At 32.4% G+C, this 115,343-nt stretch carries 109 protein-coding genes, 5 tRNA genes and 1 rRNA gene (1 of these 115 running past the window's edge); 57 read left to right on the top strand and 58 right to left on the bottom strand.

Annotated features, from left to right (window positions below; all coding sequences use genetic code 11):
• The 18 genes from tssH to GKC53_01635 all read left to right on the top strand — a co-directional run.
• A protein-coding gene (gene tssH, locus GKC53_01720; protein ID QRN40876.1) for a type VI secretion system ATPase TssH crosses the window boundary here: on the top strand, window positions 1–437 show its final stretch. Its footprint begins 2,149 nt before the window's first position; 437 of the gene's 2,586 nt are visible here — the last part of the coding sequence; its start codon lies beyond the left edge, outside the window; it ends in the stop codon at window positions 435–437.
• A gap of 24 nt (window positions 438–461) precedes the next feature.
• Window positions 462–2,729, top strand: coding sequence for a type VI secretion system tip protein VgrG (gene vgrG / locus GKC53_01715; GenBank protein QRN40875.1), 2,268 nt, complete (start codon window positions 462–464; stop codon window positions 2,727–2,729).
• A 21-nt stretch (window positions 2,730–2,750) separates the two neighbouring features.
• Complete coding sequence (locus GKC53_01710; GenBank protein QRN40874.1) at window positions 2,751–4,940, top strand: DUF2169 domain-containing protein; 2,190 nt, start codon at window positions 2,751–2,753, stop codon at window positions 4,938–4,940.
• Window positions 4,941–4,973: 33 nt separating this feature from the next.
• Entirely contained in the window at window positions 4,974–6,062 is a 1,089-nt protein-coding gene (locus GKC53_01705) for a hypothetical protein (protein ID QRN40873.1), read from the top strand.
• Entirely contained in the window at window positions 5,992–6,648 is a 657-nt protein-coding gene (locus tag GKC53_01700; GenBank protein QRN40872.1) for a DUF3540 domain-containing protein, read from the top strand. Before GKC53_01705 ends, GKC53_01700 begins: the two co-directional genes overlap by 71 nt.
• A 5-nt stretch (window positions 6,649–6,653) precedes the next feature.
• The gene (locus GKC53_01695) at window positions 6,654–7,019 is read left to right on the top strand and encodes a DUF4150 domain-containing protein (GenBank protein QRN40871.1); all 366 of its coding nucleotides are present in this window, start codon (window positions 6,654–6,656) and stop codon (window positions 7,017–7,019) included.
• A 25-nt stretch (window positions 7,020–7,044) separates the two neighbouring features.
• Window positions 7,045–7,605 carry a hypothetical protein gene (locus tag GKC53_01690; protein ID QRN40870.1) on the top strand — a complete coding sequence of 187 codons (561 nt, stop codon included), beginning with the start codon at window positions 7,045–7,047 and terminating at the stop codon, window positions 7,603–7,605.
• A 51-nt stretch (window positions 7,606–7,656) separates the two neighbouring features.
• A complete protein-coding gene (locus GKC53_01685; GenBank protein QRN40869.1) occupies window positions 7,657–7,875 on the top strand; it encodes a hypothetical protein in 219 nt (72 codons plus the stop codon).
• A 25-nt stretch (window positions 7,876–7,900) separates the two neighbouring features.
• Window positions 7,901–8,092, top strand: coding sequence for a hypothetical protein (locus GKC53_01680; GenBank protein ID QRN40868.1), 192 nt, complete (start codon window positions 7,901–7,903; stop codon window positions 8,090–8,092).
• Between the two features lie 56 nt (window positions 8,093–8,148).
• Entirely contained in the window at window positions 8,149–9,510 is a 1,362-nt protein-coding gene (gene tssK / locus GKC53_01675) for a type VI secretion system baseplate subunit TssK (protein ID QRN40867.1), read from the top strand.
• Window positions 9,507–11,066 (top strand): OmpA family protein, encoded by a 1,560-nt coding sequence (locus GKC53_01670; GenBank protein ID QRN40866.1) that lies wholly within the window; start codon window positions 9,507–9,509, stop codon window positions 11,064–11,066. The genes tssK and GKC53_01670 overlap by 4 nt, the downstream gene beginning before the upstream one ends.
• Before the next feature lie 27 nt (window positions 11,067–11,093).
• The gene (tssM, locus tag GKC53_01665) at window positions 11,094–14,585 is read left to right on the top strand and encodes a type VI secretion system membrane subunit TssM (GenBank protein QRN40865.1); all 3,492 of its coding nucleotides are present in this window, start codon (window positions 11,094–11,096) and stop codon (window positions 14,583–14,585) included.
• Between the two features lie 41 nt (window positions 14,586–14,626).
• Window positions 14,627–14,836 (top strand): hypothetical protein, encoded by a 210-nt coding sequence (locus tag GKC53_01660; GenBank protein ID QRN40864.1) that lies wholly within the window; start codon window positions 14,627–14,629, stop codon window positions 14,834–14,836.
• Window positions 14,837–14,876: 40 nt separating this feature from the next.
• Complete coding sequence (locus tag GKC53_01655) at window positions 14,877–15,257, top strand: hypothetical protein (protein QRN40863.1); 381 nt, start codon at window positions 14,877–14,879, stop codon at window positions 15,255–15,257.
• A gap of 29 nt (window positions 15,258–15,286) precedes the next feature.
• The gene (locus tag GKC53_01650; GenBank protein ID QRN40862.1) at window positions 15,287–15,589 is read left to right on the top strand and encodes a hypothetical protein; all 303 of its coding nucleotides are present in this window, start codon (window positions 15,287–15,289) and stop codon (window positions 15,587–15,589) included.
• 299 nt (window positions 15,590–15,888) lie between these two features.
• Window positions 15,889–16,740, top strand: coding sequence for a hypothetical protein (locus GKC53_01645; protein QRN40861.1), 852 nt, complete (start codon window positions 15,889–15,891; stop codon window positions 16,738–16,740).
• 275 nt (window positions 16,741–17,015) lie between these two features.
• Window positions 17,016–18,692 (top strand): glutamine--tRNA ligase/YqeY domain fusion protein, encoded by a 1,677-nt coding sequence (locus GKC53_01640; protein QRN40860.1) that lies wholly within the window; start codon window positions 17,016–17,018, stop codon window positions 18,690–18,692.
• Between the two features lie 72 nt (window positions 18,693–18,764).
• Window positions 18,765–19,088, top strand: a complete 324-nt coding sequence (locus GKC53_01635; GenBank protein ID QRN40859.1) for a divalent cation tolerance protein CutA — start codon at window positions 18,765–18,767, stop codon at window positions 19,086–19,088.
• 17 nt (window positions 19,089–19,105) lie between these two features.
• Here GKC53_01635 and purM read toward each other — a convergent pair whose 3' ends face one another.
• The 3 genes from purM to rplU form a co-directional block, all read right to left on the bottom strand.
• Window positions 19,106–20,140 (bottom strand): phosphoribosylformylglycinamidine cyclo-ligase, encoded by a 1,035-nt coding sequence (purM, locus tag GKC53_01630; protein ID QRN40858.1) that lies wholly within the window; start codon window positions 20,138–20,140, stop codon window positions 19,106–19,108.
• Window positions 20,141–20,277: 137 nt separating this feature from the next.
• Window positions 20,278–20,544: a 50S ribosomal protein L27 gene (rpmA, locus tag GKC53_01625; protein QRN40857.1), complete on the bottom strand. Its 267-nt coding sequence runs from the start codon at window positions 20,542–20,544 to the stop codon at window positions 20,278–20,280.
• A gap of 10 nt (window positions 20,545–20,554) precedes the next feature.
• Window positions 20,555–20,866 (bottom strand): 50S ribosomal protein L21, encoded by a 312-nt coding sequence (gene rplU / locus GKC53_01620; GenBank protein ID QRN40856.1) that lies wholly within the window; start codon window positions 20,864–20,866, stop codon window positions 20,555–20,557.
• 694 nt (window positions 20,867–21,560) lie between these two features.
• Between rplU and gatC the strand changes: the two genes are divergently transcribed.
• Genes gatC through holA form a run of 5 tightly spaced genes read left to right on the top strand, consistent with a single transcriptional unit; the run spans window position 21,561 to window position 26,312 of the window.
• On the top strand, window positions 21,561–21,857 hold the full coding sequence (gene gatC, locus GKC53_01615) for an Asp-tRNA(Asn)/Glu-tRNA(Gln) amidotransferase subunit GatC (GenBank protein ID QRN40855.1): 297 nt from the start codon (window positions 21,561–21,563) through the stop codon (window positions 21,855–21,857).
• A gap of 26 nt (window positions 21,858–21,883) precedes the next feature.
• On the top strand, window positions 21,884–23,332 hold the full coding sequence (gene gatA, locus GKC53_01610; GenBank protein ID QRN40854.1) for an Asp-tRNA(Asn)/Glu-tRNA(Gln) amidotransferase subunit GatA: 1,449 nt from the start codon (window positions 21,884–21,886) through the stop codon (window positions 23,330–23,332).
• Window positions 23,333–23,375: 43 nt separating this feature from the next.
• Window positions 23,376–24,806 carry an Asp-tRNA(Asn)/Glu-tRNA(Gln) amidotransferase subunit GatB gene (gene gatB / locus GKC53_01605; protein ID QRN40853.1) on the top strand — a complete coding sequence of 477 codons (1,431 nt, stop codon included), beginning with the start codon at window positions 23,376–23,378 and terminating at the stop codon, window positions 24,804–24,806.
• A gap of 10 nt (window positions 24,807–24,816) precedes the next feature.
• On the top strand, window positions 24,817–25,302 hold the full coding sequence (locus tag GKC53_01600) for a hypothetical protein (protein ID QRN40852.1): 486 nt from the start codon (window positions 24,817–24,819) through the stop codon (window positions 25,300–25,302).
• Window positions 25,303–25,346: 44 nt separating this feature from the next.
• Entirely contained in the window at window positions 25,347–26,312 is a 966-nt protein-coding gene (gene holA / locus GKC53_01595) for a DNA polymerase III subunit delta (GenBank protein ID QRN40851.1), read from the top strand.
• Window positions 26,313–26,318: 6 nt separating this feature from the next.
• Here the strand turns inward: holA and GKC53_01590 are convergent, their stop codons facing one another.
• Window positions 26,319–27,206, bottom strand: a complete 888-nt coding sequence (locus tag GKC53_01590) for a GTPase Era (GenBank protein ID QRN40850.1) — start codon at window positions 27,204–27,206, stop codon at window positions 26,319–26,321.
• A gap of 2 nt (window positions 27,207–27,208) precedes the next feature.
• Window positions 27,209–27,904, bottom strand: a complete 696-nt coding sequence (locus GKC53_01585) for a ribonuclease III (protein ID QRN40849.1) — start codon at window positions 27,902–27,904, stop codon at window positions 27,209–27,211.
• 204 nt (window positions 27,905–28,108) lie between these two features.
• Between GKC53_01585 and GKC53_01580 the strand changes: the two genes are divergently transcribed.
• A tRNA-Arg gene (locus GKC53_01580) sits at window positions 28,109–28,185 on the top strand.
• 29 nt (window positions 28,186–28,214) lie between these two features.
• Window positions 28,215–28,289, top strand: a tRNA-Glu gene (locus GKC53_01575).
• A 248-nt stretch (window positions 28,290–28,537) separates the two neighbouring features.
• Here the strand turns inward: GKC53_01575 and recG are convergent.
• From recG to leuB, 6 genes are all read right to left on the bottom strand, one after another.
• Complete coding sequence (gene recG / locus GKC53_01570) at window positions 28,538–30,583, bottom strand: ATP-dependent DNA helicase RecG (GenBank protein QRN40848.1); 2,046 nt, start codon at window positions 30,581–30,583, stop codon at window positions 28,538–28,540.
• 21 nt (window positions 30,584–30,604) lie between these two features.
• Complete coding sequence (locus GKC53_01565; GenBank protein QRN40847.1) at window positions 30,605–30,997, bottom strand: hypothetical protein; 393 nt, start codon at window positions 30,995–30,997, stop codon at window positions 30,605–30,607.
• A gap of 155 nt (window positions 30,998–31,152) precedes the next feature.
• Window positions 31,153–32,040: a family 16 glycosylhydrolase gene (locus GKC53_01560; GenBank protein QRN40846.1), complete on the bottom strand. Its 888-nt coding sequence runs from the start codon at window positions 32,038–32,040 to the stop codon at window positions 31,153–31,155.
• 238 nt (window positions 32,041–32,278) lie between these two features.
• A tRNA-Arg gene (locus GKC53_01555) sits at window positions 32,279–32,353 on the bottom strand.
• Between the two features lie 8 nt (window positions 32,354–32,361).
• Window positions 32,362–33,336 (bottom strand): octaprenyl diphosphate synthase, encoded by a 975-nt coding sequence (locus GKC53_01550; GenBank protein QRN40845.1) that lies wholly within the window; start codon window positions 33,334–33,336, stop codon window positions 32,362–32,364.
• An 81-nt stretch (window positions 33,337–33,417) separates the two neighbouring features.
• Window positions 33,418–34,497 (bottom strand): 3-isopropylmalate dehydrogenase, encoded by a 1,080-nt coding sequence (gene leuB / locus GKC53_01545; GenBank protein ID QRN40844.1) that lies wholly within the window; start codon window positions 34,495–34,497, stop codon window positions 33,418–33,420.
• A 552-nt stretch (window positions 34,498–35,049) separates the two neighbouring features.
• Between leuB and GKC53_01540 the strand changes: the two genes are divergently transcribed.
• Window positions 35,050–35,877 carry a M48 family metalloprotease gene (locus tag GKC53_01540; GenBank protein QRN40843.1) on the top strand — a complete coding sequence of 276 codons (828 nt, stop codon included), beginning with the start codon at window positions 35,050–35,052 and terminating at the stop codon, window positions 35,875–35,877.
• 33 nt (window positions 35,878–35,910) lie between these two features.
• Here GKC53_01540 and GKC53_01535 read toward each other — a convergent pair whose 3' ends face one another.
• From GKC53_01535 to GKC53_01460, 16 genes are all read right to left on the bottom strand, one after another.
• On the bottom strand, window positions 35,911–36,753 hold the full coding sequence (locus GKC53_01535; protein ID QRN40842.1) for a class II glutamine amidotransferase: 843 nt from the start codon (window positions 36,751–36,753) through the stop codon (window positions 35,911–35,913).
• A gap of 780 nt (window positions 36,754–37,533) precedes the next feature.
• Window positions 37,534–38,724, bottom strand: coding sequence for a hypothetical protein (locus tag GKC53_01530; protein QRN40841.1), 1,191 nt, complete (start codon window positions 38,722–38,724; stop codon window positions 37,534–37,536).
• 455 nt (window positions 38,725–39,179) lie between these two features.
• Window positions 39,180–41,327: a polyribonucleotide nucleotidyltransferase gene (gene pnp / locus GKC53_01525; GenBank protein ID QRN40840.1), complete on the bottom strand. Its 2,148-nt coding sequence runs from the start codon at window positions 41,325–41,327 to the stop codon at window positions 39,180–39,182.
• Between the two features lie 151 nt (window positions 41,328–41,478).
• A complete protein-coding gene (gene rpsO / locus GKC53_01520; GenBank protein ID QRN40839.1) occupies window positions 41,479–41,748 on the bottom strand; it encodes a 30S ribosomal protein S15 in 270 nt (89 codons plus the stop codon).
• A 74-nt stretch (window positions 41,749–41,822) separates the two neighbouring features.
• Entirely contained in the window at window positions 41,823–42,719 is an 897-nt protein-coding gene (gene truB / locus GKC53_01515; protein ID QRN40838.1) for a tRNA pseudouridine(55) synthase TruB, read from the bottom strand.
• Between the two features lie 502 nt (window positions 42,720–43,221).
• Complete coding sequence (locus GKC53_01510) at window positions 43,222–43,767, bottom strand: hypothetical protein (protein ID QRN40837.1); 546 nt, start codon at window positions 43,765–43,767, stop codon at window positions 43,222–43,224.
• Between the two features lie 88 nt (window positions 43,768–43,855).
• Window positions 43,856–44,935, bottom strand: a complete 1,080-nt coding sequence (gene pheA / locus GKC53_01505) for a prephenate dehydratase (protein QRN40836.1) — start codon at window positions 44,933–44,935, stop codon at window positions 43,856–43,858.
• Window positions 44,936–44,978: 43 nt separating this feature from the next.
• On the bottom strand, window positions 44,979–45,908 hold the full coding sequence (gene miaA / locus GKC53_01500; protein QRN40835.1) for a tRNA (adenosine(37)-N6)-dimethylallyltransferase MiaA: 930 nt from the start codon (window positions 45,906–45,908) through the stop codon (window positions 44,979–44,981).
• A gap of 5 nt (window positions 45,909–45,913) precedes the next feature.
• Window positions 45,914–47,767: a DNA mismatch repair endonuclease MutL gene (gene mutL / locus GKC53_01495; GenBank protein QRN40834.1), complete on the bottom strand. Its 1,854-nt coding sequence runs from the start codon at window positions 47,765–47,767 to the stop codon at window positions 45,914–45,916.
• Complete coding sequence (locus GKC53_01490) at window positions 47,760–48,407, bottom strand: DedA family protein (protein ID QRN40833.1); 648 nt, start codon at window positions 48,405–48,407, stop codon at window positions 47,760–47,762. The genes mutL and GKC53_01490 overlap by 8 nt, the downstream gene beginning before the upstream one ends.
• Before the next feature lie 27 nt (window positions 48,408–48,434).
• Window positions 48,435–49,370, bottom strand: a complete 936-nt coding sequence (secF, locus tag GKC53_01485) for a protein translocase subunit SecF (GenBank protein QRN40832.1) — start codon at window positions 49,368–49,370, stop codon at window positions 48,435–48,437.
• A gap of 10 nt (window positions 49,371–49,380) precedes the next feature.
• The gene (gene secD / locus GKC53_01480) at window positions 49,381–51,240 is read right to left on the bottom strand and encodes a protein translocase subunit SecD (protein ID QRN40831.1); all 1,860 of its coding nucleotides are present in this window, start codon (window positions 51,238–51,240) and stop codon (window positions 49,381–49,383) included.
• 35 nt (window positions 51,241–51,275) lie between these two features.
• Window positions 51,276–51,602, bottom strand: a complete 327-nt coding sequence (gene yajC, locus GKC53_01475) for a preprotein translocase subunit YajC (GenBank protein QRN40830.1) — start codon at window positions 51,600–51,602, stop codon at window positions 51,276–51,278.
• A gap of 798 nt (window positions 51,603–52,400) precedes the next feature.
• Complete coding sequence (locus tag GKC53_01470) at window positions 52,401–52,565, bottom strand: hypothetical protein (GenBank protein ID QRN41812.1); 165 nt, start codon at window positions 52,563–52,565, stop codon at window positions 52,401–52,403.
• A 1,824-nt stretch (window positions 52,566–54,389) separates the two neighbouring features.
• Entirely contained in the window at window positions 54,390–54,839 is a 450-nt protein-coding gene (ruvX, locus tag GKC53_01465; GenBank protein ID QRN40829.1) for a Holliday junction resolvase RuvX, read from the bottom strand.
• Window positions 54,832–55,401 carry a YqgE/AlgH family protein gene (locus GKC53_01460; protein QRN40828.1) on the bottom strand — a complete coding sequence of 190 codons (570 nt, stop codon included), beginning with the start codon at window positions 55,399–55,401 and terminating at the stop codon, window positions 54,832–54,834. Before GKC53_01460 ends, ruvX begins: the two co-directional genes overlap by 8 nt.
• A gap of 120 nt (window positions 55,402–55,521) precedes the next feature.
• Between GKC53_01460 and GKC53_01455 the strand changes: the two genes are divergently transcribed.
• From GKC53_01455 to ruvB, 5 genes are read left to right on the top strand one after another with little or no spacing between them, the layout of a single operon-like run.
• On the top strand, window positions 55,522–57,060 hold the full coding sequence (locus GKC53_01455) for a 2,3-bisphosphoglycerate-independent phosphoglycerate mutase (GenBank protein QRN41811.1): 1,539 nt from the start codon (window positions 55,522–55,524) through the stop codon (window positions 57,058–57,060).
• A gap of 12 nt (window positions 57,061–57,072) precedes the next feature.
• Complete coding sequence (locus GKC53_01450) at window positions 57,073–58,338, top strand: peptidoglycan DD-metalloendopeptidase family protein (protein ID QRN40827.1); 1,266 nt, start codon at window positions 57,073–57,075, stop codon at window positions 58,336–58,338.
• Between the two features lie 29 nt (window positions 58,339–58,367).
• Complete coding sequence (locus GKC53_01445) at window positions 58,368–59,849, top strand: PDZ domain-containing protein (protein QRN40826.1); 1,482 nt, start codon at window positions 58,368–58,370, stop codon at window positions 59,847–59,849.
• Window positions 59,850–59,894: 45 nt separating this feature from the next.
• Window positions 59,895–60,665 carry a cytidine deaminase gene (locus tag GKC53_01440; GenBank protein ID QRN40825.1) on the top strand — a complete coding sequence of 257 codons (771 nt, stop codon included), beginning with the start codon at window positions 59,895–59,897 and terminating at the stop codon, window positions 60,663–60,665.
• Window positions 60,666–60,689: 24 nt separating this feature from the next.
• Window positions 60,690–61,727 carry a Holliday junction branch migration DNA helicase RuvB gene (ruvB, locus tag GKC53_01435; GenBank protein ID QRN40824.1) on the top strand — a complete coding sequence of 346 codons (1,038 nt, stop codon included), beginning with the start codon at window positions 60,690–60,692 and terminating at the stop codon, window positions 61,725–61,727.
• Window positions 61,728–61,954: 227 nt separating this feature from the next.
• Here ruvB and GKC53_01430 read toward each other — a convergent pair whose 3' ends face one another.
• A complete protein-coding gene (locus GKC53_01430) occupies window positions 61,955–62,137 on the bottom strand; it encodes a hypothetical protein (protein ID QRN40823.1) in 183 nt (60 codons plus the stop codon).
• Window positions 62,138–62,556: 419 nt separating this feature from the next.
• Entirely contained in the window at window positions 62,557–63,801 is a 1,245-nt protein-coding gene (locus tag GKC53_01425) for an MFS transporter (protein QRN40822.1), read from the bottom strand.
• Between the two features lie 284 nt (window positions 63,802–64,085).
• Here GKC53_01425 and GKC53_01420 point away from each other — a divergent pair, with 284 nt between their 5' ends.
• The 5 genes from GKC53_01420 to ubiB all read left to right on the top strand — a co-directional run bounded on the left by GKC53_01420 (window position 64,086) and on the right by ubiB (window position 69,321).
• A complete protein-coding gene (locus GKC53_01420; GenBank protein QRN40821.1) occupies window positions 64,086–65,045 on the top strand; it encodes a hypothetical protein in 960 nt (319 codons plus the stop codon).
• A gap of 615 nt (window positions 65,046–65,660) precedes the next feature.
• Window positions 65,661–67,207: ribosomal RNA gene (locus GKC53_01415) — 16S ribosomal RNA — on the top strand.
• Window positions 67,208–67,269: 62 nt separating this feature from the next.
• A tRNA-Ile gene (locus tag GKC53_01410) sits at window positions 67,270–67,346 on the top strand.
• A gap of 26 nt (window positions 67,347–67,372) precedes the next feature.
• Window positions 67,373–67,448 (top strand) — tRNA-Ala (locus tag GKC53_01405).
• Between the two features lie 343 nt (window positions 67,449–67,791).
• Window positions 67,792–69,321 (top strand): ubiquinone biosynthesis regulatory protein kinase UbiB, encoded by a 1,530-nt coding sequence (gene ubiB, locus GKC53_01400; protein ID QRN40820.1) that lies wholly within the window; start codon window positions 67,792–67,794, stop codon window positions 69,319–69,321.
• Window positions 69,322–69,328: 7 nt separating this feature from the next.
• On the opposite strand, the gene GKC53_01395 is transcribed toward ubiB, so the two are convergent.
• Entirely contained in the window at window positions 69,329–69,808 is a 480-nt protein-coding gene (locus tag GKC53_01395; GenBank protein ID QRN40819.1) for a hypothetical protein, read from the bottom strand.
• Between the two features lie 230 nt (window positions 69,809–70,038).
• Here GKC53_01395 and GKC53_01390 point away from each other — a divergent pair, with 230 nt between their 5' ends.
• Genes GKC53_01390 through GKC53_01360 form a run of 7 tightly spaced genes read left to right on the top strand, consistent with a single transcriptional unit; the run spans window position 70,039 to window position 75,376 of the window.
• A complete protein-coding gene (locus GKC53_01390) occupies window positions 70,039–70,716 on the top strand; it encodes an ATP-binding cassette domain-containing protein (protein QRN40818.1) in 678 nt (225 codons plus the stop codon).
• A gap of 5 nt (window positions 70,717–70,721) precedes the next feature.
• Window positions 70,722–71,576 (top strand): metal ABC transporter permease, encoded by an 855-nt coding sequence (locus GKC53_01385; GenBank protein ID QRN40817.1) that lies wholly within the window; start codon window positions 70,722–70,724, stop codon window positions 71,574–71,576.
• Window positions 71,577–71,586: 10 nt separating this feature from the next.
• Complete coding sequence (locus tag GKC53_01380; GenBank protein QRN40816.1) at window positions 71,587–72,516, top strand: hypothetical protein; 930 nt, start codon at window positions 71,587–71,589, stop codon at window positions 72,514–72,516.
• A gap of 9 nt (window positions 72,517–72,525) precedes the next feature.
• Window positions 72,526–73,443: a recombination-associated protein RdgC gene (rdgC, locus tag GKC53_01375; GenBank protein ID QRN40815.1), complete on the top strand. Its 918-nt coding sequence runs from the start codon at window positions 72,526–72,528 to the stop codon at window positions 73,441–73,443.
• Window positions 73,444–73,446: 3 nt separating this feature from the next.
• A complete protein-coding gene (locus GKC53_01370) occupies window positions 73,447–74,013 on the top strand; it encodes a dCTP deaminase (protein QRN40814.1) in 567 nt (188 codons plus the stop codon).
• A gap of 8 nt (window positions 74,014–74,021) precedes the next feature.
• Window positions 74,022–74,816 carry an RNA methyltransferase gene (locus GKC53_01365; GenBank protein ID QRN40813.1) on the top strand — a complete coding sequence of 265 codons (795 nt, stop codon included), beginning with the start codon at window positions 74,022–74,024 and terminating at the stop codon, window positions 74,814–74,816.
• 2 nt (window positions 74,817–74,818) lie between these two features.
• Window positions 74,819–75,376: a DUF2062 domain-containing protein gene (locus GKC53_01360; GenBank protein ID QRN41810.1), complete on the top strand. Its 558-nt coding sequence runs from the start codon at window positions 74,819–74,821 to the stop codon at window positions 75,374–75,376.
• A gap of 49 nt (window positions 75,377–75,425) precedes the next feature.
• On the opposite strand, the gene GKC53_01355 is transcribed toward GKC53_01360, so the two are convergent.
• Window positions 75,426–77,027 (bottom strand): peptide chain release factor 3, encoded by a 1,602-nt coding sequence (locus tag GKC53_01355; GenBank protein ID QRN40812.1) that lies wholly within the window; start codon window positions 77,025–77,027, stop codon window positions 75,426–75,428.
• A 153-nt stretch (window positions 77,028–77,180) separates the two neighbouring features.
• Here GKC53_01355 and thiL point away from each other — a divergent pair, with 153 nt between their 5' ends.
• The 5 genes from thiL to queC are packed head-to-tail and all read left to right on the top strand — an operon-like array spanning window position 77,181 to window position 81,271.
• Complete coding sequence (gene thiL, locus GKC53_01350; GenBank protein ID QRN40811.1) at window positions 77,181–78,134, top strand: thiamine-phosphate kinase; 954 nt, start codon at window positions 77,181–77,183, stop codon at window positions 78,132–78,134.
• Window positions 78,079–78,630: a phosphatidylglycerophosphatase A gene (locus GKC53_01345; protein QRN40810.1), complete on the top strand. Its 552-nt coding sequence runs from the start codon at window positions 78,079–78,081 to the stop codon at window positions 78,628–78,630. The genes thiL and GKC53_01345 overlap by 56 nt, the downstream gene beginning before the upstream one ends.
• Window positions 78,631–78,653: 23 nt before the next feature.
• Window positions 78,654–79,355: a response regulator gene (locus GKC53_01340; GenBank protein ID QRN40809.1), complete on the top strand. Its 702-nt coding sequence runs from the start codon at window positions 78,654–78,656 to the stop codon at window positions 79,353–79,355.
• 20 nt (window positions 79,356–79,375) lie between these two features.
• Window positions 79,376–80,596: a hypothetical protein gene (locus GKC53_01335; protein QRN40808.1), complete on the top strand. Its 1,221-nt coding sequence runs from the start codon at window positions 79,376–79,378 to the stop codon at window positions 80,594–80,596.
• Window positions 80,597–81,271 (top strand): 7-cyano-7-deazaguanine synthase QueC, encoded by a 675-nt coding sequence (queC, locus tag GKC53_01330; GenBank protein ID QRN40807.1) that lies wholly within the window; start codon window positions 80,597–80,599, stop codon window positions 81,269–81,271.
• A 21-nt stretch (window positions 81,272–81,292) separates the two neighbouring features.
• Here the strand turns inward: queC and GKC53_01325 are convergent, their stop codons facing one another.
• The 4 genes from GKC53_01325 to GKC53_01310 all read right to left on the bottom strand — a co-directional run bounded on the left by GKC53_01325 (window position 81,293) and on the right by GKC53_01310 (window position 85,819).
• A complete protein-coding gene (locus tag GKC53_01325) occupies window positions 81,293–81,844 on the bottom strand; it encodes a hypothetical protein (GenBank protein QRN40806.1) in 552 nt (183 codons plus the stop codon).
• A gap of 1,054 nt (window positions 81,845–82,898) precedes the next feature.
• The gene (locus GKC53_01320; protein ID QRN40805.1) at window positions 82,899–83,534 is read right to left on the bottom strand and encodes a hypothetical protein; all 636 of its coding nucleotides are present in this window, start codon (window positions 83,532–83,534) and stop codon (window positions 82,899–82,901) included.
• Between the two features lie 3 nt (window positions 83,535–83,537).
• The gene (locus GKC53_01315; GenBank protein ID QRN40804.1) at window positions 83,538–84,668 is read right to left on the bottom strand and encodes an aminotransferase class V-fold PLP-dependent enzyme; all 1,131 of its coding nucleotides are present in this window, start codon (window positions 84,666–84,668) and stop codon (window positions 83,538–83,540) included.
• 131 nt (window positions 84,669–84,799) lie between these two features.
• The gene (locus tag GKC53_01310) at window positions 84,800–85,819 is read right to left on the bottom strand and encodes a sensor histidine kinase (protein QRN40803.1); all 1,020 of its coding nucleotides are present in this window, start codon (window positions 85,817–85,819) and stop codon (window positions 84,800–84,802) included.
• A 54-nt stretch (window positions 85,820–85,873) separates the two neighbouring features.
• Between GKC53_01310 and argH the strand changes: the two genes are divergently transcribed.
• The 3 genes from argH to GKC53_01295 all read left to right on the top strand — a co-directional run bounded on the left by argH (window position 85,874) and on the right by GKC53_01295 (window position 91,247).
• Window positions 85,874–87,256 (top strand): argininosuccinate lyase, encoded by a 1,383-nt coding sequence (gene argH, locus GKC53_01305; GenBank protein QRN40802.1) that lies wholly within the window; start codon window positions 85,874–85,876, stop codon window positions 87,254–87,256.
• A 104-nt stretch (window positions 87,257–87,360) separates the two neighbouring features.
• Window positions 87,361–89,946, top strand: a complete 2,586-nt coding sequence (gene acnB / locus GKC53_01300; protein ID QRN40801.1) for a bifunctional aconitate hydratase 2/2-methylisocitrate dehydratase — start codon at window positions 87,361–87,363, stop codon at window positions 89,944–89,946.
• A gap of 110 nt (window positions 89,947–90,056) precedes the next feature.
• A complete protein-coding gene (locus GKC53_01295; protein ID QRN40800.1) occupies window positions 90,057–91,247 on the top strand; it encodes an MFS transporter in 1,191 nt (396 codons plus the stop codon).
• Window positions 91,248–91,382: 135 nt separating this feature from the next.
• Here the strand turns inward: GKC53_01295 and GKC53_01290 are convergent, their stop codons facing one another.
• The 5 genes from GKC53_01290 to glmM form a co-directional block, all read right to left on the bottom strand.
• Window positions 91,383–91,631 carry an EexN family lipoprotein gene (locus GKC53_01290; protein QRN40799.1) on the bottom strand — a complete coding sequence of 83 codons (249 nt, stop codon included), beginning with the start codon at window positions 91,629–91,631 and terminating at the stop codon, window positions 91,383–91,385.
• A gap of 231 nt (window positions 91,632–91,862) precedes the next feature.
• Window positions 91,863–92,795 (bottom strand): hypothetical protein, encoded by a 933-nt coding sequence (locus tag GKC53_01285; protein QRN40798.1) that lies wholly within the window; start codon window positions 92,793–92,795, stop codon window positions 91,863–91,865.
• Between the two features lie 5 nt (window positions 92,796–92,800).
• The gene (locus GKC53_01280; GenBank protein ID QRN40797.1) at window positions 92,801–93,202 is read right to left on the bottom strand and encodes an HIT domain-containing protein; all 402 of its coding nucleotides are present in this window, start codon (window positions 93,200–93,202) and stop codon (window positions 92,801–92,803) included.
• Between the two features lie 67 nt (window positions 93,203–93,269).
• Window positions 93,270–93,896, bottom strand: a complete 627-nt coding sequence (locus GKC53_01275) for a DedA family protein (protein QRN40796.1) — start codon at window positions 93,894–93,896, stop codon at window positions 93,270–93,272.
• 13 nt (window positions 93,897–93,909) lie between these two features.
• A complete protein-coding gene (glmM, locus tag GKC53_01270) occupies window positions 93,910–95,244 on the bottom strand; it encodes a phosphoglucosamine mutase (GenBank protein QRN40795.1) in 1,335 nt (444 codons plus the stop codon).
• Between the two features lie 160 nt (window positions 95,245–95,404).
• On the opposite strand from glmM, the gene GKC53_01265 reads away from it, so the two are divergent.
• Together GKC53_01265 and ppk1 are read left to right on the top strand one after the other, a co-directional pair.
• Entirely contained in the window at window positions 95,405–95,659 is a 255-nt protein-coding gene (locus GKC53_01265; protein QRN40794.1) for an oxidative damage protection protein, read from the top strand.
• Between the two features lie 44 nt (window positions 95,660–95,703).
• A complete protein-coding gene (gene ppk1, locus GKC53_01260; protein QRN40793.1) occupies window positions 95,704–97,767 on the top strand; it encodes a polyphosphate kinase 1 in 2,064 nt (687 codons plus the stop codon).
• Window positions 97,768–97,804: 37 nt separating this feature from the next.
• On the opposite strand, the gene GKC53_01255 is transcribed toward ppk1, so the two are convergent.
• Complete coding sequence (locus GKC53_01255; GenBank protein ID QRN40792.1) at window positions 97,805–98,410, bottom strand: UbiX family flavin prenyltransferase; 606 nt, start codon at window positions 98,408–98,410, stop codon at window positions 97,805–97,807.
• A 104-nt stretch (window positions 98,411–98,514) separates the two neighbouring features.
• Between GKC53_01255 and GKC53_01250 the strand changes: the two genes are divergently transcribed.
• Genes GKC53_01250 through GKC53_01235 form a run of 4 tightly spaced genes read left to right on the top strand, consistent with a single transcriptional unit; the run spans window position 98,515 to window position 100,565 of the window.
• Complete coding sequence (locus tag GKC53_01250) at window positions 98,515–98,943, top strand: hypothetical protein (GenBank protein QRN40791.1); 429 nt, start codon at window positions 98,515–98,517, stop codon at window positions 98,941–98,943.
• 24 nt (window positions 98,944–98,967) lie between these two features.
• Window positions 98,968–99,369, top strand: coding sequence for an osmoprotectant transport activator ProQ (locus GKC53_01245; protein ID QRN40790.1), 402 nt, complete (start codon window positions 98,968–98,970; stop codon window positions 99,367–99,369).
• 36 nt (window positions 99,370–99,405) lie between these two features.
• A complete protein-coding gene (locus GKC53_01240) occupies window positions 99,406–100,044 on the top strand; it encodes a nicotinamide riboside transporter PnuC (protein QRN40789.1) in 639 nt (212 codons plus the stop codon).
• A complete protein-coding gene (locus GKC53_01235) occupies window positions 100,017–100,565 on the top strand; it encodes an AAA family ATPase (protein ID QRN40788.1) in 549 nt (182 codons plus the stop codon). The genes GKC53_01240 and GKC53_01235 overlap by 28 nt, the downstream gene beginning before the upstream one ends.
• Window positions 100,566–100,573: 8 nt before the next feature.
• Here GKC53_01235 and GKC53_01230 read toward each other — a convergent pair whose 3' ends face one another.
• From GKC53_01230 to rapZ, 17 genes are all read right to left on the bottom strand, one after another.
• Window positions 100,574–101,752: a VWA domain-containing protein gene (locus GKC53_01230; protein ID QRN40787.1), complete on the bottom strand. Its 1,179-nt coding sequence runs from the start codon at window positions 101,750–101,752 to the stop codon at window positions 100,574–100,576.
• Window positions 101,753–101,869: 117 nt separating this feature from the next.
• Window positions 101,870–102,262, bottom strand: coding sequence for a hypothetical protein (locus GKC53_01225; GenBank protein ID QRN40786.1), 393 nt, complete (start codon window positions 102,260–102,262; stop codon window positions 101,870–101,872).
• Window positions 102,263–102,636: 374 nt separating this feature from the next.
• Window positions 102,637–103,383, bottom strand: a complete 747-nt coding sequence (locus GKC53_01220) for a TonB family protein (protein ID QRN40785.1) — start codon at window positions 103,381–103,383, stop codon at window positions 102,637–102,639.
• A 184-nt stretch (window positions 103,384–103,567) separates the two neighbouring features.
• Window positions 103,568–104,248: a glutaredoxin 2 gene (gene grxB / locus GKC53_01215; protein QRN40784.1), complete on the bottom strand. Its 681-nt coding sequence runs from the start codon at window positions 104,246–104,248 to the stop codon at window positions 103,568–103,570.
• Window positions 104,229–104,816 (bottom strand): recombination protein RecR, encoded by a 588-nt coding sequence (gene recR / locus GKC53_01210; GenBank protein QRN40783.1) that lies wholly within the window; start codon window positions 104,814–104,816, stop codon window positions 104,229–104,231. Before recR ends, grxB begins: the two co-directional genes overlap by 20 nt.
• Window positions 104,817–104,898: 82 nt before the next feature.
• A complete protein-coding gene (locus GKC53_01205) occupies window positions 104,899–105,231 on the bottom strand; it encodes a YbaB/EbfC family nucleoid-associated protein (protein QRN40782.1) in 333 nt (110 codons plus the stop codon).
• A gap of 14 nt (window positions 105,232–105,245) precedes the next feature.
• Entirely contained in the window at window positions 105,246–106,910 is a 1,665-nt protein-coding gene (dnaX, locus tag GKC53_01200) for a DNA polymerase III subunit gamma/tau (GenBank protein ID QRN40781.1), read from the bottom strand.
• The gene (gene mltB, locus GKC53_01195) at window positions 106,910–107,938 is read right to left on the bottom strand and encodes a lytic murein transglycosylase B (GenBank protein ID QRN40780.1); all 1,029 of its coding nucleotides are present in this window, start codon (window positions 107,936–107,938) and stop codon (window positions 106,910–106,912) included. Before mltB ends, dnaX begins: the two co-directional genes overlap by 1 nt.
• Before the next feature lie 96 nt (window positions 107,939–108,034).
• Window positions 108,035–108,487, bottom strand: coding sequence for a 50S ribosomal protein L9 (gene rplI, locus GKC53_01190; protein ID QRN40779.1), 453 nt, complete (start codon window positions 108,485–108,487; stop codon window positions 108,035–108,037).
• A 13-nt stretch (window positions 108,488–108,500) separates the two neighbouring features.
• Complete coding sequence (gene rpsR / locus GKC53_01185) at window positions 108,501–108,734, bottom strand: 30S ribosomal protein S18 (protein ID QRN40778.1); 234 nt, start codon at window positions 108,732–108,734, stop codon at window positions 108,501–108,503.
• Entirely contained in the window at window positions 108,721–109,050 is a 330-nt protein-coding gene (locus GKC53_01180; protein ID QRN40777.1) for a hypothetical protein, read from the bottom strand. Before GKC53_01180 ends, rpsR begins: the two co-directional genes overlap by 14 nt.
• Before the next feature lie 14 nt (window positions 109,051–109,064).
• Window positions 109,065–109,412 (bottom strand): 30S ribosomal protein S6, encoded by a 348-nt coding sequence (gene rpsF / locus GKC53_01175; GenBank protein ID QRN40776.1) that lies wholly within the window; start codon window positions 109,410–109,412, stop codon window positions 109,065–109,067.
• Between the two features lie 134 nt (window positions 109,413–109,546).
• Window positions 109,547–111,526, bottom strand: a complete 1,980-nt coding sequence (locus GKC53_01170; protein ID QRN40775.1) for an oligopeptide transporter, OPT family — start codon at window positions 111,524–111,526, stop codon at window positions 109,547–109,549.
• Window positions 111,520–112,059, bottom strand: coding sequence for an SMC-Scp complex subunit ScpB (gene scpB / locus GKC53_01165; protein ID QRN40774.1), 540 nt, complete (start codon window positions 112,057–112,059; stop codon window positions 111,520–111,522). The genes GKC53_01170 and scpB overlap by 7 nt, the downstream gene beginning before the upstream one ends.
• A 151-nt stretch (window positions 112,060–112,210) precedes the next feature.
• Window positions 112,211–112,915 (bottom strand): transposase, encoded by a 705-nt coding sequence (locus GKC53_01160; GenBank protein QRN41809.1) that lies wholly within the window; start codon window positions 112,913–112,915, stop codon window positions 112,211–112,213.
• A gap of 282 nt (window positions 112,916–113,197) precedes the next feature.
• Window positions 113,198–114,106: a ribosome biogenesis GTPase YlqF gene (ylqF, locus tag GKC53_01155; protein ID QRN40773.1), complete on the bottom strand. Its 909-nt coding sequence runs from the start codon at window positions 114,104–114,106 to the stop codon at window positions 113,198–113,200.
• A 2-nt stretch (window positions 114,107–114,108) separates the two neighbouring features.
• Complete coding sequence (gene rapZ / locus GKC53_01150; GenBank protein ID QRN40772.1) at window positions 114,109–114,954, bottom strand: RNase adapter RapZ; 846 nt, start codon at window positions 114,952–114,954, stop codon at window positions 114,109–114,111.
• Window positions 114,955–115,343 lie beyond the last annotated feature (389 nt).

Below are 115,343 nucleotides of genomic sequence, written 5' to 3'. Positions count from 1 at the left end.
TTGGGAGTGAAGAGATAGAGGAGGTTGTAACTGAAGAGTCAGATATTACGATAAATAAACTTAAAGTATTAATACATGACAAGTTAGTTAGTAAATTATCTTTGGCTCTTTTGGCAAGAATGGATGTCATTCCATATAGACCATTAAATGAGGAATCTTTATTAGCAATCGCAAATGTAAATTTGATGAGATTAAAAAACCATTTCGAGCAAGAATTAAAAATTGAATTTAAGTTTGATAAAAGTGTTGGTAGTTGGATCGTAGAAAAAGTTATTAATCATCCTAATAGTGGGCGGGCAATTAGGTCTTTATTAGAGAAAACAATTCTCCCACCAATTAGTGATAGGTTGCTTTTATCTAAGAAGAGTAGTGAAAAAATAAAGAAAATTGTATTAGGTTTGGATCATCAGGCAAAAATGGTAATTGATTTTGAATAAAACTTAAAGTTAGGGGTTATTGCTATGTTAATAAATATTAAAAACAGTGAATTAGAGGCTTATGAGGCCTATCCTCTAAGCTTTGAAACTCATGAGGGCTTATCTATCTGTTCTAATTATCGTCTCTCATTTCAGAGTCCTAATCCTAGTATTGATATAGAAAAGCTATTGGGTAAATTGGTTGAAGTCAGTATAGAAAAACCAGATAAGAGTGGATATAGGTATTTCTATGCCTATATTGTAGGAGGTATAGATACTGGTCAGTTAGGTCGGTGTTATACCTATGATTTAGAGTTAAGCCCTTGGTTATGGTTCTTAACTCAAAATAGAAATAGTAAAATTTATCAAAATGTTGATGTTATCGAGATTATAAAAGATGTATTTTCGAGATATAGCTCATCTGATTATAAAATTAATGTTCAGTCTCAGTATCCTAAACTTAATTATTGTGTTCAGTTTAACGAAAGTGATTTTAACTTTATTACTCGATTATTAGAATTTGAGGGGATATGGTACTATTTTGAGCATAAGAACGGCAAGAATACATTAGTGATTACCGATAAACAAGAGTTTCCAGTGCTAGAAGATGGTTACTCAAAGATAGATTTTGTACCAGATGGCGAAGAGCATAGAGGTATTAGAGAAGCTATTCAAAAAATTAATAGGGTTAATAAACTTAGACCGAATCAGATTGTTTTAAGAGATTTTGACTATTTAGAACCCAAAAAGGATTTACAAATTAATGTTAAGAATCAAAAAAACCTACCAATACAGGGAACACCTTTAGAGTGGTACAACTATTCTCAAAATTATTTAAGTCAGGATAGGGGTAGCTCGCTAGCTAAGATCAGATTAGAGGAAATGACAGCTCATACCAATATGCTTAGTGGAGAAAGTAGTGCACTTGGTATGGTGTCTGGACACTCTTTTACTCTGAAACAGCACCCAGATACTAAGAGAAATACGAAATATAAGGTAATTAAGGCTAATTATGTCTTCTTGCAAGATGGCCCTGATAGTACTAATAGTAAGGGACAAAATATTCGTTGTAATTTTGAGGTGTTGGAAGAAAATATATCTTATAGACCGATACAAGGATCTAGTAAGCCAGAAGTAGCAGGTATTCAAAGTGCAACAGTAGTCGGCCCCGTTAAATCGGAAATTCACACAGATAAATATGGCAGAATACGTGTTCATTTCCACTGGGATAGATATAAGAAAGCAGAAGAGGATAGCTCATGCTGGATCAGAGTGCTACAAGCTTGGGGAGGTAAAGGCTGGGGTGTTGTAGCAATGCCAAGGGTAGGACAAGAGGTTTTAGTATCTTACATAGATGGTGATATTGACAGACCATTAGTGATAGGGGTTGTTTATAATGGAGATAATCCTCCTCCTTATGAGTTACCTAAACATATCAATTATAGTGGTATGGTTTCTCGCTCTCTTAAATTTGGTGTTCCATCTCATGCCAATTTATTTACGTTGGATGATAAACGTGGTAACGAACGAATTATGAGTCATGCAGAGAGAGATTTCCAAGGTATAACTGAAAGAAATGATGCTCGGTTTGTAGGGCAGGATCTTTATGAAGTAGTTAAAAGAGTGACTACAAAAGTTTTAACATCACATTTTAATTTTACTGATTATGCCTTTTCAGCAACTGGTGTTTCTAATAGCTTCACTGGAATTAGTACCGGTAGCACTGGATTAAGTATTTCATCTGTTGGAAAAAGTGTGTCTTTTGCTGGTGATTCAACATCGTTGACTGGTAATTCAACATCATTTACCGGTAATTCAACATCATTTACCGGTAATTCAACATCATTTACCGGTAATTCAACATCATTCACTGGTAAAAGCACTAGTATAACTGGGAAAAGTGATTCATTTGTTGGTGATTCTTCTAGTGTTGTGGGCGCAAGTCAAAGTTTTACCGGAAGTGCACAAAGTACAACTGGATGTTCTGTTAGTGTTATAGGATCATCTACCAGTACCGTAGATAGTTCAATGAGTACAGTAGGGTGTTCTGTCAGTGTGACAAAAAGTTCGGTCAGTAAAGTAGGATGTTCTTTTAGTGTTACGGGAAGTTCTGTTAGTACTACAGGAAGTTCTGTTAGCACCACAGGAAGTTCTGTTAGCACCACAGGAAGTTCTGTTAGTAAAGTAGGAAGTTCGGTTAGTGTTACAGGAAGTTCTATTAGTAAGACATGTATGTCAAAGAGCAAAGTGGGAGTTAGTATTAGTTTTGTAGGAGTATCGATACATAAGACTGGCGTTGATATTAAGTTATAATTTATTCGTATCGAGAAATGTATGAAAATAGTAAAGCCACAACAATTAGTTTTTCTTAAGAATGCATACCAATTAGAGAAAAACTGTTATTTAGGTATTAGTGCTATTGCTGGTTGCTATCTTGATAAAACGAACCATTTTATCACAGAGCCTGAGGTGTGGGATGTTTGGGATAAATCGCCTAAGTCTGTCCCATTTTTAGACGTACCCGTTGTTAAGCAGTTTGCTGAATATGTATTAGTTGGACATGCTTCTATAGGGAAAGAGGTTTCGTTTTTTGATGCGGAAGTGAATGTTGGTAAACTAAAAAAGCAGTGGAGAATTTTTGGCGAAGGATCCTATATTCGGAGAAAGAAATTTTATGGGATGTCGATGGATCATGTCAATGTCTGGGGTGGTGTTGATAATCAATATAATCCGTTGGGAAAAGGAAATACCATCATTGATAATGCCCCTAATGTTGTTTTGAGAAAAGAAGACAGGTTGTTTGAAAGAGAAAGTCTTGCCTCTCCTTCGCCGATTCCATTTAATTTCAATCAAAGGAAAAAATATATTGATAAAATTGCTCCAACTATGGCATCTTCAGAATATTTGGATAAAGTTTATCCTGGCTATCCCAAAGGATTTGATCTACGTTATTTTCAAATCGCCTCTCCAGATCAGTGGTTAGATAGTGTGGCATGGCCAAGTGGATCTAGTTTTTTATTGAGGGGGTTTGCGCAAACTGAAGATACAATTAAAGGTAACTTCCCGAAAGTATCGGCAAGAGCTTTTGGTTCGAACGATAACAAGATAGTTGATGAAATTCCATTGTTATTACAAACAATATGGTTAGTGCCTAATTTTAATGTGGCTTTGCTTGTTTTTACAGGAGAGATTCAAATTGGAGAATTAACTGAAGAGCCTTACGATGTCTTGCTTTTAGCCTTAGATAATGATGGTAATCCTAGAGATAGAGCATATTATTTTAAAGTTCTGAAAAAGAGATTGAGTAAAGAATCAAAGTTAGATTCATTACTAGATTTAGATTTAATGCCTGAAGATCACAAAATTAATGTTATTCATTCTATGGAAAATCATCCTAGTTCTATTAGGTACACGCCTGGCCCCATGAATGACAAGGAAGTGGATCAATATTTTGAAGAGATAGAGAAAGCTATTAAGTTTTCAAAAATGTCCGAATCGAATCAAGATATAAAAAATCTTGGTAAAGCACAGAAAAATGAAATAAATTTTAATGATGTATTTTCATTATCTAATGAATATAAATTTCAAGATAAAGATTATGGGAAATTTTATTCTTATAGTACAACTATTGTTAAAAAAGAGTTTAGTAATTGTCAATTTAAGGATATAGATTTTTCAAGGTATGAATTTATAAATTGTGTATTTCAAAGATGTAATTTTTACGATTGTATATTTGATGGAAATATTTTTAATAAGTCTAATTTAGAGGATTCTAAATTTGTTGATTGTACTATGAAAAATTTGAAAATTTCAGATACACAACTTACCTCTTTGCAATTCTCTGCTACTGAATTTGAGAAGGTTGTGTGTAACAATTGTCAACTTTCAGAATCTAAGATAGAAAATTGTTATTTGTATGATGTAAGGTTTTTGTTTGTCCAGATCAATGGGGTTAGCTGGATAAAAAGTAAAATAGATTGTTTAATATTTAGTGATAGTTTGATAATTGCATGTACTTTTAAAAATACCCATTTAATTTCAGTTGATGTTAACAAATCAAGGATGGAGAAAAACTCAATTGTTTATTCTTCATTGAAGAGTTGCTCCTTTGATAAAAGCGGTATTTTTAGTTTTGTAGTGGGACTTGAAAGTGGATTAGAAAATTGCACTTTTAGAGATTGTTGGCTAGAGAAAATAGGTATGGGTAATACTATTGTAAAAGGTAGCTTTTTTGAATACTGTAATATTAAAGAAATAAATGGGAGTTATTCTGATTTTAGCAGTACCAAGTTTACCAATTGTGATGTTATGACTGCAATTTTCAAAGATGCTACTCTGGTTAAGACTGAGTGGAAGGAATGTGGTTTGCAACAAAGTATATTTTACAATTCAAACTTGGTGGGAGCAGTTTTTCTTGAATGTAATTTAATAGGCTCTAATTTAGCATTGATTGATCAGAACGAAAACACAACTTTTAAAGGGTGTCTCTTGGATAAAGTGTTATGGATTCCTAAGAGAAATTAATATTGGATACACTTTTGGTGGAACTTTACGTATATGAATGATCTTGTAATTCCTAAAATTAAAAAAAATAGAGTATTGTCTAATTTATCTAGGGGCAATTTTTATTTGAGTAATACACATTTCTCTAATTATAGATTTAAGAATATAAAAATATACAATTCATTATGTGAGTGCATTAAGTTTGAAAAATGTACTTTTGAAAATGTGGAGTTTGTAGATTGTGAGTTAAATGAAGTTAGTTTTATTGACTGTACTTTTGATCATATCAATTTTCTAAATTTAGTAGTTATGGAGATTGATTTTAATGAATCTAGGATCAATAATGTTTTTGGAAAAAGGGGTTTCTTTGAGGAATCTCAATTAAATAAAGTTGAACTTAATAATTTAAACATTGAGGAATCTAGTTTATTTAATACCTCTCTTGTTAATAGTTTATTACAAAAAAGTAATTTTTTTCAAAATGATATTAAACATTCCAGTATAGTGGAATCTAAATTATTGAGGCTCAGGTATGAAAATAATTCTTTTAAGACTAGAATTGTCGCCAATTCTGAATGCAACCAGAATAGTTTCTCTTCAGGAGAAGCTGAAGACTTTGTATCTTTTGATTGTAAATTAAACGAGTTTATTTTAGAAGGATTAAATATTAATCGTATTAGTTTTCATCGGTCAGATATTAACAATTTACGATTGTATAAACTGAACTTAAATTGTGCCAATTTTGTTGAAGCAAAAATAGATAATAGTAAGCATGAATATGTTGTTTTGAATAATTCTCAATTAACAGATGCCCAGATATATCATTCTACTTATTACCATTGTGTTTTCAATATTGCCTCTTTCAATCGAGCTGTGGTGAAAAATACTGATTTTTCTAAGAGTGAATTTTATCAAACAGATTATAGAGGAGCATCTTTGACTTCTAGTAGTCTTGCTAAGACGAAACAGAGCAATATAAAGACTCATGGTACAAAACTTGATTTTACTGATCGTACTCTTGCTTCAAATGACCCATTATTAGGTACTATAGAGAAATGGTATTACAAACATAATGTGGGGCCGAGAGATAAAAATTTGGAGTTTCCTGTCTTTCCTTCAGGAGTTAGTCGTTATGGAATATAAATCTAAAGTGATAAATGAGCCTGTTCATAAGTCAGTACATTATGAATCTGAAGTGATGGCAGTGGGTCAAACTGTTATTAGTTATGTTGACCTTGATGTAGAGAATAAGTTTTTTCTGAATGATTATCCCGAGTATCCTGTTGAAATTGCGACTAGTTGCTTAGTTTCTCCTAGTAAAGGAGATAAAGTTAGTGCTATCTTTGATGGTCAGGTCATGTTTATAGTTTTTATTTTAGAGAGGTCAGAAGGAGATAAAGTAGTTACACTTGATTTTAAGAAATATGACTTGAAACTTACAGCATCTAATGTCGAAATGTTAGTGGATAACAGAGTTATTTTTGATACACATGAGTACATTATGAGAGCGGAAAAAACAGAATTTTATTCCAGTTTATCAAAATATGTATATAATGAAATGTATACAGTAGCTTATAATTCTTATAAGGAAGTTAAGAATTCTGAGGAAATAAAGTCTAAAAACTTCTTCATAAAAGTTTCTCAGACTTATACATTGAGGAATAAGGTGGGGTTTATCCAATCAGACGCGCTTCTTAAAATAGATGGCGGTCAAGTTCATATGGGGTAATGATTATGACAGCAGCTAATAATAATGGTGGTGGAGTAGCATTCGTTGGAGTTGAGCCTATGGCTCCTGGCCCAGGTTCAAATGAATCACTTAATGTTTCGGGTGTTCCTAATGTTGCTAATTATTTTTTAATGGGAGCAAACCAGCAAAATATGGCAACTATCAGAACCAATACAGTTTCTAATGGCAGTGTTATTGGTGTGGTATCAGGAACCAATTCAGCTCAACAGCAACCAGTTAATGGTTCTGGTGTGTATATCTTACAAGGTATGCCAAAAACAAGATTAGGGGATATGGGCACCCATAATAATAATAATTCAATGGGTAATCAGATGGTTCCCAGTCAAACAAAGTATTACATAATGTCCTAAAAAAAAATTAAGGGGGTTAGTGTATATGGTTGGAAGATATTGGCAAGTATTATTGGTTGTATTATTGTTGTCTTCTTGCACGCAATTATCTGATATGACGAGTAAATTTTTTTCTAATGAAAAAAATATTAAGATTAATGTTTCTTTAGAATCTGATGGTACGATCAACCCTGGATATAATAATCAAAGTGCACAGCCAGTTAAAGTCTGTTTTTTTATTGTGAAATCTAAGTATTGGTCTCCGGATGGTGTGTATGATGGTATTCCTTGTACGGATAGGGCAGAGGGGAATGAGGTAATTGATTCTAGGGAATTGATGGTTTCGCCTAATCAAAGTTATCAGCTAGATTTTGATATTGTCTATAATCGAAGAGATGATGCTCCTTTGTGGTTAGTCGCTGGGGCAAATTTTCAGCAAGTTAATGATTTTAAGCCAATTGATAGGCTTAAGATAGTTAAAAAGCTTAAGAAGGTAGCAGTTCCAGTAAAAATTACTAGAAATGAAATATTAGTTGGTAAATTAGAAAGGGATAACAGAAGTAGAAATAAAGACAAAAAAGAAAAAAATAATGTTGTTGTATTCTAGTTATTTTTAGAAAGTATATCTATAACCTATTAATTAAAAAAGGATTTTTCTATGAAAAGGATTGCTGTATCATTATTTTTATGTGTTTTGGTGTTTAGTGCGTCATTCAGTGTGGCAGAAAACTCTTACGTATTTAATTATAATGGCCCAACCGGAAATCCTGTCATTGACACTCCTTATAATTTCATAAAGGATGTTGCATGGACTGTTCTGAAGTTTGCTTTTTTGCCTGTTGAAATAGCTACTCAATTTATGGTTAATTCGATATAAAGCAACTTTGATGGAGCATGCAATTATGAAGAAATTTGTTAGTTTATCAATATTTTTATTTTTTTTCTTGAATCCATATTGTTCTCAGGCAGCTGCTGGGATAAATACAGAAAATTTGGCAAATGGATCTACTAATTTAACTGTTGATATTATGAATACTATATTTGAAATGCTATTTTATCCATTTCAAGCAGTTATAAATGTGATTATTGGATGATTTATTTACTTATTTTTTAGTAATTATTGATCTGTAAAAAAAGGGGGGAAGGGTAAGTGCTTCCAAAGCAAAAAGTATTGTGGGTTGAAGGTATGATGATGGAGCCCCAACATTTTCAGGAACAAGATCGCTATTTTGAGAATTTGATTAATAAAAAGGATAGTATTTTTGCTCCTTATCCGTGGGGGTTTTTACAGTTAGAGATTGATCGCGCCCTGTTGGAACAGAATAAATTAGCAATTCAAAAAGCTAAAGGGGTATTTCCTGATGGGACTCCATTTGATATGCCTGGTCATGATCCGTTGCCCTGTCCGATTGATTTGAAAAAAGAGCACCAGGGTGAGGTTGTTTGTTTGGTTTTGTCTCTTGATATTCTGGGCAATTCTTATATTGATATGGATACTGAGCAAAATGGTAACTCTAGGTATGTTGTTATAGAAAATGAGGTAGTAGACAGAAACCATGGGATGGCTCAAGATGGAACTCCTCAAAGTACACACATACAGATGGCGACTTTAAATGCTAGACTGATGCTGCAAAAAATGATCACAGGATCTGAGACAGTATTACCCATATGTAGAGTTAGAGAATTTTCACAAGATGGGCATAGCATATTTTTGGATGAGAACTTTTTACCACCCTTGCTTGATTTTAGAGCTATAGGCTGGTTGAGGAGCTCAATTGAGGAAATTATTGGTATTATATCCTCTAGACTTTCTTATATAGGAGAGGATTATTTTGATCAATCCATAGGAAACTTGTCTGAGTTATTAGAGTTATTGTTGTTACAGATTTTTAATGAATACAAGTTAAAGTTAAATCATTTAATTTCCCTCCCTCTGGTTCATCCAGAAAGAATATTCTTTATATTATTGGAAATGCTAGGAAAAATTTCTTTTGTGCCGGGTGCTGAAAAGTTTCGTGGCATAGGGGATATTGTGTATGAGCATGAATCTTTGCATGTTTCATTTTTTAATTTATTTAGATCTTTACGTGGTGCTTTATCCTTAATAATAGAGTCTCCTTCTGTTGGTTTACAATTTGTGGATACTGGTGATGGAATCTATATTCATCAGAACGATCCTCAATTGAGAGTGGAGAAAATTATTTTTGCTGTTAGTGCGAATATGCCATCAGATAAATTGAAGTTAATTTTCCCAGCTCAAACAAAGATAGGACCAGCGGATTTAATTTCTAATCTTATTGAATTACAGTTACCTGGAATTCGTATGATTCCTTTAGTTACACCACCTCGTTATGTGCCATATTATCCCAGTAGTGTGTATTTTGAATTGGATAATCAGGATGATTTGTATCGGAAGACTTTATCTTCTGTATCTATCGCAGTGAGTATCGTGGGTGATTTTCCTTCTTTAAGGTTTGATGTTTGGGGAATAAGAGAAAGAAGAGTTAAATGAAATTTATAGAAAATCAAATAAGTTCAGCTATATCTGATATACGTTCGAGAGTCCGGGGAAAAGTTTCCCCTGAAAGAGCGGCATTAGATGCAATGAGTAAAATTGATGCCACTCATAGTAAAAAGATTCAGGCGTCTAAAGATATGGATAATAATTCGGGTGATGAGATTGATACATCAAGTAGTGATTCTCGTCAACTAGCTGGGTCAAATGAGTATGATATCGATCCTTCTCTTTCGGTTCAATATAAAGGATCTCATATGACACGTGATTCAGGCAGCCATAGTCATGATGAATCAATACATAATGATAGATATCAAACAGGTGCAGGACACGGGGTGATAAAAAGGGTTATTACAAAATCAGCATGGGATAATGATCTTATTAAAGCAGCAGTTCCATCCTTATTAACAATACTTCCAATTATTTCTAATAAGGTAGATATTGATGATGGAGACATAATGTCTTTAAATCTACAACTTACTAAGCACATAGAAGATTTTAGAACTACCCTGTTATCTTCCCAATATTTATCTGAGGATGTTGATAATATGGGTGCTATGCTTTGTACTTTCTTGGACGAAAAATTGGCAGAACATGGAATTGTGTTTGATAAAAGTTTATTAGTTCATTTTTATAAGGATGCATGGGGTGGAGAGAAGTGTTTTGAACATCTTGATAATTATCTAGAAAAACCGAATAAGAATAAAAAAATACTAGAATTTTATGACTTATTTCTGTCGCTAGGTTTTTTAGGTAAATACGGAATTATAGATCAGGGTCCAATCATTTTAAATAATTTGAAAAGTGAAATAAAGGGACTTTTATTTACAAAACCAACAATAGATTTAACTCACTTATTAGATTATGAAATTTTAAAAAGAAGAAATTCTTTAATTACTCCTTTAAAACTATTGATTGGAACCATATTAACCTTTGTTATGTTATATCTTTTGATTTCTTTTTATCTACATAGTCTATCTAGAGATTTACGTAACGAAATTAATGCGTGGGAACCGCCAGTTTTGGCAACTATAAGAACAACACCACCTCCTGAGTTAGCTTCAATTCTTAAAGAAGGATGGCTTCAGATTAGAGAACATCCTTTGGGTTGGTTATTGATTTTTACCTCAGATGGAGCTTTTAATGTAGGTTCTGCTGAATTAACAGAAGAATTTAAAGAGAAAAAGAATTTAGAAAGGTTAGGTAATGCCTTAGCCAACTATCCTGGAGATTTAGTTGTTATTGGTCATACTGATAATACTCGGTATAAGAAGGGTACAGGCTCTAATTTGCAACTTTCTATAGACAGAGCCAGAACTGTCGAAAGAGAACTCAGAAATGGTACAAGCATAAATAATTATAATCAAAGAAAAATTTCTTCAGAAGGGAAGGGTGATTCTGAACCTATATTTAATAATGATACTAAAGAGGGTAGAGCAAAAAATAGAAGAGTTGATATTTTGTGGAAAATTGGAAGAAAAGAAAAGGATGAGTTTTTGGAGATTCTGGATAACGGTGATAAAGATATCATTAAGGATCAAGTCGGTTACTAATTTTTAACTATTTGCTAAGGAAAATCAGTGGTCTTATTTCGTCGAACAATAATTATCATATTTGCGTTTATTTTGTGTGCTGTTATATGGTACATAGGTCCCATAGTAGCTGTGGGTAAGTATCATCCATTTGCAGCTGTTTGGATTAGAGTTTTTCTTATAGCTGTTATATTATTTACGGTATTTTGGCCAATAACGGTGATGATAATATCTTTTTTACTCAGGTATTTTCTCAAGCCTTTTAAGCAAAAGCCTAAACAAAAAAAGGAATTAGATATTGTCACATCTCGATTCCAAGATACTATACTCACGTTAAAAGTTTCTTCCTTAACTGATAAAAAAAGTAAACTTCAGACAATAGCTGATTTTATTACTAAACCATATCTTGAAGATCGACCTTGGTTTTTGATGATTGGAGCACCTTCGGTCGGTAAAACTTCTTCATTGAGTAACAGTGGTGAAAACTTTTTACATTCTGAACATTATGGACTTGAACCTACATCTAATATTGGCCCTACAGATGTTTATAATTCTTGGATATCAGATAGAGCGGTATACTTTGATACAAATCCGGAGTGGATTAAATTAGATGGCCAGAGAGAGGAGAGTGTGAATCATATTAAAACTTTCTTCAAACTTGTTAAGAAATATCGTGATTCGGGTCTGGATGGTATTTTATTGGTAATTGATTCTGAATGGTTGAGAAAAGTATCTGTGAATGAATTAAAATCATATGCTGATACTTTGCGAGCTAGGTTGTTAGAAATTACTAAAATACTTGCTCAAGATTTACCAGTATCTCTTTTGATTACCAAGATTGACTTACTTCCTGGTGCGAAAGAGTTCATGTATATGTTTAATGATGAGATCATAGACAATGGATTTGGGTTAAGTGCACCACCGATAAGGATTGATGGTAGAGATACAGACTATTTTGATATTTTTTCTACTAGATATGATGAATGGATTGTTAAACTAACTGACTATTTGTTAGAAGTACTACATGAGTCTCTTGATAATCAAACAAGAAGTCAATTATTTGATTTTGTTGAATCAATATCATCATTGAAAAAAACTATTTTGAGTTTAGTGGAACAGATTTTCCCTAGTCATCCAACTGGTTATTCGGGTTATTTGCATGATATTTGGTTTGGTTCTGCTATTTCACTTCAAATAGGTAATGATGAGTATGATACTAAATATCTTGGTAAACTTTATTATCCGGCTCTAACTAGGCAAGTTGAATCCCGTGGTATTTTAGATAACCTCACAGCGACAAAGAAAGTTAAGTTTAATAGAAGGAAAGCTTTTAAATATGCTGGTATTGGTTTATTGGCGATCGTGGGGATGTTTATTTTGGTAATGAAGTATTCAAAAGAAGTTGATTATATTTCTTATGTTGCAGCTAAATTTAAGCATACAAAAAATATCATCAAAGAGGTTCCTCTCAGTAGTAAAGCTGGTGATGAGCTTGTGTATGCTTATGAACAACTAGGTTATATTAATTCTCAATTGAATGGTAGCCAGGAAGGTCATTTTAATTTTCAAGATGATAAAATTAATCCTTATATAGAACATACTTTTATTAATGAAACACTTGAGCGAGCTTATCATAACCATTTGTTAAAGTTTTTCTGGCCAGCAGTTACAAACTATATTACTGATCAGTTAGCAAAAAATATTAAAACTAACTCTCAAGAGGTATATGATACCCTTAGGATGTATCAAATGCTTGTTAAGCCTGAGCGTAGAAATTCAGAAGATTTAATTAATTGGTTTATGTCTCAATGGGATAGTTTTGCACCAAGTGGTTATACTGGGAAGGATAAAAAGATATTTTCTTTCCATTTGAAGAGTTTATTTGATGATAAATTCCCGGATGATTCTCCAGTATTTAACCCTAATAATTCTTTAGTCAATATTGCAATGCAAAAGGCTAGGAATACACCAACAACTTTAAGAGTGATTAAAAAATTGAAGGACATGTCTTTACCTCCAAATATTAGGGATATCAGTTTATCCATAGCTGCTGGTAATAATGCTTCCTTAATGTTGCAACATAAGGATGGTAGATCTGTCGTTGATATGAGTATTCCAGCTTTTTATACGCGGGGAGCTTATCATGATTTATTTTTAGAGAATATAGATAAAACGATACAATCTGTTATTGAAGAATTATCTTGGGTTTTAAATGATGATTTAGCCAGAACATCACCTAAATTGAGTACCATTGGCTACAAACAAAAATTGAAAGAAGATGTTATTCAATATTATTTGATTGAATTTACTGATCAGTGGAATAAATTTATTAATAATATCACAGTAAGACCAGTTAAGAATTTAGAAGATGCTGCCTTTTTGTCAAAACAGTTGGCTGATCCTAGTTCTCCCATAGTGAATTTCATTAGATTTGTAAGTAGAGAATTAAATCTAACTGGAACAGAGGATGGTTATGCTGGTGATTGGTTTAAGAGGACAGTTTCTGGATTGCAACAAAATAGAAAAAAAATTATAGGGGAGATTTCTGGTGAACGAACACAGTATAGGTTATCCCCAGAGAAATTAGTCGAAGATCAGTTTAGATCATTACTAGATATAGGAAATAAAATAGTCAGAGTAGATGATCTTAATGGAAATCCTGTGAGTAAACTATTTGAAGATGTTTACAATTTAATTTACCCACTTTCATTAGTTGTTAAAAATGATCCGACAGCACCACATCAGGAAGAATCAGTATTTGGACAAATCAAAGGGCGAGCTTTAACTTTGCCGGATCCTTTGAAGTCTATTCTACTGGATTTAGTAGATGGCTCTCAAAGTCATGCAATTCAAGAAATTAAGACAACGATTAATAATAAGGTGACGGGTGTTTTCTCTGAAATATGTCATGGCACTATTATGTCAAAGTATCCTTTTAATAAAAACTCTCAAAATGATATATCTGTTTCTGATTTTAATAGGATATTTGCACCATCAGGCGAACTGGAACATTTTTTTAAAGAGAATAATATTGAGGAGTTAATTCAACAACAGACCTATGGAAATAGCCAGACAAATTATATAGATCCTAAAATAGCAAGAGCTTATAATAATTTTTTGAAGATCAAGAATTCATTTTTTATAGGTGGGAATGAGCTTAAAATGACATTTGATGTTAAACCAGTGGCACTGTCATCAAATGTATTTCAAGCTGATTTAGACATTGATGGTCAGAAAATAAGATACAGCCATGGTTATCCTACTACAACTAGAGTTGTTTGGCCTGGGCCTAATAATGGAAACTTGATTAAATTGACATTACAAACTAATGATGGTGCCATAAAGATTGTGAATTTTTCTGGTCCTTGGGCTTTATTTAGGTTTTATGATAAATCTAAAGTTATTAAGTCAGGTGTTGGCTACAGAGTGATATCGTATGTTTTAGATGGGAAATATTCTATTAATTTAGAAATTAGATCAGATATGTCAAATTTTCCAATTTGGGATAATGCGATCCAGCGTTTTTCTTGTCCTCATTAGAGGTTGTATGCTATGTTGATAATTTTTAGGAGTGTTTAATTATGTTTAATCCTCAAGATCTACTTAAATCTGTTAATTCATCGAATAAAGAAGCATATGCTTCTCATAGTAAGGTTAGTTCAAATTATGTTTCTAGTTTATCATCAATTAATTTTAAAAGTGATTCAATTCAAAATAGTACTGCAGACTATTTTAGAAAGGCTCATTCTAAAATGTTTATTGATAATTTAGCTATTTTTTCAAAGAAATAGGGTTTTTTTCTGTGATTCTAGATAATGAAAGGAGCGAGTTATGACTGATGTAAGTAATATTGATTATAAGAAAATTACTAGTTTGATAGGCGAAGTTGACAAATTAACAAAAGAATCTCATAAAGGGCTATCAAAATCTTTGATTGATTCTATACCTGAAATGGTTTTATCGTCAGATGACGTTACTTCACTTATTGGTGAGCAAATAACATCTGTACAAAAAGCTGCTTTAAATTCTATTAATGCGATATTTGAAAATGTACTTGAGCATAAAAATGCAGTTCAAAAAATGCAAGCTAATGAAAAACCTAGTGATTTTGTTTCTGATCCTGTCCCTGATTTGAGAGAGAAAATATCAACAGGCTTCCCTAAAGAAGACGTTGCTTTTTTCAAAGAAGTTATCCCGACAGTCAAATTTTAGTACAGAAAATAAGATATAAGGAGGTAATTATGGAAGATATTAATCAGTTAGATCAAAAAATTAATCAAAATATAAACCAAAATGAAGAAGAGCACAGGAAGAATGCAGAAAAGTTTACTTCAGATGTCAATAAACAGGTCAATGAAGACTTAGAAAATCAGATGAAAAACTTATATGATCATTTACCAAAGGATTATTTGAAAAAGGTTAAGGTTCAGGAGGACATTATAAAGAAAAAAGGAGAGGATATTAAGCAAATGGGAGAGGCGCAAATGAATAGAATAAAATCCAATGTTGAGAAAATAATAGATAATTCTTCTCAAAATAAATAACAGCTAATTTGGTTAGTTATGAAAATGTGGCTATATCTGGTGGGTTAAAACTAGATCTGGTTAGTTGGGTGGGTTTTCTTTGAGAATTCTTACAGTTTAGGAAAGGTATGAATATGAAAAAAATAGTCTTATACATTTTATTGATGGTATTCATGTGTTCATGTGCTTCATCGTCACCAGTAGTTTCTAGATCTCCATGTGCTTGTGACTTTGAATATATTAATCAGTATGATCTAAGTATGGTTTTTTGATACGCTCGATAGTCAAATTTTATAAATATGGATTGATAGGAAAGAAAAATGTACAAAAAGATGTATAAATTTTGGATAAGTACTGTGTTGCTATTGGTTTTTCAGTCTTTTGCACATTCTGATGATAGGATAGTGACAGTTGACTATTACCCTAATCAAATAGTTGAGGTCTATACAAGTGCAGGTTATGCTACAACTATAGAATTTGGGGCTGAAAATATTAATGCCGTAGCAGTAGGAGACACCTCTAATTGGCAAGCTAGCCCATTTAAAAATAAACTGTTTATAAAACCAACAGAAAATAATATATCCAAAGAACTTAAATCAACGAATATGACTGTTGTAACAGACAAAAGGGATTACTATTTTCAAGTTTATCTCAATAGTAAAAAGAAGCCGACTTTTATTCTAAAGTTTAATTATCCACCAAGAAACAAAAATACTTCAGAATCTAATAAAAAAAATATGAGTATCAGTAGTAAACCACCGGTGGTTGTTACTAAATTAGGAACTGAAAGTAATAAGTCATTTGTACGTGATAGAAAACCAACTGTACAGACGAGAAATACTCCTAGCTATTTGATGTTGAAAGCAGAAAAAAAAGTTAGCTCTAATTCTTCTTATAAGATGAGTGTTAATTCTCAAATATTAATTGATGCTGTTTATGATAATGGAGCTGACACATTTTTTGTTTTTGGGAAGGATCAAGTTGTACCTGATATTTATTATGTGAATGAAAGAGGAGAAGAAACTTTATTGATCTCTAGAAGCTTAAGTACAAAAAATCACATAATTTCTGTTAATAAGGTTGCTCAGAGATTTACTCTTAGAGAGGGGGAAAAGGTAACGTGTATTTTAAATGATAAGCTCCTTCATCCTGAGTTATACCTAAAAAAATAGAAGTTTATTCTTAAAAATAAGTAAAATAATAGCTTATTAAATATATTTAATTTTCTCACTGAGATAATTTAGTGAATATTCCCCACAAGTTCTAGTTTTTCACTTTACTTAATTACTTTGGTTTAAATTATTACTAATAAAATTTTCAATTTTAATCAAAGTTTCAATTTTAGTTTTTAGGATGTATGATGAACCTACACTTATAGGTAACTGTGTTACTAATTATGGTACAATTTGGTTAATTAGTATTTATTCTAAAAATAATAGGTAAATTTATGCACAAAGAAAGTTTTGCGGATAACCATTTTATTAGAACAATTATTGAAGAAGATTTGGTAAGCAATAAACATCAAAAAATTATCACACGTTTTCCACCTGAGCCTAATGGTTATTTGCATATAGGGCATGCTAAGAGTCTTTGTTTAAACTTTGGTATGGCTTTTATATATGAGGGGATATGCCATTTACGCTTTGATGATACAAATCCAGAAAAAGAATCTGAGGTATATGTATATTCGATCCAGGAAGATATCTGTTGGTTAGGTTTCCATTGGGATGGAGAACCAAGATATGCTTCTAATTATTTTGAGAAGTTGTATGAATATGCAGAAATTTTAATTCAAAAGGGGTTAGCCTACGTGGACGATTTGTCTATAGAGGAGATACGAGATTATCGGGGGACGCTAAAGGAATCTGGAAGAGAAAGTCCTTATAGATCTAGAGACTTAAAAGAGAATCTTGATCTGTTTAGACGCATGCGTCAGGGTGAGTTCGAGGATGGTACGCGAACCCTTCGTTTAAAGATAGATATGTCTTCTAGTAATATTAATATGCGTGATCCAATTATTTATCGTATTAGAAGGGCAAGACATCATCGCACCGGAGATAAATGGTGTATTTATCCAATGTATGATTATACTCATTGCCTTTCTGATGCACTAGAAGAAATCACTCATTCATTGTGTACTTTGGAATTTGAAGATCATAGGCCTTTGTATGATTGGATTTTAGAAAAATTAGATATTGAGCCAAAACCCCGTCAATATGAATTTTCTCGTTTGGAATTATTATATACTGTTACGTCTAAGCGCAAATTAAATCGTTTAGTAATTGAGAATTATGTATCAGATTGGGATGATCCAAGAATGCCAACGATTGCCGGTATGAGAAGACGTGGTTATACGCCTGAAGGTATTCAGTTATTTTGTAAAAGAATTGGAATTTCCAAAAGCGAAAATATGGTAGATTTGAGTATTTTAGAGGGAGCGATACGAGATGATTTAGAAAAAACTGCACCTCGTATGATGGCAGTACTGAATCCCATTAAAATTGATTTGATTAATTATGATGAATTTCTGACACAATCCAGAGACGTACCTTACCACCCTCAGATGCCTGAAATGGGTCAAAGAGAGGTAAAAATCAGTAGAATCATTTATATAGAACGAGATGATTTTACTTTAGAACCACCTCCTAAATGGCAGCGTCTAACGTTGGGCGGAGAGGTTAGATTGCGTTATAGTTATGTGATTAAATGTGAAGAGGTGATTCAGGATGATATGGGTCATGTAGTGGAATTAAGATGTCGTGTTGACTACAATACTTTGGGAAAAAAACCAGAGGGTAGGAAAGTAAAAGGAGTTATTCACTGGATATCAGAAGATTTGTCTAGTCCAATAGAAGTTCGGTTGTATGACCGATTATTTACTGTAGCACGTCCTGATATGGTTAAAGATGAAAATGGAAATGAAATTGATTTTTGTGAATTTATTAATCCAGATTCAGTCAGGACTATTCAGGCAAGAGCAGAAAAAATAGTCAATGAATTACCTAAAGAGTCAAGATGGCAGTTTGAAAGACTTGGATATTTTGTCACTGATCGTTACGATCATACAGAAGAGAAACCTGTGTTTAATCGTACGGTGACATTAAAGGATACTTGGTCAAAATAATAACCAATAAGACAAAACAAACAAGATAAGCATTGTAAACCCAAAATACTAAAACATAGATGAAGACTAATTATGGAATTATTAATTGTTATGACCAGCATTGATAATGAAAAAAAAGCCAATAAATTAGCGAAAAGAATGGTTAGGGATAAATTAGCATGTTGTGTAAGTATATCCTCTCCTGTGTGTTCACATTATGTATGGCAAGATAAGATGGAGCAGCAATGTGAATATTTAATGCTTATTAAAACTATTCCTGATAATTTAGATATCCTAAAAGCTTTTTTACAAGATAATCACCCTTATAAAATACCAGAGATTATTAGTTTTAGAGCAGAAGACTGTAATCGTGCATACTTAGATTGGGCGATGAAACAAATAAGCGTTGTTTCTTAAAAGTCCATTGAATGGTATTAAACAATCAAGGTTTGTTGTTCATTATTGTTTCGAAGTTGAACTTCGCCTAGAGTGAAGACCGTTTCACCTGAATTTTTCAATGTCTTTACAGCTTCTTTTTCGTCTTCTTTGTTGACTATAACGATCATACCGATACCACAATTGAAAGTACGATACAACTCCTGTGTTCGAATATTGCCTGCATCTTGTAGCCAAGTAAATAATTTTGGCATTTGCCAAGTATCTCGATGTAATACTACTTTGGTGTGTTTGGGTAGAATTCTAGGAATATTTTCCAATAAGCCGCCACCAGTAATATGGGCTATTCCTTTAATGGGAACTTGTTTCATAGTATTCAAAATAGAGTCAACATAGATTTTGGTGGGCTCTAATATAACTTCCTTTAAAGATTTTCCATTATCAAAAGAAGTATTTATATTTGGATCCTCTTGTTCAAGAATTTTACGTATTAGAGAATAACCATTGGAATGAGCACCACTGGATGCTAAACCTAAAACCAGATCAGATTCTTCAATATTGTGACCATTAATGATAAGATCTTTCTCTACGATTCCAACAGAGAAGCCTGCCAGATCGTATTCTCCCCCAGCATACATACCAGGCATTTCTGCGGTTTCCCCTCCGATTAAAGCACAATTAGAAATTTCGCATCCTTTAGCGATGCCTTTGATAACCTTAGTAGCTTGATCTACATTAAGTTGTCCACATGCAAAATAGTCTAAAAAAAATAGAGGTTCTGCACCTTGTACCAGAATATCGTTAACACTCATTGCAACTAAATCTATACCGATGGACTCATGACTATTCCATTGAAAAGCCAGTTTTAGTTTTGTTCCTACACCATCAGTTCCTGAAACTAAAACTGGATTTTTATAGTTTTGGCCAATTTCAAAAAGTGCGCCAAAACCACCTAATCCAGTTAGCACTTCTGGGCGCATTGTTTTTTTTGCAAAAGGTTTAATATTTTCGATTAAGCGATTGCCTGCTTCTATATCAACACCTGCACTTTTATAATCTAGTGGTTTATTCATGGATTAGGTTCTTTCATTGATTCAAGGTTAAGAAATTAGCTTCAATTATACTGAAAATTTAGTATAAATAAAGTGATTTGTCCAAATAAGAAGAGCCTGATAAATATCACCAGGCTCTTTTTACTTTAAATAATGATTTATTTTTTTTCGACAGGCTTGACGCTAACAGTTTTGCGATTAAGAGTACCTTTAACGGTAAATTCTACCTGACCATTAACTTTTGCAAATAGAGTATGGTCTTTCCCCATACCTACATTTTCACCTGCGTGAAATTTTGTTCCACGTTGGCGTACGATAATAGAACCAGCGGGAATAAGTTGACCACCAAAAACTTTTACGCCTAAACGTTTTGCTTCTGAATCACGGCCGTTTCTAGAACTACCGCCTGCTTTTTTAGATGCCATAAAATACTCCTTATTGGTTAATTGTATCGATACGAATTTCAGTAAAATTTTGGCGATGGCCTTGTCTTTTTTGATAATGTTTACGACGACGCATTTTGAAAATACGGATCTTTTCATGACGACCATGGCCTAATACTGTTGCTTTTATAGTGACATCTTTCAGAAAAGGGGTGCCTACCTTTATTGCATCACCATCAGCTGTCATCAATACCTTATCAAGTATGATTTGGCTGTCAAGTTCTGCAGATATCTGTTCTATTTTTAATTTTTCGCCTGGTGTAACTTTGTATTGTTTCCCACCGGTTTTTATGACTGCATACATAGACTCAACTCCAAAAAATATTTTAAAAAATTGAACTTTATAAATTGATAATACAATAGAAAAATTCACTCGTATTGTAAAGGATTTGTTATAATTAGGCAATTTGTATTTTGAATAATTTATTTATCAGTCTTATAATTTCATGTAATTTTTCTTCAGATAATATTGCTTAGAAGTAAGTGAACCAGTTATGGTATGGGCGTATTTCTAAAGCTTGGTAAAGTCAATCAAGTAAGGTGAAGCATTGGTGGTCAAAAACACAATTAGGGTATCGACTACAAGTTATAAAATCCAGAGAGTTAGAGAAATTTGGGATTTATATTGCACAATAATTGGATTATGAGCATTAAATCAGCTATTTTTAGGGCAAACACTTTTAGATTAGATGAGAAAAGCTATCTGATAGGGCGTTAGAGATTCATCAAGTACTCAAATGAAGTGGATAATTCTTTCTTAAAGGAAATTTAAAGCTAATAAAACAAAAGCTATTCAACAAGTTTTTATTATTTAAGGATACAACAAATTTAGTTATGTTTAATATTTTTTTATATTCTTGGTATATCATCTTCGATTGAGTTTAAATTATCTTAAAACGGTAAAATTTTGATAATCATACATGTATTTTTTCATTTTAGATTATAATGGCTTGGTTATAGTCGATTAATTTATTTCTCATTTAGTGAGGTTATTCATTATGAATTTAGAAAGAAATGATATCAAGAAGTTGGCTAGGTTAGCTCGCTTATATTTGACGGAACATGAAGAAGAGGTTATTCAAGATGAGTTAAATCATGTTTTTGATTTGATCCAGGAGATGCGAGCGATTGATGAAACTATTGATATGCAAAAAGTTATGATTTTTAATCATCACCATACCCATCAACTGTTAAGGGAAGATGAAGTAACAGAACATAATCAACGAGAATTATTTCAATCATTAGCACCTGAAGTCAAACATGGATTTTATACAGTATCGAAAGTAATTGAGTAATACCAGTTGTCAATTTAGAGAGAATTATGAAAAACAAAACAATTAAAGAGTTAAGTCAATTATTAACCAATAGAGAAATTTCAGCACAAGAATTGGCACAATATTTTTTAAAAGAGATAGAAAAAAATGACCAATATAATGCCATTATCTATACCGATGTAGAAAAAACTTTAGACCAAGCTAAAAAGGCTGACGAATTAATTTCTTCTGGTCAAAAAAGTATGTTAACAGGGATTCCTATTGTTTATAAAGACTTATTCTGTCATCTGGGATGGAGAACAACTTGTGCTTCAAAAATTTTAAACAATTTTGTCGCACCTTATACAGCAACTGTGGTGCAAAGGTTGGATGATGTAGGGATGGTGCCAATTGGTCGTGCCAATATGGATGAGTTTGCAATGGGTTCTACAACAGAATCCTCTTATTGGAAACCTACTTTAAATCCTTGGAATGTGCAAAGAGTACCCGGTGGTTCTTCAGGCGGCTCAGCTGCAGCAGTTGCTGCCCGATTAACACCTGTTTCTTTGGGTAGTGATACAGGAGGTTCGATTCGACAACCTTCTGCTTACTGTGGAGTAACAGGGATTAAACCAACTTATGGTTTGGTTTCTCGATTTGGTATGGTTGCTTATGCTTCTAGTCTTGATCAGGCAGGGCCAATAGCAAAGACTGTGGAAGATTGTGCTTTACTTTTGAACCAAATGATTGCTTTTGATAAAAGGGACTCTACTAGTGTAATACACGAAAAAGAGGATTATACAAGAAATCTAAATCAACCTGTTAAGGGGATGAAAATAGCTATTCCTAGAGAATTTTTCCAAGAGGGGTTGGATAGGGAAGTAGCTTCTTCAACACTAGAAGTAGTTGAGCTGTTAAAATCTTTAGGTGCTAAAATTATAGATATTTCTTTACCAAAGACAAAATTTACTATACCTGTTTACTATGTATTGGCTTCAGCAGAAGCAAGTTCGAATTTACAGCGATATGATGGTGTAAGATATGGCTATCGAACGGATCATTATGAGAATTTAGAGGAAATGTACAGCAAAACTCGTGCGGAGGGGTTTGGTTCTGAAGTTAAGAGAAGAATCATGATAGGTACTTATGTACTATCACATGGTTATTATGATGACTATTATGTGAAAGCTCAAAAAATAAGACACTTAATTGTGGAAGATTTACAAGAAATATTTAGAACTTGTGATGCTATTCTTGCACCCGTTACACCATCAATTGCTCCTAAAATAGGTGAATTGATGAACGATCCAGTCAAAATGTATTTATCAGATATATATACTTTGTTTTTAAATTTAGCAGGATTACCAGGGATGAGTTTGCCAGCACCATATACTAAGGATACCATGCCAGTAGGTGTGCAATTAATTGGCAATTATTTTGATGAAGCAAAGATTTTAAATATTGGGTATCAGATTCAACAGAATTCAGACTGGCATTTAAAATCACCGGTCAGATAAAAAATGAAGTTTATAATTATAAGATTATTAGAAAGAGTAAAATATGAATTGGGAAACGGTAATTGGTTTAGAGATACACGTGCAACTGAATACACAATCCAAGATTTTTAGTGGTTCCTCAACTGCTTTTGGTGTAGAACCTAATATTCAGGCTAATGTTGTTGATTTAGCAATGCCTGGTAGCTTACCCGTAGTCAATAAAGAAGTAGTTAATAAAGCAATTAAATTGGGATTGGCTCTAGAAGCAAAAATTAACTCAGTAACTATGTTTGATCGGAAAAATTATTTTTATCCAGACTTACCGAAAGCTTATCAAATTAGTCAATTAACTTATCCTATTGCGGAGTTTGGTCGATTAAATATTACATTAAAAGATGGAAGTGTTAAAACTATTAACGTTACGCGTGCTCATATGGAAGAAAATGCAGGGAAATCTATTCATGATTTATTCGATGCTCAAACAGCTATTGATTTTAATAGAGCAGGCACACCATTAATTGAAGTAGTGTCAGAGCCAGAAATGCATTCAGCTGAAGAAGCTGTAGCGTATGCTAAAGCATTACATACTTTGGTTACTTGGCTGGATATTTGTGATGGCGATATGTCTCAAGGTTCTTTTAGAGTGGATGTTAATGTGTCTGTTCGTCCTAAAGGTCAAGAAAAATTTGGTACTCGTTGTGAAATTAAAAATTTGAATTCATTTAGATATATCGAGCAAGCTATTAATTATGAAGCACGGCGTCAGATTGAAATGAATGAAGATGGTATTGAAGTGACTCAAGAGACTAGATTATTTGATCCAATAATTGGTGAGACAAGAACAATGAGAACCAAAGAGGATGCACACGATTATCGTTACTTCCCTGATCCTGATTTGAATCCTATTCAAATTACTGAAGAAATGTTAAATCAAGTAAAAGCAGAAATGCCTGAATTACCACACCAAATGAAAGCACGATTCATGCAGGAGTATTCTTTATCAGAATATGATGCTTATCAAGTCACCTCCTCCAAAGAACATGCTGAATTTTTTGAAAAGGCAGTTCAATTAAGTAGTGAACCAAAGTTAATTGCAAATTGGATGAATGGAGAGTTGTCAGCTTGTCTCAATAAAGAAAATCTTTCTTTTAAAAACTCTCCTATATCGGTACAACAGTTAGCTGATTTAGTAGAAAGAATTGCAGATGGAACATTATCAAGTAAACTAGCTAAGAAGGTTTTTGAAGCAATTTGGAATGAAAATCTTACAGTTGATATGGTGATAGAAAGAGATGGGTTAAAACAAATTAGTGATGCTTGTGCTATTGAAGCAATGATAGATGAAGTATTAAGTACAAATCAAAAGTCAGTAGAAGAGTATCAGGCAGGAAAAGAAAAGGCTTTAAATGCTCTGGTAGGACAGGTGATGAGATTGAGTAAAGGAAAGGCAAATCCCGCTCAAGTACAAAAAATAATCAAAGAAAAAATCTCTTAAGGAAAATTAAATGATTTCATTAAAACGATATCTTTTTTTACTAGCGTTATTATTGTTATTAGTCAGCTGTGGCTTTCACTTAAGAGGCGTTGGCACAAATGTTGGCTTAAAGTATTCTATTTGGCATATAGTCAATGGAGGTGAAATCACACAACCTTTGAAAAAAGAATTGTTAAGGCGTAGTGGCGTTACTATTCAAGAATCTGACGTTGCAGCAGTGATTCAATTTACCAGAATTGATTTCAATCGACAAACACAATCCATTAATCGTTATGGGGGTGTTGATGATTTTTTGTATACTTTACATGTCAAGTGTCAAATCTATTATAAAAACCAGCCTTGGGGTGAGCCTATAGATGTTGTGGTTGAACGCTATATGAGACATCACATTGATAGTTTAGTTGCACAAGAAGAGGAACAGCATCTTCGGAATGAGATGTATGCAAGTGTTGCAGATACGATTGTGAATCGACTATATTTCTTGCCTGATTTGTAATGATAGATCATTTTAATTTAAGTTTCTCATAGGAGTAAGAAGCATTGAAGCCTTTATATGTCATTTATGGTGAAGAGGACTTATTTAGATTTGAATCTTTAGATACTATAAGAAAAAAGGCTAAAGCAGAGGGCTATTTGCATAGAGAAGTATTTAGGGTCGAAACTAATTTTAATTGGAATGAGTTGTGGTATGCTCTCGAAAGTCAAGAATTGTTCTCTGAGAAAAAATTACTAGAAATTCATATTGCTAATGGAAAGCCTGGAAAATTGGGAAGTGAACAATTGCAATTTTTGGTAGATAAAATCCAGCAAATGGAAGATATTTCTGTGGTTATTTTTTTGCCTAAGATCGATAGAACTCAAATTCAGTCAAAATGGTTTAAAAAAATGGCTGAAATAGCTGACTTACATGAAGCCAAGACAATTTATCCTAGTCAATTGCCTTCCTGGATTCTAGGTCGGTTGGCTCGGTATAATTTAAAAATTGATAAACATGCATTAATGTTATTTTCAGAGCGGATTGAGGGTAATTTATTAGCTGCAAATCAAGAAATTGAGAAAATGGCATTGTTACATAAACCTGGGGATTTGATTGGATTAGATGAAATTCAGTCAGTAATTGCCAATGTAGCACGATTTGATATTTTTCAAATATCAGAAGCATGGATGTCTGGCGATATTGTTCGTGTACTAAAATTATTAGAGGTATTAGAGTTAAATGGTGCAGAGCCTGTATTAATGATTTGGGTTATTAGTGAGGACATTCGTACTTTAATTCGTTTGTGTGGTGCGTTAAAACAGGGCAAAACAATTGCGTCAGTTAAAAATTCTTTAAAATTATGGGGAAATAAACAATATGTAGCTCAAAAGGCAATACAAAGAATCTCTATACGTCGTTTGATATGGGCTTTGCAAGAATGTTCTAGTATTGACAGGCAGATTAAAGGGGTAGAAACAGGTAATATTTGGTATAGTGTTAAAAGTCTATTAATCGATTTAAGTAAGTAAATTTATTTAATCATCTAATTCTTTTGAAAACCTAATATCATCTGCCCAACCTGATTTAACTCTCACCCAAGTTTGTAAGAATATTTTATTGCCTAGTAATTTTTCTATATCCAGACGAGCTTTAGTAGCTATCTTTTTTAATTTTTCGCCATTTTTTCCAATAATCATACCCTTGTGGTTGATTTTATCAACTAAAATACTGGCATTTATACGGATGAGCTTTGGTTGGATTTCAAAAGAATCAATTTCAATATTGACCAGGTAAGGAATTTCTTCGCCGATATATCGGAATATTTTTTCTCTGATAATTTCAGACACTAAAAATTGACTAGAACGATCAGTTAGCATATCTTCTGGATAAAAAGGTAAGCCTTCAGGTAATTGTTTTTTTATTTTCTCAATCAAATGACTAGTCTGATGGTTGTATTTAGCACTAACTGTTTGAATATCAACGAAGGAGTGGTATTTTTGAAAGGATTGAATAAAGCTCTTCAAATCAATCTCATGTTTGAATTTATCTATCTTATTAATAACTAAAATAGTTTTGATATAACGTGGGATTTTATTAATAACTTCTTGATCAGCTTCTTTAAATTTATTCACCTCGACAACAAATAAAACCACGTCAGAGTCTTTAATTGCAGCTATAACATTATCATTTAATTTCTGATTTAAGGAATTTTTATAGATGGTTTGAAACCCAGGAGTATCAATAAAAATTAATTGAGCTGTCTCATCAGTAAAAATACCCTTGATTTTATGACGTGTGGTTTGGGCTTTTTTGGAGGTAATACTAATTTTTTGTCCTATCAAATGATTAACTAGGGTTGATTTACCAACATTTGGTCGGCCAACAACACTAATAAAACCAGACTTGTATGAATCTTTTAGCATAATTATTGTTTCCCAGTAATTAATAGTTGCATTTCATTCAAAGCTAAATTCGCAGCTTCCTGTTCAGCTTTTTTACGACTACTGGCTTTAGCATTGGTTTTAATATTTAATATAGGTATAGAACACTCAATGTGAAATAATTGCTGATGTGCCTCACCAGATTGTTCAATAATAGTGTATTGAGGTAGTGCTATTTTTTCAGCTTGTAATTTTTCTTGTAGTAATGATTTAGGATCTTTAACACGATCAGGCTTGATGTTATTAATTCTTGTAATATAAAAGTGTTGGATGACGCGTTGTGACTCTAAAAAGTTTGAGTCAATACTAATCGCTGCAAAAATAGCTTCCAGAGCATCGGATAAGATAGAAGGGCGTTCATAACCTTTTGTTTTTAATTCCCCTTGTCCTAAACGTAAGTGGTGTCCTAAATCGATTTTAGAGGCTATTTCAGATAACGTTTCCTGATTAACCAGTGACGCTCTTATCCTTGATAAGTCACCCTCAGGAAGATGAGGAAATTTAGTAAATAACATGTGTGCTATTGAATAGTTTAGAATGGAATCTCCAATAAATTCTAAGCGTTCATTATTTAAAGGTGAAAAACTTCTATGTGTTAATGCCTGCTTTAATAGATTTTTATTTTTAAAGGTATATTGTAGGTTATTTTCTAATTGAGAGTCTTTCAATAATATACTCATTGTCAGTTTGATGCTAATTTATTTGTGATGCGGAAATAATAACATTATTTTTTTTTCATCACAAATGAGTATGTAAATAAAATTATTTGACTCTTTTAAGTGATTAAAGTACCTATTTAAACACATCTCGGAAATATATTCACAAATTTAGTCTTGACACATTTTTTTATTATTAATATAATCTCATTCTTTCAAGCACCACGTGCACCCGTAGCTCAGTTGGATAGAGTATCTGGCTACGAACCAGAGGGTCGGGCGTTCGAATCGCTCCGGGTGCGCCATAAGAAGTGTCGAAAATTATTTTTGAGATGCGCCCATCGTCTAGCGGTTAGGACATCGCCCTTTCACGGCGGTAACCGGGGTTCGATTCCCCGTGGGCGTACCAACTTTGATGTATTATTTCACGATATAACTAATGTCTTTTATTCTTACTTAAATTCACACTACATGATGCAAAGAAAATTTATATAAAGAAAATTATATTAGGATCTTTTAGCTCTATAGAGGTATTATTAATGTGATTGATTTGATCAATGTTACTTTAACAAATTAGTTACTTTTTCTGATCCTGCCCATACTAAAAAAAACAGGGTTGAAGATTAATAGCTTTAAAAATTGAAACAGTACTTCATGTCAAACACCTAAATAGGTTTCTTTGTTGGATAACCAGCGATTCAAGTGTTTTTCTACAATGTCAGGTGAAGTTTTTAATAAGTACGCTGCAGTACACTTCGCTAGTTCTGATAAATCACAATCTTCATTAACATTAGCAAATCTAAGTAAGGGAATCCCACTTTGTTTCGCTCCTAGAAACTCACCGGGTCCTCTAATGATTAAATCTTGTTTAGCAATTTCAAAACCATCATTACTTTCATAAATAACTTTTAAACGTAATTTTTCTACATCAGATAAAGGGGTTTTATAAATTAGGATACATTCACCATTAATATTTTCTCCACGACCTACTCGACCTCTTAACTGATGTAATTGCGATAGCCCCATACGTTCTGAGTGTTCAATAATCATGGTCGATGCATTAGGTACGTTGATGCCTACTTCAATGACTGTTGTTGCAACTAATAACTGTATTTGATTTTCTTTAAAGCTAGACATTATTTTTACTTTTTCATCACTTTTAAGACGGCCATGTACTAATCCAATATTTATATCAGTAAATTTTTTTTTGAGTGTGTCATAGGTTTCTATGGCAGTTGTGAGCTGTAATACTTCAGATTCTTCAATTAAAGGACAAACCCAATAGACTTGGCGACCTTGTTTAATTTTTTGGTAAACAAAATTCTCTATTTCTTTTTTGCGGGATTCTGAAACTAATATTGTTTTGACAGGTGCTCGATTAGGAGGTAATTCATCTAATGTAGAGATATCAACGTCAGCAAAATAAGTCATAGATAGTGTTCTTGGAATGGGAGTGGCAGACATCATTAATTGGTGTACTTCTTTGCCTTTTTGTTTGAGTAATAACCTTTGATTAACACCAAAACGATGTTGTTCATCTATGATAATTAATTCTAGATTTTTGAATAGAACATTTTCCTGAATTAAAGCATGTGTACCAATCACAATGTTATAATTGCCCTGCAAGATATCCTGTTTAACTTTTTCTTTTTGGTTTTTATTTTGACTACCTGATAACCAGGCTACCCTTATACATAAGGGTTCAAACCATTTTTTAAATTGAGTCAAATGTTGCTCAGCTAGTAACTCAGTTGGTGCTATGATTGCAGTCTGATAACCAGACTCAATTACTTTCAAAGCAGTCAAGGCGGCTACTATTGTTTTACCAGAGCCAACATCACCTTGTAAAAGACGATGCATAGGGTACGATTGTTTTAGATCATTTTCAATTTCGTCTAAAACTTTTTTTTGTGCATTAGTTAATTCAAAGGGTAAAGATTGTAGTAGTGCATTAACTAGTTTATTTTCAAAATGTAATTTATATTTTTTAGTCTCATTACGTCTTGCTTTCATTAATCCCATAGATAATTGTTGAGCCAGTAGTTCATCAAATTTTAACCGCTTTAGTGCGGGGTTGTATGCGTTTAGCAATTCGTTATTATCATAGTGATTTGAAGGGGGATAATGAATAGCGAAGACTGCAGATTTGAAATCAATTAATTGATTTTTTTTAAGTAAATGGTCAGGTAAAAAATCTTCTAAATTAGCTATATTTAAAGCATTTCTAATGATGGTACGTAAGGTATTTTGACCCAGTCCACTAACAGTTGGATAAATAGGTGTTAAATAAGGGTCTAATTGGTCAGAAAATTGTGTTTTAATCTTGGGATGTATCATTTCTAAACCATAAAAGCCCTTTTTTAATTCACCAAAAGCCCTAATTTTGGTATTCTCGGTATATAGCCTTAACTGATTGGGGTAGAAGTTGAATAAGCGAATAAAAAATATGTTATTTTGTGTATCGTTTATTTGTAATAATAATTGTTTTCTAGGACTATATTTAACAATTTGTTTAATGATGGTGCCTTCTATCAAAATGCATGTTCCAATAGTTGCTTGGTCGATTGTACTTAGTTTTGTTTCATCCTCATAACGTAATGGTAAATGTAACACTATATCAGATAGGGAATTTAGATGTAGTTTGGATAACTGATCTAATGTGGGTTGTGATAAATTCAATTGTTTCTGGGTAAATTCATCCATCACTAGGTACCTAATAGTATTTCATCTTTTGAATTGTAATATTCTTTTTTCAGAGATGAAAGTATTCATTCGGATATCATGTTTCTCATGAGGGATTTTGTTGACTAGTTGACAGTCAAAACCAATAGCAATTTTTTCAGGACACATTCTTAAAAATGTGTGTTTTAATGACGCATCATAATAACCACCACCTTGGCCTAATCTATAACCATTCCAATCTATACCTAGCATAGGAATGAGAATAATATCTAGTTGTTCGATACGTTGTTTTTTGGGGGTTAGTTGATTGTTATTTAGAGGAATAAACCACATTCTTTTATTGAAATTATAATAGATAGGCTTGTATAGTATTATCCTGGGATAAAATTTAGAAATTTGCTGGATAAATGGTTGTAGACTTATCTCACTACCCATGTGTTCATAAACACCAATTTTAAAGTGTTTTTTTTTATGTACTTTAGGATTTTATAACTAACAAGTAAAGACGCTTTTTTCCCTGCTACTGAAGAAATAGAGATTCTTTTTTGTCGTAGTTGTTTTCGGATGGATTGCTTATCAATAGACATAATTTATTTGATTTGTTTATAAACTCTTACATAATCAACTTTAAATATGGCATCTTCATTGTTATTAGGATAAGTTATTTTTTTATTTTTATCCTTAAGAGCCAAATTTAGAATGAAATAAAAATTTTCTCTAAAGGGATTATTTTTAGCATAATAATTCTTAATATCAGAAATATTAATTTTATTAAGTACGTAAGTATAATCTAGCACAATTTCGATACTATCATGGGTGTGAATCAATGTCCAAATGTGATATCGAGACCAGTCAATCGGTGGAGTAAACCTATCTATTCTGTATTTTTGTACAGATTTATTGAGCCCCTTTTTACCTTGCCAAAATAAATTTGCATAGATACTATTTTGATAATATTCTAAAACATCTATTTCACCTAAAACAGGGAAAGGAACAGGTGGTGATTGGTATAAATTACGAGAGCCAAGTAACCAGAAAGCAGGCCAACTATTACCATTAGTGTCAATCTTAGCTCTTATGTCTATTTTTCCATATTTAAAATCAAACCTTTTAGCGGTGGTTAAACTGGCAGAAGTATAGTTTGCTTGTTTTCTATTTTTTGTCCAATCCAAACTTAGAGGATCATAATTAGGGTTGTGCTTTATTTGTTTTTTTGCAGTAATGACAAGGCAGGTACCATCAACGTACGCGTTTTGTTTTTGATACCATTGCGGTTCCTCGTTGCGGACGAAACCTTCCTCAAAATCCCATTTTTCGGGATCAGGGCTGCCCGTATAATCAAACTCATCCGACCAAACCAATTCGTAACGGTTGGAATTTTCTTCTTGATACAATTCAACCTGTTTGTTACTACTAACATTACAGGAAAGCAATAGTAACGTGATTAAGCTTGGGATAATTTTTGTGATAATTTTCATACACCGATACACTGTAGCATTTCCTCGTACTGTAGCACAAGCACCGAATATTTCTCAGAGTACTGAGTAAATATCATATTTTATTAGATTCAGTTTATTACTGGGCACATTAAATAATATCGTTAGCTTAAAAGATATATTACAGATTGATTTAAGTCAACAAAAAAGACCGAATGTATACATTTTATTACTAAGTTATGGTGGAATGTAAGTATTCTATAAGTAAAGAACCAAAAATTGGTCCCGCCGACAGGAATCGAACCTGTATTTTACGCTTAGGAGGCATACGTTCTATCCATTGAACTACGGCGAGACACATTTTTAACTAGCTCGTTTGACAGAATCTTTTACGAGTTTGGATAAAGTATCAGTATATCTGTTCTGTGGAAGAGACTCTAATGACTTTTGTGCTAACTTGGCTAATTTTTCGGCCTCTTCATAACAATACTCTAAAGCAGAGGAATTAGTAATATAATAATGAATTTCTTCAAAACTAGAGCTGTTTGCATTTTCTAATGCATGAATAACTGATTTTTTCACGTTACTACTACCATGATGTAATAAATAAATTAGGGGCAGTGTTGGTTTGCCTTCAGACAAATCATCTCCCACATTTTTACCGATAGTTTCAATAGTTCCAGAGTAGTCCAGAATATCATCTACAATTTGAAATATCAACCCCATATACTTACCAAAAGTGCTTAAGGATTTTTCTTCATTAGGATTGGCATTTCCTAAAATTCCTCCAATTTGAGCAGCTGCTTCAAAAAGCTTGGCTGTCTTTTTTTCGATGACTTGTAAGTATTGATCCTGCGTAATAGTAGTATTACCAATATTGATTAATTGCATGACTTCACCAGTTGCAATAACATTGGTTGCTGCTGACATTACTTCCATTATCTTCATATTATTAGCAGATACCATAAGCTGAAAGGCACGGGTGTATAAAAAATCTCCTACCAAAACTGCTGCTGCATTACCAAATACTCTATTAGCAGTTTTCTTTCCGCGTCGTAAATCACTTTCATCTACCACATCATCATGTAGTAAAGTGGAAGTATGGATAAATTCTATCATGGCGGCTTGTTGATAGAGTATATCATTACTAGAATTTAAAACTTTACCTGCTAAAATAACCGTAATTGGTCTTAAACGTTTACCACCTGATGTAATAATATAATTTCCAATTTGATTAATTAGAACAACATCAGATAATACCTGTTTTTGAATAATTTTATTTACTTTATTGAGATCTTGTTGATTCTCATATTGGAAGTAATCAATAGTTTCGCACATAGGACTTCTTATTTAGTTTAAGATTCGTAGCTGATCATAACACAATGTAACTAATTTATTTTGAATAATAAGTCTTGAATTTTATATTTCTTGCATTGCTTGAGCGACAGCATCACCCATCTCGCTACACGAAACTTGTTTTTTACCAGACTCCATAATATCAATAGTTCGATAGCCTTTCACAAGAACAGTATCGATTGCTTTTTCAATTCGGCTGGCCGTTTTTTCATCATTGAGACTGTATCGAAATAACATGGCCAGTGAAAGAATAGTAGCGAGAGGGTTGGCTTTATTTTCACCTGCAATATCTGGTGCAGAACCATGAGCCGGTTCATAGAGTCCTTTGCCTGTTTCATTAAGTGAGGCAGAGGGAAGCATTCCAATTGAACCTGTTAACATGGATGCTAGGTCAGATAAAATGTCACCAAAAATATTTCCAGTAGCAATGACATCAAATTGTTTGGGCTCTCTAACTAATTGCATTGCAGCATTATCAACGTACATGTGACTTAACTCAACTTCGGGATATTGTTGTCGAATCTCAGTAAAAATTTTTCGCCACAATTCAGTGGTTTCCAGCACATTGGCTTTATCAATAGAACATAACTTTTTATTTCTTTTCTGGGCAGCTTGAAAAGCAACATGAGCAATACGTCTAATTTCTTTAGCATTATAGCACATGGTATTAATGCCTTCTTCTTCTCCATTATTATTAATATGGATACCACGAGGCTTACCGAAATAGATATCACCTGTCAATTCTCGTACAATTAATATATCTAAGTTATCTACATATTCTTTCTTTAAGGTGGAAGCATTAACTAGTTCTGAATGTAAAATTGCAGGACGAAGATTGGCAAATAAATTCAGATCCTTGCGAATGGCTAATAGACCTCTTTCTGGTCGCAAAGGACGTTCTAATTTATCATATTTAGGATGGCCAACGGCACCAAGTAATATTGCATCTGCATTCTGACTTTGTTGTTGTGTTTCTTTGGGGTAAGGATGACCATATTTTTCATAAGCCTTTCCACCTAACAGGCCATATTCATATCGAATATTGGCTCCTTCTTTGATAATTAAATCTATAATTTTTACAGCCTCAGCTATAATCTCAGACCCAATACCATCACCAGGAATAATTAATAATTGATGAGTCATATACTTTACCAAATAATTTAAAAAGGAATAATACTAATCTCTATGTTTGATTTTTTCAAGGGAAATAGTAAAAAGAGTACTGTTTATAAAATACTGAAATTCTCTTAATGTTGTACAACGTATTCAACTATCCCAATTATGATCAATATCATGCGATTAATTTTATGTTTAACTATGACAGATAAAAAAATAAATAAAAATAATATAGAGCATATATACAAGACTAAAACATCATTTAATAATACTTTACAGGAATATATGCTAAATGATAGCATGAGAGCAGCGGATGTTGATAGTAGTAACAAGTATCAACTTAGAAAATATATAAAATTTATTCATTATAAGTAATGAGTTGGGTCATCAGTATAATGATGGTAACTATAAATGAACTTGACATAAAACTTTTATACCTTATAAGTTTTATTGGTTGTTAAAGAGTAGATCGATAGAGAAATTCCTACTTATCTTTAATTCATGTTAAATTTTTAATTGGAACTTGTGTTCTATTTTTTTTCATTGGGGTAGTGAGCTTTTTAAATGGGGGGGTAGATCATGAAAAAGATAAAAAAATCTCTTTTAATTCTGATGGTTTCCGGTACTTTACTTACATCAGGTTGTTCTGGTATTGATCCTTATACTACAGCTCAATTAGGTCTTTCTGCTATCGGTGTTATGTCCGTAACGGATCAGGACATCATTGCTATGAGTAGTGATGCTTGTGAGCAACTGGATAGGAAGAATGTTGTTTTGCCTAATTCTGCTCCTGAAACTATTAGAATCCGTAGAATTGTAAGGATGTTAGATCAAAGTTTGGTGGATCAACCAGTCAATTTTAAAGTTTATCGATCCAAAAGTTTTAATGCTTTTGCACTTCCTAATGGTTGTATTCGTATTCATTCTGCTCAGTTAGATAAATTTACAGATGAAGAATTAGCTGCTGTGATAGGCCATGAAATGGGACATATAGTGTTAAAACATGCTAAAAATCGATTTAAGACGATGAATATGTTATATATTGGTTTACAAGCAGGTCGTTTATCTTCAAAATCAAGTATTATGAACTCGACAGCTTTTCAAGATATTATTATGGGGTTAACTAATGGGCAATACTCCCAACGACAGGAGCTAGAAGCAGATGAATATGCAATATATATGTTGCAACGTCATAACCTTAATCCCTATGCGATAGTAACAATGTTAGAAAAAGTCCAAAAGCTTTATGGTAGTGGATCACCTTCTGGATCATTAGCATATTTTTCATCTCATCCTAATAATCAAACAAGAATAAATACTGCCATTACTCATATTAGTAAGGGGAAATCTAGATTTTCGACAAAAAAAAATGAAAATGCTAATATGAACAATCTTAATAAAAATTAGGGTGAAACAAGTGGTAACAGTGTACTTGAGTGATTATCCAGCAGAGAATAACTTTGCTAGTTTTATGCCGTCTTCAATACTGTAGTAGTAGGGTGGCTCCGGTTTTTTACGTAATACAATATCACCATCTTGGAACATAACCAATTCATTTCTAGCCAATTGTTGCCACTCCTCATTAATGGTTAATGGCAAAGTAGCAATGACTGCTACTTTGTCATTTGGTGTGGTTACTCTAGAAAAATCTATATTGAGATCTTCATCTAGGAGTTTAGCTTCTCCAAAAGGAGATTGACGAATTTTATAAAATAATAAGCTATCACAATAGGCGAGCATCCAATCCCCATTAGAAATTAGATAATTAACTAGGCTGTTTTTCCTGATTTGATTAGTTAAATCAGATAGGAGATCAAAAATTTGTTCTCTAGTGGGTTTTTTATTTCCAAACTTATGTTTTAATATTTCCAGAAAATAGCAGAAAATTTGCTCTGAGTCAGAATCTCCTACAGGATTAAAATAATGTCCATGCTTATGTTCAAAATCTTTGATTTGTCCATTATGAGCAAACACCCAGTACTCTCCCCATATTTCTCTTGTAAAGGGATGTGTATTGACTAAAGAACTTTTCCCTTGAGTAGCTTTCCTGATGTGTGAAATAACATTCATAGATCGAATAGGATAGTCTTTTATTAGCTCAGCGATAGGTGAAGTTGAGCAAGCGTGGTCATCATGGAATAAACGCACACCTTTTTCTTCGAAAAAGGCAATACCAAAACCATCGTTATGTGTATCAGTTAGCCCACCTCTTTTTCTAAATCCTTGAAAAGAAAATACAATATCAGTGGGTGTATTGCAATTCATTCCCAATAATTGACACATCTTTAAGACCTCATATTAATTTAAAATATCGCAAAATATTATTATAGTTTAAGTGATAACTTCTCTAATATAACTCAGAGTATATATTTAAATGAATAATAGTAATATAGCAGATTTTAACGTATTTCATGTTTAATAGACCAAATTTAGTCCCTATTACCATAAGAAAAATAAATTATTACTAGTTATATTAATCTAATCACCTATTTAAAAGCAGAAACTATACCTAGATATGTTGTTCTATCTCTATAGTTTGGCCACATGTACTTCATTTAGAATGTTCGGCAAACTTCCTATCTAAGATGATAGGCTGACTTCCAATTCATATACAAAGAGTATCCTCTACTCAGGTGATACCAATAGACCTAATTATTTCTTTTACATAGCAGATCTTGCAATTAGATAAAAAATAGACATTAGACGTGGTAAAGTTTCTCTACCATTTGGGATATTGGGTAATGCTGTTTTAATGAGAATTTTTCGCTTTGAGACGGTGATGGTGATAACTTTTGGACGACAAAATCCTCCCCCTAATCAAAAATGTTTGGTAAAACTGAGAAATAGATCCAAATTATTATCAAATGTTTCAAAGCTGATACCTACAAAATTTGGTTAATTTATCTAACAAATTATGAGGAGCTTTATTTGATGTAAAACATTAGGGTTAAATTTTCATTTTTACTTCACCATTCTGTTCTTTATACTATGTAACGTGTTTTATCAAAATCTTATATTATTTGTATGAACTCCAATAATTTTTTAATTCTGTTTTAAATTAAATCAAACCCAATTGTCCTTAATCATTTTAGCTTTTACATGCCTAAATAATGACATGTGACCATCTTTTTTGGAATATATACAATTAATTTTCCGTTTTTTACCTAGTAATTTCAAATGGTTATTATCATACTTCCTAATAAGATTACTCACCTCACTTAATTCTATAACTAGTTTCTCAAGTTCCCATTCATATTCTTCAATATTATACTGTTCACTATCATTCTGCTTATCATTTTCTTTCGAGTGTGCCATCGGATAATTGGCAAATTCACTTTGTGATTGAACTGAATATTTGATAAGTTCACCTTGTGGCTCACTAATCCCTGTAATTTGGCTACAAAGCACAGAGTTACCCAAAGGAATACCATAGAATGAAAGTACAATAGGTTGGTCGTGCCAGCAAGGAATACAATAGTTAGGGAGTTGTTCACCTTTTGAATGAACAATATTTGTCATCATATCTTTCACTATCATATTTGTGTATTTATCGTATTTCAAGTGATATAGAAACACTACATCTTGTGTAGTGAAGTTGTTTGGTATGGATACCTTTTTCTCTTCAGAAAGCTCATTGAGTTTTAAGATTCCCTCAACTTCATCCCATGTATATGTAATTAAGATGTGTTGTAACGCACTGGAATTACCATAGTGAGCTATAAAAAAGTGTAGTGGGTGAATAATGTAGGATTTATTGATATTTTTTGGTCTGATAACAAGTAAATTATTCCCATCTTTTTTAAATTTTTCTAAGTAAGAAGGATGAACATATTTACCTGCTTCAAATGGGTGCGATGTTTGAGCTCTCCAAAGAGGTATATAAGATAAGCCCTCACTTTTTGAAAATGTCACCTTATATTTTTTAAATTTGAATTTTTGCTTTGATTTACCCCCTTTCCAAATGCTTCCGAATGGAACTTTATGTAGGTATTTAACAGGCAATGCAATAACAACAAAGCTTTGGCTTGGTGCGCCAGTTGTTTTACTTATATAATCAGGTTTGGTTAAGTTAATAAAAGTGACTTCAACAAGTGTGTCAGAGCTTTTTTGCAAAAGGCGATTGTCATACCAAGTTACAACATATTCGTGCTCTTGATAGTAAAATCCACGAATTAAATGCTTAAAATATTCCTCTAAATTGAGAGAGCAACGCCAAGTATTTCTTTGTAGTTGATTTCCATTAAAATAAGACACAGTCTAGATCCTTCTCTTTGCAGTTGATTTTGATCAAGATAAGAAACATAATCGATATCCTTTTAGCCTATCAAGGCAGAGTATAAATGATATTGTGTTTAGATGATAGTTATTTATTTTTATCCAAATTATCTAGCCATTATCGGAAAAATGTAAGTGTGGAAGTATCATCTGATACCTTAACAGGGAAAGAGCCATCTAAAGGTTACCATTAGAAGTAATTTTATATCAATTCTTTCAATAAGTTGAAATTAATTCATAGTCATATAAATTTATATCTCAGTGTTTCTAAGACAAAACAGAGATAATTTAATTAGAAAAATTGTAGTAGGCTTAAAAAAACAGTATTATTATACTGGAAATATTAATTGGATATTTAAGTTTTTAGAAAAAAACCGTCATTAACTATTAAGTTAATGACGATTAAACAACTTGAATAATATACAAGAAATTGATTAAATATTATTATTTGTTTCTTTATCTGAATTGTTATGACTATTATTTTCTTCTGGTTTAGGTAAAAGAGCTTTAATAGATAGTTTAATCCTACCTCTATCATCCATGTCTAAAACTTTGACTGTAACTTTTTCATTGACTTTTAAATAATCACTCACATTTTTTACACGTTCGTGAGCTATTTGGCTGACATGAACTAAGCCATCCTTACCAGGTAAAATGGATACAATTGCACCAATATTGTTATCTAACAATTTGAGTACTGTGCCATCATAAATTTGGTTAACCTCAACTTCTGTGGTCAACTCTTCAATACGAGCTTTAGCTGCATCAGCTTCTTCTTGTGTGCTAGCAGCAATGACAATAATCCCATCATCAGAAATATTGATTTCTGTATTAGTATCTTTGATGATTCCTCTAATTGTTTCACCACCTTTGCCAATGACATCTTTGATTTTATCTGTATTGATCTGCATGCTATATAATCGTGGGGCATATTCAGATAAATTTTGTTCTCCACTAATGGCATTTTGCATTAGGTTCAAAATATGCATACGTCCTTCTTTAGCTTGTTGTAAAGCAATCTGCATGATTTCTTTAGTAATACCTTGAATTTTTATATCCATCTGCAATGCAGTAATACCCTTAGAACTTCCTGCAACTTTAAAATCCATGTCTCCTAAATGATCTTCATCACCCAAAATATCAGTAAGAACGGCAAACTTATTTCCCTCCAATATTAGTCCCATTGCAATACCAGCTACATGTCTTTTAAGTGGAATACCTGCGGAAAGCATTGATAGGCAACCACCACAAACGGATGCCATAGAGCTAGATCCATTTGATTCAGTTATTTCAGAGACCACGCGAATAGTATAATTAAAATCTTCTTGCTTTGGTAATACTGCTATTAATGCTCTTTTGGCTAAACGACCATGTCCTATTTCACGTCTTTTTGGTGCACTCATTCTACCCACTTCTCCGGTAGAATAAGGGGGGAAGTTATAATGTAACATAAACCTATCCGAATATTCACCATTTAAGGAATCAATAAGTTGCTCATCTTTTTGAGTACCCAAAGTTGTTACTACAATCGCTTGTGTTTCACCTCTAGTAAATAAAGCAGAACCATGAGTTCTTGGTAAAATGTTAGTTTGAATATTTATCGGTCTCACCGTTCTAGTGTCTCTACCATCAATACGAGGTTCTCCCGCTAAAATTTGTCCTCTTACAACTTCAGACTCAATTTTTTTAAAAATTGATTTAACCTCATTTTGTTGTAGTACATCTAAATCTTCATTAATTAAAGTGGCCTGTATTTTTTGCCATATCTCATTTAATTTTACTGTACGATCTTGTTTTTCTTTTATTTTGAATGCTTGTTTAATCTCATCTTCAGCGATTTCTTTAACTTTGCGAATTAGCTCGAGATTTGGTTCTGGTTCTTGCCAACTCCAAAGAACTGGATTAACCTCATTGGCAAATTCTGTAATAGCCTGAATAGCTTTTTGCATTTGTTCATGCCCATATATAACTGAACCAAGCATAATTTCTTCTGATAATTCATTCGCTTCAGACTCAACCATAAGTACAGCTTTTTTGGTGCCAGCAACAACTAAGTCTAAATCTGAATTCTTTAGTTGAGAATGGGTAGGATTTAAAATGTATTCTCCATCTAAATAGCCTATACGAGCAGCACCAATCGGACCTGCAAAAGGTACTCCAGATAAAGTTAAAGCTGCAGAAGCACCCAAAATAGCGGGGATATCTGAGTCTATTTCTGGATCACACGAAAGAACCGTAGCAACAATCTGAATATCATGATAAAAAGCAGGAGGAAACAGTGGACGAATAGGGCGGTCAATTAAACGGCTGGTTAAAATCTCTTTTTCACTTTGTTTGCCTTCACGCTTGAAGAAACCACCTGGTATTTTTCCTACAGCATACGATCTTTCAAAATAATCCACAGTCAGAGGGAAAAAATCTTGTCCTTCTTTAATATCTTTATCTGCTACCACTGTTACCAGAACAACAGTATCCCCCATTGAGATTTTTACACTGCCAGAAGCTTGTCTGGCTATTTCACCTGTCTCTAATGTTACGGTATGTTGCCCATATTGAAATGATTTCGTTACTTTATTAAACATAATTTTCCCTATATATTTTTGAGAGGATCGACTAAAACCCTATTAATAAACACTGTTATAACAATATTTATTAAAGTAGAGTTCCAGTTAGGCGAGTTCCCCCAGAAAATAATAATCGCAATTAAAAAATAATTGCGATTATTTCCAATTGTTATCTACGCAAGCCTAATTTTGTGATTATATCGCGGTAAAGATTTGCGTCAGTTTCTCTAATATAATTTAACAGACGTCTGCGCTTACTTACCATCTTTAGTAAGCCTCTACGACTATGATGATCTTTTTTATTGATTTTAAAATGTTCTGTCAAATCATTGATACGGAACGTTAGCAAGGCAATTTGTACTTCACTAGATCCAGTATCGCCTTCTTTTCTTTGAAATTGTTTAATGATATCCTGTTTTTGTTCTGTTGTTAAAGCCATATTTTACTCCAAGAAAATAAGAGCCCAAAGCCCGACAAGTATACGGTAGCAAAAACCACAATATACTCCCAATTTTACCTATGTGATGTATTCATCAACCTGAGTGCTTTAATCGATTTGAGTTGGGGAATGTATACACCCAATCCAATGAACTCATTTTGTATGGAATACAAAGATAGGTTGGTCATTATCTCATAATTTATTGGATATTGCACTAACAGACCGTTTTTTATTTGTTTTTCTTGTTGTATGTTTAAGTTGATTTTATCAAACTGGGTTACTAAGGTGTCAGTTGGTAGGATTAAAGATTGGAGTTCTGATTGTGAATAATTCTTAATATTGTCAAAATTATAGGCATTCTGAATATTAAAATTCTGGGTTAGAATTCTTGATAAACTATCTAAATAGGCAAATGAACCAAGGGACTTGGCTAGATCTTGAGCAAGTGTGCGAATATAAGTACCTTTACTACAACGAACTTTTAATGTGGCGTAGGGGAAGTTAAAATGAATAATATCTATGGAAAATATTTCTATTACTCTACTTTTTCTCTCAATACTTATACCTTTTCTTGCATATTGGTATAGAGGAATTCCTTTATGTTTGAGTGCGGAAAACATAGGAGGTGTTTGTTGTATCTGCCCTATAAATTTTTTAGAATGATGTAATAGATCTTTTTTTGTAAAAATAACATTGGATGTCAGGATAATTTCACCTTCCTTATCCCCTGTAGTAGTTGCTTCTCCAAACTTCAAGGTTGTTAAATAAGTTTTATCTGCATCGATGAGATATTGAGCAAACTTAGTTGCTTCTCCAAAGCAGATAGGTAACAAACCAGTAGCTAAAGGATCTAATGTACCGGTGTGACCCGCTTTTTGAGCACCAAACAGCCTTTTAACCTGTTGTAATGCATTATTACTAGAAATATTACATGCTTTATTAAGTAAAAAAACACCGTTAATTACATTCATAACCTAATGTACAATTTGTGTGATCCACTATCTTTAATATATGAGCTCAACTCTGACAAGGCCGTTCATTAATGTCATTTAGTCTTGATTGTGAGTAAGAGATGGATGGAATTATCATGAAATCTCATTGATACATCAATAGACACCTGTCCAAACGATTGTATTTGTTAAGAAATTCTTCATAATACTTTTGAGCAGATTAGAAAAGTAGGTGAATTTTAATATCTCTATAAAACAACTACTGATACAACAATAAAAGATGACAATAAGCACAGGAACGATAAGCCATCTCATTCTCAAAAATATTATTTAAATAATAGCTAATCATTATTAAATAAATTCAGTTTTATAAAAAAAGGTAAAGAAAAATAGACGACTATAGCATTGGATTTTTTAACTAACCAATCGATAAACCAAACCACTAAACGTTATCAAGTGCTCAGTTTAGCAGTATTGGTTTTCATCTTATTAAGTACTTTCTATTTTTTGTTGTTACCTCTATTTAGTGCTTGACATCTTCATCAATCTGCTGAGTACTTTTTTCGAGATTTGTTTGTGTATTTTTCTCATTGTCGATAAAATCTTTTGCCTGCTGTATTGCTTTATCGATATTTTCTTTTACTTTTTGGGTGCTCGCCTCAATATCTTGTTTAGCTTTTTCAGCATCAGCCTCTACTTCTTCCTTCAAATTCTTGGCATCTTCTTTTAATGAAGTAGTAACATCTTTTGAACTATTTTTTGTAGCTTCTTTTACATCTTCTGTTATAACAGATTCAACTGATGCATCTGGTCTTTGAGTATCTTCATTATTAATCACAGTTTCAGCCTTTAATTTAGCTTGGGAAGAATCTTCTTTTACAGTATCTGACGCTTCCTCTAAGGCTTGATCGATCTGATTATCTAAATCTTTACTATCATTATCAATTGTACTATTATGTACGGCTGCGTTTTCTTCTATTGCAGGACTTGTAGATGTTTTGTTTTTGTCACTACAACCTACCAGTGGAAACAATAATAGCAGTAAACTTAAACCAAAAATTTTTTTCATAATTTAATTCCTTTTTTCTAATCTATAATTTCGGATCCCAGATAATATAATAGTACGCATCTGATTGCAAGTTTACTCCTTTTTTATTTTACAATGGGGAAACGGGGTAAGAACCTATCCATTTAACAAATGAAGCTCGTTTTTTTAATTCATCTAATGCCAATTGAACATTTTTATCTTGGATATGTCCCTCTATATCTATAAAAAATATATATTCCCATAAGCCTCCTCTAGAAGGTCTGCTTTCTAATTTGGACATAGAAATTTTATGTTGTGAAAAAGGTTCCAATAAATAGTGAACTGCGCCAGGTTGGTTGGGCGCAGATATAATTAAAGATGTTTTATCATTGCCTGTTGATTGTGTTGTTTGATGACCTAGTGCTAAAAATCGGGTACTATTATTCGCTTCATTTTCAATATTGAACCCTAAAACATTTAATTGATAAATTTCTGCAGCAATTATTGAGCCAATAGATGCAATACTCGGATCATCTTGAGCTATTTTTGCACCCTCAGCATTACTACTAACAGGTATTTTGGGAACGAGGTTCAAATTCTTATTTAGCCATTCATGGCATTGGGCTAACGCTTGAGGGTGCGCCAAAATTTTCTTAACATCTTTTAGCTGATTGGCTTTGGACAATAATTGGTGATGTATTCTTAAAGTAACCTCACCATGCACTAATAAAGGTGTTGAAACTAGTAAATCTAAAGTTCTTCCTACTCCACCTTCTGTTGAATTTTCTATGGGGACAACCAAATAATCTGCTTGTCTTATTTCTACCAGATGGAATGCCTCATCAATTGATTGACAGGCGATTGTTTTGGCCGCATGTCCAAATTGCCTTATAGTAGCTTGTTGTGTAAATGTTCCCTGTGGGCCTAAATAAGCAACACTTAGTGGTTTTTCTAAAGCTAGGCATTCACTCATTATCTCTCTGAATAAACGAATAACAGATTCATCAGATAGTGGACCTATATTTTTTTCTCTCAAACGATTCAGAACCTTTGCTTCTCTTTCTGGATTGTAAACCGCTGCGGTTCCTTTGATTTCACCAATTTTTTGAGCCATTGAAGCCCTTTCGTTTATGAGTTCAAGTAACCGTAAGTCGATATGGTCAATTTTTTCCCTATAAAGTTGTAATTCTTTTTGTATTTTTTCAGACATGTATCATCCTTTTTAAGTTTACGTATATAAAATAGGTGATTATCTACTGTAGTAATTTTTCAACAGCTGCCAATTTATCTTTTAAGGAGATATATGGATTAATGACTATATCAATATTAAATTTTTTCAACCATGTTAATTGTCTTTTAGCTAACTGTCGAGTGGCAATAATTCCTTTATCAAGCATTTCATTTTTTGAATACATTCCATCTAAATATTCCCATATTTGTCGGTATCCAACACATCTCATAGAGGGGAGGTTTAAACTTAGATCTGGATATTTTTGCTGTAGATATATGACCTCATCAATAAAACCAAACTTTAACATTTGTAAAAACCTAATTTTAATTTGTTGGTGTAAGTTAGATCTATTATCAGGTATTAATGCAACTGTAGGAATCTGATTAAAACAATGTTGTTTTTTTTGTTCATTGAAAAATTCACTCATTGGTTTACCCGAAAGATAAAATATTTCTAGCGCTCTTTCTATACGTTGGGTATCGTTAGGGTTAATTCTATTGGCAGATAAGGGATCTAAGTCTAATAATTCTTGATAAAGAGCAGAAATGCCTATTTCATTTTTTTTATTTTGAATTTCTATTCGGATATTACTATCGGCATTGGGAAGTTTGTTTAAGCCATTGACTAAGGCATTATAGTACATCATTGTCCCACCAACAATAAATGCTATTTTACCCTTATTATTAATTTCAGTGATTAGTTCTGAACAATCATTTACAAAGTTGGCTACATCATAATTTTGTATTGGCGTGATAATATCAATCAAATGGTGTACTATAAGGTCTAATTCCCTTTGACTGGGTTTTGCAGTACCAATGTTCATATCTTGATATATTAATGCAGAATCTAGGCTAATTATTTCTATCGGATACTTCATGCCTAACTCAAGAGCCAAGTTAGTTTTACCTGATGCGGTAGGGCCAATAATTGCTAGTACTTTGGGCTTATTCACTTAAATTACTGTCCTCTTAAAAATAGTTTATTCAAGTCATCTAGTTTTAGTTTTATCCAAGTGGGTCGTCCATGATTACATTGGTTCGATTTAATAGTATTTTCCATATCCCTTAATAAGGCATTCATTTCAGTGATAGTTAATCGTCGCCCCGAACGAATTGAACCATGACATGCCATACTGCTTAGTAATTGGTTAATCAGATTATCAGAAATGTACGATTGTCCAAACTCTTTTATTTCTTCAAGTACAGATTGTACTAACTCTATAGCATTACTTTTAATTAAAGGTTGGGGGACAGCTATAATTTTAATTAGTTGTTCATCAATTACTTCGAGGTAAAAACCAAGATGATTAATAGTATGTAAGTTATTTTTAATTAATTCAATTTCTTCTACAGAACCATCATAGCTTTGAGGTAATAAAAGTTGTTGACTTTGGATACCATTTTTTTTTACCTGTTGTTTAAGTAATTCATAGTTTACTCGTTCATGAGCTGCATGCATATCAACTAGTATTAGTCCATCTGTTGTTTCGGCTAGTATATAGATGTCTAGTAACTGAGCGATAGCAAACCCAAGGGGAGGAGGGGCAGTATCACAAAGATTTTTGGATACATTATCAGATTGAACAGATTCTAAATAATTAAGATAGTCTTGTACTTGTGAAGGTTTTGATTTAGGAATCATTGTACTTGGTGTACTATAATTTTTCGTGTAGTAGCTGGAAACCGAGGCATTAAAATTTCTATTAGAAATATTGTTGTTACTATTAGACAAATAGTCATTAGAAGTACTACTATTACTCTTTTCTGTACGAAATATCTGTTCAAGGGTGTTGGACACATTGCTAATAGATTCTTGTATACCCGCGGTAGTCGTAAGTAGTATTTGATTAATTTTATGATACACAAACTGATGAACGGCTTGGCTTTCTCTAAATTTAATTTCTGTTTTAGTTGGATGAATATTCACATCAATATCTTCTGGGTTAATATTTATAAATAATATAAATGCAGGTGTTAAGGCTTGATGTAAGACATCTTTGTAGGCTTGTTTAATAGCATGTAATACAACCTTATCTTTGACAATTCTCTGATTAACAAAAATGTGTTGTTTATTTGAATTACCTTGATTAAAGGTTGGTTTAGCAATATAGCCACTTAGTTTTAAAGTAGGGTGTTGTTCATTAATAGGCAGACTAGCATTGATAAACTCATGTCCTAGTAATGAACCTATTCTTTCCAATAGTGACTGTATGGGTAGATCATGAATTATTTTATGATTATGTTTTAAAGAAAATGCAATTTCTGGATGTACTAAAGCTAATTTTTCGAATACATTTAGTGCATGTGAATATTCTGTATTTTCACTTTTGAGGAATTTTTTTCGAGCAGGAACATTAAAATAAATATCTAATACTTCAATGGTGGTTCCATTTGGGTGAGAGGTTATACTTACTTCACTCAACTTACCATCAAAGGAAGATATTTGATAGGCATAATCTGACACGTTTGTCTTGCTGGTTAGTGTTAAGCGACTGATGGAAGCAATACTGGCTAAACCTTCGCCACGAAATCCCATACTTATAATTTTTTGTATATCTTGTATACTTTGTATTTTACTAGTTGCATGACGTTGTAAGGCTAGGGTTAAATCTTCTTGCTCGATACCTATACCGTTATCAAATACTTTAATCAATTTTGTACCACCATTTATTAATTCAACTTGAATTGATGTCGCGCCAGCATCAATACTGTTTTCAATTATTTCTTTTAAGGCATTAGCGGGTCTTTGAATTACTTCACCTGCAGAAATTTGATTGACAATGTGGTCAGGTAATTGATGAATTTTAGCCATGATATTTGGATAATCTATTTTTTATAAAAGTAATGATAACAGGTAATAGCGAAATCAGGATAATTACAATTAAAATAAGACTTAAATTGTTTTGTACAATTTCAGTATTTCCGAAAAAATAACCTAAAAGGCAAAAAATAGTTACCCATAGTAATGCACCAACTATGTTATAAAGAAAAAACTGAGAGTAATTCATTTGTCCCATACCTGCAATAAAAGGAGTAAATGTCCGAATAATAGGAATAAAACGTGCTATAACAATGGTTTTACCCCCGTGTTTTTCATAAAAAGTTTGAGTTTGGATAAGATATTTTTGTTTAAAAATCTTTGAATCTGGATTATGAAACGGTATCATTTCTCCAAAATATTTACCAATAGAAAAATTTACCGCATCTCCCACTATTGCAGCAATAACCAGAATACCCCATAAAAGATAGATATTCATTCCACCAATCGTGGCAATGCTTGCTGCGGCGAATATTAGGGAATCGCCAGGTAAAAAAGGTGTAATAATTAATCCTGTTTCACAAAACACAATGACAAATAAAATTAGATAAATCCACTCGTCATAGTTTTGTACTAAAAGGCTAAGATGTTGATCAATATGTAGAATAAAATCAATCAAAGTTAGTAACCATATAAGATTTTAAAGTGAGTAAGCTTATGCTTACACGACTGCTTCTTCCTTTTTAATATTCTTTTTAGCCAATGTTTCTCTTGTTAATCCAAAGATTAGTAATAGAGGACTACCTACAAAGATTGAAGAGTAAATTCCAAATAAGATACCAATGGTTAAGGCAATGGAGAAACCATGTAAAATGTCACCACCAAAGAAAAACATAGAAAGTACCATAACTTCTGTTGACCCATGAGTAATAATGGTACGACTCATAGTAGAAGTAATAGCATTATTAATTACTTCAGGTACTGTTTTATCTCTCATTTGGGGGTTTCTGAAACTCTCACGAATACGATCAAAGATTACTACAGCCTCGTTAACAGAATATCCCAGCACAGCCAACACGCCGGCCAAGACAGTGAGTGAGAATTCCCATTGGAAAAATGCAAAACAACCTAAAATAACAACCACATCATGGGCATTGGCAATTAATGCAGCTAAAGCAAAACGCCATTCAAATCTAATGGCTAAGTAGGTAATAATGCCAATTGAAACCATTACTAATGCCAAAATACCGTTAGTTACTAGTTCTTTCCCAATTTGAGGGCCTATAAATTCTGTTTGTTTGATAAGTGTACCAGGATCGAGTTGTAATAGCTTTTCATGAACTTGATTAGATAATGTATCTGGTTTTATGTTGTTTTCATTTTGTATTTTAATAAGCACATTCTTTGAAGAACCAGCTGATTGAACCTGAGATGAAGTTAAGCCTAGTTCATCAATTTTTGCTCGAATTTGATTAAGTTTAGCCGGTTTAGAAAATTCGACTTCCATCAGCGTACCACCTGTAAACTCAACCGATAAATTAAGTTTGTAGTAGGTTAGACAAAAAATAGAAAATAAGAAGATGAGTAAGGAGATAACTGTAGTAGTTTTCCCATAACTCATAAAAGGGATCTCTTTATTAAATCTAAATAATTCCATTTTTTTCCTCTTATACTTTTTCACCATTTGATTTATAAATTGTACCAATCGAGATATGCGTTAAGTTTTTATTTCTGCCATACCACAAATTGGCTAAAGCTCTAGATACAACCACTGAACTAAACATGGACGTTAATATACCAATACAATGTACAACAGCAAACCCTTTAACTGGTCCCGCACCACTAAAGATCAATAATGCTAAACCAGCAATTAAGGAAGTAATATTAGAATCTAAGATAGTTCCCCAAGCAAAATCATAACCTTTTGATATGGCAGTTTGAGGAGAATCTCCCATACGCAATTCTTCCCGAATACGTTCATTAATTAGTACGTTGGCATCAATTGCCATTCCTAGTGTTAAAGCTATTGCTGCAATACCCGGAAGTGTCAAAGTAGCCTGAATGATCGAAAGAATAGCAATAAGCATGATCAAATTGGTGACTAAACAAAGAGCAGAAAAGATACCAAATATACGGTAATAAAAAATCATAAAAATGATAATAACCAGAAATCCCCATAAAACAGAGTGAAAACCTTTGTCAATATTTTCTTGACCGGCAGAGGGGCCAATACTTCTTTCTTCAATGATTTTCATTGGTGCTGCAAGAGAACCGGATTGAAGCAATAAAGCGATATTAGAAGCTTCTTTAGAATTCATGTTACCTGATATTTCTACATTGCCTGCAGGAATAGGTTCATTGACAACAGGAGCGGTAACAACTTCTTTACTGTCTTGTTCTGTTAAGACCATTGCAATTCTTTTATTACGATTATTTTTGGTTAAATCATAAAAAATACTAGAACCCTTAGAATCTAATTTTAAGTTAACAGATGCTTGTCCCATTCTCGTAGTACCTGGTATAGCACTATTGATATTGTCACCAGTTAATTCTATCTGTTTACTTACCAATAAAGGATAAGTAATGCCATTGGATTGAGGTTGGTAATCAATTAGTTCGTAGCCAATAGGAATATTTCCGTTAATAGCTTGTTGTTGTAATTTGTCATCAGCAACCATTCGCATTTCAAGAGTTGCAGTGCGACCGATAATGTTTTTTGCCTGGGCTGTATCCTGAATACCTGGTAATTGAAGCATTATTCTATCTTGACCTGATTGTTGAATAATTGGCTCAGCAACGCCTAATGCATTTACTCGGTTATTTAAAGTACTTATATTTTGCTGAATAACACTGGTTTGTATCTCCAATAAATCTTTTTGATCTACTTTGATAATGACAGAATTACTTTCACTGTTTGAAATAATATTGGTCAGAGTGGGAATATTTTTTTTGATCAAATTAATAGCCTGTGTAAGTTTATCTTGATCCTGAAAAGTAATATTCATAGTGTTGCCATTAATTTTGACACCACCATTTCTAAGTTTATTATTTTGTAAAATTCTTCTAATGTCAGTTGAGTAGGAATCTAACTTCTTTTTATAGGCTGATTCCATATCTACTTGCATCAAAAAATGAATTCCACCTCTTAGATCTAATCCTAAGTACATAGGTTTAGCGCCTATTTGAGCCATCCAATTAGGTATACTAGGAATAAAATTAAGTGCTACAACATAGTTATTACCTAAAATATCCTCAATAATGGCTCTGGCTTTTGTTTGAGTTTCTTGATCTTTAAAAGAAATTTTTAGGCTATCATCTTGGATAAAAAAACCACTTGTTTCTATATTAGTTTTCTTCAGTTCATTAAGAATTTTATCTTGTAACACTTGATTGACTTTTGCCGGTTGTTTGATGGCTGAAATTTGTACGGCTGCTGTTTCAGGAAATATATTGGGTAAGGCATAAAGTGTACTAATAGCCAAAATAACTAAAATTAAGATATATTTCCAAAGAGGGTAACGATTCATAATTTTATATCTCAAAAGTATTAAGGTATTAACATTTATTTGGAGGATTTACTTTGAGTAGTTACTGGCTCATATTTTCTAGTAATATAATTTTTGTCGATTAGTAATTCCACATTATTGGCACTCTCAATTGTAAAAGTAGTTTCTCCGATTTTGGTAATTTTTCCTATGATACCAGAGTGAGTTAACACTTTGTCTCCACGTTGTAGTGAGTTTATAAGGTTTTGATGTTCCTTTATTTTTTTTGATTGTGGCCTAATGATTAAAAACCAAAATAAGAAAAAGATTGAAATGATTAAGAAAGTACCAGACAACAAACTAGAAGTAGCAGCTGGCTCAGCTGCAAATGCAATATCAAACATGCTAATTTCCTCAATGTAAAAAATATTTAAGCTAGCATTGTAAGTGTTTTCTAGAAAATTGCCAAATATTTTATCCTTGTAACTAAATGAATTCCAATATATATGACTTACTTTTATAACATATATATTTGTTTAATATATTTTTAAGTAGGAAAGATTGTTACTGCACTAGAAATCTTTTCCAATAAATTGACGTTGCGTTTTCTTTACTCTAAGTGTTAGCCAAGAAAGAGCCAAGTTTCGTTTTTGACTTCCTATTTTTTCTACTTATTATGTTCAACTCTTCCTTGTTTTTCAACATAATTTTTATAGTACCTTAATATAGATCACCCTACCGAACTAACAAATGCATCATTAATTTATCAGATTTTTTAGATTCAAGTATATATGGGGATTAGATTTTACTTTAGATTTTAGAAAAAGAATAATGAGTAAAGGAAAGAAAAAACTGGTAGGAGTTAGTCACTCTAAACTGTGTTAAATGAGATAGGTAAGTCTTATATTGGAACATATTCAATTACGCTACGATCGTATAGATGATACACTGCAATTAATCAAATGAGATTTGTTACTGCTTGCTGCTGATACCTAATAATATCTTTTACTGTTTTCCTCAATGATAAGATCAATACTTTTACTAAAAGAAAAAAACTGAAAAAATATTATAAAAAACATACTTTTTTCATCGAAACATTTTTCTTTTATAAATAACCTCCCCGTTATTATCCAAAATAACTGAATAATTCCCGTTTTCTCTGATTGTGCGTTTTCTTTCCCGTTCTAAAACTTTCCTTTGTCTTAAATTTTCAATAGTAGATTCATCAACTTTAGGATACATTTTAAAAATTTAATTCTATGAGCAATAGTAGAACAAAGTCTAAACCTATTTATAGAATAAAAAGCAACTAAGCTTGGTATACATTCTGGTATTACTTGGCCAACGGAATTTAAACATAATATAATATAGCCTCACAAGCTAGACGTTTTTTTTCGGTAAGAATATTAATAGAATCATCAGAAGCATTAACAAAATTTGGAAAAACAAAAAAAGATAAAAAAGCCCCCAAAATTCTAAAAAAAATGACAAGGTTATTTGTATTGGTATTTTGTGAATTTAAATTAAATTTTTTCCTATACTAGATCTACCCTTAATTTTATTATTTATGTGCCTGATATATGTAATACATTATATGTGAAATAATGGCTTCGCCATTATTTGGTTTTAGGTTTGGTCTTGGTTTTTTATGATTTATTTATTTCTATATTTATAACTATTTGATTATATTAATAATAATAATTTATCTTTTTATCTAAAGTTATATAATATTTTCATCTTAAATAACATATATTTTTCTATGTTTAAAAAAAAATTTTGACTTTTTTATATATTAAATAAAATGATTTAATAATTTTTTAAGGAATTAATATGAAAACTGTTAGTATCAAAAAAATTAATAAAAAATTTAAAAATCAATTATTTTCTCTAATAAGACCATGAAAAATAAATATAAAGAATATGTTAACAATAATTTAGAAAATGAAATGTTTCTAAGTTATACAGAAATGTTTTATTGTAGGACGGAAAAATTAATTTATTTGGATATATTAATGGATTTTCTTATCTTTTCTATCCAATTAAATAAATTAAGCAACAATGAGGGGGTCATTAATAGAATATTTTTCTATTAAAAGCTAGGAAATAGAAGTTTTGTTACCAGAATGGTTGTACGAGGGTGTATGTATGGACAAAGTAGCAAGAATAGATCCTCAATATTTACATCATCATATCCATTGGATAATAAATGGGTATTCGTCAATTAGAAGAAAAATATAAAAAGAATGGTGGTAACTAAGACCACCATTGTTAAAATAAATATCATTTTGGAAAGAAACTAAAGATTTAATGTTTAAAAAACATAATATCTAATTTTTCCTGTTAACTACATGTTTATAAATTTAACTCATAATTTATGCACATTTTTTTAAAAAGGATAATCCCTTTCTGTTGTTAAGGGTGAAATCTCCGTAATAAGGTTATCAGAAATAGGAACCTACCGAAGTGAATTAGCACCACTGCTAGACACTGTAGGAATCCCTACCCTTTGGGGCGGAGAGGACGTCAATAGCATAGATTTTGGAAATGGTAGGAAGTATGGTGAGAAAGAATCATTTTAGTAATTTATTGGAAAATAGCCAAAATAAAAAGTTCAGAGCATTTTTAATGAATAGGATTAAAATTAAGACTAGTTGGAAAGGAAATTAATTAAAGTGTTACAAACCTAAAAAATCAACATATTGAAATATGAAATAAATGATTTTCAGATATATACAAAATCAATAACATTAGGCTTAACCTAAAAAGAAATGGAAAAAAGACTAGTATTTGGCAAAAAATTAATAAGGAAATAAAACAGAGAATTCTTAACTTATATTTATTGAAATCATTGAGAAACCAACAAAATATGGATACAGAAATATCATAATTGTCATTATACACAGATAAAAAATACACAAACGATTAAAAAAAAAGGGGGGCTGCGGATGAGAATATGTCTGCTAACTCAATGTTATTTGAATTAATTGATAAATAGTTTAATACCAACGTTTGAATACCTGCATTGGTCAGATTCATTGGAACGCTACAACCCGGGATTACTTTAAAGGATTTGGTTAATTCTGTTATGTTTTATGCCATTAAACTGGAATGGGAGTATTAACTTGTTATGCTGTGATAAAATATTTTTGTGACTTAAGATTTATATTAATCATCTTGACGCAGTTTTTTTACTAATTGATACATTGATATGAGCCTTCATTGAAAAAAGAGCTTAAAATTTCTTGAGCTGCTATTTGGTCTAGAATATGTTTTTTTTTAAGTCCAAAAACTAAATTATCATTTAATAATTCATGTGCCAAGCAAGAGCTATAACGTTCATCAACTAGATGTACTGGTAATTGTGTTTTTTGATTTAACAATTTGGCGAAATTAAGACACGGTTTGGTCAAATCATTATGACTGCCATCTACATGAAAAGGAATACCGACAACCCATAAAATAGGTTGCCACTTGGGCATGAGATCCTTAATTATTTTAATTTTTTTATTTTTATTATTTTCAGTAATAGTTGTAAGGGGGTGAGCAATTCGTACGGACAAATCGCCACAAGCTAAACCAACTCTTTTTAAACCATAGTCAATAGCAATGATAGTGCCTTTTCCCTGTACTGGCCTAAGCATGACCTACGCCTGCCATAATATCATAAGCTTTAATTCCAAGAGAGCCCAATGCAGCTTCATAACGTTGATGGTAGGGTAAATCAAACATGATAGTTTGATTGGCAGGAATAGCTATCCAAGCATTTTCATTCATTTCAGATTCCAATTGTCCCTCAGTCCATGCGGAATAACCTATTGTAGCCAATGATTTCATCATCGATTGTTCATCAAATAGGCTTTCTATAATATCCTTTGATGTGGTGACGGCTATGTTGTCATTAATTAGTAGACTACTTTGCCAATTACCAACTGGTGTATGAATTAAAAACCCTCTATCAATTTGTACAGGGCCTCCCAATAGTAACCAAGACTCCTCAAATTGTTTAGGTGTTTCTTTTTCAATTGCTTTAAATAAATGTTCCATTTTTAGTGGAGAAGGCTTATTGATAATGACCCCCATTGCACCATTTTGATTATGTTCAAAAATATATACGACACTATGTGAAAAATAAGGGTCAGTGATTTGTGGTGTTGCAATTAAGAAATGATCACTTAAAGAATAAGTAATTTTATTTTCACCCATTTAATATACCTCTTTCAGTATTTGATTACTAATACGATTATTGTGGAGTCTTAATTATTGGATTATCAAGTTAATCATATTATAATGGCTATTTCAATTCAATACTATTTAAAAATAGATATGACACAAGATATTTTGCATCTAAGAAAAAAGCCAGTTGTATTGCTGATTTTGGATGGTGTTGGACATGGCCTTAAGACAAAGGATAATGCTATGTTTAATGCAAAGACACCTCATTGGGATAATTTAGTTGAAAATTATGCCTATGGTACCATAGATGCTTCAGAAAAAATGGTTGGTTTACCTGAAGGTCAGTTTGGTAACTCAGAGGTGGGACACCTAAACATCGGTGCAGGTAGAGTAATTGATCAAGATATCACTCGGATTAACGATAGTATCAAAGAAGGTACACTGGCATATGTACCTGTTATGAAAGAATTAATATCTAAGAAAAATAGAACAGTACATCTGATAGGATTATTTTCAGATGGAGGAGTCCATAGTCATATTGAACATTTCTTTTCTATTTTAGATATTTTGGTAGAAAATGGTTTAGAAAAGGTTGCTGTACATCCTTTTTTGGATGGTAGAGATACCCCGCCTCGGAGTGCAAAACCATATTTAAAAAGACTAGAAAAATATATACAGGATCACCCACAAGTAAGGATAGGAAGTATTGCTGGTCGTTTTTATGCTATGGATAGAGATAATAGATGGGATAGAGTTGAAAAAGCATACAATGCTTTAGTGGGGCTCAATACAGAAAATAGTTCAGATAGTATTTCTGCTTTAGAAAAAGCTTATGAAAGGGGGGAAAATGATGAATTTGTAATGCCTACATTAATTCATTCTGATGCTTCTCTTAATAACGATGATGCAGTTTTATTTTTAAATTTTAGAGCGGATAGAGTCAGAGAATTATTAAGGGCATTAATCGAACAAGATTTTGATGAATTTGTTAGACTAAAAATGCCTAAGTTAGGTTATGTTGCTAGTATGACTAAATATGGTGCGATGTTCGATTGCCCTGTCATGTTTCCTCCTCAGAGTTTAAAAAATAGTTTGGGTGAATATGTGTCAAAAAAAGGGCTGCGTCAATTAAGGATTGCAGAAACTGAAAAATATCCGCATGTTACCTATTTTTTTAGTGGAGGAAGAGAGCAACCTTATCCAAAAGAGGAGAGAATATTAATCCCTTCTCCTAAGGTAAAAACCTATGATTTAAAACCAGAAATGAGTGCTTGTGAAGTAACGGATAAAATTATTGATGTAGTCAATAATGAAGAATTTGAGTTAATTATTTGTAATTTTGCTAATGGCGATATGGTAGGTCATACAGGTAATCTATCTGCTTCAATTAGGGCCATAGAAACACTAGATGATTGTATTGGACGTATTGTTGCATCAGTACTGAGGAAGGGCGGAGAGATATTAATTACAGCTGATCATGGCAATTGTGAAAAAATGTATGACGAGAGAAATAATCAGCCTCATACACAACATACGACTAATCCTGTCCCATTCTTATATATAGGAGAAAAGGCAACAGTCAAGTTTGGAGGAGCTTTGAAAGATATAGCACCAACTTTATTGGCTATGCTTGGATTAGAAAAACCCACTGAAATGACTGGTGAAAATTTGATTGAATTTACACAGTGATATTGGATTCCTATGGTAAAAAAACTATTGATATTTTTAAGCAGCTTTGTATTTTTAATGCCAGTGATGGGGAATAAACCTACACAGAATTTGGATTTAGTTCAAAAAAAATTAAAGGAGGCTGAAATATCCCTAGAAAATAAAGAAAGCAAAAAAAATAAAATAGAAAGACAACTGGCTTTGATTGACTCAGAGCTATCTAGTTATAGAATAAAAATTCAAAAAACGAATTTGGAAATTCAAAAGAATCAAAAAGAAATTAATATCTTAGAAAAAAAGATTAAAATTAAGACAGAGCAAATTGAAAAAATCAAAAAGCAAGTTGCAGATTTATTAAATTATCAATATAAACATCAATACCCGAATGCTTTGGTTATCATCATGCAAAATGGTAATCTTAATGATAAAACTAGAAATCTTGAATATCTTAAATATATCCAGAATACACAGAGGAAATCTTTTTCAAGTTTAAAATCAGAACAACAAGAACTGTATATTTTAGAGAATTCATTACAGGAAAAATCAAATAAATTAAAACAGTTAGCTCAACACAATAGAAAAATGGCCAAGCAAGTTGAAATTCAAAGAAACAAACAGATTAAACTTAAGAACTCCATTGAAATTGCTATTGATCAAGATAAAAGAGAAATTAAAACATTACAACAAAGTGAAAATAGGCTTAATCATTTGATTCGAGATTTAGCTAAACAGCAGAAACAACGACAGTTAGTTTATCAATCGAAGCGCAAGAATAATACATTAAATAATATTCACTCTTCTAAAAAAGATAAGCAGGTGTTAGGTAATCTGACCCAAGAAGATTTACATTTAACAGAATCTAAGCATGCTAGTATTATAGATAGTTCAGAATCTTTAGTTAATTCCAATTTTTCTCGCTATAAAGGTTTGTTGCGTTTGCCTGTAAGAGAGGGGATTATTTCTCAATCTTATGGTCAAAAGCGAGATGATTTTGGTATTGTGAAAGGATTTGTTATAAGATCTCCTCAAAATCTACCGGTTTTTAGTGTGGGAGATGGCATCGTTGTGTACAGAGGGGTGATACCAGGTTATGGGAGTACTGTAGTAATTATGCATGATAATGTCTATGTGACTATTTACACAGGTTTATCTCGTATCAATGTCTCTAGTGATGGTGAGAGGGTAAAGGCTAACACCATTATAGGAGAAACAGGAGTTCAGTATAATGGAGAAACTGGTTTGTATTTCGAACTAAGAGAAAACTCTAGACCAATTAATCCTAAATCTTGGTTTAAATAAATTTACTTACTTATAGGTTATAGTTAATTATGAAGAAAACATCAATTTATGCAATTGGCTCTATTATCGGTGTGGGGTTAACATTAAGTTTACAAACTTATGCGACCCCTAGTTCAGTTAATGATTTATTACCCGTAAAAGAAATTAAAACTTTTGCTGAGGTATATGGCCAAATAAAAGCTAATTATTATGAAAATACTGAAGATGCTCGATTAATTGAAAATGCAATGAAGGGGATGGTGTCAGGTCTGGATCCACATTCTGAATATCTTAATCAGGAAGACTTCAACGGATTGATGGAACAGACGACTGGTAAGTTTGGTGGTCTGGGTATAGAAATTGTGAAAGACGAAAGTTTTATCAAAATTGTAACACCAATTGAGGATACGCCAGCTTTTAGAGCTGGGCTTAAGCCAAATGATTATATTATCAAGATTGATAGTGTTTCTACTAAGGGTATGTCAACTATGGAAGCTTCCAAAAAAATGAGGGGAAAGCCAGGAACTTACGTGACATTGACGATTGTTAGAAAAGATGAGTTGAAACCTTTTGATCTTAAATTGAAAAGAGATACTATCAATATCAAGACAGTAAAAAGTCAATTAGTCGAACCGGGTATTGGTTATATAAGGGTGAATAGTTTTAAAGAACAGACTTTAGAAGATTTTGTGGAACATATTAATGCACTCACTAGAGAGAATGGAAAGCCATTGGATGGGCTAGTATTCGATTTAAGAAATAATGGAGGAGGATTGCTGAATTCAGCGGTTGGCTTGACAGCAGTTTTCATACCAGAAAATTCAGTAGTTGTCAGTACCAAGGGAAGAGATAATATAAAGCAGACTGTATTAAGAGCAAATAAGAATGATTATAGGAACCCAATGGATGGATCGATGTTTAAGGATCCTTTAGCCAATTTACCTGCAGAAATCAAAAAGCTTCCTATTACCCTTTTGGTTAATGGTGGATCTGCTTCTGCCTCAGAAATTGTAACGGGGGCGTTGCAGGATTACCAAAGGGCAGTGGTTGTAGGGACGCGTAGCTTTGGTAAGGGTTCTGTACAGACTATTATTCCTTTGGGTAATAATGATGGGATTAAATTGACCGTAGCATTGTATTACACGCCTAAGGATAGATCGATACAAGCTAGAGGTATTGTTCCCGACATTATCGTGAAAACAGAGGATGATGATTTTTTTGGATTTAGGGAGGTGGACTTTAACAACCATTTATCTAACCCTAAGGGAGAAGAGGTCAAAGGATCGTTATCTAAGCCACTAGAAAATGAAAAATTAGATAAGAAAGCTAAGGAAGAAAAAACTTTAAAAATTAAAGAGAAAATATTGAAAGAATCATCCTATAATTATATGCCAGATCCTAAACAAGATATTCAATTGAAAAAGTCAATAGAGATAACTAAGAATACTGCTGAATGGAAAAAAGCTTTGGGTAGATATAAGATTAATGAAAGAAAGATTGTTCAAGAAGAAAAAAAAGATAAAAAGGATTAACTAAAATGTGGTATAAAAAAGGCAGAGAGATCTGCCTTTTTTTTTATGAGTTTTTTAATGAGTGATGGATTAGAATCCTATGGGTTACCATACAGGGTGTTGGGAGAGTTAAAGCAATTGGGGATTGAGTCTAAAGAAGACTTAATCAAAGAGGGTAGTTTGTCAGTATTTTTAAAAATAAAATCTGTGCATCTGGGATTAACTCAATCTATTTTGTGGAAACTATATGGGATTGAACACAATATTCCTTACTGGAATATTTCAAAACAGCTAAAAACCGAGATTCTACAAGAACTCAAGAAGTTCCCCATTGTAAAAGAATTTCCGTGTCAAGAGGAAATGAATAGATATATGCAATTGGCTGTTTTACAAGCTCAAAAAGCCTTTTGGGATGATGAAGTTCCTGTAGGTGCTGTTGTGGTTTTAAAAGGCAGAGTAATTGGTGTAGGTTACAATCAATCTTTCAAGGGACGTAATATTATCAATCATGCAGAACTACTTGCTATTAAGGCAGCAAGTGAAGAGTTAAACAATTATCGGTTAGATAATTGTGATTTATATGTTACCTTGGAACCTTGTATGATGTGTACCGGTGCTATTATTCAGTCTAGAATCTCTAGAGTCATTTATGGGGCAAAAGAGGCTAAAACTGGTATGGTAGAGAGCTTCAACCCTGCACATTATCGCTATATGAATCATCATTGTGCTTTTAAAGGTGGCGTATTGGCGTCAGAGTGTAAGCGTTTACTTACTGATTTTTTTGAAACAAAAAGAAAGAAAAAATCAAAATATGAACATCAAGGTATATTATTATAGTGAGATTGATAATGGATGATGTAGATGATTACGACAGATAATATACAGTCTAATTTGGAGAGAGTAATATCTCCTAAAAAGGTGTCTTGCAACGAGGAAGCATTGGAGAGAGCTTTAAGGCCTAAACTATTAGTGGATTATGTTGGGCAGGGTAAAATTAAAGAACAATTAAATATTTTCATCAAGGCAGCAAGGGCAAGGACAGAAGCATTAGATCATACTCTACTTTTTGGTCCACCGGGATTAGGTAAGACAACATTAGCTTTCATTATTGCTAGAGAGTTGGGGGTCAATTTAAAGCAAACTTCAGGGCCTGTGTTGGAAAAGGCAGGAGATTTAGCAGGTATTCTAACCAACTTAGAGCCTTATGATGTATTATTTATTGATGAAATCCACCGGCTAAGTCCAGCAATAGAGGAAATTTTATATCCTGCACTAGAAGATTATCAATTAGATATCATGATAGGAGATGGTCCTGGAGCACGTTCGGTCAAAATTGATATTCCACCCTTTACTTTAATCGGAGCAACTACTCGAGCAGGTATGTTAACTAATCCATTGAGAGATCGTTTTGGAATTGTGGCAAGATTAGAATTTTATGATGTTGGAGATTTATCTTCTATTATTAAACGATCCGGTAACCTATTGAATTTACTTATGGATGAAAAAAGTGCAATGGAGATTGCTTACCGTGCTAGAGGCACTCCGAGAATCGCTAACCGTATTTTAAGAAGAGTTAGGGATTATGCACAAGTTAAAAATGATGGTAAAGTTACTTTAGAAGTAACTAAATTAGCACTAGAAATGCTAGAGATTGACTCTCTTGGGTTAGATTTTATGGATAGGAAATTTTTAATGTCTATTATTCATAACTTTTCGGGAGGACCAGTAGGTGTGGCTAACTTAGCTGTAGCCATAGGTGAAACAATTGATACTATTGAAGATGTGTTAGAACCTTATTTAATTCAACAAGGATTTATTCAAAGGACACCACGAGGAAGAATGGTAACAAAACACACCTATGATCATTTTGGGTTGGATAAATTGGTTGATGATAAATAATTAGACTTAGTTTATCAGGCTAGTATTTTTTAATTCTATGTATTATTGATGAATAAAGAAGACAAGAAATATAATGACCTGAAGTAATGATTGGTTTAATTAAAGGGTGGATTTTTCGATATTCCTCCTCATAGAATATTTTGAGGACAAAAATTTACTATCACCAACTCTTAATTTTTATTTTCAGCTAACCTTTGTAAACTTTCCACATAATCTTTCTGTTGTGATCAGATTTGGATATTTGAAACATCATGTTTGCGAAAAAAAATCAATAAAATATCGGCGTCTTGTATAGTGGCTCTACCGTATATAGGATTTCCAGAAACTGTAATTTCTATACCTTGCGAATTTTTAAATTTGTATGTTGTATTTTGCTTATTTAATTGCATAGAAAAAATAGGGTAATCCATTAGAAATCTAGATAAATTAATTTTTCCGCCTTACAATAGAAAATTTCTGTGTAGGTTGTGAACATTTGACCGTCTAAATTTCCATTAAAATATTCTTCATATATATTTCCCATTATTACCTTTCTTTTAATTTTTTATTAGTAATAATCGATATTAATGCTATATATTCTTTGTATTTATTTTCTAAATTTTTTATAATTTTGGGGGGCTTTTTTATTTTTCTTTTAAGTACTTTTGCATTATTTGGTTTTATTTTAATCATTCATTAACAATGAAAGACACCAATTTTTTATTGGCGACGATTTTAAAGATTACACAGAGGTAGTATTGAAAATACCTCAATCACTTTGCCATTAATAGCAGTCATATAGGGTGAATTTATAACCACATAATTAATAATGATAAATAAAGGAGAAGATTCATTGTTCAGGATGAAGTGGGTCACCGAACGATAATTTTTTCAAACTTTTACTAAAGATACATATTAAAGGAGGGAGCATGAATCCAATCACCCCAATAGAAAGTGATAAAAATACCGAAGAAAAGCTAATAATTAAACTTGCAATAAGAGCACCAAAAGGGTCAAAACCCCAAGTTAAAAATCTTATAGTAGATTCTATTTTGGATAAATGATTTATGGGATAAATACTTTGTCTTATTGAACGATCAATTACGAGGTTTATTGTAATACAAAATTCCATGATAGAAAGGGTGCATATATATAAAAATATAAATAAATATTGGTTATTAAAATATTTATTTAAAGGAAGTAGCAAGGTGATAACTGCTACTGGCACTAAACTGTAGGTGATTATATTTCGTGGTGAAACTTTTTTCTGTAGATAACTTGTAAAATATGCCCCTATAATTCCAAAAACAAATGGAAACAAATATATCATTCCCAGTTGATAACTAGACAATCCAACTTCTTTTATAGCGTATATTGGTAAAATTACTAACAGCCAAGAAGCAAAAAAATTATAAATCGATACCGAATAAAGTATCACTTTTTGAGATGGGTTACTAAATAATAATTTAAAACCAACCTTAATATCTTTTAAATAGGTAATTTCATCATTTTCAGAGAGATTATCAGATTGTTTTTTAAGTTTAAAATCAGTGGTTGCTAATAACAGAGAGCTCCAAATATAAGTGATGATATCAATAATAAAAATTAGCTTTACAGAAAAATATGTAACTAAAAATCCAGCTATAGATGGTCCAAGAGATGAATTGACTGAATTTCCTGCTTCAATAAATGAGTTAGCTTTTACTAATTCTTTTTGTGACACAATTTGTGGTACAACAGAGACCATAAGACTGTCATAATATAAGGAAATAGCATTTAGGATAAATAATCCTGCTCCTAAAATATACCAATTCAGATAATTGTTTACCAATAGTAATACTATTATCAGGAGAACAATGATTCTAGTAATATTACACAAATAAAGCATTGCTTTGGAATAATGTCTATCAGCAAGTGATCCTAAATAGAGTCCTAAAATTAATGGAACAGATAAATATATAGTTGAGACGTAACCAACTTCTGTAGGACTTAGCTTCATTATATTTAAACCTAAAATAGGAATAATAAAAAAGAGCATCTTATTACCGATATCAGATGCAAAATCTCCTACCCATATTTTATAAAAATTATTCATTGATCAATCTTGAAGCGTAAACCTATATTTTCTTTTGGATGATTCCTGAACTGTATTTTACCCACGAAGAAGTGGTTGGCTTCAGATATTGTATATTTATTTGCTATACAAAACTAGTATTAACAACTGATTTATAGAGGATTGATAGATTATATTTAGAAATAATTGTTTTTTAAAGTAAAAGTTGACATTAATTGATTGGTATTCATGAGGAAAATAGTATAGAATTCTAAAGTTCGTTTTAAGGGATTTATTTTAGGGTAATTGAAGTAAGGAGATTTGGATTGAAAAATAAATTATATTTATTATCGATTTTCGGTTTGTTTATACTAACGGCATGTGATAAAAATGAAAATGCTAATAATGTTAATGTAGCAGGTGACACAAAAATAGCCAATATCGAAAAGCGACAGACTTTGATGCAGGAGCAACTTTTTTTGAAAATGCAAATTAAGCAGAGAGACAATACAAAGGAACTCCAAAATTACTTGGAAGAAATTGAAAAAGGAATAGATTCTGAGGAAAAGGCAAAACAAGCTCAAAAAGAGGTAGAAGCTAAATTCAATAGTTTAAATGAAGACACTAAGAAATATTATAATGGTCTGAATATTAATGATAATGATATGAAAGAATATTTTAAACTACAAGATGACGCATTGAAGGTACAAAAAGCTTTAGAAAAGGAATCTACTCGTTTGGCTCAGTTATCTGAAAATGGTGCTAAAAAGTTGACGCAAGAGCAAATGAAAGATTATATTGAACTAAACCAAAAAATGGCGGATGTTAGTGCTGATATTTTGGGTAAAAAAATTATTATTGATGAAAAGTTTGCAAATTCTGCTACTGGGGGAGTAAAAGAGTACTATCAAATTGCAAGTATTTTAGATTTAGAATATAAAAGTGCAGGAAATATTGCTAAAAAATTAGCTAGTGACCAATCGATTCAATCTGAAGAAGCTTATAATAAAAAACTTTTAAGCGAAATTTTAAAGATAGATGAGGAAATTATCAAACAACTAAATTCTCTAGAGATTAAACATGAAGATGTCAAAGCTTATAGAGATAGTCTTATTGATATGGTACAGAAAAAAATAGAGGTTTCTAAGAAAATATCAAAGCAAAAAAAACATTTCAAGGACAATAAACTTTCTGCTAATGATGAAGCTTCGATGAAAGTACTGGATCAGGCTAGTAAAGTAGCTGATGAAAAATTAGATAAGTTGTTAAATCAGTTAACTCAGTAAATATAGTTAGAGCGTTATTAATAGTCATTATATAACAGTAAAAAAAGTATTAAGAGATGAGATGAAGGGATAGATTTTCAATATAAGTGGGGAATAGATCATTAATATGTGTCGGAATATAGGTACTGAGCTATATTGTGAAGCATCATAACGAACGTGGAATTTTGTACCTGCAAAGTGATAACTTAGTCACAGGTCACTGGTAAATAGTTACAATCAACGTCCTGATAAAAAATAATCGATTTAATGAAAAGGATTTTTATCAGGACGTTATTTAAATTGATGAGGTTGATTCTTTTGTTTGATTGTTCAACAAGACCTAGCTATTTGTTTAGAAGGGAAAACAGTAGATCATTCTGGTATATCAAGTAGTTAGTTAGAGATCTAATAAATAAACATAGAGAAAGGGCAGAAATATGGTTGACATAGTAATGAAGGATAAATATAATTACGGTCTTCACTAATTGAAACGAATTAGTTGGTTCTTTGACAATTGATTATCGATAAGTGTGAGTGCAATTGGCCTCACACTGATTTGAAGAAGTATAAGAGAAGGATAGGAAACTATTCTGTTAATACTTTGAGAATTAGACCAGAATAAGAAATAAGTTAGAGATTGAACATAAGAGTTTGATCCTGGCTCAGATTGAACGCTGGCGGCATGCTTTACACATGCAAGTCGAACGGCAGCGAGAGAAAGCTTGCTTTCTTGTCGGCGAGTGGCGAACGGGTGAGTAACGCATCGGAACGTGCCGAGTAATGGGGGATAACTATCCGAAAGGATAGCTAATACCGCATACGCTCTGAGGAGGAAAGCGGGGGACCATATATGGCCTCGTGTTATTCGAGCGGCCGATGTCAGATTAGCTAGTTGGTGGGGTAAAGGCCTACCAAGGCGATGATCTGTAGCGGGTCTGAGAGGATGATCCGCCACACTGGGACTGAGACACGGCCCAGACTCCTACGGGAGGCAGCAGTGGGGAATTTTGGACAATGGGGGAAACCCTGATCCAGCCATGCCGCGTGTATGAAGAAGGCCTTAGGGTTGTAAAGTACTTTTGTTAGGGAAGAAAAGCTTTTGGTTAATAGCCAAGAGTGCTGACGGTACCTAAAGAATAAGCACCGGCTAACTACGTGCCAGCAGCCGCGGTAATACGTAGGGTGCGAGCGTTAATCGGAATTACTGGGCGTAAAGCGAGCGCAGACGGTTACTTAAGCCAGATGTGAAATCCCCGAGCTTAACTTGGGACGTGCATTTGGAACTGGGTGACTAGAGTGTGTCAGAGGGAGGTAGAATTCCACGTGTAGCAGTGAAATGCGTAGAGATGTGGAGGAATACCGATGGCGAAGGCAGCCTCCTGGGATAACACTGACGTTCATGCTCGAAAGCGTGGGGAGCAAACAGGATTAGATACCCTGGTAGTCCACGCCCTAAACGATGACAATTAGCTGTTGGGTTTTGAAAGACTTAGTAGCGAAGCTAACGCGTGAAATTGTCCGCCTGGGGAGTACGGTCGCAAGATTAAAACTCAAAGGAATTGACGGGGACCCGCACAAGCGGTGGATGATGTGGATTAATTCGATGCAACGCGAAAAACCTTACCTGGTCTTGACATGTATGGGATCTTTTAGAGATAGAAGAGTGCCTTCGGGAGCCATAACACAGGTGCTGCATGGCTGTCGTCAGCTCGTGTCGTGAGATGTTCGGTTAAGTCCGGCAACGAGCGCAACCCTTGTCATTAGTTGCTAACATTAAGTTGAGCACTCTAATGAGACTGCCGGTGATAAACCGGAGGAAGGTGGGGATGATGTCAAGTCCTCATGGCCCTTAAGACCAGGGCTTCACACGTCATACAATGGTAGGTACAGAGGGTAGCTAAGCCGCGAGGTGGAGCCAATCCCATAAAGCCTATCGTAGTCCGGATTGTAGTCTGCAACTCGACTACATGAAGTCGGAATCGCTAGTAATCGCGGATCAGCATGTCGCGGTGAATACGTTCCCGGGTCTTGTACACACCGCCCGTCACACCATGGGAGTGGGAGATGCCAGAAGTGGGTAGGATAACCGCAAGGAGTCCGCTTACCACGGTATGTTTCATGACTGGGGTGAAGTCGTAACAAGGTAGCCGTAGGGGAACCTGCGGCTGGATCACCTCCTTTCTAGAGAATATGAGGAAATTGCACTTACACTTATCGATAATTGGTTGTTGATTGAGAAGCTAATGGGTTTGTAGCTCAGCCGGTTAGAGCACACGCTTGATAAGCGTGGGGTCGCAGGTTCAAGTCCTGCCAGACCCACCAATCCTATCAATACAAATCTTTATTCGGGGGGTATAGCTCAGTTGGTAGAGCGTCTGCTTTGCAAGCAGAATGTCATCGGTTCGATCCCGGTTACCTCCACCAATATTATGTGGTTAGATTTCTATTTGAATTATTGTTGTTAGATTAAGTCCGATTGTTGTTTCTCTTTGTTTTTACTAGTTTTATTCTTTCGATATGTGAGTGTATGCAGTGTTTTTCATTTCATATTGAGTTTATTTAAGTAATTTCAAATACTACATTAAGTTTTTAGGTTTTAAAGATCCAGTTTATTAATTGTATGATATGTATTTGATTATATTTCATATGCTTACAAAATTTGCTGGTACTTAGGGTTGAGCATTCTAGAATTTAGGCAAGAGTAAGAGTATTATTTCAGATAAATACAATATAAAGACTGTGTATTAAATTTAAACGATAGATATTTATGAAACTTTTTTTTCGATTCTTTAAAATTTTCTCAGTTATTCGATGCTATGCTTTATTAGATTTGGCAGAATTTGTAGAAATTCCCTTATTGATACGTTTTTTTTTTAAAGTGTATCCTCAGTCAGATGTTCATAAGGACTTACCTCTACCTCAAAGATTAAGGATGTCATTAGAAGAGTTAGGACCTATATTTGTTAAATTTGGACAGTTATTATCCACGAGGCCAGATATATTTCCTAAAGAATATATTAATGAATTATCTAGACTTCAGGATAAAGTACCACCTTTTGATAGTGAAATAGCTAAACAGCAAATAGAAAAAGACTTTAAACGTTCTTTAGATGAAGTTTATTATGAATTCAACATGACACCTGTGGCGAGTGCCTCTATTGCACAGGTGCATCAAGCTTATTTGAGAGATATAAATGGGAATAAAGGTCAGAAAGTGGCTGTTAAGGTTATTCGACCAAATATTGAGAGTTTAATACAGAAGGATTTGAATTTATTATCTAAAATATGTATTTTTCTTGAGATGGTATCAGAAGATGCCAGACGATTAAGATTACAGGAAGTGTTAGGTGAATTTAAAAAGTATTTACATGATGAGGTTAATCTCTTAAATGAAGCAGCTAATGGGAGCTTATTAAGACGACAATTTTTGAATAGTCCTATATTGGTTATTCCTGAAATTTACTTTGAATATTGTACTCGTAATGTATTAACTTTGGAATGGATGGATGGTATACCTATTTCTGATATTAAAACACTTAAACAAAAAAATATTAACTTAAAGGAATTATCGGAATTTGGAGTGCAAATATTTTTTACACAAGTGTTTAAAAATGGATTTTTTCATGCAGATATGCATCCAGGAAATATATTTGTTGCAGAAGATGGTCGCTATATTGCTTTAGATTTTGGTATTGTTGGTTCTTTAACTGAGCATGATAAACGTTATTTAACCATTAATTTTTTAGCTTTTTTTAATCAGGATTATTATCGAGTAGCCGAATCCCATATTGAGTGCGGATGGGCGCCTCCTGAAACAAGAGTTGATGAACTAGAGGCAGCAATTCGATATGTATGTGAACCAATATTCAATCAACCATTAGCTAGAATATCCTTTGGTCTTTTATTGATGCGTCTTTTTGAAGTTAGTCGCCGTTTTAATATTGCAGTACAACCACAACTTGTATTATTGCAAAAAACACTGCTGAATGTAGAAGGATTAGGTAGACAACTAGACCCTGATTTGGATTTATGGAAAATAGGTAAACCTTTTCTTATTAATTGGACGAAGGAACAATTTGGAATTGATGTATTATGGGAGAATCTTAAAAAGGAATCTACCAATTGGTCACGTATGTTACCCGAGTTGCCTAGAAAACTCTATGATGCTTTAGATACTGCTCTTGTCGAATCTAAAAAGAATAATATACAACTGATCCAAATTCAAAAAAGCATTCGCAATTGGTTATCTATCTTGACTGGTATCTTAGTTTTAGTTTTATTATTAAAAGTTTTTTAATTTATGATTAATCCAACAGATTTGGCGTCAAATTCGCCTTAACTTTTGTGTAAAAAGAATTTTGATTATCCTGTTTAATTTCCAACCACCATATGCTTGCTCTCTTGAAAGGCCAATATATTGGTATATTGATGTGGCGGTTGTAATTAACATAAATAAGGTAGGCAGTTAAGCTTCCTATCCATGGTTGGTGTCCAACAATAATTATATTTTCTGAAAAGATATTATCTAAAATATCATTTAGAATGATATTGACTGGGGATGAAGGGTTTAGATGTGGCTTTATAAGCGGCTTGTGCTTTAAAAAACTAGCAGTTTCTTGAGTACGAAAGGCTTCAGACACCCAAACAGTATGTTCATCGGAAAAGTGTTTTTTAATCCATTTGCTCATTTTTTCTGCTTGCTGGAATCCTTTTGGGGTTAAATGACGTTTAAGATCATTTTTATGATCATTGGCTTCAGCATGTCTCCATAATAACAGTTGCATAATTTATCCCTCATGAAATTGTTTTAAAAATTGATAGTGACATTATAGAATGAAAATTTGTATAGGGTCATTTAAGATTAAAAGAATTTTTGTTATCATGACGATCCTTTCTTTATCTAAATTTATAAAAAAAATGAAATCATTGCTGTTAAATGGCGTTATAAATAGGTTAATTATTATCTTTCCAGTATTGGTTTTGATTTGGTTGAGCTTATACTTTTGGGGATGATATGGCCATCATAGTTAATGACGTCACGGTTAAATATAAAAATAAAATTAGTCTAGAGCATGTTAATCTTGTTTTTGAGAATAACGAACAATGGGCTGTTTATGGGCCTAATGGTGCGGGGAAAAGTACATTATTAAAAACCATCATCGGTCTTATCAATCCAGATAGTGGTCAAGTTGATCTAGTTAATTTAGATCAGTCTCAAATTACTTATCTAGCTCAAAACAGCACGGTTAATGTTGCAGAGCCGCTGAGTGTATTTGAGTTGGTTGCATTAGGGTTATGGTACGAAATTTCTTTTTATAAAGGTTTAAATGTAGAACAAAAAGAGAGGGTTTGTACAGCTTTATCACAAGTTGGTCTTATAGATTTAGCTGACAAACAGGTTTCAGAATTATCAAGAGGTCAATTGCAAAGGGTTCTATTTGCGAGACTTTTGGTACAGAAGGCGGACTATTTTTTATTGGACGAGCCATTTAACGCTGTGGACTACGATACCACTATTCAGCTATTAGACTTTTTATCACAAGCAAAAGCGAATCAAAAAGGTCTTATAGTTGTTGTACATGATCAGGAAATTATACAGGAATATTTTCCTAACACAGTTATTTTAGATGTTAATGTTAGGTATCAGGGACCTACTAGTCTGGTTGATTTCAAATTATTTGATAAAGGTTAAAAGCCATGTATGACTACTTGATTTCCCCTTTTGTAGAATATGATTTTATGAGAATAGCTTTATTAGCTATTTTATATCAAAGCATAGGCACAACACCAATTGGTGTGTTTTTGATTATGCGTCGAATGAGTTTGGTAGGAGACGCACTTAGCCATGCTATTTTGCCAGGAGTAGCACTTGGTTTTTTAATTGCTTTTTTAAATCCGGTAGTTATGAGTTTGATGGGATTGCTAACTGGTTTGTTGATGATTTTCGTGTCAACTATTGCAACTAAAAAGACTGGATTACAAGAAGATGCTAATTTTGCAGGGTTTTATCTAACCTGTTTGGCTTTAGGTGTAATTTTGATAAGTAAGTATGGAACCAGCACTGACCTCATGGATTTTTTATTTGGTTCCTTATTTCAAGTTAATCATAATGGATTACTGTGGATTGCTAGTATTACGACAACAACTTTAGTTTTATTGGCAATTATTTATAGAGCACTTTATGTTGAAAGTATTGAACCAATTTTTTTAAAGATAGTAAAAGCAAAAGGTTCAATTTTCTTAATTATTTTTCAATTTTTAATTGTACTAAACCTAGTTGGAGGATTCCAAACCTTAGGAACATTATTATCGGTGGGATTGATGATGATTCCTGCAATTACTGCAAAGCTCTGGTTTTCTAGAATGGAAAGTATATTGATTGGTGCATTCTGTTTTGCTTTTATCAATGGTATAATTGGTCTGCTTTTATCTTTTTATGTTGATGTAGCATCTGGTGCCATGATTATTTTATGTTGTGGTATTTTTTATATGTTTTCTCTTTTTATTGGCCCTAATTCTGGAATATTATTTCAGCAATATCAGAAACATTAGTGAGTGTGTCATGAAGAAATTTTTTATTTTCATATTATTAGTATTTTCTTTCCAATTGTCTTACGCAGATAAACTTAAGGTTATTTCAAGTTTTAGTATTTTGGGGAACTGGCTAAAGGAAATTGGGGGCAATAAAATAGAAGTTGTTAATTTAGTAGATTTAAATCATGATTCACATCACTATGAAACAACTGCTCAAGATCAGATTGCTTTAAAAGAAGCAGATATTATATTTATTCATGGACTTCATTTTGAATCTGGCAGCATTTTGAATGCTGTGAAAGCTTATTCTGAAAAACTCATTATTGTATCTAATATATTTACCTCACAAGATTTGATCCCACTGATTCAATATCATTTCAGTGATGAGGATGTGCACGAAATTAGTGATAAAGAAGTCAAATTATTTGATCCACACACTTGGCATGATATTAGGCTGGCTAAAAAAAGCATACGATTAATTCAAAGTCAGCTGATTAAAAAGAATCCCTCTAACTGGAAATATTTTAGTAGAAGAGCAAATGAATATTTAAAGAAATTAGATGAGTTACAACAGTGGTCTGATTCTAAATTTAAGCAAGTAGATATTGAGAATAGCGTATTGATAACTGTTCATGCAGGGTTTAAATATCTAGCAAATTATTACCATTTAGATTATCTCAGTTTAGAATCAGAACATGAGCATGAACATGGTGAAATTTCAGCTAAGAAAGTATCTGAAACAATCAATTCTATTAATAAGAAAAATGTCAAGTATATATTCTCGGAAAAAAATTCAGATGTAAGAATTGCTCAGTTAGTATCTAAACGAACTGGTACGGGAATAGTTGGAGATTTATATTCAGACTTTCTAAGTGATAAAAATGAAGAAGTACCAAATTATCTAGAGTTGATGAGACATAATATTGATAAGATTACCTTACATTTGAAAAGAAAGTAATAATTATATATGAAGTGGTTTAAGCAACTAAGTGTAGTATTAATTAATCCTGAATCGTTTCCGAGCATTAACGTGGTTGAAGAAAAACTAACTCAGCATAATATTCCCTTGATGATGGGTTTATCAAAAGATGTGCAAGGATTTGTACCAGCCTATTCTTTTACAGAGCAAATGATTTTCCCTATAGAGAATAGTTGGAAAATGAGATTAAAAAAGGAAGAAAAATTACTTCCAAGTTACATTGTTAATGATGAACTAGCAGTGAGAATAGAGTCAGTTGAAAAAGTAGAATATAGGAAAATATCTAGTCGAGAAAAAAGAGAAATGAAACAGTCTATTATTGATGATCTATTACCTAAGGCTTTTATAAAGCAATCTTTTATTGAAGCTCTTTATAATGGTACAAATGGATTTTTATTAATAGATCAGGCCAATGAAAGCAAACGTGAGCGGTTTATTTCTGAATTAAGAGAAGCATTAGGGGGCTTACAGGTCACACTACTCAATACTAAAATGTCCGTTACTACCTTAATGACTACATGGTTAAGGCGTGGGTATGCTGAAAGGAACTTTACATTAGATAATTTTTGTGAATTGAAAAGCGTGTCTGATACATCTAGTGCGATTAAATTTTATAAATGTGATTTATTAGCACATGAGATTCAAGATATTGTAGAAAATGATCGATTTGTTAGTCAGTTAGCACTAGTATGGAATGATAAGATTAGGTTTCTGTTATGTCATGATTTTACTCTGAAAAATATTCGCTTTATTGATATGCAAGTTTCAGATGAATCAGATTACGATAGTGATGATAGTCATAGTGAGATAATGTTGGTAAGTGCTAATCAGATGATGATGTCTAGTTACTTTTCCCAGATATATGAAGAATTAATTGAACATGCTGGTGGATTAATTGAGGATTAAACAATGAGTATTAAAGCCGATAAGTGGATAAAAAAAATGAGCCAAGAATACGGTATGATCGATCCATTCGAGCCAAGACAAGTGAAACAAGTTCATGGTAAAAAGGTTATTTCTTTTGGAACGTCTAGCTATGGTTATGATGTAAGGTGTGCTCGAGAATTTAAAATATTCACTAATATCCATAATACGATAGTAGATCCTAAAAATTTTGATCCATTAAATTTTGTTGAATTTGAAGGTGACTCTTGTATTATTCCTCCTAATTCTTTTGCATTGGCTAGAACCATTGAATATCTCAGAATCCCAAGAAATGTTTTAACTATTTGTTTGGGTAAATCAACTTATGCTCGTTGTGGGATTATCGTAAATGTAACGCCTTTTGAGCCTGAATGGGAAGGGCATGTGACTTTAGAATTCTCTAATACGACACCTCTACCAGCTAAAATATATGCAGGGGAGGGGGTTGCTCAAGTTTTATTCTTTGAAAGTGATGAATATTGTGAGATATCTTACAAGGATCGAAGTGGTAAATATATGGGGCAACAAGGTGTTACATTACCCAAAGTGTAGTGACATTTATGTATCGTTCTAACATCATTACTTCTCGACAGAATCAATATATTAAATATTTAGTTAATTTATTTCACTCAGGTGATTTCAGAAAAAAACAAAAAGAATATGTGGTTGAGGGAAACCATTTATTACAAAATGTACCTTTGGAAAGAATTAAAGCATTATTTGTTACGGAGTCAAGAATAGACCATCCTGAGATTAAACCTATTTTATCCAATGTTCCAAAACAACGAATTTTTTGTATTAGTGATAAGTTAGCGAATAAAATTTCTGATTTAACTTCATCTAGAGAAATAATTACCATTGTCGAAATGCCGACTTATCCGGATATAAGTAGTATAGTAGAGGACTGCATTCTATTGGATAGAATACAGAATCCAGGTAATATAGGAACTATTATTCGTACTGCACTGGCATGTGGTATTAAACATGTGTTGCTTAGTCAAGGTTGTGCGGATGTTTACATGCCTAAAGTATTAAGAGCAACAATGGGAGCTCATTTTAGTGTTAATTTATATCCTAATACAAATTTATTAAACTTTGTTAAGCAGTATCCACATAATGTTTTGGTGACTCAATTAAGTGATGGGGCAAAAAATCTGTATACATTGAACTTAACAGGAATAAATGCATGGGTATTTGGAAATGAAGGTAGTGGAATTCTTGAAGATTTTAATACCATTAGTAACTCTAAAATACAACAAGTCTATATTCCAATGATTGGAAATGTCCAATCCTTAAATGTTGCTATAGCAACTAGTGTGTGTATATTCGAACAATTAAGGCAAAGATTATATTGATGATGAAGTCATTTAGTTATTATATTAGTAAAGTAAAATCCAAAATTCCTAGACAGGAAGAACTTTTTAATTCTAAATGGTTAAGACCTTTCGAACCTTATTTTAATAAATCTTACTATTGGAGTTTTCATCGTAAGAATGTGGCTATGGCTGTTGCAGTGGGGATGTTTTGTGGTCTGATGCCAGGCCCAACCCAAATGTTATCAGCTTTTTTATTAGCTTATTTATTACGTGCCAATATTTCAGTCGCCTTTTTTACTACACTTTATACTAACCCATTGACCTATTTGCCTTTGTATTATCTTGCCTATAAAATAGGCGTTTGGGTGATAGATGGAGGTCAATCAATTAATCATCTCTTATCCATACAGGTAATCTCTGATTGGAGTTTTCATGAGTTGATGGATTGGTTCTCGAATAATCTATCTTATTTTGTAGTGGGGGTACCAATTTTAGGTATTTCATTAGCTCTTATTAGCTATTATTCCATTTTATATTTATGGAAGTTTTGTATTATTTCTAAACGTAAGTCAATTGTGCAACAACGTCAAAAATATTGAAAAAGAGACATGAGTCTAGAACAACAGACAACAGAATAGTGAAATTAGATTATTCATCAAATTTAATAGAGTGTTCCCTGGTCTCATGGAAGTTAATATCGGGCCATCTTTCTTTTGTTAATTGTAAATTAACTTTATTGGGCGCTAGATAGGTTAAATTATCACCTGCATCGATACTAAGATTGGTACTAACGTTACGCTCAAATTCCTGTAATTGTTTTTTGTTTTTACAACTTACCCATCTAGCAGACCAGATATTAATATTCTCAAACATTGCTTCTACACCATATTCTTCCTTCAGTCGTGATTCCACTACTTCAAATTGAAGAATACCAACCGCCCCCAATATGATATCACCACCATCTAAAGGTTTGAATACTTGTACAGCACCTTCTTCACCCAATTGTTGTAGCCCTTTATAAAGTTGTTTAGTCTTTAATGGATTTTTTATCTTGACTTTTCTAAAGATTTCTGGCGCAAAATAAGGGATGCCAGTAAAAGTTAGTTTTTCACCTTCACTAAAACTATCTCCTATTTGAATGTTACCATGATTAGGTAGCCCAACAATATTACCAGCATAAGCTTCTTCAATTAATTCTCTATCATCAGACATAAAAGAAACCACAGAAGAGGCAGATATCTCCTTATTAGTACGTAGATGTTTAATTTTCATGCTTCGAGAGAGCTTTCCAGAACATATTTTTAAAAAGGCAATTCTATCTCGATGTCTAGGATCCATATTAGCCTGAATTTTAAATACAAAACCTGAAAATGAACTTTCTGTTGGTTCTACTATTCGTTCTACAGCCTTTTCTGGCTGTGGACATGGTGCCCATTTAACCAATGAATCCAGAATTTCTTTGATGCCAAAATTATTAATAGCTGAGCCAAAGAAAACAGGGGTGAGGGCACCTTGTAAAAATTTTTCTAATGAAAAAGGGTTTGAAGCAGCCTGAACTAATTCTATTTCCGAACGCAAGTTTTCTATCTCTAGAGGAAATAACTCATCTAATTTGGGATTATTAATACCTTGAATAATTTCAAAGTTTAAAGTAATTTTATTATGTCCAGGCTCAAATAAATATATTTCATCATTGAGCAATTGATAAACACCTTTAAAATTTTTCCCGGAGCCAATGGGCCAGGTAATAGGAGCACAACGAATTTTTAATATATCTTCAACCTCATCCAAGAGTTCTAACGAATTTTTTACTTCTCTATCATATTTGTTCATAAAGGTAATAATGGGGGTGTCCCTTAGACGACAAACATTAAGTAGTTTGATTGTTTGTTCTTCTACTCCTTTTGCCGCATCTATCACCATTAGGGCACTATCAACAGCTGTCAATACACGATAAGTATCTTCTGAAAAATCCTGATGGCCTGGTGTGTCTAACAAATTGATAGTATGTTTATCATGTTTAAACTGCATGACACTCGAAACTACCGAAATACCCCTTTGTTTTTCAATATCCATCCAATCAGAAGTAGCAAATTTGTTCGATTTTTTACCTTTTACAGTACCAGAAGTTTGTATAGCACCTGAAAATAAAAGCAACTTTTCTGTCAGAGTAGTTTTTCCAGCATCAGGGTGGGAAATAATGGCAAAGGTTCTTGTAGAGTTCACTGCATCTTGAATAGATTGACTCATGGTGTGTATTAATTGATTAAAACGGTGATTATATAAATAATCAGAGAAAATGTCATCAGCCTATTCTTGTATTAACTTGATATACTACGTTAAAACCAGCAATTCGTTTAGGGATCATATATAATAAGCATTATAACTGTAATTAAAAATATTATGAATGAATTTGAATTTATTGATCGTTATTTAAAACCGAGGAGTAAGACTGACGATTCTTTGCTTGTAGGTATAGGTGATGATGCAGCAATATTAAAAGTCAACAGTAATCAGTTTTGGCATATCAGCACCGATATGTTGATTGCTGATAGGCATTTTTTTTCTGATGAAGCAGCAGATAAAATTGCCTATAAATCGTTGGCTGTGAATTTTTCTGATATGGCAGCAATGACCTCTTGGCCTAAATGGGTGTTACTGTCTGTTGCGTTTCCTAAGTTAGATGAACAGTGGCTGAATACTTTTTTCGAATCTTTTAACAGTGTACTAGATACTTATCATGTAAAATTAATAGGTGGGGACACAACTCGAGGTGAGGTACTGACACTAAATATTACTATTATTGGTGAATCTGATCAATTAGGATCACAGAGGAATACTGCTAAAGTTGGAGACGATATATGGGTAACAGGCCAAATAGGTTTGGCCGTAGCAGCACTCTACCATCATTGGAATAATGTGAATTTACAGGAGGATGAGTTTAAAATTTGTGAACAAGCCAGAATTCATCCTGCCATTAGAGTAGATTTTATGTTTCAAGCTAGGAATTTGATACATGCTGCCCAGGATATTTCAGATGGATTATTACAAGACTTAAATCATATTTTAACTGCATCAGCGGTGGGTGCAAAAATTGATATTGCAACAGTTCCTTCTCTTTGTTCATTACAGAAATATAAGTATTATAATGACTGGATATTAAATGGTGGTGATGATTACGAGATTGTTTTTACAGCACCTAAGAATAACAGAGAAAAATTAGAGGAATTAGCGAATAAAAATCTAGTACCTTTACATAAAATTGGAGAAATTATTGAAGGTGCAGGGTATATGCTTACTCATGAGAGTAGAGAAATCAATTACACAAAAAAAGGATTTGATCATTTTGAAAAATAAACAAGAATATATTGACTTTGAACCTAGTTTCCGTTGGTTAACTGAATCAGTTGCTTGTATGTTGGCTTTTGGATTTGGTACAGGGTTATCAAAAATAATGCCAGGAACTGTAGGCACGCTTGTGGCGTTTATTCCTGCTTTTTTTATTGCAGGTATGGGGTTACCTCAAAGTTATTTGTTAACTCTATCGTTAGTATTATTTTTGATTGGTATTTTTGTCTGCGATGTAGTACAAAGAAAATTGGGTTGTGCTGATTATTCAGGAATTGTTATTGATGAAATCGTAGCGATGATGTTAATACTTTCAATAGTACCTGTATCATGGCAGAATTGGTTGTTAGCGTTCATTTTTTTTAGAATTTTTGATATATGGAAACCTTGGCCCATTAGATCGATTGATAAATCCATATCTGGGGGTTTAGGGGTGATGTTAGATGATATTTTAGCTGTTTTTTATGTGATTTTAGTTTTTGTTGTTTTTCAACTTTTTAATTAATTAGTAGGGATATTATATTTTATATGAAAAATATTTTAGTGGTCGAAGATGAAAAAAATATTCAGGATATGGTTTCAGTTTATTTAAAGTCTAAAAATTACAAAGTATTGCAAGCTTATGATTATATGGAAGCTTTAGAAATTATTACTTCTAAGAAGAGTATTGATCTAATTCTGTTAGATTGGATGATTCCTAAAGGAAGTGGCATTCAGTTATTAGGAAAAATAAAGGAAGATGAAAATCGTAAAGATACACCTGTTATTATGCTTAGTGCTAAAGTAGAGGTTAATGACAAAATTGAAGGATTGAATAAAGGTGTTGATGATTATTTGACTAAACCCTTTTCACTTAAGGAGTTATTAGCGAGAATTGAGGCTCATCTAAGAAGAATGAAAAATAGTGGTGCTCATAAGACAAATAAAGATATTATTGAATATGAGGGGATTAAAGTGGATACTATTGCTCATAGGATTTTTATTAATAATAAAGATGTTCAGATACGTAGAATTGAGTTCAAACTACTCAAGTTTTTGATCAGTCATCCTGATAGAGTATTTACTCGTCCTCAGTTGTTAGATAATGTATGGGGAATAGATACTTATGTCGAAGAGAGAACTGTTGATGTTTCAGTTGGTCGCTTAAAAAAAATATTAGAACCAACAGGACATGATAAGCTTTTGCAAACAGTTAGGGGGGAAGGTTATAGATTTTCAAATATTATTTAAATTTAATATAACTTTATAAAATGATTACTTTCAAGAAATTTCAATATTTTTGGGTATGGGTAGTTGCTATTCCTGTTGCTTCGGTTTTTTATTATCTATTTAATAATTTTTTTATTAGTCTGACAATTGTGTTATTTTTAGTAGTTTTAAATCAATGTATTCTTTATTTTAAGAAAGTTAGAACAGATAATACTCAGATTGGTATGTATAAAAAAATTATGGGAGGAATTAAGGAGCTGCCTGTTGGTCTGTGTATTTGTGATATAGACGGTCTCATTTTGTGGAAAAATAATAAAATAGATGATTATTTTAACTCACTGGAATTGAAGAACCAAAATAATATCTTAGAACTATTCAGTCAGAAAGACTCTAATCAATTTTTATTTGATAATATCGATAATGATAGGGTAAAGACCTTAGAAGTACAAACAGATCAGTATGTGGAATATTCTGTTGTAAACTTATCCAGTGGTTATTACCTTATTTATATGAGAGATATTTCTGATCAAATTTATTTAGAAAATTCGAGAAAAATCTTTTTTGGTAATATTAGTCATGAACTGCGTATCCCTCTGACTGTACTAAAGGGGTATATTGAGATTTTACAGAGTCAAAGAAAACAACAAAAATATGAAAAATCTGATTTGAAACCTTATAAAAATATGCAAGCACAAGTAGATAGATTATTAAATATGGTTAATCAGTTATTGACTTTGGCAAAAATAGAAGGTAATCCTTTTTTTGAAAGTAAGAAACTGGTTGATATGCCTGATATTATTTATTCTATTTATGATGAAACTCAAGTTAGAAATTCGAATAAACAAAAAATTAGTTTATATTTAGATGATGAATTGTTTGTTGAAGGACATGATCAATCATTGAGGGAAGTAGTATCCAATCTCGTTTATAATGCGATTGAACATAATCCCAAAAATACTTTAATAGAAATCCATTGGGAAAAAATACAAAAAGAGGGGCAGAATTATGCAATGTTTTCAATTAAGGATAATGGAACTGGTATTTCAAAAGAGCATATCAGTAGGCTAACAGAAAGATTTTATGTCGTCAGCTCTGCTCGTAATAGGAAGTCCAATAATAATGTTGGTTCTGGTCTAGGTCTTGCAATTGTTAAAAATGCACTTAAAATGCATGATTCAGAACTAATTATCGAAAGTGATAAGAACAAGGGAAGTTGTTTCAAATTTTATTTACCTGCTTATACGGGGGATGATGAGAATTAAATGCTAGCACTGGATAAAGCATTGATAATATTTTCAGGAGGCCAAGATTCGACTACTTGTCTCATTAAGGCTATACATGATTATGGTTTGAGCAATGTACAGGCGATAACTTTTGTGTATGGGCAAAGACATGATATCGAAATAGCTTGTGCTAGAAAAATATGCAATCTGTTAAGTGTACCACAAAAAATGGTTGCACTAAATGCAATTAAACAAGTTACTAATAATGCTTTAATAGACGAAGAACAGACTATTAAACAAGACACAGGTAGTCAATATCCAAATACGTTTGTTTCTGGGCGAAATGCATTATTTTTATTATATGCTGCTATATATGCACAGCAACAATTTATTAGGAATATTATTATCGGGGTAAGTGAAGCTGATTATAGTGGTTATCCTGATTGTCGTGCTGAATTTATTGCTTCCATGAATCAAACAATTAATCTAGCGATGGATGAATCTTTCATTATCCATACCCCCTTAATTAATTTAACTAAAGATCAAATATGGGCTTTAGCTGATAGGTTAGGATATTTAGAATTTATTAATCGATATTCGCATACATGTTATTTGGGCATTCCAGGGGGGTGTGGAAACTGTCCCAGCTGTATTTTACGAAATCAAGGTCTAGAAAAGTATTTTCAAAATAGAACAAAAAAAACCACTGAATAATTGTTTTAAGTTTGTACCTATTTATTCTTTTAGTTTTAATTTTACGGTAATAGGGGCTTGTTTAGATAAACCAATTTTTGTACCGTAAGTGATCCCTAATTGAGTTCTGTCAAGTGCAGCATTTGAACTAATGTCACAAGTTCTGTCACCTGATTCTCCTTGGCAAATAAATGAGGTTATCTTAAAATGAAGAGGAACTGTTCGATTTCTTACTGTTAACAAACCACTAATTTTAGAGATTTTATTATCATCGGTAAAATCGACTTTGTTACTTTTAAATACGATTAATTTATGATTAGCAACATCCAAATTTTCTTTTCCTTTGATGATACCTTCAAACAGGAAAGGCTTTACAGTAGCTGTTTCAGGATAAAGATATAAATTGATATGACCTGTTTTTTCTTTTAAGTCAATGTTTTGGTCTATTTTAAATTTAATATAGTTGATTTTAATATCAGGACCCAAAATATTTCTGATAGACTGAGCGATTGTTACATCAGATACTTTAACTGGATCAGCAATAACCAAAGAGCTCATAACCAATAACAGAATATGGATAAAAAATTTTTTCATTAAATCTCCTTTTTCGAATTAATCATATGAATTATTTATTTCTTTGTTATTAATGCATAATTACTGTATGCGTTATTACTCTTTATAAAGGGAGGGGGGCATATTTATAGCTAAAATTAATATAATTCACACTGGATACAATCAGCAAGAAGGGTTTTTTTGTAATGTATTGCCTTCTTTGTTTGCACTATTTTGAGCTAGTTATCAATTCTTTCTCCCTACATTGTATTTTCATTTTCTGATCCTCTGTTTTTAGCGTTTTTCCTCATATGATGAGCATTTTAAATTTTTTCTTTTAGTTACTTTAATTTTTTATCCCTAATTCTACAACAATCATCGTTAACAATGTACCAGAATCTTGGATTCTAGCTCATGTTATAGGTATTACGCAATACGTGAAGATGATCTATGGCTCGAATAAACTTTAATCTTATGGTTTTTGCTTAGACAGAGTAGTTTACCATCTTATCTTAGCAATGTATCTAATAGTTTTAAGTAATAAAACATTCACTGTTGTATTTTTATTTAGAATTTTGTAAACCTATACTTCAAAAATATTTTTATCTTTTTATGGTGTGGTATCTGCGAGATTTTATTAGACAGATAAAATATAAATTTACATAAAAGATTACAGAATTTTTTATCTTAATGATGACTTTAATTAAACTAAATAGAAAGTATCTCGAATATTTGTTTTTGATTGGAATATCCTCCATCTTTTTTAGCCAAGAGTCTTATATTACTGCTATTCATAGTGATGGTTACAGGAAATTGTGAGAATTTTCTCTTTCTATTGGGTATTAAGTTAAGTTAGTTTAAGTAGGTAAAATTGATTTCTTTTTGAAGTAATTTTAAGATTGAATTAATCTAATTTCTACATAACCAAAACAATATTCTATGGATTGAGGAATAGAAGAATCAGAGCGTCTAAACCTAATAGTAATAGTTTTTATAACACCCTATTAGTTCAAACGAGTACCTTACCTAGAGTGATGAATAAAGTTAGATTATGAGCTGTATAATTTTAGCATGGGTAAAAAAGGACTAACATTTGTTATTGATAGAATTTTTTACAAATTTTAATAGTTTCTCGTCCTTTAGAGCGGCGCCATTCGTTAGAATCTCTGAGTGAATAAATACAACCACAATATTCTTGTTGGTAGAAGCGTTCGCGTTTACTAATTTCAATCATTCGCTGCGAGCCACCTTTCTTGCGCCAATTAAAGTCCCAATAAGTTAGGTTGGGATAGGCTTTAGCTGCACGATGTCCACAATCATTGATTTGATTCAAATCTTTCCAACGAGAAATTCCTAAAGAAGTTGCAAAAACCGGGAATTCATTTTCATATGCGTACAATGCAGTACGTTCGAAGCGCATATCAAAACACATGGTACATCGAATACCTCTTTCAGGTTCAAATTCCATACCTTTGGCTCTTTGAAACCAATTATCCATATCATAATCAGCATCAATAAAAGTAATGTTGTGTTTGACAGCAAAGCGCTTATTTTCCTCTTTTCGAAGTTCATATTCTTTTACTGGATGAATATTAGGATTATAGAAAAAAATAGTATAATCAATTTGTGATTCTAATAAAGCTTCCATGATTTCTGCAGAGCAGGGGGCACAACAAGAATGTAGCAACACTTTGTTATGACTTCCTGGGACTATTAGTTTCTCTCTTAACATAATTTATTTAAAAACCTTTTCAAGTGATTTGGCAAGCAATTCAACTGTTTTATCAACATTATTCCACTTATCGATACCAAGCAAACCTAGTCTAAATGTACTAAACTCATCTGATTCTCCACATTTTAATGGAACACCTGATGAAATTTGTACACCATTTTCAGCAAATGTTTTACCGGATTTAATTTCAAAGCTAGTTGCATAAGAAACAACAATACTAGGTGCAGCAACAGAAGGATCTGCTACTGATTTAATATTATGTTTTTTTAACAAGTCTCTGACCTTTCGACCTAATTGTGCTTGTTGTTCTTTTAATTTTTCTAGACCAATTTCTTTACTTTCCAACATGGCATCTCTTAATTGCATTAAGGAGTCTGTGGGCATAGTTGTGTGGTAGGCATGATTACCATTTTCATATGCTTGCATGATCTCAAACCATTTTTTTAAATCTAGAGCAAAGCTATCACTTTGGGTATCTTGAATTCGCAGACGAGCTCTATCATTACTTAACACAATACCACAACAAGGAGTAGAGCTCCAGACTTTTTGAGGTGCTGTTATTAAAATATCAACACCTAATTTCTGCATATCTACCCATGTGGCACCAGAAGCGATGCAATCAAGAATCAATAAACCACCATTATCATATGTTGCTTTTGCTACTTTTTGGATATATTCATCTGATAATATAATCCCAGAAGAAGTTTCCACATGCGTTGTAAAAACTAAATCTGGTTGATGTTGAGTGATACTTTCAATGACTTCATTGATACTTGCTGGGGCGTAATAAGGATTAATACCTGATTCTGTTGGTTTTGCTGTAAGTACAATTTCCTCGCTTGGTATTTTTGCCATATTAAAAATTTCGGTCCAGCGAAAATTAAAAAGACCATTACGTAGTGTCATGCATTTTTGGCCTTGAGCTAATTGTCTTGCCACTGCTTCCATACCTGAAGTCCCACTTCCTGGAATGATTGCAACATGATTGGCATGATAAAATTCCTTAAATAAGCAAGACAGATCACGCATAGTTATTTGAAATTTTTTAGACATATGGTTTACAGCTCGATCTGTATAAACTACTGAGTATTCTAGTAATTCATCTGGGTCGACAGTTTTTAGTGAAGAAAGCATGTAAAAATTCCTTTCTTAATTTAAAAGCCAATAATTAATAGAAATGACGGTATGGAGACTTCGTATTACATGAACATAAATAATATTCCAAAATTCTCAATATGATGAATAGTAATTATGAAAGAGTATTGTTATTTTAAACTGAATTTAGTATAGTAGGGCAGTCTTATGTTGACAATAAAATAATTCTTTTGGGTTTTGTATTCAAGGGTTGCATCTTTAGAGTACATCAGTGTTAGGCGTTCTTTTAGATTTTCAAGCGTTATTTTGTAACCGCTATTGCGTTCATTTTGTTTCGTTTTTTTATCAATGTTTATTGGATTTTTTATATGGATAAAAATCCAATGTCCTCTTTTGTCAATCGTTAATATGATAGGTTCAGGATCAATCAAGTCCTCTATGCCATGATATATTGCATTTTCTAGTAAGGGCTGTAAAAAAAGATAAGGTGTAATACTTTTGTACGGGGCACGAATATCACAAATTATTTTGAGTCTTTCTTCGCCTAACCTTATTTTTTCAATATTCATATAGGCCTGTATTAACTCTAATTCGTATTGTAGTGTACTATAGCTATTTTTTTTAAGTAAGGCTCTAAATAAGTCAGACATATTCTGCAGAACTTTTTCAGCTTCATTAGGACGAGTGCCTATCAGACTAATAGCTGCATTTAAACTATTAAATAAAAAATGAGGACGAATACTTGAAGTTAGTGCAATTAGTTTGGACTCAATTAAGGCTGGCATCAAACTGTGTTTATGAATGGTATAATGCTTGAGAGAAATTAAATACACCATATTTATGGTAATAAAATAAATATGGATTAAGGGATTGGGTGTAGCTAAAAAATAATAGTATACGTAATATATGCCGTTTATCATCATCAATACAGTAAGTATTTTGATCAAGTATACTGGTATTTTTCGTATTTGATTATTCAAAATCATTAGTAGGATAAGGTTACACAAAGTTGCTGGAATAAACCAAATAAGTATTTCTGTTAAATAATAAAGATAGTTATTTGAGAATTTAAAATTTGAAATTCCAGCGAGTATGAATATTAATGATAGGTTGGTGGCAATGATAGTAATAATAATGCTAAGATTGCGAAAGTCAGGTAATTCAAGCCAATTTTTTTTATATGAAAACATTTAGTTAGAATCCAATCGGTTTTTTAGAATAGCTTTTTTTAAGAAAGTATTATTATGCATGATAACAAAAAATGGTCTGGTAGGTTTACTGAACCTGTAGCAGAGTTGGTAAAAAAATATACAGGTTCTATAAATTTTGATAAAAAATTAGCAAGAGTAGATATTGAGGGTTCATTGGCTCATGCTCAAATGTTACAAGAATCTGGAGTGATTAGTGAACATGATTTGAAAGCAATCCAAGTAGGTTTAAATGATATCTTACAGATGATAAACTCTGATGATATGCCTTGGTCACTAGATCTGGAAGATGTGCATATGAATATTGAAAAGATATTGACTGATAAAATAGGCGATGCAGGGAAGCGATTACACACTGGTAGAAGTCGTAATGATCAGGTGGCAACGGATATTCGTTTATGGTTGCGTGGTGAAATTCACATTATTTCAGAGTGTGTCAAAAATTTACAACGATCCTTGTTAATCTTGGCTGAAAAAAATGTCAATACAATCATGCCCGGTTTTACACATTTACAAGTAGCACAACCGGTTAGTTTTGCACATCACTTACTGGCTTATGTTGAAATGCTAGCAAGAGATGATGAAAGGTTACAAGACTGCCTTAAAAGAGTTAATTCTATGCCTTTAGGGGCAGCCGCTTTAGCTGGTACGACTTTTCCGATTGATCGCAAGCTTACAGCAGAATTACTAGGATTTGAACGGATTTGTGAAAATTCTTTGGATGCAGTTTCAGATAGAGATTTTGCGATTGAGTTTTCAAGTGCAGCAAGTTTAATAATGATACATTTATCACGTTTATCAGAAGAGTTAATCATGTGGATGAGTCCAAGATTTGCTTTTATTGATATTGCAGACAGATTCTGTACCGGTTCTAGTATTATGCCTCAAAAGAAAAATCCAGATGTACCTGAATTAGTAAGAGCCAAAACAGCTCGTGTAGTGGGGAATTTAATGGATTTAATTCTCTTAATGAAAGCACAACCATTGGCTTATAATAGAGATAATCAAGAGGATAAAGAGCCATTGTTTGATTCTGTAGATACCTTGATAGCTACTTTAACCATTTATGCAGATATGATTTTAGCTATTACCCCTAAGCCTGACAATATGTATTCTGCAGTTTTACAAGGCTATGCAACAGCAACTGATTTAGCTGACTATTTAGTTAAAAGGGGTGTTCCTTTTAGAGAAAGTCATGGAGTGGTTGCTAGAGCTGTAAAAAAAGCGGAAGAAGAACAATGTGATTTAGCTGACTTATCCTTATCAGTATTGCAAGAATTCAGTCCTCTGATTCAAGAAGATGTGTATCAAATTCTCACACCAGAGGGTAGTATGGCTCAAAGGGATCATTTGGGCGGAACGGCACCTAAACAGGTAAATGCACAAATCAATAAATGGAAAAATAAGCTATATCAATAGAAGGATTTAATAGTGTTGAGAACGAGTAAAAATCTGATACAATTGTGAGTGTTACAGGTAAAAATATTCTTTAGATATAGCGTTGTACATTAAAAGGAAAAAATATGTTAGAAAACTACCAAAAACAAGCTAAAGAAAGAGGAGATTTAGGTATTCCACCTTTACCATTAACAGCAGAGGAGGTTACCGAAGTAGCAGAATTATTGAAAAACCCTCCAAAAGGGGAAGAAAGGAATTTGGTTAATTTATTGGCATATCGTGTCCCACCTGGTGTTGATGATGCAGCCAAGGTGAAGGCCTCTTTCTTAGCGTCCTTGGCAAAAGGTCATGTGAAGTCACCAGTTATCAGTCCTAAATATGCTACTGAGCTTTTAGGTACAATGTTAGGCGGTTATAACATACAGCCTTTGATTGATTTGCTAGATGATGAAAAATTAGCTTCCACTGCGGCTAAATCTTTAAAACATACTCTGTTAATGTTTGATGCCTTTTATGACGTAAAAGAAAAAATGGATCAAGGCAATTCATATGCTAAAGAAGTTATTGAATCATGGGCAAATGCGGAGTGGTTTACTACAAAACCTAAGGTTCCTGAAAAAATTACAGTAACCGTTTTTAAAGTCATTGGTGAGACTAATACTGATGATTTATCTCCAGCACCAGATGCATGGAGTCGCCCTGATATTCCACTACATGCTTTAGCCATGCTCAAAAATTCAAGAGAAGGTATTAACCCAGATGATCCGGGTAAAACAGGTCCAATTAAACAATTGGAAGAATTAAAATTAAAAGGTTATCAAATAGCCTATGTAGGTGATGTTGTTGGTACAGGATCAAGTCGTAAGTCTGCTACAAATTCTGTCATTTGGCATACAGGTCAAGATATCCCTTTTGTTCCTAATAAGAGATTTGGTGGTATTTGCCTTGGTGGTAAGATTGCACCAATTTTTTTCAATACACAAGAAGATTCAGGTGCCTTACCTATTGAAGTAGATGTTTCTCAACTAAATATGGGAGATGTCATAGAAATCTATCCTTATACAGGAAAAATCAAAAAAGATGGTCAGATTATTGCCGAGTTTGAACTAAAATCTGAAGTATTATTGGATGAGGTTCAAGCAGGGGGACGTATTAATTTAATTATTGGTAGAGGTTTAACCTCTAAAGCGAGGGAAGCATTAAACTTAGGAGTAGCAACAGATGTATTTCGTTTACCCAAATCACCTAAAGGTAATGTAGCCTTTACCTTAGCTCAAAAAATTGTTGGTCGTGCATGTGGACTGCCTGAGGGTAAAGGTATCCTTCCAGGTACTTATTGTGAACCTAAAATAACTTCTGTTGGTTCTCAAGATACAACAGGGCCTATGACACGTGATGAGCTAAAAGATTTGGCTTGTTTAGGCTTCTCTGCCGACTTGGTTATGCAATCTTTCTGTCACACAGCAGCGTATCCTAAACTCGTTGATGTCAAAACGCATAAAGAACTACCTGATTTTATGATAGAAAGAGGTGGTATTTCTTTGCGGCCTGGTGATGGTGTTATTCACTCTTGGTTAAATCGTTTTTTACTACCTGATACTGTAGGAACGGGTGGCGATTCTCATACTCGTTTCCCTATTGGTATTTCTTTTCCTGCTGGTTCTGGTTTGGTCGCTTTTGCTGCAGCAACAGGTATTATGCCGTTGGATATGCCTGAGTCTGTATTGGTGAGATTCAGTGGAGCGCTACAACCCGGGATTACCTTGAGAGATTTGGTCAATTCTATTCCATTTTATGCTATTAAACAGGGATTATTAACTGTTGAAAAAGAGGGAAAGAAAAATATTTTTTCTGGTCGTATCTTGGAAATTGAAGGGTTACCAGACTTGAAAGTAGAGCAAGCTTTTGAGTTGACTGATGCTTCGGCAGAGCGTTCAGCAGCAGGTTGTACTGTTCAATTGAACAAAGAACCAATTATTGAATATTTAGAATCTAACATTGTATTAATGAAGAATATGATTGCCAATGGTTATGAAGATAAAAGAACTTTGGTTCGTCGTATCAAAAACATGCAAAAATGGTTACAAAATCCTCAGTTATTGGTTGCTGATAAAAATGCTGAATATGCTGCTGTGATTGAAATCAATATGGATGAGATTAAGGAACCTATTTTAGCTTGTCCTAATGATCCAGACGATGTGAAAATATTGTCGGATGTTGCAGGAACTAATATTGATGAAGTGTTTATTGGGTCTTGTATGACTAATATTGGACATTTTAGAGCGGCAGGTCAATTACTCAATGGGAAGTCTGATATTATGGTTAAGTTATGGATCGCACCTCCGACAAAAATGGATGCACGAGAACTTTCTGATGAGGGTTATTATAGTGTATTGGGTAGAGCCGGAGCTCGTATGGAAATACCAGGTTGCTCATTGTGTATGGGGAATCAAGCACAAGTAAGAGAGGGTGCTACTGTTGTGTCTACCTCTACCCGCAATTTCCCTAATCGTTTGGGAAAAAATGCCCAAGTGTATTTATCTTCTGCAGAACTAGCAGCAGTTACAGCACTTTTGGGTCATATTCCAAGTGTTGAAGAATATCAAAAAAATATTGGTGTTATCAATGAAAAAAGTGATCAAATTTATCGTTATATGAATTTTGATAAGATCCCAGAATATCAAAAAGTAGCAGATAATATTAATCTTTAAGCTATTTTCTTGAAAGAAAATTTTTGGAATAAAAAAAGTTCGGTAAGAATAACCGAACTTTTTATTTGGTATTATTCTTTAGATGAGATGTGATATTGAGATTAATAAAAATGGATCTATTAAGAATTAGAAGTTTTCCAACATTAATATCATGCTTATTTTTTTCAAAAGTTGGTGACTATGCTTATGAATTAATTTTTATTTTTATAGTTCTTGAAACCACCAATAATGATTATTTCATTACAGGACTTATTTACTTCTTTAGGTTTATTCCATTTATATTTTTTGGACCTATAGGCGGATGGAGAGCTGATAATCGGAATATTAAAAAGAACTTACTATTCAGTGAAATCATAAGATTTCTAGTATCTGCCATACTTTTATTTGCCTATATGAATGAATCTACCAATATTATTATATTGGTTATAGCGTCAATTTTTACAACTATTGGGCGTAGTATATTTCAGCCTAGTTTTCAAACCTCTATCCCTAAAATAATGGAAGATAAAAATATTCCACTTGCTAACAGTACTATACAAATTATTGAAGAGATAGCATCTGTATTGGGTCCTTTATTATGTTCATTTATTTTACTTATATCAGATAAACAATCAGTTTTGCTATTTAATTTTATTACTTACCTTATTTCTATAATAATTATATTCAATTTGGATATAGCTAGTGAAAATACCAAAACTATATTTAGTATTCCTAAAATTTATAAAGAAACTTCCTCAAACATTCAGAATATGTATCATTCAGAATATGGATTGTTTATTACTATTATTGGCTCAGCAATATGTATTCTATTCACTGGTTCAGTAATTCGCTTTATTATCCCTGCTGTATCAATACATATGGGACAAAACGAAACTTTCACTAGCTATATATTTTCTTTGATAGCAGCAGGAACGGTTGTAGGAGGAATAATCTATAATAAATTAATACCCAAAGCTACCCCCTATAAATTAATGTTATTTTGGTTTATCTACGGTATTATCATGTTAATTATGTCTTTATCACCAATTAGATTTATTCTACCATTTGGCTTTATTCTAGGGATATATGGTGCATTTGTTGATATAACGCTTATTACAACAATACAAGCTTACTCTAAAAAAGAAAATATAGGCAAGAACTTTGGTGCATTTTCAACATTAGCAAATACAGCAGAAGCTTTATCTGGCCTGGTCTCTGGCATAATCGCTTCCATTGGAATAGTCTTTTCATTCATTATGATGACATTATTAATAGCATTAACTGGGTTATTTGGAATGATGCTTACCTCGAGAAAACAATGAATTACATACTATAAAAGTAAAAAAAAGTAAACTGGAATTCCATATTATTCACTATAAAACATTGTTGGTGTATCTAATAAAGTTATTATGAATAAATACCCTTGAGAAACGCGTAATCGTGCATTCTTTTAATTATTATTTTCTTCTTTTTCCAGTTATTATTTGTAGATCAATTTCAGATTGTGCTTCATCTGCTCTGGCACAATTAGTACTATTTAATTGATCGTTAAAACTCATTTCTGAACATTCTTTTAATACTTTTTTTATAAGAGCCTCATCTTTTCTAAACTCATCCATAGAATATATTTTTTCTTTTGTAGAACAAGCAGTTAACATACATATCACCAACAAAAAACTTAATTTTTTCATTTTTTTTCCTTTCATTTGATTATTTATTACTGGTTAATTTTTTTATATTAATCTCTTCCTGTATTTTTCTGGATAACTTTAGCCAAGTACTTTAATATCGTTTTGTAGTACTAAAATATTAACAATAATTAGTACTGTTTTATTGTTTTGAGTACTGAACTCTATACACTGGCTGGCAACCAATGTTTAAAAATTTAACATAATATATATTATGCGAAATTAGATTTTAATCTATCATATCATATCTTACTTTTTCTTTTTCTTTTTTTTATCAGACTCATTCTTTAGTAAAAATGAGTTAAATAACTTTTCTGATTTTTTAATCAGTTCAGGCCAATTAGCTAAATTATCTTCGGTAACTATAAATGAAGATATAACATTTGGTATGTTTTTGGGAAAGAAATACGAAGTACACCAAGAAAATAATTTATCAGGGACTGGCTTGCATTCAATTACTAGATCGGCTTGATTATTTTTGGTTCTATGCCAATAGACAGCAAAGATTTTATCTTCAGATACAGGAATATCCAATTGTTCTAAATTTAGGTCTTTTCTAACAATAGCTTTATTATTACTAGTGATTTTATATTTTTTAAATAAACTTTCTAGATAAGGTCTTAAATTTTTAGGATTATTACGAATTATTTCATCACCAAATTGGTCTAATTGACCAAAAACATAGATAACTGCATTACTATAATCCACATTTTCCTGATTTTGAGAAGTAACTAAATATTGATCATAGGTTCCCCAATCTAACTTATCAAATCTATATTTACTTCTCCCTGGCTCTAATTCTGGCCAATCTATTACAATACTATAACTAATGATACGGTCATTACACCAACGCATATTAGCTTTCCAACCATTTTGTTCTAGAAAGCTAATGTCTGCATATCCCATTGGCATAAACATAAACTGTTTTGGGAACTTAATTATTTTATTGGCTAATGTGCCACAGTAGTAGTTGTTTCTTTCTTTACGTTCTTGAGAAGTTAAATTATCTAAGTAATTGTTATAGATAGCTTTATCTTCTGCTGTCATTTCAAAATGATAGATATCATTCTTGATAGTTGCATTACTTTTAAATAAAGGCGATTTATTTTTATCAAAGTAATCACATGCTGAAAGTAAGCATAAACTTGAGATTAGCAATATTATATTTTTTATTACTTTCATAAGGTTTATATATTTATTAAAATACTATCATGAATCGCTTTAGCAATAGCTTGCATTTCTTCGGGGCTTACTTGCTTTTTTGTTTGAAAGGTCATTTCATGCATTTCATTAATCGGTATCAAATGGACATGTACATGGGGAACCTCTAACCCGACAACAGCCATACCAACTCTCTTACAAGGTATAGTTTTACCTATTGCTTGAGCTACTTGATAAGTAAATTGCATTAGATCTAGGTAATCTTTTGATGCCATATCAAATATTATGTTGGTTTCTTCTTTAGGGATACATAGTGTATGTCCTTTAGTATTGGGGTTAATATCTAGGATTGCGATAAATCTATCTGTTTCATAAACTTTATAACTTGGAATATCGCCATTAATAATTTGTGTGAAAATAGAAGACATTTCTTTTCCTTAAAATATTACACTTAAAATTTAATCTGTTAAGTTACTTGAGTTAGTGGGATTGTTTTCATTGTCTACTTCTACTAATTTTTTTTTGATGCTTCTTACGCCAGCGTATAGCAATTATTATAAATAATATACCTAACAAAATAAAAATAATAATTTTGAAATTACTTATCATTCCCAATAGTAACTCTTTTTTTTCTGCACCATAGTGCCCAAGACAAATCCATATAGGTACTGAAATTAAAGTAGCAAAACCATCCATCAAGATGAACTTTATATAAGAAATTTTACCACTCATACCAGCAGTAATATAAATAGGTGTTCTCAAAACGGGTAAAAACCTCGCTACAAAAATCACACCATTACCGTATTTATCAAATTTTTGCTGAATAATACTTTCGTAATTTTTAGACGTCATAATTTTTGCTATCCAGCGAGAATTTAGAACTCTAGGGCCTAAAGCTTTTCCCAAAGTAAACATTAGTCCATCACCTATCAACACGCCAGCTATTCCAATAAAAATCATAGTCAATAGGTCTGCTTGTCCCAGCCCTGATATGATACCACCTGCAATCAAGGTGATATCTTCTGGAATGGGTAACCCCAATCCACAGAGGATAAGCACAGAAAAAACCGATAAATAACCATAGGTTGAGAAAAATACTTCTAAATAATCGAGCAATTTAATGTTCCTTTATCAATTAAGCAGTCATTGCGTGAGCTATGGATTGAACTAATTTTTTTGCTTGGTCAAATTTTTTAGCTTCTACCATTACTCTAACAACTGGTTCTGTTCCTGATGCCCTTACTACCACCCTACCCATGCCACCTTCTAATTGTTTTTCAACTTGTTCAATAGCTTTTTTTGATTTTTCTTGCCAATTAGAAGAAGGATCCACCCGTATATTTTGCATAATTTGAGGATAAGGAATCCAATCATCACGAATAGAATTTAAATTTTGGTTTAATATTTTTAGTGAGGAAAACACCTGTAGGGCAGAAATGATTCCATCACCAGTAATATGTTTATCTAAGCATAAAATATGGCCAGAAGCTTCTCCCCCTACTTCCCATTGTCTTTCTAATAATTTTTCCAGTACGTAACGATCACCTACTTGGGAACGTTCAAATTCGATTGACATGTTATTTAGAGCCTGTTCCATCGCCATATTAGTCATAACAGTACCAACAACACCTCCTTTTAATGTATTTGTGTATTGACGAGATTTTGCAATGATGTAGACAAGAGAATCACCATCGTAAATGAAACCATCTTTATCTACCATAATTAAGCGGTCACCATCACCGTCAATAGCAATGCCGTAATCTGCTTTATTTTCAAGCACAGCAGCCTGTAGAGTTTGAATATGGGTTGCACCTACTTTATCATTAATATTAAATCCATTGGGTGAGGCACCAATACTAATAACTTGAGCACCTAATTCATGAAATACTTTAGGTGCTACGTGATAACCTGCGCCATTGGCTGTATCCACAACAATTTTCAGAGTATACAAATCAAAATTAGAGGGAAATGTACTCTTACAGAACTCAATATAGCGTTCTGCTGCGCCATCAATACGTTTTGCTCTACCAAATTGATTAGGCGAAACATAACTCATTGGTTCACCCAGTGCTTTTTCAATTTCCAGCTCTATCTCATCTGATAGTTTTAAACCATCTTCAGTAAAGAATTTAATACCGTTATCAGAATAAACATTATGAGAAGCTGACAACATGACTCCGGCATTTAATCTTAAGGCTTTTGTTAGATACGAGATTCCTGGTGTTGGCAGAGGTCCTGTTAGTAAAACTCGAATACCTGCAGAGGTTAACCCTGCTTGTAAAGCAGCCTCTAACATGTATCCCGATATTCTTGTATCCTTACCAATAATAATCGTTGGTTCTTGACGTTGATTATGATTTACTAGTACTCTGCCGGCGGCATTACCTAATTTTAAAATAAATTCTGGTGTAATAATTGAACTTCCAACTTTTCCACGTATTCCATCTGTTCCAAAATATTTTTTTTTCATATGACTTAATTTCTACATCATTGGGCATTAAAGTAAAATTACTATATTATTTGACGCCTTAATTTAATATCTGCTAATGTTACCATTTGAATTCTGATTGTGATAGGCTTAATATCATTTTTCTTTTATAATTAAAGTAAAATAATTAAAAGGAGTTAGAATGTCTAGAATAATTTATTGTGTTAGACTGAAAAAAGAAGCTACAGGTCTAAAATTCCCCCCGTTTCCTAATGAAATAGGAAAAAGAATATATGAAAATATATCTCAAGAAGCTTGGGATGAGTGGACGAGATATCAAACGATGCTGATTAATGAGAATCGTTTAAATCTTTCTGATGCTACAGCAAGAAAATATCTACTACAGCAAATGGAGAATTTTTTCTTTAGTGATAATTCAGCTGGTAATATCCTCTAAAAAGGATTTGGGTATTTAGGTTTATATAAAATGAGTAAATTAAAATGAATCCTATTAATAGTAATATCCTTTGTCGTGAATCAAGTCTAATTGAATTTAATAAGAGAGTTTTGGCACAAGCCTTACATGAAAGTACCCCTCTACTGGAGCGCCTAAAATTTTTATCGATTGTTTCTTCTAATCTAGATGAATTTTTTGAGGTAAGAATTGCAGCCTTAAAAAGATTAGATAAGTTAAATCCTGACTCACCTCTCCTTAATGGAGAAACGCCTAGTGAAATATTAAAAAATGTTAGGCAAAAAGCAAGGATTTTAATTGATGAACAATATAAATTATTAAATAATAATATAATTCCTGCGTTAAGAGCAGAAAGGATTATTTTTTTAAAAAGAGAAGAATGGACACAAGAGCAATCTGAATGGATTGAAGAATATTTTAACCAACAGATTAAGCCTGTTATTACCCCTATTGGACTCGATCCAGCCCATCCATTTCCTAAATTATCAAATAAGTCTTTGAACTTTATAATTGAATTGGAAGGTAGTGATGCTTTTGGTCGTCCTACCAATCTAGCTGTTGTTCAAGCACCTCGTATTTTACCAAGGGTTGTTAAATTGCCTGAACACCTTTCGAATAATACAGACAGCCTTGTATTTTTATCTTCCATCATTCATGATCGTATCCAGGATGTATTTTTAGGGATGAACGTCAAAGGATGTTACCAATTTAGATTAACGAGAGATAGTGAATTGATAGTTGATGATGATGATTTAAAGGATTTATTATTGGCTGTTCAAGGGGAGCTACACGAACGACAGTATGGCAAGGCAGTACGTTTGGAAGTTGCGACTAATTGTCCTGAGAGACTAGTTAACTATTTAACTAAATTATTTAAATTAGAAGATGATGAAGTCTATCGAGTTAATGGCCCTGTTAATTTGATTCGCTTAATTTCAGTTCCGGACATGATCAATCGTCCTGATTTGAAATTTCCCCCGAAAATACCCAGTATTCCGGAAATTTTCAAAAATGAGAGTTCGATTTTTGATATTTTTCGTGAGCAAGATATTCTCTTACATCATCCCTATCAATCATTTCAACCAGTGGTGGATTTTATTCAAGCGGCATCTAAAGATCCGAAAGTAGTAGCTATTAAAATGACTATTTATCGTACAGGTTCAAATTCGGACATTATCAAAGCATTAATTGCAGCCGCCTTTTCAGGCAAAGAAGTAACTGTAGTTGTTGAATTAATGGCTAGATTTGATGAAGAAGCTAATGTTTATTGGGCTAATAGGTTGGAAGATGCGGGTGCTCATGTAGTTTATGGGGTTGTTGGTTATAAAGTTCATGCTAAAATGATTCTGGTTGTTCGAAAAGAAGATAATGAACTAAAGCGTTATGGGCATCTAGGCACAGGTAATTACCATCAAGGAACTTCTAAGTTGTATACTGATTTTTGCTTATTAACAGCAGATCCTGATATTACAGCAGATATGAACGAGATCTTTATACAAATAACTGGTTTAGGACATGCGGGGCAACTAAAAAAGATGTATCAAAGCCCTTTTACTTTGCACAAGCTGTTGCTTGATTCAATAAAAAGGGAAATTGAGAATGCTCGACAAGGCAAACCTGCTAAAATTATGGCTAAAATGAATTCACTTGTAGAACCTAAGCTAGTAGAAGCACTGTATGAAGCGTCTCAAGCTGGTGTAGAAATTGATTTAATTGTAAGAGGTATTTGCACCCTAAAACCTCAAGTAGCTAATTTGTCTGAAAATATTCGAGTACGCTCTGTTATTGGTCGATTGCTTGAACACTCTAGAGTATTCTATTTCTATAATAATGGTGCTGAAAATACTTATATATCTAGTGCTGATTGGATGTCACGTAATATGTTGGGTCGGGTAGAAACTTGTGTGCCAATATTGGATGAGTCAATTAAAAAGAGAGTTATTAATGAGGGTTTTACTCTAGCTCTAGAGGATAACCAGTGTGCTTGGGAAATGTTGGGAGATGGTAGTTATAGTCGAGTGGCTTTCAACAAAAATGACAGAGCAATTAACCTACATGATGAATTGTTTAATTTATTGATAGACCATTAATTTTACTGATGTTTTCACCATGTGGAGAAAGCAATACCTATTCCCCCCATTGGAGAGCTTGAGGAATTGTAATACCTATGTGTTTTAAAATTCTTATTACAACAAAGTCAATTAAATCTTCAATTTTTGTAGGCTTATGATAAAAACCCGGTATTGGCGGAATAATTTCAACACCAATTTGACTAAGTTTTAACATATTTTCTAAATGAATATTAGAGAAAGGCATTTCTCTAGGTACTAAAATCAGTTGTTTATTTTCTTTTAAAACGACATCTGCAGCCCTTTCAATTAAGTTATCAGATAATCCATGAGCGATAGCTGAAAGCGTCCCCATGCTACAAGGACATATTAACATGCTGTCTACGGTATTAGAACCTGAAGCAACACAACTAAACCAGTCTTCTATACCTACAAGGGTTAGATTAACTAATGGAGATTGGAAATTTTCTTTCAAAAATAATTTACTATTTTCTAAGTTCTCACTGAGACTCCAGTTCAGCTCTTGTTTAGCAACAATTTGGGCGGCCTTAGAATAAACAAAATAGATCTGATGAGGTGTGTTAATCAAAAATTGAAGTAATTTTTTTGTATAGGGCGCCCCGGAAGCACCTGTCATAGCAATTAGTATTTTTTTTCTTGTCATAGAATATCAATAATTTATATGTTAGAATTTACGTCAAGCAATTAATGCATATCAAGTAATCAATGCATATTATCATAAAAAACATCGTAATCGAGGATATAATTGTGTTAAAAAAATATTGGTTTCTTTTCCCGTTAATAGGTCTTATTCTATCAGCATGTCAAACTCCCCGATCTCGTTCTATTCCTAATAAGAGCTCTAAACCTAAAGTAACAAAGACTATATCTACCAGAGTACCAAGTAATGAGGCACCTTTAAAAATAATACCGTCTAAATTTAATGCAAGAATAGCTCAGAACTGTATTAAAAATAATATGTTGACCTATCTAGGTATTCCACCACAATTTATAGAAGAAGTTGAGTTGACAGATTACTCAAATATTGTTATCTTACGGAATCCTTATTCAAATAGTGAAGGTATGTATGTACGTATTGTTAAGGTTGGATCAACTAATTCTGTTCTAGAGTTATACAGAAATGGGATTCAGTTTGTTTCTAAGCTGTGGTATCAATTGTTAGATGTTTGTAAATAATTTTATAATATGAAGTTAATTAATATGAGCCAAGATAATAAAGTTAGTCAGCCAACTTCTATGGTATCAGCCTTTCAGTCGGCAGTGAAAAACTTGAGTAAAAAGAAACAACTCCAAATGATTTCGAATCATATATATTCTAAATACGAGGTATTTAGAAAATTTAAACCGTTGGCTTTACAGATTGATAAGGATTTACTAAAAGAATTATCACCCCAGTATAAACCAGAACTTATTGTTAGGTTTTTATTTATACATTGTAGAAAGCCTAGATATATAAAAGTTTTGTCAAAAGGTGGTAACAGATTTGATTTGACAGGTTCATTGAAAGGAGTCATCACAGAACAGCAGCAGCAACATGCCTTAAATCGTTGTTCTGTCAAAAAAGCTGCTGAGACTCAGCCATCTAGTAAAAATTTGAGTTAAATCATGTTGAATGATAACTATTTTGTAACGCTTTGAATGGATTTTCTTATGGACTCTTGGTTTACAGTTCTTTTTTCTCAATATGCAAACACACCAACGCATTTAATAGTGATTGAATTAATTGCTGTTTTTTGTGGAGTACTTAGTGTTATTTTTGCAAAAAAACAAAATATTTTAGTTTTTGCTTACGGAATTGTTAGTACGATCCTTTATGTTTATATGTTTTACCTACATAATTTATGGGGTAACATGTTGATTAATGCCTATTATACCATCATGAGTATTTATGGTTGGGTGTTATGGGCTCAAAAAAATGTAGACAGTGAACCTGCTTTACAGGTCACTCGTGCCACTAAAAAACAATGGTTGGTAGCTGGAATTATTTTTATTCTTGCCATAATCTTTGTTACCTTAATTTATAGTTATCAATCAGATTTTGAGTTTAATCTAGCATCTGGCCTTGATATACTAACAACTTCTATTTGTTGTTCTGCTATGTGGTTTATGGCTAAGAAGATTATTGAACATTGGCTATTGTGGATATTGGCAGATACATTGATTTTACCTATGTTTTTTTACGAAAAAATGTATTTTACAACTCTACAGTTTGTTATTCTTACTTTTATTGCTTATAAGGCTTACATTGAATGGAAAAAGTATCTAACCAAAAATTAATTCAACCGATTACACTGATTGGACCAGAATCTACAGGTAAGACAACCTTATGTGAAATATTAGCACCTAGGTACAATACTGTTTATGTACCTGAATACTTGCGTGAATATAGTCAAAAAAAATGGGATGCTGAGCAAAAACCTTGTGCTTGGGAGGATATGCCACTTGTACTTAAAGGCCAATTAGAAGATGAGAAGAAATACAGCTCATTGGCTAATAATTTTATATTTTTAGATACTAATCCACTTACTTTATATATTTACTCACATATCTATTTCCAAAAAGCACCACAAGAAATAGTTGAAGCTTGTTTAAATCGGAATCCTAAAGAATATTATTTATTAACAGATGTCGATGTTCCATGGGAATTTGATGTTTTAAGAGATAGACCCAATGATAGAGAATATATTTTTGATTTAATGAAAGAAGAATTATTAAAGAGAGAGTTACCATTTTCGGTTATTTCAGGCACAGTATCAGAAAGAGTGAAACAGGTTGATGATTTATTAGGTAAATTTTAATTTGTTATTCAACTTATTGACTTAATTGCTTTAATGATACCTTCAATCGTTAACGGGTACATATTTCCTAACACTAATTCTCTCATTATGCCTATTGATGGCGTATATCCCCAATATTTTTTTTGTACAGGATTTAACCATACCACATGGTTAAAATAATTTGTTATACGATTTATCCAGACCCTACCAGGTTCTTGATTGAAATGTTCCACACTACCACCTGGATAATTAATTTCGTAAGGTGACATGCTCGCATCTCCTACAAAAATTACTTTATAATTAGATTCATATCTTCGAATAATATCGTTAGTTAATATTGTTTCGCTGTATCTACGTTCATTATTTTGCCAAACAAATTCGTATACACAATTATGAAAGTAAAAAATGACCATATTTTTGAATTCATTTTTTACAGCTTGAAAGAGTTGTCGAGATAGATAGACGTAGTCATCCATAGAGCCACCTACGTCAAAAAATAGTAATACTTTAACAGCATTATGTCTTTCATATTGGTTTTTAATATCTAACAAACCTGCATTTTTAGCAGTAGCTTTGATAGTTTCACCTAAATCTAAGATTTCATTATTTTTATTTTTAGTAAGAATTCTCAGCCGTCTTAAAGCCAATTGCATATTTCTAGTATCTAGTTGGTTATCCTCATCTAGATCTTTAAATTGTCGTTTTTCCCAAACTTTAATTGCTTTTCTATGGTTTGATTTAAATTGATCAATCCTAAAACCTTCTGGATTATAGCCAAAAGCACCAAAAGGAGATATTCCTGCTGTTCCAATCCATTTATTACCACCTTGGTGTCTTTTTTTTTGTTCTCGTAAACGTTGTTTAAATAATTCCATTAATTTGTTCAGATCACCTTGAGATTTAATATTTTCCAGCTCTTGAGGGGTAAAGTATTTTTCTAGTTGTTTTACTAACCATTCTTTTGGAATATTGAAAGATTCAATATCAAGATCAATCTGTGCAACCCCCTCAAAATAATAAGCAAATACTTGATCGAATTTATCATAATATTTTTCATTTTTAATCAAAATTAATCTTGATATTTGATAAAAATCATCTATTGAGGCGAATATAATATGTTGTTCTAGAGCCTTGATTAGATCTAACCATTCCCTTATTGAAACGGGGATTTTTACTCTTCTTAGTTCAAAAAAGAAATCAATTAACATATACGAGTAATATGAGTTACTATTTATAATCCACTATTCTAACTCATTTTCATAAAAATGAATAAAAAACCATCTGTCACTAGGATACAGATGGTTTTTTTATAAGGTAAATAAACTTTAAGAGGACTGTGCTGATTGAGAACCACCAGACTGCTTTTGAAGTTCTCTTTGTAGATTGTCTAATAAATCTTCAGTGATCCCTGCAGATTGTGCTTGTTGAGGACCACCGGACTGTTTTTGAAGCTCTTTTTGTAGATTTTCTAAGAAATCTTCAATGACTCCTGCAGATTGTGCTTGTTGAGGACCACCGGACTGTTTTTGAAGCTCTTTTTGTAGATTTTCTAAGAAATCTTCAATGACTCCCGCAGATTGTGCTTGTTGAGGACCACCGGACTGTTTTTGAAGTTCTTTTTGTAGATTTTCTAGGAAATCTTCAATTCCTTCTGCTTGGATATTGGAAACTGTAAAAAATGCCATTGACATAGCCATTACTTTTAATAAATTTCTCATTTTATTTCCTCCAGACGTAAAGTATCAATAGAATTTAAAACTATACAAATTTGTGTTGGCCTCGATGATCAACATTAATGCCGAGCATTATAACATGTTGGTCACCATATTAGTCAATTTATCTTGTTTATAGTTCACTATAACAATAAAAAACAATTATTCATTTTATGGTTAATGATAGTATTATAAAGTGACTAGATAGCTAATATTGAATATAAAAAATACAATAAATTCTGTACAAGTAATAAGGTTGTTAAGTGAATAGAACAGAAGGAAATATAATTCTTTCTTTCTCTGATCCAATAGAATTAAATTCGTTTTTAAAAATGATGAATTGTATTTCATTAGTGGTAATTTGAGGTGATATACGATGACTAATCTTCTAAGCGGAAATTAACACCAAATTCTATATATGATTTTTTAGGAATATTATTTTCAATCCGAGGTATAAATTTTTCTTTTTTATATGTATTTAGGGCAGATCTGTCTAATTCAGGAGAGCCACTGCTCCTAACTATTCTGATATTTTCAACACTACCAGTTTCTGAAATATTTACGCCAAGAATTACAGTTCCTTCTACCCCCATTCTTCTGGCCTGTAATGGATAAGGAGGCTTAGATTTCTTATTATAGTCAGGTTGTTGATTGATCATTTTAGTATTTAAATTATTTTTTATTATATTGTTACTATTTGATTGAATCTCTAAAGCATTATTTTTGCCTGAAGCAGTCACTGCAGCATCTGCTGTTATTTTGTGATGATGATTATTATCTGTTTTTTTATTGGTCGGTTTTACTTTATCAGAGTTTTCTATAGTGTGAAATTGAGAGTTTGGGTCATCTGCTGATAGCATTCTTTCACGAGGTTTTTTTTCAATTTTTTTCTGTACTGGTTTGCTAGGTTGAAGTTTATGTTGATTGTCATTATTAATAGATTTATTTTGTCTATTATTATTTATATTATTACTTTTCCCAGTTAAATTATTTATATCAACTAACTCAAGAATCAATTCCTGTTTGAATTTTGGTGTATTACTGATGAACATTAATAAAAATATAGAGATCAAATGCACAATCGTAACAAGTACCCAGGCACAGATATTATAATATAATTTTTGCAAGCTATTTTCCTACGTTAAGTATTTGAAGTCATAGAAATAATATAATTATCACTAATAATAAAAAATGGTAATAATAATTATTATCTTTATTTTTTATTTTTTTTCAACTGTTTTATTAAAAATAATGGGATAGATTGTTTATCAATTTTGTTTTATACATTATATTACGCTCACAGGAGTATGCTTATAAAGAATAATCATATAACAAAGGGATTTGGCTTAAATCGGATAGATTTCTTACATATGCTAAAACTTTATTTGGAAATCTAATACCTTTAAATAGAGTCATATTTCTTAGCTCTGGGAATAAGTGAAAATCATCTAAGGATAAGATACCATTAACAGCACAATCATTTTCTATCAAAGTTTCTAGATTGACTAAGCATTTATTGATATGTGCTATATATTTAGTACTATGTTTTCTTAACTCCTCAAAAGAAACTTCTAAGTTGGACTCTTTTTTTCTGGTAAAATAGTCGATTGCTTTTTGGGTTTTAAATTCTGGGAATGGCGCTAATACATAATGAGGGCGTGATAATTTGGGCCAATTATCACCCAAAGTTAATAACCATTGTTGTATCCTAAAATCCTGTTTTCCCAAAATGATAGGATTGTCTAAATTATCAATATAATCAATGATATCTAGACTCTCAGTCATGGCAGTACCATCATCTTTTTCTAGTACAGGCACCACTTTAGTCCCTACTAAATCTAGTAAAAATTTTTCTTCATCATTTAATAAATACTTTAAAGTAAAATGAATTTTTTTAAAACCTAAAATCATTCTTGCTTTAATACAATATGGACAGTGCTCATAAACATACAACTTCATCATTTTTCCTTTTCTATACTGGTGTTCTTTCATAGAAAGATTGAGCCAAAGTACCTAAGTCAGTGTACTCTAATTCACTTCCTAAAGGCATACCTCTTGCTAAGCGTGTTACCTTAAAAGGTAATTTCTTTAGTATTTCTTGTAAAACCAGAGCAGTTACCTCTCCTTCCGCATTACAATTAGTGGCAATAATGATTTCTTTAACATTACCTTCATATAGTCTATTTAGTAGTTTTTTAATCGCAATTGAATTTAAATCCATATTTTGTAAAGGTTGTATACTACCCATCAGAACAAAATACAGACCTTTATGGCAATTTGCAGACTCTATAATAGAAACATCTAAAGGCATTTGTACCACCATTAATTGGGATTGATCTCTTGTTTGGTCAGCACACAGGTCACAAATATCATTTTCACAAAATGTATTACAAAGATGGCAATGTTTGATTTGTTTTAAGGCATTTTCTAAACATTTGATTAAATGTTTAGTACCTTCTCTGTTGTGTTGCAGTAAATGATAGGCAATTCTTTTTGCAGATTTTGTTCCAATACTAGGTAGAATCTCAAGTGCTTGAGCTAATTCATCAAAAGCATTCATGTTTAATCAATCCAATTAAAATAGAACAATTTGCCGTAATCTATGCAAATGGTTATCAATTAATGATGAAGTTTATAACATTTTATCCAAATAAGCGATCCATACCAGGTGGTAAATTTAAACCATTCGTAAATGCACCCATTTTTTCTTTTGTTGTACTTTCAATTTTATTGTTAGTATCATTCATTGCTGCAACAATCAGATCCTCTAACATTTCTTTATCATCTAATAAACTATTATCTTCGATAATGACACGCTTTACAGCATGATTGCAACTGGCAATAATTTTAATTGCACCAGCACCGGCTTCACCTTGAACTTCTATATTTGCCAATTCTTCTTGTGCCCTTTTCATGTTATTTTGCATTTGCTGAGCTTGCTTCATCAAATTTCCTAAACCTGCTTTTCCAAACATAATTTACTCCTTAGTTAATCAATATTTTTAAATCGGATGCTTTGAGCATCCCATTCACCTTTAAATAATTCTTTCAATTTATTTGCTACCTTGTCTGAATGTAAATATTCTAAACCTTTTTTTTCCATTTCAGAATCATGTATTTTTTTTAGAGAGTGGTATGGGATTAAATTATCAGTCCATGGTTGCCATGTTACTTGAAGATTAAATAAATTCATAAAAGTTTTTTCAATATTTTTTTTCCCTGCAATCAATATCTCTCTACCAAAATCATTTTCATTTTGTATAGCACAAATAACACCTTGATTATTTGTTCCAACTAATGCTAGTTGTTTCGTTAAAATTATATAAGTGCCAATTTTCTTATTAACTTTTTGTATATACCTATACCAATCATCTACACTAATGACAATATTATTACTAGTTAAATGATTATTAACGTGATTTTTTTTGACTTCTTGAGAAATTTCATCAAATGATTGATTTAATATAGCTTGTTTTGGGACAGTTTTTTTTATTAAATCATTATTCTCATAATTTATTTTTTTTTTTAAACGATCGTTATCTGATATTGTAGCAATATTTTGACTTTTATCTTTAAAAAAATAAGGTCTAAATGATAATATCCTCATAATGGTCATCAAGAAACCAGTATATTCATCTGGTGCAATCACCTGATCTTTTTTACCATTAATAATTGTTTGATAGTAAATTTGAATTTCTTCATCTGATAAAACATTAGCTAGTATGCTAAATTTTTCATTTTCAGGATGTAAATCTAAGGAAAACAATTTGGCAGTCGCAAGATCCTTTAAGATTAACGCCATCTCATCCAAAAGGGCACTGAATCCCACAGATTGATATAACAATTGATTAATTTTTGTATAGAGTTCTGTTTTATTGTCTGCATTCAATGCTAAGAAAATATCATACAAAAAATCTTGATCAACCACACCCAACATTTTTTGTACTACCTCTGTAGTTAGTTGATGATTTGCCAGTGCTATTGATTGATCCAATAAACTTAGAGCATCCCGCATGGATCCATTAGCAGCTTTTGCAATTAAATAAAGACTAGGTTCTTCATATGCAATGTTTTCTTCACTTAAAACATATTTTAAGTAATCGAAAATTTGATCCAAATTTAGATTTTTTAACACAAATTGTAAACAACGACTTAGAATAGTAATCGGAACTTTATGTGGATCAGTAGTTGCTAAAATGAACTTAACATGAGGGGGAGGTTCCTCTAATGTTTTTAGCATTGCATTAAAAGCACTTTTTGAGAGCATATGTACTTCATCAATGATATAAACTTTAAATTTACCGACAGTAGGCATATATTGAGCATTCTCTAAAACTTCTCGAATATTATCAATTCCCGTATTAGAGGCTGCATCTATTTCTAATAAATCAACAAATCGTCCTTCATCAATACAAATGCAAGCATCACATTGACCACATGGTTCACCATTAACAGGGTTATCACAATTTAAACTTTTAGCCAAAATTCGTGCAATAGTTGTTTTACCAACCCCTCTAGTTCCGGTCAGTAAATAAGCATGATGCAATCGAGATTGTTGGACAGAATTTAATAGTGTCTGTGTAACATGTTCTTGTCCAACTAAATCTACAAATTTTTTAGGACGAAACTTTCTAGCTAATACTTGGTAAGCCATTAATAGATACCTTTGCGAATACCTTGAGCGATTTGTTCAATTGCCATTACATATAAATGACTGTTATTATATTTCCAGATAGTATAAAAATTATTTAAACCAACAAAATAACTATCACTACCTGGAGAAGTTTCTAACTTAAATAGAACAACTTTTAAATTATCCGGCAATTTGTTAAAGAAATTAACTCCTTTGGATTTTAAGTCACCAACACTGTATTTTAAACTGGTTTCTTCAGTAATAATTGTTTGTAATTGAGGATTGATATTAAGAGATACTGGATAATAAACACCTTCTCCTCTTTGCCATCCATGTTGTTGAAGATAGTTACCGATAGAAGCAATTGCATCTTCCTCTTTGTGCCATATATCAGGGAAATCATTCCCAGAATAACTGACTGCCCATTTACGATAGCTAGAAGGCATAAATTGTGGGTAACCCATAGCTCCAGCAAAACTACCTTTATATGTGAAGGGATCTCGATTCGCTTCTTGACTCATCAAGAAAAACTCTTCCAGTTCTTTTTGAAACAAACGCGCTCTTCTTGGATAATAAAAGGCTAAAGTATATAATGAATCTGCAACGTTCTCATGCCCCATCATCATACCATAACGTGTTTCCATTCCTAAGATAGCTAAGATATATTCAGGTGGTACCCCTGTTTTTTTCGATACAGTATTAATCACTAATTTATTTTTATTATAAAAATTAATACCTTGTCGAATTGTTATACTTGAAACATTATTTTTCTTAAAAATATACCATGGATTTGATGTCCCTGGTTTATTCATTACTCTTATAATGCTGTCTTTATAATTAACTCGGTTAAAAAAGTATTCTAATTGTGATTGTGTTGCAACTCCTTTACTAATCATTTTATTGTTGAAGCAATTGATATCAGGACAAACATCATCCTGTATAGGCGTCAATTTAACCTGTTTTTGTTCTGTTTCTATTTGATAATCAGAAGTACACCCTGCTACCAACCATAACAAATAAAATAAGTACTTTTTCATTTTTCTATTCATTTAATTAAACAGGTACATTATACATAATCTGAGTTAAATTAGGACAAAAAAAAGCTGTCTTTAGGACAGCTTCTTTATTTTATGTAAACATTCGGACTAATCTACTTGAGGTTCTACAACTAATTTAATCACTGCTACTGCATCATGGTGATAGGCAATTTCAATATTATACTCGCCTAATGCTTTAAGTGGACCATGCGGTAAACGGATACTAGAACGTTCAGTCGGTACGCCTAGTTCGTTTAATATTTTTGCAATATCAATAGCAGTTACAGAACCAAATAAACGCCCATCAATACCTGCTTTTTGCTGGACTTGATATGTTTGCCCATCTACTTTATTTCTTTTCTCATGAGCTTCTTTGATAATTGCTTCTTGCTTTGCTATCAACCCTGCTTTTCTTTGTTCAAAATCAGCAATATTTTCTTGACTTGCTCTTTTTGCTTTTCCTTTAGGAATCAAATAATTGCGTGCATATCCGTTTTTTACTTCTAGAATATCACCTAAATCACCTAAATCACCCACTTTTTCCAAAAGAATAACTTGCATGATTAACCCCCTCTTATTTATGTTGATCAGTATAAGGTAGCAGTGCTAGGAATCTAGCACGTTTTATTGCCACTGATAATTGACGTTGATATCTTGCTTTAGTGCCAGTGATTCTTGAAGGAATAATTTTTCCATTTTCAGCAATAAAGTCTTTCAACAAATCTACATCCTTATAATCAACATGTTTAATACCTTCTGCACTAAATCTACAGTATTTTTTTCTTTTGAACATATTATTTTGTGCCATTTTCAATACCTTTATGGTTAAATTCTGTTATGTGGTTGATATGAAAAACTACATTCTTAAATCCTAACTTAGGTGTTTTTAAAAAACCCTTAGCTAAAATCATTTTATGAATTTTATCTTTGTATACCAACGCGTCATTTCCTACTATTTTTGCCACAATATTTAAAGTAACTTGTCTTAATTGCCCATCTTCTATCTGTTCAGATGTGTGACTTAAAAGTATGGTCAAAATTGGTTTTCCAGTCAGTGATATCTTAAAATCTATTATTCTCAATATCTTAGCAATTAACTCAAGTTGATTAATAATTGCTTTCAATTTAGATCACTTTTCTAGTTTGTAGCCAATAAGTTTTTAGATTTTTCCTCCTTCATCATAGGAGAGGGAGCAGATACGGCATGGTCTAATTTAGATGTTAGATGTCTTAAAACCGCATCATTAAATTTAAATGCAGTTTCAATCTCTTCAATCACCGAAGGCTCGCACTCTACGTTCATTAAAACATAATGAGCCTTGTGTAGTTTATTAACAGGATAAGCTAATTGACGACGACCCCAATCCTCAAGTCTATGAAAGATTCCCTTTGAATCGGTAACCAAGGCTTTGTACTTTTCAATCATGGCAGGAACCTGTTCACTTTGATCAGGGTGTACTATAAAAACAATTTCATAATGACGCATGTAATCTCCTTATGGCTATCAAGCCTTCTGTACATGCGATACAGAAGGCAAGGTTTTTTCTTGAAAAAAATTAAAACAAACAAGTCTGCGATTGTATTATACTTTTAATACATTATCAATAGGATAATGTACTATTATTTGGTGATCTTACGGTAAAAATAAGCCAAGACTGAAAAGAATACAATAAAAGTTAGGATACTGCTTGTATTTGAGCTCCACAATTGTAAAGCAAAAGGTGTTGAACTTCCTCCACTATAAACAGAAATCAAAATAGCTAAAGCGACTACAATACCCATCAAGCTTTCACCAACAATCAGGCCAGAAGCAAATAATGTTCCTTTTTTATTGACTATTTCATATTTTTTGCCATCAGTAATTTTACGTCGAACTAACCAGGCTAAAAAAGCTCCAAAAAATATGGGGACATTTACACTAGGTGGTAAGTAAATACCCATACCAAAAGCCAAAGGAGGGAAAGAATATTTTCCGTTACTGATAGTTCTTAATAATTTATCCAAAATAATTACTCCTAGGCCAACAATTATACCTATCTTTAGATCCTTCCAATTTATATTATGAGAAAATAACCCTTCAGCTAAAACAGCCATTAAATTTGCTTGTGGTGCATTTAAGACTGCATTGGGATCCATTCCTGCTCTTGGCATTACTCCATGAAACCCGTAGGCAAAAAATAATATATTTAATACAGGCGCTAGTATTAATGCACCAGCAAGACATCCGATCATTAAAACCCATTGTTGATTGGCTGGCGTTGCACCAACTAATTGACCTGTTTTTAAGTCTTGTAAATTATCATTGGCAATTCCTGCTACACTAACGACAACAGAAGCAGCTAACAAAGATAAAGCAACAAAGAATGATTTTAAGTTAGGGTCAGATAATTCGACACTAAATTTTGTAATTGAAAATAAGGTCAATGAGATGATTAATACCGATAGAATTGCAATACTAGAAATTGGACTGGAAGAAGATCCTAGAATTCCTGCCATATAACCACAGGTAGCAGAGATTAAAAATCCCACTATAACTGATAAAAACACAACAATTAAGATTAAACCAATTGTCCAAAAAAATGACAAATTTAATGGTGCAATAATGTGATAAAAGTTTAATAAAAGGATTGATGTTAGTAAAATAAATAATAGTATCATATATATAGGGGTAATATCTCTATCATTATCATTACCATTGGTATGAATATTAGAGAATGGATTTTTAAAAGAAATTTTAATACTCTTTAAGGTCGGTATAAATAGTGTGCATAAAGTCCAAACTGCCCCAATTCCAATCATACCAACGCCCATTATTCGAACTCGAGTACTCCAAATTTCTGTTGCATATGCTTCTATAGTTGAATATTGATTAACATCCATAGGGTTAAAATAGGTTAATATTGGTACAATTAAACTCCAGTTAATTAAAGTTCCCAACATCATAACAATTGCAACACCTATACCAATCAAATAACCTGCTCCAACTAATGCTAAAGAAAAACCAAAGGGTAACTGAAAAATTGAGTATTTAATTTTAAACCAATAAGAAGCAGAATCAGTAAGTAATTTTAATCCGCTTGTGATAAAGGATATGGCTGATGATAGAATACCACCAATTCCAATATAATGGATATTTTTGCCCTCTTCTCCACTTTCTCCTGCTTTTAATATTTCAGCGGCTGCAATACCTTCTGGATAAGGCAACTCACTTTGTACTACTAATACCTTTCTTAATGGAATAGTTAATAGAACACCTAAAATACCACCACTAATAGAAATGAAAAAAGTTTGCCAATAATTAAAATCATTCCAATATCCAATTAATATCAAGGAGGGTAAAGTAAAAATGATGCAAGATAAAGTACCTGCAGCAGATGCCTGTGTTTGTACTAAGTTATTTTCTAAGATATTACTGTCCTTAAAATGTCTTAAAACTGCCATGGAAATTACAGCCGCAGGAATAGAAGATGCAACAGTCATACCAACTTTAAGACCTAAGTATAGATTTGCAGCCATAAAAATAAGAGTTATTAAAAATCCTAATATAATTCCTCTTAATGTTAATTCTTTCATCTGATTATTCATATATCCTCCTAACATTCTGTTTGATGGTCAATTAATTTTTCTAATTCCTCTAAAGGTGGTAAATCCTTTAATGAGTTTAATCGAAAATCAAGTAAAAATTGTTGACTTGTTGCTAATAATGCTGGTTTTCCAATAGATTCTTTATATCCACAAACATTAATCCAACCCCTTTCCATCAAAATTTTTATTACTGAAGTAGAAACACCCACGCCACGAATCTCTTCAATTTCAGAGCGAGTGATTGGTTGCTTATATGCGATAATAGCTAAAGTTTCTAATACTGCTTTTGAATATTTTGGATTTTTTTCTTCTTGAAGGTGTGGGATACTTTCAAAAAAATCAGCTTCGATCATAAATCTCCAGTAATTTTGCTGATTAATTAACTTCAACCCCCTATTTTCCCACCTATGTTGTAAGCTATCTAATATCCTACGTAATTGCATCTCAGTTAATAAAGGATCAAATAAATTTTGAAGCTCTTGTTCTGTTAAATACTCATCTGCTGTCAATAAAGCAGCTTCAATCATCGCTTCTTGTCTAGAAAACATGTTATCCATATTGCTTAATTAGTAATATCCTCAATCATTTTTGACATAGTAACTCACTTACTCTAAGCAAAAGCTATAGAGCGAACTTCATACGACCCATATTGGATATCTTTATGTACTTTTCGCTTTCACACTATTTTTACTAAATAGTTTAGCAACAAGGGAGCTTCCCATGTATGTCGTAGTATCTACGACATACGCCAAGGTTGATCATATTTTTTCCTAGCTCTTTACACTTATGTCTCAAATGAGTAATAATCAATTCATACCAACCACTATCTACAATACGAAAAGATAGTCGTTTATTTTTTATCATCCCTTTGAAAGATAAGTTTTCAATAGCAAAACCAGTGATTTGATCATCATGAGCTAGTTTACTTGAACGCTTTTGTAAAAAGTCATTAAGACTGTTGGAAGTTCTTTCATAATGTTTAGTTAATATAATTCTTTGTTTATCTTTGTTATTGGATTTCTGTCTTTTTCTAGAGAATTTTCTTTGTTCTATGCCCAATCGGTCAAGTGACAGTTTAAGATGTCTAGAATGACAGACTTTATTACCTAAATTATCAATCAGATATTGAATTAATCCTAAAAAGAATTTTCGATAAGTTTGCTTAAAATATTGAATATTAAAAAATACTAAGCCGTCTGCTTCTGTCAGAAAAGAACACTCAATCTTATAATATTGAACTGGCGCTGGAGATCGACATTTAATGCTAATACTTTCTTTTGACTCATAATGTTTAATTTTGTCCATCCACACTAAACCGTATACTTTGAGTATATAATCAAAAGTTTTAACAATAAAAACTTTCTGTTCGCTATTAAGATAGATTCTATATTTACGAGCTTTCATACGGTAGCTATTTTAACATATTAATCAATAGTATGGAATATTATTATTGGTGAATTCAATAGAGATAGTAGCCATATTTATCTACTTATTAAACACGTCTTAGCATTATGTCAGTCTAGTAGATAAATTTAAGTTAATAATCTAGGAACTGTTACTTATATATAGGGAAGTTAGCTAACATCAAAAATGATATTTATATCTTATGGATTAGAGCTTATTGTTTTAAAGGTTTTTATGGTTCTGTGAAAACCACTTCCTAAGTTATTACTATAGTTGGTTTAATCAAGATTTTTTTATCTTTTTCTTGGAGTTACGTTCTTCTTCTCTTTGCAAGGCCGAATTTTGCCAAATTAACCATTCCTCAGGCTTTTCTAAAGAAATTCTACCCATTCGACCAGTTCTAAAATCTTGAATAACCATCTCAGAAATTTTTTGGTAGTCAATGCAACCTTTAGATAAAATGGTTCCTCTTTTTTTGGCTAATAAGGTGAGAAGTTCATCACTAGGCATATTGATATCTAAATTATCTAATTTATATCTAGATGATAATTTTTGTAAGTAGTTAGTTTTTAAGTAATCCAATAAATGTAAAGCTACTTCTTCATCATTATAGGCATTTTTCCCTACTGAGCCAGCTGTAGCTAGTCGATAACCACTTTCAGGAATAATAATCTTTTCCCATAGCATACCTGGTGTATCATACAACCATATATCATCAGTCAGTACAAGGTGTTGTTCATCTTTGGTGATGCCTGCTTCATTGCCTGTTTTTGTCACTTTTCTACCTAATAAGTTATTGATTAAAGAAGATTTACCAACATTAGGTACGCCACAAATCATTATACGCAAAGGTTTATCCATACTTCTACGATTAGGTACTAAATTTTTACTTTGTTCAATAATTAATTTATTTTTAGATGTATGGTTGGAAGTAATTGCCAATGCTTTTGTATCTGCTTGGGCATTAAAATAATCTAACCATTTTTGTGTAACAGATGCATCGGCTAAATCAGCTTTATTTAACAACTTTAATTTAGCTTTATTTTGAGAAAGATTTGCTAATAAAGGACTAATTGAAGAGGCGGGCAATCTTGCATCCAGAACTTCAATCACTATATCAATACTTTTTAAACGATTTTGTATCGCTTTTTTGGATCGATACATATGACCAGGAAACCATTGTATACACATAATTATTTATAATCCAATTGTCTATGCCGAACTAAAACCGAATATTGCTGATCAAAATATTTAGCTAACTGTTCGACCACATATACAGAACGATGAATCCCACCTGTACATCCAATAGCAACTTTCAACGTAGTTCGAGTAGTATTTTTAAAGGAGGGTATCCAACTATCAAGGAAGTTGTTAATATTTTTGATCATCTTATCAACTTCTGGAAATTGTTGGAAAAAATCTTTAATTCTATCATCACATCCGACCAAGTTTCTAAAACTGATAGAGTAATAGGGGTTAGGCAAGCAACGTATATCAAAGATATAATCAGCATCTAGTGGTGTGCCAAATTTAAAACCAAAAGATTCAAAAATTAAATGAAAAGGCTTACCTGTTAAACCTACCCAGTCTTGTATCCATTTTCTTAAATCTTGTACTTGCATATAAGAGGTATCTAAAATTAGTGACTCTTCACGGATTGGTCTTAATAATGTTCTTTCTTCCTGAATGGCATCTTTTAGTGAGTGATGATTGTCTTGTAAAGGATGAGATCTGCGTGTTTCTGAATATCGTTTCATTAAAATATCATCACAAGCATCGAAAAATAAAATATTTAGGATATCTTGTTCATGATTGATCTGAGCTAAAATATTATTTAGTTCGTGAAACTTAGTTTTAGAACGAGAATCAATACTAACAGCCAACTTATCCACCATTCCTTGCTGTCGATGCCAATTAACTAGATTTTCTAATAACTCGGAAGGTAGATTATCTACACAATAAAAACCTAAATCTTCTAGAGCTGTTAGTGCAATGGATTTACCGGAACCAGAGACCCCACTTACTAAAATCAAATTCATATTCTATTAACCCTTATTCTTAATTAATAAGAAAGAATCAGCCAACTTTTGAGACTTATCAAATCTAATGTATCCTCATCTATCGCTCTATCCATAATAGTGTTCATTGCCCTACTCTTCTGATCGACATAATACCTTCTTGAATATATATTACTTCAAGCAATTATTGAGATATCAATACTTTTTGATAAATAGTTTGGTATTAATATTCATACCTGACAGAATTCCATCACATCCTACGTATATACATATTAACTTAATTTTAAAAGCATAATCTTTCAGTTTTCTAGTGATGCCAACTCCTACTTTGTATCGTTTACCTCCGATTAGCTACCCAACCCATTATTAGTGTTAGTTTCGAGATTATTTATTTAAGAAATACCCTGAAA

This window comes from Neisseriaceae bacterium, from assembly GCA_016864895.1.
Classification (GTDB): domain Bacteria; phylum Pseudomonadota; class Gammaproteobacteria; order Burkholderiales; family Neisseriaceae; genus QFNR01.
This window is presented reverse-complemented; position numbering and strand designations above follow the sequence as displayed.

Bases quoted from the DNA above. Each gene is read 5' to 3' on its own strand.
- vgrG (QRN40875.1), top strand. From the start codon at position 462: ATGTTAATAAATATTAAAAACAGTGAATTAGAGGCTTATGAGGCCTAT.
- GKC53_01710 (QRN40874.1), top strand. From the start codon at position 2,751: ATGAAAATAGTAAAGCCACAACAATTAGTTTTTCTTAAGAATGCATAC.
- GKC53_01705 (QRN40873.1), top strand. From the start codon at position 4,974: ATGAATGATCTTGTAATTCCTAAAATTAAAAAAAATAGAGTATTGTCT.
- GKC53_01700 (QRN40872.1), top strand. From the start codon at position 5,992: ATGTGGGGCCGAGAGATAAAAATTTGGAGTTTCCTGTCTTTCCTTCAG.
- GKC53_01695 (QRN40871.1), top strand. From the start codon at position 6,654: ATGACAGCAGCTAATAATAATGGTGGTGGAGTAGCATTCGTTGGAGTT.
- GKC53_01690 (QRN40870.1), top strand. From the start codon at position 7,045: ATGGTTGGAAGATATTGGCAAGTATTATTGGTTGTATTATTGTTGTCT.
- GKC53_01685 (QRN40869.1), top strand. From the start codon at position 7,657: ATGAAAAGGATTGCTGTATCATTATTTTTATGTGTTTTGGTGTTTAGT.
- GKC53_01680 (QRN40868.1), top strand. From the start codon at position 7,901: ATGAAGAAATTTGTTAGTTTATCAATATTTTTATTTTTTTTCTTGAAT.
- GKC53_01670 (QRN40866.1), top strand. From the start codon at position 9,507: ATGAAATTTATAGAAAATCAAATAAGTTCAGCTATATCTGATATACGT.
- GKC53_01660 (QRN40864.1), top strand. From the start codon at position 14,627: ATGTTTAATCCTCAAGATCTACTTAAATCTGTTAATTCATCGAATAAA.
- GKC53_01655 (QRN40863.1), top strand. From the start codon at position 14,877: ATGACTGATGTAAGTAATATTGATTATAAGAAAATTACTAGTTTGATA.
- GKC53_01650 (QRN40862.1), top strand. From the start codon at position 15,287: ATGGAAGATATTAATCAGTTAGATCAAAAAATTAATCAAAATATAAAC.
- GKC53_01645 (QRN40861.1), top strand. From the start codon at position 15,889: ATGTACAAAAAGATGTATAAATTTTGGATAAGTACTGTGTTGCTATTG.
- GKC53_01640 (QRN40860.1), top strand. From the start codon at position 17,016: ATGCACAAAGAAAGTTTTGCGGATAACCATTTTATTAGAACAATTATT.
- GKC53_01635 (QRN40859.1), top strand. From the start codon at position 18,765: ATGGAATTATTAATTGTTATGACCAGCATTGATAATGAAAAAAAAGCC.
- purM (QRN40858.1), bottom strand. From the start codon at position 20,140: ATGAATAAACCACTAGATTATAAAAGTGCAGGTGTTGATATAGAAGCA.
- rpmA (QRN40857.1), bottom strand. From the start codon at position 20,544: ATGGCATCTAAAAAAGCAGGCGGTAGTTCTAGAAACGGCCGTGATTCA.
- rplU (QRN40856.1), bottom strand. From the start codon at position 20,866: ATGTATGCAGTCATAAAAACCGGTGGGAAACAATACAAAGTTACACCA.
- gatC (QRN40855.1), top strand. From the start codon at position 21,561: ATGAATTTAGAAAGAAATGATATCAAGAAGTTGGCTAGGTTAGCTCGC.
- gatA (QRN40854.1), top strand. From the start codon at position 21,884: ATGAAAAACAAAACAATTAAAGAGTTAAGTCAATTATTAACCAATAGA.
- gatB (QRN40853.1), top strand. From the start codon at position 23,376: ATGAATTGGGAAACGGTAATTGGTTTAGAGATACACGTGCAACTGAAT.
- GKC53_01600 (QRN40852.1), top strand. From the start codon at position 24,817: ATGATTTCATTAAAACGATATCTTTTTTTACTAGCGTTATTATTGTTA.
- GKC53_01590 (QRN40850.1), bottom strand. From the start codon at position 27,206: ATGCTAAAAGATTCATACAAGTCTGGTTTTATTAGTGTTGTTGGCCGA.
- GKC53_01585 (QRN40849.1), bottom strand. From the start codon at position 27,904: ATGAGTATATTATTGAAAGACTCTCAATTAGAAAATAACCTACAATAT.
- recG (QRN40848.1), bottom strand. From the start codon at position 30,583: ATGGATGAATTTACCCAGAAACAATTGAATTTATCACAACCCACATTA.
- GKC53_01565 (QRN40847.1), bottom strand. From the start codon at position 30,997: ATGGGTAGTGAGATAAGTCTACAACCATTTATCCAGCAAATTTCTAAA.
- GKC53_01560 (QRN40846.1), bottom strand. From the start codon at position 32,040: ATGAAAATTATCACAAAAATTATCCCAAGCTTAATCACGTTACTATTG.
- GKC53_01550 (QRN40845.1), bottom strand. From the start codon at position 33,336: ATGTGCGAAACTATTGATTACTTCCAATATGAGAATCAACAAGATCTC.
- leuB (QRN40844.1), bottom strand. From the start codon at position 34,497: ATGACTCATCAATTATTAATTATTCCTGGTGATGGTATTGGGTCTGAG.
- GKC53_01540 (QRN40843.1), top strand. From the start codon at position 35,050: ATGAAAAAGATAAAAAAATCTCTTTTAATTCTGATGGTTTCCGGTACT.
- GKC53_01535 (QRN40842.1), bottom strand. From the start codon at position 36,753: ATGTGTCAATTATTGGGAATGAATTGCAATACACCCACTGATATTGTA.
- pnp (QRN40840.1), bottom strand. From the start codon at position 41,327: ATGTTTAATAAAGTAACGAAATCATTTCAATATGGGCAACATACCGTA.
- rpsO (QRN40839.1), bottom strand. From the start codon at position 41,748: ATGGCTTTAACAACAGAACAAAAACAGGATATCATTAAACAATTTCAA.
- truB (QRN40838.1), bottom strand. From the start codon at position 42,719: ATGAATGTAATTAACGGTGTTTTTTTACTTAATAAAGCATGTAATATT.
- GKC53_01510 (QRN40837.1), bottom strand. From the start codon at position 43,767: ATGAAAAAAATTTTTGGTTTAAGTTTACTGCTATTATTGTTTCCACTG.
- pheA (QRN40836.1), bottom strand. From the start codon at position 44,935: ATGTCTGAAAAAATACAAAAAGAATTACAACTTTATAGGGAAAAAATT.
- mutL (QRN40834.1), bottom strand. From the start codon at position 47,767: ATGGCTAAAATTCATCAATTACCTGACCACATTGTCAATCAAATTTCT.
- secF (QRN40832.1), bottom strand. From the start codon at position 49,370: ATGGAATTATTTAGATTTAATAAAGAGATCCCTTTTATGAGTTATGGG.
- secD (QRN40831.1), bottom strand. From the start codon at position 51,240: ATGAATCGTTACCCTCTTTGGAAATATATCTTAATTTTAGTTATTTTG.
- yajC (QRN40830.1), bottom strand. From the start codon at position 51,602: ATGTTTGATATTGCATTTGCAGCTGAGCCAGCTGCTACTTCTAGTTTG.
- ruvX (QRN40829.1), bottom strand. From the start codon at position 54,839: ATGCTTAGGCCAGTACAGGGAAAAGGCACTATCATTGCTATTGACTAT.
- GKC53_01460 (QRN40828.1), bottom strand. From the start codon at position 55,401: ATGGGTGAAAATAAAATTACTTATTCTTTAAGTGATCATTTCTTAATT.
- GKC53_01455 (QRN41811.1), top strand. From the start codon at position 55,522: ATGACACAAGATATTTTGCATCTAAGAAAAAAGCCAGTTGTATTGCTG.
- GKC53_01450 (QRN40827.1), top strand. From the start codon at position 57,073: ATGGTAAAAAAACTATTGATATTTTTAAGCAGCTTTGTATTTTTAATG.
- GKC53_01445 (QRN40826.1), top strand. From the start codon at position 58,368: ATGAAGAAAACATCAATTTATGCAATTGGCTCTATTATCGGTGTGGGG.
- GKC53_01440 (QRN40825.1), top strand. From the start codon at position 59,895: ATGAGTTTTTTAATGAGTGATGGATTAGAATCCTATGGGTTACCATAC.
- ruvB (QRN40824.1), top strand. From the start codon at position 60,690: ATGATTACGACAGATAATATACAGTCTAATTTGGAGAGAGTAATATCT.
- GKC53_01430 (QRN40823.1), bottom strand. From the start codon at position 62,137: ATGGATTACCCTATTTTTTCTATGCAATTAAATAAGCAAAATACAACA.
- GKC53_01425 (QRN40822.1), bottom strand. From the start codon at position 63,801: ATGAATAATTTTTATAAAATATGGGTAGGAGATTTTGCATCTGATATC.
- ubiB (QRN40820.1), top strand. From the start codon at position 67,792: ATGAAACTTTTTTTTCGATTCTTTAAAATTTTCTCAGTTATTCGATGC.
- GKC53_01395 (QRN40819.1), bottom strand. From the start codon at position 69,808: ATGCAACTGTTATTATGGAGACATGCTGAAGCCAATGATCATAAAAAT.
- GKC53_01390 (QRN40818.1), top strand. From the start codon at position 70,039: ATGGCCATCATAGTTAATGACGTCACGGTTAAATATAAAAATAAAATT.
- GKC53_01385 (QRN40817.1), top strand. From the start codon at position 70,722: ATGTATGACTACTTGATTTCCCCTTTTGTAGAATATGATTTTATGAGA.
- GKC53_01380 (QRN40816.1), top strand. From the start codon at position 71,587: ATGAAGAAATTTTTTATTTTCATATTATTAGTATTTTCTTTCCAATTG.
- rdgC (QRN40815.1), top strand. From the start codon at position 72,526: ATGAAGTGGTTTAAGCAACTAAGTGTAGTATTAATTAATCCTGAATCG.
- GKC53_01370 (QRN40814.1), top strand. From the start codon at position 73,447: ATGAGTATTAAAGCCGATAAGTGGATAAAAAAAATGAGCCAAGAATAC.
- GKC53_01365 (QRN40813.1), top strand. From the start codon at position 74,022: ATGTATCGTTCTAACATCATTACTTCTCGACAGAATCAATATATTAAA.
- GKC53_01360 (QRN41810.1), top strand. From the start codon at position 74,819: ATGAAGTCATTTAGTTATTATATTAGTAAAGTAAAATCCAAAATTCCT.
- GKC53_01355 (QRN40812.1), bottom strand. From the start codon at position 77,027: ATGAGTCAATCTATTCAAGATGCAGTGAACTCTACAAGAACCTTTGCC.
- thiL (QRN40811.1), top strand. From the start codon at position 77,181: ATGAATGAATTTGAATTTATTGATCGTTATTTAAAACCGAGGAGTAAG.
- GKC53_01345 (QRN40810.1), top strand. From the start codon at position 78,079: ATGAGAGTAGAGAAATCAATTACACAAAAAAAGGATTTGATCATTTTG.
- GKC53_01340 (QRN40809.1), top strand. From the start codon at position 78,654: ATGAAAAATATTTTAGTGGTCGAAGATGAAAAAAATATTCAGGATATG.
- GKC53_01335 (QRN40808.1), top strand. From the start codon at position 79,376: ATGATTACTTTCAAGAAATTTCAATATTTTTGGGTATGGGTAGTTGCT.
- queC (QRN40807.1), top strand. From the start codon at position 80,597: ATGCTAGCACTGGATAAAGCATTGATAATATTTTCAGGAGGCCAAGAT.
- GKC53_01325 (QRN40806.1), bottom strand. From the start codon at position 81,844: ATGAAAAAATTTTTTATCCATATTCTGTTATTGGTTATGAGCTCTTTG.
- GKC53_01320 (QRN40805.1), bottom strand. From the start codon at position 83,534: ATGTTAAGAGAGAAACTAATAGTCCCAGGAAGTCATAACAAAGTGTTG.
- GKC53_01315 (QRN40804.1), bottom strand. From the start codon at position 84,668: ATGCTTTCTTCACTAAAAACTGTCGACCCAGATGAATTACTAGAATAC.
- GKC53_01310 (QRN40803.1), bottom strand. From the start codon at position 85,819: ATGTTTTCATATAAAAAAAATTGGCTTGAATTACCTGACTTTCGCAAT.
- argH (QRN40802.1), top strand. From the start codon at position 85,874: ATGCATGATAACAAAAAATGGTCTGGTAGGTTTACTGAACCTGTAGCA.
- acnB (QRN40801.1), top strand. From the start codon at position 87,361: ATGTTAGAAAACTACCAAAAACAAGCTAAAGAAAGAGGAGATTTAGGT.
- GKC53_01295 (QRN40800.1), top strand. From the start codon at position 90,057: ATGGATCTATTAAGAATTAGAAGTTTTCCAACATTAATATCATGCTTA.
- GKC53_01290 (QRN40799.1), bottom strand. From the start codon at position 91,631: ATGAAAGGAAAAAAAATGAAAAAATTAAGTTTTTTGTTGGTGATATGT.
- GKC53_01285 (QRN40798.1), bottom strand. From the start codon at position 92,795: ATGAAAGTAATAAAAAATATAATATTGCTAATCTCAAGTTTATGCTTA.
- GKC53_01280 (QRN40797.1), bottom strand. From the start codon at position 93,202: ATGTCTTCTATTTTCACACAAATTATTAATGGCGATATTCCAAGTTAT.
- glmM (QRN40795.1), bottom strand. From the start codon at position 95,244: ATGAAAAAAAAATATTTTGGAACAGATGGAATACGTGGAAAAGTTGGA.
- GKC53_01265 (QRN40794.1), top strand. From the start codon at position 95,405: ATGTCTAGAATAATTTATTGTGTTAGACTGAAAAAAGAAGCTACAGGT.
- ppk1 (QRN40793.1), top strand. From the start codon at position 95,704: ATGAATCCTATTAATAGTAATATCCTTTGTCGTGAATCAAGTCTAATT.
- GKC53_01255 (QRN40792.1), bottom strand. From the start codon at position 98,410: ATGACAAGAAAAAAAATACTAATTGCTATGACAGGTGCTTCCGGGGCG.
- GKC53_01245 (QRN40790.1), top strand. From the start codon at position 98,968: ATGAGCCAAGATAATAAAGTTAGTCAGCCAACTTCTATGGTATCAGCC.
- GKC53_01240 (QRN40789.1), top strand. From the start codon at position 99,406: ATGGATTTTCTTATGGACTCTTGGTTTACAGTTCTTTTTTCTCAATAT.
- GKC53_01235 (QRN40788.1), top strand. From the start codon at position 100,017: ATGGAAAAAGTATCTAACCAAAAATTAATTCAACCGATTACACTGATT.
- GKC53_01230 (QRN40787.1), bottom strand. From the start codon at position 101,752: ATGTTAATTGATTTCTTTTTTGAACTAAGAAGAGTAAAAATCCCCGTT.
- GKC53_01225 (QRN40786.1), bottom strand. From the start codon at position 102,262: ATGAGAAATTTATTAAAAGTAATGGCTATGTCAATGGCATTTTTTACA.
- grxB (QRN40784.1), bottom strand. From the start codon at position 104,248: ATGAAAGAACACCAGTATAGAAAAGGAAAAATGATGAAGTTGTATGTT.
- recR (QRN40783.1), bottom strand. From the start codon at position 104,816: ATGAATGCTTTTGATGAATTAGCTCAAGCACTTGAGATTCTACCTAGT.
- GKC53_01205 (QRN40782.1), bottom strand. From the start codon at position 105,231: ATGTTTGGAAAAGCAGGTTTAGGAAATTTGATGAAGCAAGCTCAGCAA.
- dnaX (QRN40781.1), bottom strand. From the start codon at position 106,910: ATGGCTTACCAAGTATTAGCTAGAAAGTTTCGTCCTAAAAAATTTGTA.
- mltB (QRN40780.1), bottom strand. From the start codon at position 107,938: ATGAATAGAAAAATGAAAAAGTACTTATTTTATTTGTTATGGTTGGTA.
- rplI (QRN40779.1), bottom strand. From the start codon at position 108,487: ATGCAAGTTATTCTTTTGGAAAAAGTGGGTGATTTAGGTGATTTAGGT.
- rpsR (QRN40778.1), bottom strand. From the start codon at position 108,734: ATGGCACAAAATAATATGTTCAAAAGAAAAAAATACTGTAGATTTAGT.
- rpsF (QRN40776.1), bottom strand. From the start codon at position 109,412: ATGCGTCATTATGAAATTGTTTTTATAGTACACCCTGATCAAAGTGAA.
- GKC53_01170 (QRN40775.1), bottom strand. From the start codon at position 111,526: ATGTTAGGAGGATATATGAATAATCAGATGAAAGAATTAACATTAAGA.
- scpB (QRN40774.1), bottom strand. From the start codon at position 112,059: ATGTTTTCTAGACAAGAAGCGATGATTGAAGCTGCTTTATTGACAGCA.
- GKC53_01160 (QRN41809.1), bottom strand. From the start codon at position 112,915: ATGAAAGCTCGTAAATATAGAATCTATCTTAATAGCGAACAGAAAGTT.
- ylqF (QRN40773.1), bottom strand. From the start codon at position 114,106: ATGTGTATACAATGGTTTCCTGGTCATATGTATCGATCCAAAAAAGCG.
- rapZ (QRN40772.1), bottom strand. From the start codon at position 114,954: ATGAATTTGATTTTAGTAAGTGGGGTCTCTGGTTCCGGTAAATCCATT.